Here is a 94,492-nt window from a genome sequence, read left to right as displayed (position 1 = left end):
ACCTTCTCCCCTCCATAGGGGAGAAGGGACTGACCCTGCTCGGTTTGTTAGCTATTCCCTTACTCCGGCGCGACGCGCCAGAGGACATCGCCGACATCGTCGGTGACCAGCAACGCGCCGTCCTGCGCCACGGCGACGCCCACCGGGCGGCCATGCGCTTCGTCGTCTTCGGTGAGGAATCCGGTGAGGAAATCTTCCGCCTCGCCCGCGGGTTCGCCGTTCGCGAACGGCACGAAGACCACCTTGTAGCCGGCGAAGTCAGAGCGGTTCCATGAGCCGTGCTGGCCGATAAACGCGCCGCCCTGATAGCGGACCGGGAACCCTGATCCTTCATAAAAGGTCAGGCCCAGAGAAGCGGTGTGCGCGCCCAGCGCATAGTCCGGCTTGATGGCGCCAGTGACCGTTTCCATCGGCACGGATTCGCGCTCGAAGCGCGGATCCATGTTCTGGCCGAAATAGGACCAGGGCCAGCCATAGAAACCGCCCTCCCGAACGCTGGTCATGTAATCGGGCACCAGATCGTCGCCCAGCATGTCGCGCTCGTTCACGGCGGTCCACAAGGCCCCGTTTTGGGGATTGATCGCCAGCCCGACCGGATTGCGCAGGCCGGTCGCGTACAGGCGCATGTTCGATCCGTCGGGGTCATAGGCGTGGATGGCTGCGCGGTTCTGCTCCACGCCCATGCCGCTATCGCCGACATTGGAGACCGATCCGACGGCGACAAACAGGGTCCGGCCGTCCGGCGAGGCGATAACATTGCGCGTCCAGTGGCCGTTATTGCCCGTATTGAAGGGCAGGTCGGCGACCCTTTCTGGGGTTTCCAGGATCTCCGTCTGGCCCGGCTGATAGGAAACGCGGATCAGGGCGTCGGTATTGGCGACATAGAGGAAGCCGTCCAGATATTCGATCCCGAAGGGCTGGTTCAGATCGTCCAGCAGGAGATGCCGCTCATCGGCCGCGCCGTCGCCGTTCGTGTCGCGCAGCAGGATGAGATTGTCGGGGCTTTCGTCTTCCAGCGCGCCGGCATTGCCCATGATGCGGCGCTCGAAAAAGCCGCGGATGCCGCCGCCCTCGCTGGGCTCGCTCGAGGATTCAGCGATCAGGACATCGCCGTTGTCCATCACGAAAACCTGGCGCGGATGATTGAGATCGCGGGCGAAGGCGTTGACGGTGAAACCTTCCGGCGCGGCCGGGGCCTCGCCCTCCGCCCAGCCGATCGGGTCAGCGGTCTTGATGGTGGGAAGGGTCTGGACCCTGGGCGCTTCCAGTTGCGGCTCCGGCCCTGTCGTCTTGCCGATCGGATCGGGATCGCCGCCGCCGCAGGCCGCCAGGATGAGCGCCGCTCCGGCGCCTGTCAGTACCATTCGCAGCAACATTACCGTCTCTCCTTTGCGCGCGGGGCGTGCCTTCATTAAGTCTAGCGCAAGGCGGCGCGGCCCGCCACGCGAGTTCAACGAGGAGACTTAAGTCATGGCCCTTCCCGCCGACCAGCTGGAATCGATGCTGCGCGAGGCGTTTCCCGGCGCCGAGATCGAGATTACCGACCTTGCCGGGGATGGCGACCACTACAAGGCGAAAGTGGTCTCCGCGGACTTCGCCGGCATGACGCGCGTCAAACAGCACCAGACCGTCTATGCCGCCCTGAAGGGCAAGATGGGCGGGGAGCTGCACGCCCTGGCGCTGGAAACCAGCGCGCCTTGATCCCGCGCCGCCCCCTGGGCGCGACCGGCGCTGAAATCCCGGTTCTGGGCCTTGGAATATCGGGCCCGCACGCCGCGGCATGGACGCGCGCCGGCCATACGGAAAAACTGATCCGGCGCGCGGCCGCGCTGGGCGTCACCGCGTTCGATACCGCCCCCTTTTACGGCGCGGGCGAGGCCGAGACACGGCTGGGCCGGGCGATAGAGGGACTGGACCGGGATACGCTGTTTCTCAGCACCAAGGCCGGCACGTATCGCGAAGGCGGCGCATGGAAGAAAGACTTCTCTGCGGACGGCGTGCGCGCCTCGCTGGAGGCTTCTCTGGCGCGGCTGGGCGTGGGCGCCGTGGATGCGTTCTTCCTGCACGGACCAGGCGCGGACCAGATGACGGACGGCCTGATGACGGCGCTGTCCGACATGAAGGCGGAGGGCAAGTATCGCTATCTGGGCATGTGCGGGCGCGGCGACGAGATCTATGCCGCGCTGGACACCAGGGCGTTCGACCTTCTGATGGCCCCGGTGCATGTGCGCCTGACCCCGCCCGAGGCGAAGCGGATCAGCGCGGCGCGGGATGCCGGGCTGGGGCTGTTCGGGATCGAGATATTTTCGCCCTCCATGGGCGGGCCGCGCATTCCCACCCGGCCGGCCGATTTGCGCGTTCTGGCCAAATGGGCGCGCGGCGACCGGCGCATGCGCAGCTATCTGAAGCCCGATGAGTGCCTGAAATACGCCGTGGCGAGCGGCGCATGCGATTGTGCGCTATTCTCCACCACCCGCCTGAAGCATCTGGAGGCTAACGCCGACGCTGCCAGGACGCTTGATTTGAACCAACCGCCTTCCTAGCTGTTTGACCAACGCCCAACGCGAAGCGAGTAACCGATTATGACCGACCAGGCCGTCCTCGACGAAATCAAGTCCATCGTGGAATCCAACGATGTCGTTGTGTTCATGAAGGGCACGCCGACCTTCCCGCAATGCGGGTTTTCCTCCGTCGTCGCGCAGGTGCTGGACTATCTGGGCGTGAAATATCAGGGCGTGAACGTGCTGGAGCGTCAGGAAATCCGCGAGGGCGTGAAAGCCTTCACCGACTGGCCGACCATCCCGCAGCTTTACGTGAAGGGCGAATTTGTCGGCGGCGCCGACATTGTCCGCGAGATGTTCGAACAGGGCGAGCTGAAAACCTATCTCGCCGACAAGGGCGTTCTGGAAGAGGCGGCCTGACAGCCATGAGCAAATCCGCCGGCGACCATCCGATCACGATTGAGACCGAACCCCGCCGGGTGACGGTCGAGGCCGGCGGCCGGACGATTATCGAGGCCAATGTCGTTCTGGTGCTGAAAGAAGCAGGTTATAAACCGGTCTTCTATTTCGCACGCGACGCCGCCGCGATGGCGCTTCTGGAAAAGTCGGATCACGTCACGCATTGCCCCTATAAGGGCGACGCCACGCATTATCACGTCCGCACGCCGGACGGTCTGATCGAGAATGCGATATGGTCCTACGAGGACCCCAGGGATGGCGTGTCAGAGATCAAGGATCATCTGGCGGTCTATCCGTCCAAGCTGGACATGACCGAGCACTAGCCCCGCTTCGGCGCGGCCTTCTTAAGCGCCGCCATGTCGGCGCCGCGGATTTCTTTCAGATGCGCGCTGATGGTCTCCAGCGGCCAGTCCCACCACGCGATATCCAGCAGATCATCAATGATGTGATCGTCGAAACGCATGCGGATCAGGCGCGCCGGATTACCGGCGACGACGCCGAATGGCGGCACGTCGGAGGCGACGACGCTCTTGGCGGCGATAATCGCGCCATGCCCGACCTCCACGCCCGGCATGAAGGAGGCGTCGCGGCCGATCCAGACATCATGGCCGATGACCGTATCGCCCCGGAAACCTTCCTTGGGGTCGGCGTCCCTGGCGAAGTCTTCCCAGCCATGATCGAAAATCTCGAACGGGAAGGTTGAGAAGCCGGCCATCGGATGGTTGGCCCCGTTCATGATGAAGCTGACGCCCGCCGCGATGGCGCAGAACTTACCGATCACCAGCTTATCGCCGATGAAGTCATAGTGGTAATGGACGCACTTGTCCTCGAACGTCTCGGGGGCGACCGGGTCGTCATAATAGGTGTAATCGCCGATCTCGATCAGCGGATTTTTGACAACCGGCTTCAGGAAACAGACGCGCGGATGGTCCGGCAGCGGTTGCGGATTATTCGGATCAGGGCCGGTCATGAGGCGCGTCATACCATAAGTTAACAGAGAAAAGGGGGCGCTTTGGAGAGCGCCCCCTGATCCGTTTTTCGAAATTCCCCGAGTTTTACGAGGAGTAGAATTCGATAACCAGGTTCGGCTCCATCTGGACCGGATACGGCACGTCCGCAAATTCCGGCTGACGGATATAGGTGGCGGTCATGCCCTTGGCTTCGACCTCGATATAATCGGGGATGTCGCGCTCCTGGCTTTCCAGGGCTTCCAGCACCAGGGCCATGTTGCGGGACTTCTCGCGAATCTGAATGACGTCGCCGGCGCGCAGGCGCATGGACGGCGTCTTGGCCTTCTTGCCGTTCACGGTCACGTGGCCGTGGTTCACGAACTGGCGCGCGGCGAAGACGGTCGGCACGAACTTGGCGCGATAGACCAGCGCGTCGAGACGGGATTCCAGCAGGCCGATCAGGTTTTCCGCGGCGTTGCCCTTCTGGCGGGACGCTTCCTTGTAGGTGTTGCGGAACTGCTTCTCGGTGATGTTGCCGTAATAGCCTTTCAGCTTCTGCTTGGCGCGCAGCTGCAGGCCGAAATCGGACAGTTTGGACTTGCGGCGCTGGCCGTGCTCGCCCGGGCCGTACTGGCGCTTGTTCACCGGGGACTTCGGACGGCCCCAGATGTTCTCGCCCATGCGGCGGTCAATCTTGTACTTCGCGGATTCGCGCTTCGACATGCATTCCTCTCAACGACGTGGTCCGGCAGCGCCCCCCATGGGCCCTGCGATTGAAACGGCGGCGCTCACGTCACCCGTTGCTTTTCAATGTATCCCGCGCGTTTGCGGGAAGCGCGGCATATGCCGCGTCAGCCCTGGCAAGTCAATGACAGGGCTGTAAGTGCGGCGGGCCGCTCAGGCCTCGCCCATTTTCGGCAGGTCGATCTCAAGGATCGCCATGTCGAAATTATAGGAGATGTCTTTCGGGTCTTCGTCGTCCTTGAAGATGATCCCGAGGAATTCGTCGCCCTTGTAGACTTCCAGCGAGTCGTCCGTCTGGGAGCGCTTGCGCACGTCCAGGTTCGGGTTGAGCTTGGTCTGGAGATAGGCTTCCAGGCGGCGGATTTCGTCGTCTCTGACAGTCGGCACGGCGGCTCCCTTCGCATTGAGTATGAATGGTTTGAATTGCCGCTCTAACTATAGAGCGCGCGCCGTTCCGTCCACCGGATCGCCGCTTTAAAGGCTGTGATCCATGCTCTCCGCCGGGCGGTCGCCACAGCGGCCCACGGCCTTGGCCGGAACGCCGGCGACGGTGCAGCGGGCGGGCACGTCCTTCAGCACGACGGAGTTGGCGGCGATGCGCGCCTCGTCCCCGATATTGATGGGGCCGAGCACCTTGGCGCCCGCGCCGACCAGCACGCCCTTGCCAAGTTTCGGGTGACGGTCGATGCCGCGCGCGCCGGTGCCGCCCAGCGTCACTTCGTGCAGCAGGGAGCAGCCATCGCCGACCTGCGCCGTTTCGCCGATCACGACCGAGGTCGCATGGTCGATCATCACGCCCTTGCCGATGGTCGCGGCGGGGTGGGCGTCCACGCCGAACGTCTCCGAGACGATGGACTGGATGTGCAGGGCCATCGTCTCCCGCCCCTCGCCCCACAGCCAGTGGGCGACGCGATAGGACTGAAGCGCGTGATAGCCCTTGTAGTAGAGAAAGGGCTGAAGATAGGTGCGGCAGGCCGGGTCGCGCTCATAAACCGCCAGCAGGTCTTCGGTCGCGGCTTCGGCGATGCCGGAATCGGCGGCCAGCGCCTCCTCGAACACGGTGCGGGCCTGCAGGGCGTTCAGATCCCCGTCGCCCAGCTTGCGCGCCAGCGTATAGGCCAGCGCCGCGCCCAGCGTCCTGTGGTTGAGAACCGAGGCGTTCATGAAGCCGGACAGCACCGGCTCCTCCGCCGCCGCGGCGGCGGCTTCCAGCCTCAGCGTCGGCCACGGGGATTCGTGGCTGGCGTCCGTCGATACCGCGTGAAGTTCTGTCATGGCTTCGTCCCTTGCTCGCCAAGCATAGCACGGGCCAGCGGCGCGCCAATTTCGCCCGTCACGGCCATATGGTGCGCCCGCAGCAGCATCGCCACCGTCAGCGAGTCAGTTATTTCGCCCGACAGCACGCGATTGAGGGCATCCATGAAAGGAACACGGTCGATTTCCATGTCCGCTTCGGCGTCCTCCGGGTCCGGCTCCGCCACGCGCTTCAAGCCTGTCGCGATATAGCAAATGGACAGTTCGTCAGAGGTGGAGTTGGAAAGATGAAAGCGGATCATCTCGTCCCAGTTTTCCGCCTCCAGCCCGGTTTCCTCCAGCAGCTCGCGCCTGGCCTCGTCCAGCGGGTCGGCGTCCAGACGCCCGCCGCCTTCCGGGCATTCCCAGCTGAAGCGGTCCAGCGCATAGCGCCACTGGCCGACCAGCCAGATCGTCCCGTCCTCCTCTATGGGCAGGACGCCGATGGCGGTGTGCCGCGCCGACAGCAGGCCATAGATGCTGGGCGTGCCGCCGGGCGTGATCACGTCGTCCTCGAACACCCGGATCCACGGGTTCTCATAGACGATGCGGCGTTTCAGGCGGGTCCAGGGATTGTCGCGGCTCACGCCCCCTACCCCCGGCCGCGATACGGCGCCACGCCCTGATCGGGGACCCAGACGCCTTTCGGCGCCTCGCCCGTCTGGAAGAAGATGTCGATGGGAATGCCGCCGCGCGGATACCAGTAGCCGCCAATGCGCAGCCAGACCGGATCCAGCCGGTCGATCAGGCGCCGGGCGATGGTCATGGTGCAGGCCTCGTGAAAGGCGCCGTGATTACGGAAACTGGTCAGGAACAGTTTCAGGCTCTTGGATTCGACGATCCAGTCCTTCGGCACGTAATCGATCACGATATGGGCAAAGTCCGGCTGCCCGGTCACCGGGCAGATGGAGGTAAATTCGGGGGCCGTGAAACGGATGACGTAAGGGGCGTCTGTGGCGGGGTTCTCCACCCGCTCCAGCACGGCCTCATCCGGGGAAGCCGGGGCGTCCGACGTGGAGCCCAGCTGTTCCAGGCCTGAATAGCGTTCGTCTGTCATAATAGGCGTGTCCTAAACCGGAGGCGCGCGGGAATACAATCGCGCTTGCGCGTTTTGTGCCTATATTGGGCGCAACGTCCCGCGCTTTTAAGGGAGCCGCCCATGCACGGCGCCGATTTTCTGTTGCCCGCACTGATCTTTCTGGCCGCCGGCGTGGGGGCGATCCTGATTGCCCGGCCGCTGCGCATTTCGCCCATTGTCGGATTCCTCGCCGCGGGGGTGCTGCTGGGCCCCGGCGCGCTGGGCGTGCTGGAGGATAACGAGACAACGGCCTTCCTGGCGGAGCTGGGCGTGGTGTTCCTGCTGTTCGATATCGGGCTGCATTTCTCCGCGCGGGATCTGGTGGAGCGCAAGGCGGACATGCTGGGCCTGGCCCCCGCGCAGATGGCGCTGTGCGGGGCGGCCTTTATCGCCCTTGCCCGGTTCGCCGGACTGGACTGGCCCATCGCCATCGCCGTGGGCGGGGCGCTGGCGCTGTCCTCCACCGCCGTCGTGGCGCGCGTGCTGGCCGAGCGGAATTTGCAAACCTGCCCGCTGGGGCGCAGCGGAACGGCGGTTCTGATTTTCCAGGACATCGTGGCGATCTTCCTGCTGGTCTTCGTCGCGTCGCTGGCCGGGGACGGGGAACACAGCGTGGCGGCGGACGCCGGCATGGCGGCGTTGAAGGGCGCGGCGGCGTTCGTGGTGGCGCTGACGCTGGGGCGGCTGGTCATCACCCCGGTGTTCAAGGCCCTCGCCCGCACCCGCAATGACGAGGTGTTCACCGCCTTCGCCCTGCTGCTGGTCGTGGCCGCAGCATGGTCCACCGGGGCGCTGCACCTGTCGCTGACGCTGGGGGCGTTTCTGGCCGGGATGATCGTGGCCGACACCCCCTATCGCCACGTCATCCAGACCGAGGCCAAGCCGTTCCGCAACCTTCTGCTGGGCCTGTTCTTCATCAATGCCGGTATGGCGGTGGAGCTGAACGTGCTGTTCGGCTACCTGCCCTGGATCATTGGCGGCGCGCTGTTCGTGCTGGCGCTCAAGACCGCGCTGATCATCGGGGCGGCGCTGGCCAATCGCTGGACCGCGCCGGGCGCGACGCAGCTGGGCTTTCTTCTCTCCCAGTCTTCCGAGTTTGCGCTGGTCATCATTGCCATGCCGGCGGTGGCCGGGGCGCTGGAAGGCGACATGGCGGGCGTGCTGATCGCCGTGGTGGCGCTGACGCTGGCGGTGACGCCGGTGTGGTCGCAAACCGGCATGAAGCTGGCCCGCAAGATCGTCGAGGCGCGCCGCAAGCCGGGGGAGGAGGCGCCCGCCTCCGCCTCGCCCGACGCGCGGCCCGTCGTGGTGTTCGGCATGAACCAGACCGGGCGGCTGGCCGTCGATGCGCTGACCTTCGCAAAGCGGGATCATCTGGCCATGGAAATCGACCCGGACGCGTTCATCTCCGCCATCGCTGACGGCTATCACGTCACGTTCGGGGACGCCGCCGATATGCGCCTGATGGAGACAATCGGCATGACGAACGCCTGCGCGCTGGTCATTTCCCGTCCGCGGTTCGAGCTGTCGGAAGAGCTGACGCCCTTCCTCAAGCAGCAATATCCCGATCTGGAGCGTTTCGTGGCCGTGGAGACCCGCCATGATCAGGAGCGTCACGCCGCGCTGGGCATTCACGCCGTGATCGTGAAGGGAAAACCCAAGGGGGTGGAGCTGGTGGTGGACATGCTGCGCGCCATCCAGGTGGACAATGAGACGATCGCCGCATGGCTGGCCGATGTGCGTGAAAAGCAGAGCGGCGGGGACGCGGACGCCCCCGCCGGCCGTGCTGAGGCGGAAGCCGCCTGACGCGTCTAGCGCGCTGTCGCCAGCTGGGTCCGGGCGCTGTTCACCGCGGCCCGCAATCTTTCGGCCCCGGCGTCCGCGCCGTCCTCGAACAGGATATCAAGATCCCGCTGCGCCAGCGCGTATTCGCCCTGCTGGTAACGCAGGGCCGCGCGGTTGCGGCGAGCGATATCGCTGGCCGGGTTTTCCTGCAGGGCGGCGTCGCAGGCCGCCTCGGCGCCCGCCATATCGCCCTGCCGGGCGGCGATGGCGCATAGATTGGCCCAGGCGATGGCTTTCGACTTGTAGCTGACGGGTTCTTCCAGCGCGCGGCGCGTGAAGCGTTCCGCCTTGTCGTAATCGCCATCCAGCGCGGCGCGCGCGCCGACCTGAACAAGGGACGGGCCGAACGTCTTCACTTCAAAATGATCGGCGCCGACCGATCCGGCGAAAGACAGGGCCAGAGCGGCCGCGGCGGTTTCGATAATTCCAGACATGATCGCATTCTCCTGATCGCTGTTGGCGCTCCAGAGATGGATCGTCTATTATTAAATGAGAATGTTGGTTTTTGGCTAGTTGATATACAATTATGAATAATTGGGATGATGTCCGGATCTTCCTGGCGGTTGCCGACGCGGGCAGCCTGTCCGCAGCGGGCCGCAAGCTGAAGATGAGCCAGCCCACCGTGGGCCGGCGGGTCGAGGCGCTGGAGGCGCGATTTGGCGCCACCCTGTTCTCACGCGGGCCGCGCGGCCTGAGCCTGACCGATAGCGGCGAGGCGGTTCTGGAGCACGCCCGCGTCATGGAGCGTGAATGGTTCAGCGCCGAAACCGCCGCGGAGGGCCAGAGCACCGGCCTGACCGGCGACATCACGCTGTCGGTTGGCGAGGGCATCGGCACGGAATGGCTGCCCCGGGTTCTGGGAGAATTCCATGAACGCTATCCCGACATCATCACGCATGTGACGGTGGAGGCGCGCACGGCCAATCTGGTGCGGCGGGAGGCCGATATCGCCTTGCGATTTGGCGGCCCCGGCGAACAGGCGACCACGCTGGCCCGCCGCGCGGCGCGGGTCGGCTTCGGGTTCTACGCCGCGACATCCTATGTGGAGCGGCGCGGCGCGCCCGGTACGCTGGACGACCTGGCCAGTCACGATACGGTCTGGGCCAATTTCGGGACCGGCGTGATCTGGCCCCCGGAAATCGGCGGCCAGCCCGTCGCGCCGGGCCGGATCACCTTCCACACCAACAGCCCCGCCGCCCACATGTCGGCTGTAGTGGCCGGGTTCGGCGTCGGCGTGCTGTCCCACCGCTGGGCGGCCAACCGGGAAGACCTGACGCGGCTTCTGCCCGACACCTCCGCCATGGCGCTGGATCTCTGGCTGGTCACGCACCGGGAATTGCGCACCAGCGCCCGTCTGCGCGCCCTGTTCGATTTCCTTGTCGAGGTTCTGGCGCGGGACGCCGCCTATCTGGAGCTTGGCGAGGCTTGAGCAGCGTTGGCGGGAACGGCGGCCGGGGGATTTCGTTCTATTTTCCGCCCGCCAAGCAACAAGGAAGACGGACATGAATACCGACGAACTTCAAGGAAAGTGGAAACAGCTCAAAGGCTCGGCGCAGGCCCAGTGGGGCAAGCTGACCGATGACGATCTGGACTGGGTTGAAGGCCGGCGCGAACAGCTGATCGGCAAGATCCAGGAACGCTACGGCAAGGATCGCGAGGCCGCGCGCGAGGAAGTCGACACCTGGCTTCGCAAGGCCTGATCCCTTCCCTGTATCACGCATAAAAAAAGGCGCCGCGTTTGCGGCGCCTTTTCATTGTCTGGCTGTATCAGCCGGTGCGTCAGCGTCGGCCCCTGACAAGTCCGGCCAGAATGCTCAGCACGAACAGGATCACGAAGATCCAGAACAGGATCACGGCGATCTGAGCCGCACCGCCCGCGATGCCGCCAAAACCGAACACGGCGGCGATGATCGCAATGATGAAGAAGATTAGCGCCCAACGGAGCATGATGAAGTCCTCCAGTTTAATTCCGGAAAAGTGAACGGTTGACCGTCCAAACCGGTTCCGAAGATTTTTTATTTTCCTTGGCGCGCGCCTGCGCCGGTCCAGCCGAAGCCCGCGCCAACCAGCGTGAGCGCGGCGGCGCCCGCCATGATCCAAGGATAGGCGCCGGTGAACCCGCCAAGGGCGGCGGCCAGCGCGCCCGCCAGCGCCACGCCGATCATCCCGGCAATGCGGCTGGCGGCGTTATTGACGCCGGAGGCCAGCCCCTCATGCCGTTCCGGCGCGGCGCGTATGACGCCATCGGTCAGCGGCGCGACAAACAGCGCGAACCCGAACCCCGTCACGCCCATCGGCGCAAGCACTCCGGCCCAGAGCGGCCAGTCACGGCCCGCAGCCAGCAACGCGAACCCAAGCGCCGCCAGTACGGGACCGGCGACCAGCAACAGCCGCGCGCCGACGCGATTCTGCAATGCGCCTGACACCGACGAGAGAAATCCCATCGGCAAGGTGAAGGGCAGAAAGACCGCGCCCACGGCGGCCGCGCTCAGGCCCCGCGCTTCTGTCAGTTCAAAAGGCAATAAAAGGAATGCAGATGACAGCGCCGCATAGAGGCAAAGCGTCAGGGCGTTAAGGGCGGAGAACCGCAAGGACGAGAAAATCCCCAGCGGCATCATCGGACTGGAGGCATTCTTCTCCCGCATCAGGAAGGCGGCGGCGAGGATCAGTGAAAGCGCCAGGGCGGCCCAAGCCCGGAGATCGCCGATATTCCGCTCCCCCAGCCGGGTCAGCGAGAAGGCCAGCGCGCCCAGCGCCAGAACGGCCAGCGCCGCGCCCGGCCAGTCCAGACGGCGCGCCGCCTCGTCCCGGCTTTCGCCGCTGAAAACCGCGCCCGCCGCCAGCGCGGCGAGCGCGATGGGAATATTGAGATAGAAAATATAGCGCCAGCTGAGCACATCGACGATCCAGCCGCCCAGCACCGGGCCGAGCGCGGTGGTCAGGGCGGAGGCGCCCGCCCATACCCCTATCGCCGCGCCGCGCTCTGCCTTCGGGAAGGTCGCCGCGATCAGCGCCAGACTGGCCGGGGCCAGCACAGCGCCGGCCAGTCCCTGCAGCGCGCGGGCCGCAATCAGCGCATTGGCGTTGGGGGCAAGGCCGCAGAATATCGAGGCGGCGGCAAACCCGGCCACGCCCGCCAGGAAGGCGCGCTTGCGCCCGAACCGGTCCGCCCCGGCCCCGCCCAGCAGGGTGAAAGCGGCCAGCATCAGCATGTAGATGTTCACGATCCACTGGGTCTGGACGACATCGGCCGGAAGCTGCGCCCGCATCACCGGCAGGGCCACGGCCACCACCGATCCGTCAATGAAGACCAGCGCCGAGCCCAGAACGCAGGCCGTCAGGGTCAGATAGCGTTTGCGCCGGGCCGCGCCCTCACAATCGCCGGACGTGCGCAGCACGCCTTCATCGCAGGGCTGGCGGAAGGGTCCGGACATTGGCGGCTCCCCGGCGTCGCTTCAGATATGTGGTGCGGACGGCGGGGATCGAACCCGCAAGGCCATTCGGCCGAGGGATTTTAAGTCCCTTGCGTCTACCAATTCCGCCACGTCCGCACGTGGGCTGCGATCATGCCGTGTTTGCCGCGCGGCTCAATCCCCGCAACGCCGCTGGAACCGGATTTTTTCTGATCCGTTTGATCAGCGCCGCCCAAGCCAGCCAAGGAATTTGTACGGACATGGATATCTATACGCGGATCAAGGAAGATCACGACAAGGCGCGCGAGCTGATGAACCAGATCGCGGACACCACTGCGCGCGCCAAGAAGACGCGCCACGACCTGTTCGAGGATTTCAAGATTGATCTGTGGTCGCATCACAAGGTGGAGGAAGCCACCTTTTACGACCTGCTGACCCAGAAGGGCGACTCCGCTGAATCCTACGAGGCCAAGAACGAGCACCACATGGTCAATTCCATGCTTGAAGAGCTCGACACCATGCCCAAGGACAATGAGCAATGGGGTCAGAAATTCGGAGCCATGAAGGAGCTGATCGAGCACCACATGGAAGAGGAGGAAGAAGAGTTCTTCACCCTCGCCCGCAAGGAGTTTAGCGAAGAGGAAGCCCAGGAGCTGGGCAGGCGCTTCGACTCCCGCAAGAAAGTCGTCGCGCCCGCCATTACCCCGATGAGCGAGGGCTGAGCCTTACCGGCCCAGCGCGTCCAGCGGCGCGACGAAGTCGAGATTCAGGCTCTCGGCGACGTGCATGTTGGTGACCTTGCCCTTGTGCGTATTGAGGCCGTCCTGCAGGTGCGGGTTGGCCTTGATCGCCTCCAGCCCCTGATCGGCCAGTTGCAGGCCGTAAGGCAGGGTGGCGTTGTTCAGGGCATGGGTCGAGGTTTTCGGCACCGCGCCCGGCATGTTCGCCACGCAGTAATGCACGACTTCCTCAACCACATAGGTCGGGTCCGCGTGAGTGGTGGCGTGGGAGGTTTCGAAACAGCCGCCCTGGTCGATGGCGACATCCACCACCACCGAGCCCGGCTTCATGTCTTTCAGCATCTCGCGCGTGACCAGCTTGGGCGCGCTGGCGCCCGGGATCAGGACCGCGCCGATCACCGCGTCCGCCTCGTCGATCGCCTCGTCCACGTCCTGCGCGGTGGAATAGCGCGTGCGGATGCGGCCGCCGAAGACGTCGTCGATATAGCGCATGCGGGCGTTTGAACGCTCCATGATGGTGACGTCCGCGCCAAGACCCATGGCCATGCGCGCCGCGTTCAGGCCGACAATGCCGCCGCCCAGAACCACCACTTTCGCCGGCAGCACGCCGGGCACGCCGCCCAGCAGCATGCCAAGCCCGCCATTATTCTTCTGCAGCGCCTGCGCCGCGGCCTGAATGGAAAGCCGCCCGGCGACCTCGCTCATCGGGGCCAGCAGGGGCAGGCCGCCCGCGGCGTCGGTCACCGTCTCGTAAGCCACGGCGCTGACGCCGGACTCCAGCAATCCCTGAGTCTGTTTCGGATCGGGGGCCAGGTGCAGATAGGTGTAGAGAATCTGGTCCTCGCGAAGCTGCACCCATTCCTCGGGCTGCGGCTCTTTCACCTTCACGATCATTTCCGCCCATTTGAAGACGGCGGCCGCGTCCGGCGCGATGGAGGCGCCGGCGGCTTCATAGGCCGCGTCGTCGCAGCCAATGCCCGCGCCCGCGCCCGCCTGAACGGTCACTTCGTGACCGCGGCCGACATATTCGCGGACGCTGGCCGGCGACAGGCCGACGCGGAACTCATTGTTCTTGATCTCAGTCGGGACACCGACACGCATGGGCTTACCCTCTTGGCTGCTGGTGAGTGCGGCGTGTCTCGTTCGGCGGACCGCCGTTAATGGTATTTATGCGCCCCGCCCGGCATGGGGCAAAGGCCAAGGCTGCGCTTCCTATGGCGCCAGACCGTGAGGCTGGCAAACGCGAATTTGCCTGAGGCTGCGGCATGGGCTGCGCGCCGGGAACAGGCGCTTTTGCAAACCAGCCATGCATTTTCAGGACGCTGACCTGCCCTGCGCGTCAACCAGACGGCGAAGCGCGGCCTCCGCCTTATGCAGGGCGTCCGCGTCGCGCGACCGCGCCACGATGTTCACCCCGCGCGTGCCGTCATCATTGAAATAGGGATAGGAGCCCAGCGAGACAGACTCGAAATCCTGCTGGATTTCGCCCAGCGCCGCCGCGATATCGCCCTCGCGCAGCCCTTCCGCCGGAACGGTGACCGATTGCGTTTCGGTCCCGCCTTCCAGCCGGCCCGCGACATCCTCCAGCATGCCGCGCATGATTTTCGGCACGCCCGCCATCACGAACACGTTCTCAAGCTGAAACCCCGGCGCGCCGGTCACCGGATTGGCGATCAGCGCCGCGCCGTGCGGTATGCGCGCCATGCGGCGGCGCGCATCGGTCAGGTCCGCGTCGCTTTTGGCGTACCATTCTTCGAGGATCGCCAGCGCGTCGTCGCGTATATCGATGGACACGCCAAAGGCGGCGGCGACGCAATCGGCGGTGATGTCGTCATGCGTCGGGCCAATGCCGCCGGTAGTGAAAACATAGTCATGGGCGGCGCGCAGCGTGTTCAGCGCGTCCACGATCTGGTCCCTGTCATCGCGCACCACGCGCGCCTCCGACACGTCGATGCCGACAGGGGCCAGGAACTGTCCGATCTGCTGCAGATTGATGTCCCGCGTGCGTCCGGACAGAAGCTCGTCCCCGATCAGCAGCACGGCGGCGGTCACGGTTCTGGTCATTTTTCCCTCAAAACATCGCGCGTTCTAAGGGTGATATGGGGCGCGCGATCCGATAGCTATGGGGCGCTCTGTCAGGAGGACCCGACATGAACCGACTTCTTACCGCCCTCGCCGTGCTGACCCTGGCCGCCTGCGCCAGCCCCGCGCCGCCCCCGCCCGCCGCGCCGGATGACGGCGAAACGTCAGCTCCGCCCGCGCGCAACATGACCGCGCCGGAGCCCACGCCCAATGACCGCCAGCGCCTGTCGAACCTGGACCAGCACCGCGAAAGCGCGGTGGCGCGGATGAATGCGGAAGCGGACGCGGCCGACGCGGCGGCGGTCAACGCCCTGCTGGACGCCCCGGCCCTGACGGCCGCGCCCGACGATCTCTATGGGACGTATGACTGCCGGGTCATCAAGCTGGGCGGCAAGGATTTCGGCCTGCCGGCCATCCTTTATGACTGGTTCGAGTGCCGCATCACGCAGGGCGACGGCGCGCTGCGCTTCCGCAAGACCACCGGCTCCCAGCGCACGGAGGGCTATCTCTATCCCGAAGGCGGGCAGAGCTGGCTGTATCTGGGCGGGCTGCGCTATGACGACGAAGCGCCGCCCGAATATGGACGCGGCGAGGAGCGCGACCAGATCGCCCGCCTCTACCGCATCGGGGAAAACCATCTGCGCATGGAATTCCCGGACCCGTATTATGAGAGCGAGTTCAACATCATAGAGCTTCGCCAGTGACGGACTGGGACCTGCCCGACCCCTTCATCTACCGCGTCGCCGCGCGGGCTGAAGACATCGACGCCTTCGGCCACGTCAATAACGGCGTCTATCCGCGCTGGCTGGACGAGACCGCCTGGGCGCACTGGGATTCCGAGGGGTTCGACGAGGAGACCTGCATCGCCGCCCGGCGCGGCATGGCCATCATGCGCGCCGAGTATGACTATCTGGCCGCGTCCTTTGCGGGCGACGATCTGGATATCGCGGTCTGGGTCACCGCATCCGACCGCCGCCTGCGCGCCGAGCGGCGCTTCCAGATCCGCCGCGCCGAAGACGGCAAGACCCTGTTCCGGGCGCTCTGGAAAATCGTCTGCTTCGACCTCGATTCCGGCAAGCCGGCGCGCATGAGCGCGGAGCTGAAAAGCCATTACGCGGTGAAGCCTGCGGTCGAAGCCGCGATGCAGCGTTTATGAATAGGCTCCGGCGGCCTATATAAGGGTTCAGACGCAACCAAGATTTTGACCATGACCGATTCACTGGCCGACGCCGCGCCGGCCCTACACCGCGGCGAACCGACGATTCACGGGCCTGAAGCCTTTGAAGGCATGCGCAAGGCGGGCCAGCTGGCCGCCGCCGCGCTGGACGAGCTGGTGCTGGCCGCAAAGCCCGGCGTGACCACGCAGGCGCTGGACGACCTGGCGCGCGAATTCGCGCTGGATCACGGCGCCACGCCCGCCACGCTTTATTACCGGGGCTTCCAGAACTTCGTCTGCACCTCGATCAATCACGTCGTCTGTCACGGGATTCCGGCTGAAAAGCCCCTGAAGGACGGCGACATCATGAATCTGGACATCACCCTGATCGTCGATGGCTGGCACGGCGACACCAGCCGCATGGTGGTGATGGGCGAACCGCGCCGGAAGGCCGAGCGCCTGATCGACATCACGTTCGAGTCCATGTGGAAGGGGATCGAGGCGGTAAAGCCCGGCGCCACGCTGGGCGATATCGGCCACGCCATCCAGGAGCACGCCGAGCGCGCCCGTTGCTCCGTGGTGCGGGATTTCTGCGGCCACGGCATTGGCGAGGTCTTCCACGCCCCGCCCAATGTCGTGCATTACGGACGCCCGGGCCACGGCATGAAGCTGAAGCCCGGCATGTTCTTCACCATCGAACCGATGATCAATCTGGGCAAACCCGGCGTGAAGATCCTTGAAGACGGCTGGACGGCGGTAACGCGCGACCGCTCCCTGTCGGCCCAGTTCGAACATTCCATCGGCGTGACGGAGGATGGTTTCGAGGTGTTCACGAAATCGCCCAAGGGCCTCGACAAACCACCCTACGCGGCCTGACGGACGGCGGGGCGCAAGGGGGCGTGGCGGATCAGCCGCACTATCACGGACACAGGGAACGGCTGCGCCAGCGCTTTGCAGACGCCGGCGCGGACGCACTGGCGGACTATGAAATGCTGGAGCTGCTGCTCGCCCGCGCACTTCCCCGGCAGGACGTCAAACCCATCGCCAAGGCGCTGATCGCCGAATTCGGATCCTTTGCCGATGTCATGGCCGCGCCCGCCCCGCGCCTGATGGAGGTCAAGGGCATCAAGGAAAAAACGGCGCTGGAGCTTAAAATCGTCGAGGCCGCGTCGGTGCGCATGTTGCGCAACCGGGTCATCAATCGTCCGGTCATCTCATCCTGGTCGGCCTTGCTGGATTATGCCCGCACCGCCATGTCGGACCCCCAGCGCGAAGAATTCCATGTGCTGTTCCTGGATAAGAAGAACCGCCTGATCGACGATGAAATCCTGGGCAAGGGCACCGTGGATCATGCCCCGGTCTATCCGCGCGAAATCATGAAACGCGCTCTGCAACTGGGCGCGACCGCCATCGTTCTGGTCCATAATCACCCCTCCGGCGATCCCACGCCCTCGCGCGCCGATATCGACATGACCCGGCAGGTTATCGAGGCCGGCAAACCGCTGGGGATCATGGTGCATGACCATCTGGTCGTAGGCGCAAACGAGGTCGCCAGCTTCAAGTCGCTGGGACTGCTCTGATCTGAAACCCGGATTTTCATGACCGGTTTGAACATGACTTGACATGCAACCATATAGTTGCATATGAGTCCGGGTCATGAGCGATGTCTTCCGCGCCCTTGCCGATGAAAGCCGCCGGTCCCTGCTGGACGCGCTGTTCGCGCGTAACGGCCAGAGCTTGAGCGAGATGGCCGAAAACATGCCCATGTCGCGGCAGGCCGTGGCCAAGCATCTGGCCATCCTGGAATCAGCCAATCTGGTCAGCACGGCATGGCGGGGGCGGGAGAAGCTCCACTATCTCAACCCGGTTCCGATCGGCGAGATCGTCCGCCGCTGGGTCGGCAAGTTCGAGGACGCCCGCGTGGATGCTCTCACCGACTTCAAGGAACAGATGGAAACGTCAAAGGAGAAACGACGTGCCTGAACGCGCCCCGGATTTTGTCTATACCGTCTTCATTGCCGCCGATCAGGAAACCGTCTGGAACGGCCTGCTCGACCGCGAACTCACCAAGGCCTATTGGGGCCACTACAACGAATCCGACTGGAAACAAGGCTCGCGGTGGGAACATGTGCGCTCCGACGGCAGCGACACGGTCGATATCACCGGCAAGGTGATCGAGATGGACCCGCCCAACAGGATGGTCTTCAGCTGGACATCGCCAAAGAACGCGCACGACCCCGACCAGGAGTCGCGCGTCACCATCGAACTGATCGCGCTTGGCCCGGACACCCGCCTCACCGTCACCCACTCCGACCTGATCGCCGGCTCCGATATGGAGAAAGGCGTCACGCAGGGTTGGCCGGCCGTCATCTCCAACCTCAAGACGTTGCTGGAGACCGGAAAGACGCTGCGGGAGGACGACTGGCCCAAGGCCTGAGGCGCTAGCTCTTCAGCTGTTCGCCGCTAATTCGAGGGTAAAACAGAAACCCCGGCAGCCAGAAATGACAGCCGCGGTTCGAGGCTGGAGATGCGCTTATTGCGCTGGCAACGTCATTTCCATCTCGAACCGTTTGAGGGTCTCGCCGCCGACCTCAACAGCTTCCTGGCGCAGGATCGTGAAGCCCATTGCCGAGAAGGCCGGCTCGGCGGTGAGGCTCGCATGAACCCAGAGACGGTTGACGCCGTGCTGTTGCGCGCGCTGGCGTATCGCCTCGAACAAACGGCGGAACAGTCCAGTACCCTGGCTTTCCGGACGGATGAAGGCGAAATCGATATAGCCCTCTTCCGCAAGGGTCATGAAGCCTTCGATTTCCTGTCCGCGTTCCGACAAAATGATTTCCTGCCGACCAAGCCGCGCATTCCATTCCTCGCCTGAACGCGCGGCCGGGACCCAGGCCTGGCGCTGGCGTTCGGTGTAGAGGCTCGGCCCCTCCCTTACAGCGGCAAACATGGTCTCTCCCAGCGCCGCGTAATCGTCCGCAGTTCCCGCTCTCAGCATCGGTCCGGGTCTCTCTAGCTCTTCAGCTTGTAGCCCGTCTTGAACATCCACCAGACCACGGCCAGGCACGCGAAGAAGAAGCCCAGCGTCGCAATCAGGCTGGCCATGATCCCCACGTCCGAGGTCTCGAAAAACGACCAGCGGAAGCCGCTGATCAGATAGACCACCGGATTGAACAGGGTCACGGTCCGCCAGAAGGGCGGCAGCATGTCGATGGAATAGAAGGCGCCGCCCAGGAAAGTCAGCGGGGTGATAATCAGCATCGGGATGAACTGGAGGTGTTCGAAGCTTTCCGCCCAGATACCGATGATGAACCCGAACAGCGAGAACGTCACCGCCGTCAGCACCAGAAAAGCCACCATCCAGACCGGATGCAGGATCTGCAACGGCACGAAGAAGGATGCGGTGACAAGGATGATCAGGCCCAGAACGATGGACTTGGTCGCCGCCGCGCCGACATAGGCCAGCAGGATTTCCAGATAGCTGACCGGCGCGGACAGAAGCTCATAGATCGTGCCGGTGAATTTCGGGAAATAGATTCCGAAACTGGCGTTGAAGATCGATTGCATGAACAGCGTCATCATGATCAGGCCCGGCACGATGAAGGCGCCGTAGGAGACGCTGTCCACCTCGCCCATGCGGCCGCCAATGGCCGCGCCGAACACCACGAAATACAGCACCGTCGTGATGACCGGGGTCGCCACGCTCTGCCACAGCGTGCGCAGGGCGCGCGCCATTTCAAACCGGTAGATCGCCCACACGCCCCAGGCGTTGAAGGCGGGAACCTGGCTTTGACCGCTCATGCGCCGTTCCTCACTAGGCTGACAAAGATTTCCTCCAGCGAACGCTGGCGTGTGTTGAGGTCCTTGAACCCTATGCCCAGATCGCTGATCCGGCGCAGCAGGGACGGGATGCCCGTGCGTTCCTCGTTCGCGTCGAACGTGTAGATCAGCGCATAGCCGTCATCGCCCAGCGTCAGATTCCACTCGCCCAGCTCGGCCGGAATTTCGCTCAGCGGGTCCTGCAATTGCAGCGTCAGCTCCTTGCCGCCCAGGCGCTGCATCAGCGTTTCTTTCTGCTCGGCCAGGACCAGCTTGCCTTGAGAGATCACGCCGATGCGGTCGGCCATCTCCTCGGCTTCCTCGATATAGTGCGTGGTCAGGATGATGGTGACGCCGCTTTCGCGCAGCGCCCGCACCTGCGCCCACATGTCCCGGCGCAGATCCACGTCCACCCCGGCGGAGGGCTCGTCCAGGAACAGGATTTCCGGTTCATGGCTCAGCGCCTTGGCGATCAGCACCCGGCGCTTCATGCCACCGGAAAGATTCATGATCTTCTCTTTGCGCTTGTCCCACAGGCTCAGCGATTTCAGCGTCGCTTCGATATGCGCTGGGTCGGGCGCCTTGCCGAACAGGCCGCGCGAAAAACTGACCGTGTCCCAGACCGTCTCGAACGCATCGGTTGTCAGCTCCTGCGGAACCAGCCCGATCTTGGAGCGCGCCACGCGGTAGTCGCGCTGAATGTCATGGCCATCGACCGTCACCTTGCCGGCGGTGGCGGTGACGATGCCGCAGACAATGCTGATCAGCGTCGTCTTGCCCGCGCCATTGGGGCCCAGCAGTGCGAAAATCTCACCCTTCTCGATCTCCAGATCGACATCGGTCAGCGCCTGAAAGCCGCCCTGATAGGTTTTCGAAAGACCGGAAATGGAGAGGACTGGCGGCATAAACGACTCTCAAATTAAACCGGGGAGTTAAATATTGAGCCGGACACATAAGTATCCACCGATGGGCGGTCAACCGGCCCGCGGCGAATTCAACAAAACTTTCTAGAGAAGCAGCCCCGCCGCGCTTCCGCCGCCGCCGCTGTTCAGGCGGTCCAGACCGGCCTGGAAGTTGGCCAGTTGCGCCTGAAGATAGGCCGGAACCGGGCCTTTGGGCTTCTTGAACTGGTCCGTGTCCGGCGCGGTCAGCTTGCGATAGGCTTCCTGCACGGTCTTCATCGCATCGCCCAGCATCGCCGCGGCCGCCTTGGCGGAGTCTTTCTCCTTCAGCGCGGAGGCAAAATCGATGTCGAGGCCATAAAGCGGCGGCGCGGCGGAGGCCTTGTCGTCCTCGTCGACCTCCGGCGCTTCATAGACCACGCCCGCCGATAGCCCCATCGCCTTCAGGGCGTCCTTGCCTTCCGGCCCGGCGCCGATCTGGATTTTCACGCCCTCGCGCGGCTCGATCCGCAAACGGTTGCCTTCGCTGGAGCGCGCCACGCTGGCCTTGCCGTCCAGAACCAGCGCCGCGTTTATCTTGAAGGTCAGGGTCAGATAGGTGTCGCGCGCCTCGATGGTGATGGTCTTGGCGCGGCCGCCATCCACCGCCACGGTGAAACTGTCGCCCGGACGCACCGCCGTGTGGTCGATAATCCGCTCCGACCCGCCATAATCCAGCGTGCCGCGCGGCAGGCCGATCTGGTCCAGCACGGAGTCGCCCTTCGGGTCGATCGCGATGGAGACCGCCTCCGACTGCCCGCCGCGCCCGGAGAGCTGCGTGGTGTAGGCCAGCGATCCGTCGGCCGCGTTCATCCGGCTGAGGAAGCTGTTCAACTCGCCCGTCAGCTCGCCGCCGCCGGACATCGCCCCGCGGGTGCTGCCGGTCAGATAGACCTCGCCGTCTTCGACCACGATGTCGCGGACCTCGTCGGTCGTCAGCGATCCGACAAAGGAAACATAGTCCTGCGCCGCGGAGCCGCCGTTATCGGCGAGCTTGAGCAGGAAACCGTCGCGGCCGCCGGAATGGCCCGGATTGGCCCCGGCGATATCGGAGGCCTGCCCGGCCGAGCCGCCGGCATAGAGCGCCCCGCCGTCGAAATCGAGCGCCGAGATGGAGCCGCCATTCAGATTGCCGAGATCGTGACTCCACAGCGCGGCGGAGGTCCCGTCCGCGGCGGAGAATTTCTGGATGGAGCCGTTGCCGTCGCCATCTTTCAGCGCCACGGCCAGATTGCCGTTATCGTCGAAGGCCACCGCCGTCGCCGTCTGGTCGCCCGCGCCGCCGAACTGGCGGGTATAGAGATGCGTCCCGTCCACGCCCAACGCGCGGATATAGGCGTCCTTGCCGCCGCCATCGCCCGCCCCGTCCAGATTGCCGGACGTGGTTCCCGCGACATAGATCGTCCCGTCATCGCCCACGCTCACGCCGGTTACCTGATCCGCCGCGCCGGTGCCAAAGCGCTGCAGCCATTGTTCGGAGCCGTCGGCGGAGTATTTCGCGGCGAAGGCGTCGCCCTCGCCCCGGTCCAGCGTGTCGCCCAGCGCCCCGTCCAGCGTGCCGGTCAGGATCACCCCGCCATCGGCGCTGACCGCCAGGTCCACGCCCCCGGCCTCGTCCGCCGCGCCCAGCGCCCGCGTCCAGACCGTCTTGCCGGTGGAATCGTATTTCACCAGCATCAGATCCTGCGCGCCCTTGGGCGCGGTTCCGCCCACCGGGCCCTCTGTCTCCACCAGCGCATAGATTTCGCCGTTCGGCGCGGCCGCCACCGCGCGCGGGGTCAGCGCCGGCGGGTCTTCTTCCTCGACCTCTTCGGTTTCCCCGGCCTTGCGGTTCTTGCTGGCCTCGGCGATCACCGCCTTGGCGTCGAATTCCGCGTCATCGGTCTCCGGAGCGTCGATGGCCAGCCGCCGGATGAAATCATATTCGGGAACCCCGGTCAGACCGTCGATCTTGGAAAGCTGCCCGGCTGTCCCGCCGGATATGCCCAGCATGTAGGCGGACGGCGTTCCCGCCGCGTCGAAGCGGATCTTCTCGGTTGAAACGCCGGAAATCTGGAAGCCGAAATCATTGCCGTGGATCACCCCGACATCGTTTTTCTCGCCAATCTTCACCCGCTCGAACCGGGTGATGACGCCCGCCGCCTCCAGCTTCGAATTGATGTGGGCGGCGACGTTATCCATCGTCCGCTCTGTCGCGCCCATATCGGCCAGATCAATATCGATCACCGTCTCCGCGCCATTCTTGGTGACGCCGATCTGGAATTGCACGCTGCCCTGAAACGCATCGACCGCGGCGTCGAAATCGCCCTTGTGGATGACGCCGGTCGTGTACTGGCTCTGTCCGCGCTTGATCGGGGAATCCGTTCTCACCCCGTCCAGCACCGCGCTGGACACCAGGCTCAGCTCCTCAAGGTCCAGATCGCCGACAAAGCTCTGCAACTGCTCCAGCCCTTCGCCGAAGCGCCGGTCCAGGAAGGCGCGGCGCGTGGCGCTGGTCGAATCCTCGGACGCCTCGCTGGCCAGCGCATAGAGCCGGCGCAATCCCTGGTGCAGGGAAAACAGATCCTTGTGATCGTCCGGGGCGCTGAATTCGGAAAATTCCCTGGCCTCGAAAAACTGCCCGGACCCCAGAACGTCGCGCGACAACTCGTCCAGCCCGGTGATCCCGCCCCGCACGTCCCAGGGCGGCAGCTCGCCCGGCTTGGCCTGTCCGTTGGCGTTTCCGGCCTGCGAAGACCCGCGCCCGGACGCCAGCGCATTATTGAGCGCATTCTGCTGAATGCGCGCATTATAATAGCTGGACAACAGGTCCTGGGAGAAGCCAATGATCGCCATGCGAAGCGGTGTAACAGAGCGGCTTTAAAATCTGTTAATCGCACGGACGATTTCGCGATGCGCAGCAGGGGCCTTCTCACCCGCCCCGGAGCGCGTTATAGGGCACGCCTTCAACGCGCGAGCGCCGCAGTAGCTCAGTGGTAGAGCGCACCCTTGGTAAGGGTGAGGTCGAGAGTTCAATTCTCTCCTGCGGCACCAGCTTCCAGTAAAATCCGAAAGCCCCGCGCCCCGCGCGCCGCCGTCAGTCGATGCGGATGCTGGCGTCCTTGCTGGCCACCAGCACGCCGTCGCGCTCCAGCGTATATTTCATGCTGTATTCGCCCGGGGTCCAGCCGCCCGCCGGGGCCTTTTTCCCTGCGAACGCGAACCAGGAAACATTGGATTCCTCCAGCGTCCGCTGGTTGTCGATCAGCACGCCTTCCGGCCCGCTCATGCGGAAATTCTGCTCGTCGCCCTTCTGCACGCCGAACGCATCCACCCAGAAGACCAGCGGCCGCTCGCGGCTGATCGCACGCCCGTCATAGACGCCCTTGCGCGCCAGCTCGGCTTTGGGCTGGGTTGCGGCAAAGCCGACGGCCAGAACGCCGGTCGGCCGGTATTCCAGCGCCTTCAGCGCCGCGTCGGTCCACAGCGGCTCCCGCGGATCGCCGCATTTATACTCGCCCGGACGCCCGACATAGGGGTCCAGACGCTCGCCATCCTTGCGCACGGTCAGGTGGACATGCGGAAACTCGGTGAACCCGGACAGGCCGATCTCGCCCAGCTTGTCGCCGCGCTTGACCTGATCGCCCACTTTCACGGCGACCGAGCCCTTCTTCATGTGGGAATATTGCGTGGTCCAGCCCCCGCCATGGCGGATATTCACCCCGTTCCCGGCCTCCCGGCCCTGCACCGCCTCGCGCCCGCGCTCGCGCACGGAAATATCCGGCTCGCCGTCGCGCGCGCCGACCACGACGCCGTCGGCGGAGGCGATCACGGGCACGCCCTGTTCCATCAGCGTCATCGACCCGGCGCGGATATCCGTGCCCTTGTGATCGTCATAGCTGAGGCGCCCGCACATATAGTCTGTGCGGTCGGCGGTGGGGTCGTGGTCGTAATAGTTCTGCACGAAGCAGTCCGCGCCGATTTCGCAATCGACCGGAACGCCAAGCTCGAACGGGGCCTGGGCGGCCGGAGCGGCCGCCTGAGCGAAAGCGAGAAGGAGCGCATTAATCATGGCGCAGACTCTTAGCGCGAATTGTGGCGAGTCTTAAGCGCATCCATCACTCTTTCTTGAAGCCGTGCGGCGGCCGGTCGCCGAACCACCAGAGCGTCGCCGCCGTCGCCGCGAACACCACCGAATTGGCGAGATAGGAAATCAGCGCCGCGCGTTCGGCCTCGGCGATCCAGCGCGCCTCGTTGCTGGCCGTGCGGTAGAAGACGATGAACACCGCCACCCAGAGCAATGGCGTGATGACGGGCCGCACCAGCGCCCGCACCGCGTTGACCCAGCCCGGCGCGTCGATCCCCGCCTCCGCGTTCAGCGAGGCGGTGAGCCCGGCATAGGACCCCGCCACGGCGGTAATCGCCAGCTCGTCCTCGGTCTCCTGCCGCCGCGCCTCCATCTGCAAGGCCTGCAAATCCTGCTCATGCCCCCAGCGGCGCACGTCGTGCTCCATCTCCAGCGCCCGGTCGGCCCGCGCCTCGCGCCGCTCGAACACGCCGATCACCCGGCCCGCCACCGTGCCCAGCAGGCCGAACAGCCCGCCCGAAAGCGCCGAAGCGCCCATCCCCGCTATTTCCACCACGCCATGTCCTCCTCGATAATGACCGGGCTCCAGAAGCGCCGCGCCGCCGCGCCGCCGAACCAGCGCCGCCCGGGGCGCAGATCCATGTGCAGGAAGCTCCGGTAGAAGCCGAAGCTGGAAAATCCGGCCCCGCGCGCCGCGCGCAGCAGCGCCCCCGGCGCGTGACCGGCCAGGCGGATATCCGCCGCGATCCGCTTGTGTTCGGACGCCGGCGCGCCGCCCACATGGGCGTTCCACAGCGCGCAGCGATGCCCGGAATTGACGATCACCGGCGCGCCCAGCGCGTCCCGCATCCGCTGCAGCGCGTCCAGAAAGACCGGGTCGTGAACATATTCCCCGCCGCAGAACCGCCCGCCGCACTTGCAGGCCAGCTCAGCGGCGCGGAAATCCGGCCAGCGCCGGGCGTCCCACTCCGCCGCCCGCCAGTCCGCCAACAGTCCCGTCTTCACGCCAGCGCCTCCGCCAGCACAGGCAGCAGGAAGACGATCAGCTCCGCATAGCGCAGGCCGTATCGCACCGCCGGTTCGCCCGTTTCGGGATCAATCACGGGCCGGGTTTCTCCGGCCTCGTCGGTCTCGAACTCGGCATCGGCGCAGAACAGGCCGTAGCGGGCCGGGTCCAGCCCCTCCGCCGCGAACGCCGCCGCCACGTCCTGCGCCAGCAGCCCGGCGTGCAGCCGCGCGCCGTCCTCGCCCTTCATCGCCACCGCATCGGTGAACTGGTAAAGACAGACCGCCGACAGAATGGTCCGCGCCGCCCGGCGCTCGGCCGCATCCAACGGACCGCGCACGGTCTTCAGGCGCGCATCCGAGGTATTGATCGCCCCGGTCGCGGAAAACACCTCGCTGAACCGGAAAGACGCCGACCCGGCGGAAATATCGTCATCGGCGGCGGGCCGCAGCGTCCCGGCCTCCAGCCGCAGACGCTCCGTCCCCGCCGGCGCGTAGAACCGCGTATCGGTCGCGAACAGTTGCAGACCCAGCCCGAACGCCCCGCCATTCTTCAGCGACCAGCGATAGGCGCTGGTTTCCGCTCCGGCGGCGTCGCCGGACACCACGCAATCCATCCGCCCCATGATCTGGCTGGCCCCGGAATCGTCCGGCGCGAAGAAATCCACCCGTCCCGCCGCGCCGGCGCCCGTCCCCGTGCGGACGATATCCAGCGTCGGGTTGGACGGGGTTTCTATGGTCACATCGGCCTGGGAAACCAGTCCGCTGAAACGTGGCGTATCGGCAGCGTTCAGCGCCTGGTCGAACGGGTTTGCCCCCGTCCAGCCCGTCCCGTCCCAGGCCAGCAACCGGCCTTCGTCGGCCACCCAGACGCGCCACCCGGCGCGCGGGATAATCTGCTCCCACGCCCCGTCGACGTGATAGGCGATGGCGTGATTGGTGAAGCCGTCCCATGCCGCGCCCGTCTTACCGGCAGGCAGCAGGTAGATTGCCCCGTCCGCCGGATCGGCGGGCTGTTCGCTGATGCTGCGGCTGACCGCGCTGGCCTGCACCAGTCCATCCAGCCTGCGCAGCGATTCATTGACGGTGACATGTTTCTGCGCCTGTGACGGCATCAGGTAAGGCATTTGCAGATTGGTGGAGCTGTCCATGATCTTCGGGGGCCTCGTTTCTGGTTGTCGCCCTGATCATGGCTCCGCCGCGAACCCGGTCTGATTATTTGCGATTCATCCCCGCTCTTTCCCCGGTCCGGCGCCCGCGCTACCAAGTCTCCAATGACTGATGACGCATCCCACATCGCAGCCGAGTTTCCGCCCGTCAGCGCGGATGACTGGCGCGCCCTCGCCGAGGCCTCGCTGAAGGGCGAACCTCTTGAAAGCCTTACAAGAAAGACCGCGGACGGAATCGTGCGCGGCCCGGTTTTCTTTCGTGGCGACGCGCCCGAAGGCGGCGCTAGCGGCGCGCCGGGCGAAGCGCCCTATACTCGCGGCGCCGCGCCCATCCGCGACCGCTTTCTTCCATGGGATATTCGCGCGCCCATCCCCGGCGGAACGCCCGCAGAGGCCGCGAAAACCGCGATCGCCGCGCTGGAAGGCGGCGCATCGTCCCTCACCTTGCGTCTTGGCAATGGCGGCGTATCCGCCCGCAACGCCGATGAACTGGCCGCCGCGCTGAACGGCGTGAAGCTGGATCTTGCCGGCGTCTGGCAGTTCGACGGCGGCCTCGCCTCCGCCGCCCTGCTCGCCGCGCACTGGGAAAATTCCGGCGCGAAACCCGCCGACATCAAGGGCGGGTTCGGCCTCTCCCCCATCGCCCTCGGCGCGCTCTCCGGCGCCATCCGTGAGGGCTGGGAAGCGCCGCTGGCCGAGGCCGTAAAATGGGCTTCCGAACAACAACTTGATCTCAAAACCATCGCCGTGCGCGCGGACCTGGCCTGCGAAGCAGGCGGGACGTCCGCGCAGGAGATCGCCTGGATGGCGGCCGAGGCCGCGGAATATTTCCGCGCCCTGATCGGTGCCGGGATCGCCCCGGACACGGCGGCGAAAACCATGGAAATCCGCTTTGCCGTGGACAGCGATGTGCATGAAAACATTGCGAAACTGCGCGCCGCCCGGCGGGTGTTTTCGCAAGTCGCGACAGCCTTCGGGGCGGACGCCGCGCCCCACATCCACGCCATCACCGCCCGCCGCATGATGAGCGCGAAGGACGCCTGGACCAACCTCCTGCGCGCCACAGCCGCCGCCTTTGCCGGCGCGGCCGGCGGCGCGGACGCCATCACCGTCCGCCCGCTGACCGAGGCCGCGGGCGACCCCACGGCCTTCGCCCTGCGGCTGGCCCGCAATATCCAGATCATGCTGGCCGAGGAATCCCATATGGGCCGCGTTCAGGACCCCGCCGGCGGCGCCTTCCTGCACGAGACGCTCAGCGACGAAATCGCCCAATCTGCATGGTCGCTTTTCCAGCAGATAGAAGGCGAAGGCGGTCTTTCCGCCGCCCTGAAATCGGGCTTCGTTCAGAGCAAGATCGGCGAGGCCCGCGACGCCCGCTTCAAGCGATATGAAAACGGCGACATCCTGCTTGGCCTGAACAAATATCCGTCCGATTTCGACGAACCGGCCACCGGGGACATCGCCCCGCCGCCCGAACCGCCCAAGGGCGACCCGATACCGGAAACCGGCTGGAAAGCGGCGCTGGAGGCCGCGAAATCCGGCGGCGTTCTGCCCCCGGCCGCGCCGGAAACCGGAGAATTCGAACCCGTAAAACCCATCCGCTGGGCGGAGGCGTTCAATGGCTGACGCAACGCGCTTTCCCGATTTCACGAAAATGGATCTCGGCGCGGCTGGAAAGTCGGCCGCTCTTCCCGATGAGCCGAAAGCCGAAACACCTGAAAAGATTGGCGTAAAGCCGGTCTACGGACCGAAAGACACGTCGGATATCGACTTCGTGGACAGCGTGCCGGGCGCCGCGCCGTTCGTGCGCGGCCCCTACCCGACCATGTATGTCCAGCGCCCCTGGACGATCCGGCAATATGCCGGCTTCTCCACGGCCGAGGAGTCCAACGCCTTCTACCGCCGCAATCTCGCGGCCGGCCAGAAGGGGCTTTCGGTCGCCTTCGACCTCGCCACGCATCGCGGCTATGACTCTGATCATAAACGGGTTTCCGGGGATGTCGGGATGGCGGGCGTGGCCATCGACTCCATCGCCGACATGCGCATCCTGTTCGACCAGATTCCGCTGGACGAGATGAGCGTTTCCATGACCATGAACGGCGCGGTTCTGCCCGTTCTGGCGCTCTATATCGTCGCGGCGGAGGAGCAAGGGGTCAGCCCCAAGCAGCTTTCAGGCACGATTCAGAACGATATCCTGAAAGAATTCATGGTGCGGAACACCTATATCTATCCGCCCGAACCCTCGATGCGCATCATTTCGGACATCTTCGCCTACACGGCGGAGAACATGCCGCGCTTCAATTCCATCTCCATCAGCGGCTATCACATGCTGGAAGCGGGCGCTCCGGCGGACCTGGAGCTGGCCTACACGCTGGCCGATGGCGTCGAATACGCCCGTTACGGGGTCGATGCGGGGCTGGATATCGACCGTTTTGCGCCGCGTTTGAGCTTCTTTTTCGGCATCGGGATGAACTTCTTCATGGAAGTCGCCAAGCTGCGCGCCGCGCGCCTGCTCTGGGCGCACCTGATGAAGACCAATTTCGACCCGAAAAACGACAAGTCCCTGATGTTGCGGACCCATTGCCAGACCTCCGGCTGGTCGCTGACCGCGCAGGACGTGTTCAACAATGTCGGCCGCACGGCGATCGAGGCGATGGCCGCGGTCGATGGCGGAACGCAGAGCCTGCACACCAATTCCCTGGACGAGGCGCTGGCCCTGCCCACCGATTTCTCGGCCAGAATCGCCCGGAACACGCAGATTTTCCTGCAATCCGAAGCCCATATGACCGACTGCGCGGACCCGTGGGGCGGCTCATATTACGTGGAATCGCTGACCCGCGACCTGGTCGACCGCGCCCTTCACCATATCCGGGAAGTCGAGGAGCTGGGCGGCATGACCAAGGCCATCGTGGATGGCCTGCCGAAGCTGAAAATCGAGGAAGCGGCGGCCCGCACACAGGCCCGGATCGACGCCGGGAACCAGACCATCGTGGGGGTCAACAAGTTCCGGCCCGAGCATCAGGACGACATCCCGATGCTGAAGGTGGATAACGCGGAAGTTCGCGCCCGCCAGATGGCCCGATTGCAGGAACTGAAAGGCAATCGCGACGCCGGAGCCGTGGAAAATGCGCTGGATGCGCTGACCAAAGCCGGCGATTCCGGGAAAGGCAATCTGCTGGCGCTGGCGGTGGATGCGGCGCGGGCGAAAGCGACGGTGGGAGAGATCTCTTATGCTCTGGAAAAAGCGTGGGGCCGCCATGTCGCTGAGACCAGGGCGGTGACCGGCGTTTACGCCGCCGAGGCGGGCGATAACGCGCTGGTCAAACAGGCCCGCGAGGCCGCGAACGCCTTTGCGGAGAAGGAAGGCCGGCGCCCGCGCATCCTGATCGCCAAGATGGGCCAGGACGGCCATGACCGGGGCCAGAAAGTGGTTGCCAGCGCCTTTGCCGACCTCGGCTGGGACGTGGATATCGGCCCGCTTTTCCAGACTCCGGAGGAGGCCGCGCGGCAGGCGGTGGAAAATGACGTGCATGTCGTCGCCGCGTCCTCGCTTGCCGCCGGACATTTGTCTCTGGTGCCCGAATTGAAGGCTGCTTTGGGCGAAGAAGGGCGCGAGGATATCCGCATTGTGGTGGGCGGCGTGGTCCCGCCGGGCGATTATGATGCGCTTTACGAAGCCGGCGCGACGGCGATTTACGGCCCCGGGACGGTGATTGCGGAGGCCAGTATGGAGCTTATCAAAGCCCTGACGCGCTGATTCTGCGCAGGTTTTGACGCCGGAACGGGGAGGTTTGGCGCTTGAATCGACATGTTTTGCTGCTTCTGGCGCCGGTTTTAGGCGTCCTTTACTGGCTTTTCGGGAGCAATATGCCCCCCGAAGCCGCCGCCATTCTGAAAGCCAGCGGGATTGTCGTGCTGGCGATCTATGCGTTCCGCCTGCCTGTTCCCGATAGCGCGCTGTTCGCGGCGGGGCTGGGGATGTCCGCGGTGGGCGATGTTCTGATGGATCTGGCGCCGATGGCGGCGGGGCTTTCGGCGTTTCTTGTCGCGCACCTGATCTATCTGGCGACTTTTGTACGGGCGATCCGGCGCGAAGGGGCGCGAAAGAGCGGCTGGACCTGGGCCGGGCTGGCGCTGTTGGGGGCGCTGGTCGTCGCCATGCCGGTCTATCTATGGGCCGATCTGGGCGACATGCGCATCCCTGTCATCGCCTATACGGGCGCGATTGCGGCAATGGCCGTGACCGCGCTGTGGGCGCCGTCGCGCGGACTGGCGCTGCCCGCGGGGGCGGCGCTGTTCATCATTTCGGACAGCCTGATCGCCATTCGCGCCTTCAAGCCGGAGAACGGCCTGCCGGAGGCATTTTTCGACCCCGGAATCTGGGCGAGCTATGTGGCCGCGCAGATCCTGCTGACGCTCGGTTTCGCGGCAATGCAGGGCGGGCAGGCCCGCTGATTGCTCTACATTAAGAGCAAGCTTGTCCAATCGCACTTGCTATTCATCCCGGTTTCGCGATTTGCTTGGAACGCGCCGCCAGCGTGATTAGACTTTTGGGGGAGGTCTGAGCCGCGAAGGCTCCGGCATGGCTCCCGCCGCCCAGGATTTGAGAAGCCGCGCATGCCGACCAGAAATATAGATTTCAGACGTGTTTTCGACACGCTGCCCACGCCTTTCATGATCCTTGATCGTGATTTGAATATCGTGGGCGCCAATCAGGCCTATCTCGACGTCACCCGCACGCACTGGGAAGACTTGCAGGGCCGATATGTTTTCGAGGCCTTTCCCGAAAGCCCGGAACGCGAGGAAAAATTCCGCGATTCGATCAAACGCGCCCTGGGCGGCGAGGAAAACCGGCTGGACAAGGAGTTGTTCGCAATTCCCGCCGAGAAGGGAAAGCGGGGAGAGACTGTCGACATCTACTGGAACGTCACCAACACGCCCATTTATGACCAGGAAGGACGCCCGGCTTTCTGTCTGCATCATGCGCTGGACGTTTCACGGGAGGTCGAGGCCGAGCGTCATGCCGCGGTGATTTCGGCGGAGCTGGATCACCGGGTGAAGAATCTGCTGGCGGTGATCACCGCGATCGGCCGGCGCACGGCGATGAGCAGCCATTCCATGGAAGATTTCACGGAACGGTTCAGCGCGCGCATTGATTCCATTTCGCGCACGCACGGCCTGCTGTCGGAAGGGGAATGGGACGGCACCACGATGGAGGCGTTGCTGTCCAACGAGATGGCGCCCTATCGCGATGACCGCCGGACGCGCATCGCCATTGAAGGCCCGGACGTGACGCTGAACCCCCGTGAAGCGCAATCGCTTTCCATGACGTTTCATGAACTGGCGACCAATGCGGCGAAATACGGGGCGCTGTCACGGGAAGAAGGCGCGCTGGAAATCAACTGGACCGAGCGCGACAGCGATGGCGGCTTCCGGGTGACCTGGCGCGAGGCGGGGATGAAGGGCCTGAAAGCGCCGGATAAAAGCGGATTCGGAAGCCTGGTGATCGAACAATTCACCAAGTCGCAACTGGGCGCGACTATCGAACGGAAATTCGAACCGACGGGCCTTGTCTGTGAAATCGCCATCCCGGCGCCGCGCGAGGAATGACCGGGGCAAGCCGCACCGCGTCCTGCGCCTGCGGCGCGCTGGTTGCGCGCACGCGCGGCGAACCGGACGGCGTTGCGGCCTGCAATTGTACGCAATGCCAGCGCCGCACAGGCAGCGTGTTTGGCGTGAACGCCTATTTTTCATCCGGCCAGGTGCATATCGAAGGCGAGTCAAAAGCGTTCGAGCGCCGATCGCAGCGCGGACGCCGGGTGACGTTTCACTTCTGCCCGTCCTGCGGGACCAGCGTCTATTTCACCGGTGAATTTGCCGCCGATATTGTCGGCGTGCCGGTGGGGTGTTTCGCGGACCCGGATTTTCCCCCGCCCGAACGGGCGGTCTGGACCGGCACCCGGCACGGCTGGGTGAAGTTTCCCGCGACCTGCGAACTGTTTGAAGAGCAGTTGAGCTAGACGGGATTGTCGTTGCGCTTCCAGAAAAAGAGGAAACCGAATGTGCCGGTGAGAAGCAGCAGATTCGCGGCATTGAATGCGACCACATAGGCCGTCATCCAAGGCGAGCCGACAGCGCGCAAGAGCTGGCCCGATCCCCGCGATATTTGTTCGCCGGTCCCCTGCAAGTCCTGATAAAGGCCGAAGAGGTGCTGGCTGGTCACGCTGACCGAGGTGACGAGGATGTACCAGCCCAGCGCGTAGAGTATGAACACTCCAATCTTGAGCGCCAGTCCGGCGCGATGGAGGAAGTAGAAAATTCCGACCACCATGGCCAGGTGCAGCGCGATCAGCTGGCCCAGCGCCATGTCCATGTGGGCCCGCGCGGCCGCAATCTGAGTGAGAATTTCAGCTTCTGTCATGGCGATCCCCCCCGCGGCGAATGGAACCACGAGGGGGACACGCGCACAATCAACTTTGCGGCAATGGCGCCGGCTAGAGTTCCTGCCTGGTTGGCCGGATGATCAGTTCGTTCACGCTGACATCGTCAGGCTCGCCGATGGCGTAGGCCACGCCGCGGGCGATGGCGTCCGCGTCGATGGCGATATCGGTGATATAATCGATCATCTTTTTCGCTTCCTCATCGGTGATGGTGGAGGGAAGCTCCGTCGCCACGGCGCCGGGCGAGACATTGGTCACGCGCAGCGTGCCGGGGTTTTCCTGCCGCAGCCCTTCAGACAGCGCGCGCACGGCAAACTTGGTGGCGCTGTAGACTGCGGACCCCGGGAAGACCAGATGACCCGCGACGGACGAAACATTGATGATGTGGCCTTTGCCGCGGTCCTTCATGCCTGGCATGACGGCCGCGATGCCGTTCAGGACGCCCTTGATGTTGACGTCCACCATCGTGTTCCACTCATCGGTCTTCAGGGCGCTGACAGGCGATAGCGGCATCAGGCCGGCATTGTTCACCAGCACGTCCACGGGGCCGAATTTCTCTTCCGCCTCGGCCACGACCGCCTTCAGCGCGTCCGGATTGGTGACGTCACCGGCCTTGTAGGCCGCCTGGCCGCCTTTCTTGACGATTTCATCGGTGATTGTTTTCAGGCGATCTTCGCGCCGGGCGGTCAACATGACTTTCGCGCCGGAATCGGCAAGGCGGCGGGCGATGGCTTCGCCGATGCCGCTGCTGCCGCCGGTGACGAGAACAACCTTGTTTTCAATATTCATGGGGAACAACCTCATACTAAGATATTTCGGGCAAGGCTGTTCAGATAGTGTGAGTGAGCACTCACTCAAGGGGCGGGACGGGAATCACGGGGCTTTTTTCACCCCTGCGCGCAGCGGCGGGGCGGCCTAGTATGCAGACATGTCACGCAGACGCCCCCAGCGCCGTTTCGGCCCCATCAGCTACAGCCAGCACACTTCCTATGAGCCGCGCTGCCAGAAATTCCGTTCCAAATCGCAACTGGACTATAGCGCCGGCTATTCGAAAGACGTGCTGCATGGCGGCATGATCGAAGGGATTACGCCGCTTCAGGTGCTGATCTCCGTCGCGCTTACCGCCGCGGTTGTGGGCATGATTATTTTCGTGCTGGGAATATTTCACTGGCTGGAAGTGGCCGAAAATCTAGGACTTTGAGGAAACCATGATCATTACAACCACGCCCAAGATCGAAGGCATTCCGGGAAAAACCATTACGGACTACAAAGGCATCGTCACCGGAGAGGCCATTCTGGGCGCGAACGTGTTCCGGGACTTCTTCGCCGGTATCCGCGACATCGTCGGCGGGCGCAGCGGATCCTACGAAAAATCCCTGCGCGAGGCGCGGGAGATCGCGCTGGACGAGATGGCGCGCGAGGCGCAGAGCCGCGGCGCAGACGCCGTGGTGGGCGTGGACATCGACTATGAATCCATCGCCCGCGAGGGCGGATCCGGCATGCTGATGGTCAGCGTCTCCGGCACGGCGGTGACGCTGGGCTAGGAGGGGACTGCGCGCGCCGCTAGGCTCGCGCCCATGACCGCCGATCCCGATTCACTGGCCGCCGATGTGCGCGCGGGAAACCGCGCGGCGCTGGCGCGTGCGATCACATGGGCGGAATCCACCCGCCCAGAACACCGGGCGGCGGCGCAATCCGTACTGACCGCCCTGGCCGATTGCGCCGGGGCGGCGAAACGCATCGGGATTACCGGGCCGCCGGGCGTGGGCAAATCCACCTTCATCGAGGCGCTGGGCACGTTCCTGACCGGTCAGGGGATGAAAGTGGCCGTGCTGGCGATTGATCCCTCCTCCTCCCGCACGCAGGGATCGATCCTGGGCGACAAGACGCGGATGCCCGATCTTGCGGCCGACCCGGACGCCTTCATCCGTCCCTCCCCGTCATCGGGCGCACTGGGCGGGGCCGGACGCAAGACGCGGGAGGCGATCCTGATTTGCGAGGGCGCCGGGTTTGACGTGGTGATCGTGGAGACGGTGGGCGTCGGGCAGTCCGAAACGCTGGCCGCCGACATGACGGACACGTTTCTGGCGCTGATGCTGCCCGGCGCGGGCGACGAGCTGCAGGGCGTGAAAAAGGGGATTATCGAGATCGCCGACATTCTGGTGGTCAACAAGGCCGACAGCGACAACGCCGAACGGGCGCGGCGCGCGGCGAAGGACCTGAAAGCGGCGATCCACATATTGCAGCCGGGCGAGACGGTCTGGCAGACGCCGGTTCTGACCTGTTCAGCCCTGAAGAAAGAGCGGATCGGCGAGGTCTGGGAGACCGTGGAGGCCCACCGCGCGGCCATGAAAGAGGCCGGAAAATTCGAGGCGCGGCGGCGGGATCAGCGCGTATCCTGGCTGAAAGCCATGCTGGAAGAGCGCGTCATGGAGGCGTTCGAAGCCGATGGCGGGGCAAAAGACGCCCTGAAAAGGCTCGAGGATGACGTGGCGTCCGGGACGGTTCCCGCCGGGGCGGCGGCCGACGAGATCATTGCGGCGTGGCGAAACGCCTGACGCCGCCCTATCTTTGACAAAGCCGCCGGCTAGCCTTGAGGACATGATGTTCAAACAACTGACAGCCCTGGCCGCCCTTTCCCTGCTTGCCGCCTGCGCAACCGCGCCGAGCGCATACGGGCCGTCGGCGGGTCCGGGCGATCCCGGCTTCAGCCAGACACAGATCGAAAACACCCGTTTCCGCGTGACCTATACGGGCACGTCCGGCGACAGCATGCAGCGCGTGCAGGATTTCGCGCTGGTGCGCGCGGCGGAACTGACCCTGGAGCGCGGGCATGACTGGTTCATCGTGACCAACCGCCATGCGACAAAATCCCGGGCCGGCGGCACGGGCCTTTCCATCGGGGCCGGGTTCGGCGGCGGCGGATCCGGTTTTGGCCTGGGCGCGAACCGGTCCTTCAGCGGACGGGCGGAAACCGAAGCCTCCCTGGAAATCGTGCTGGGCAGCGGGTCCATCCCCAATAACGGCAACGCCCATGATGCGCGCACCGTGCTGCTCAATCTGCGGCCCGCCTCGATATAGTGAAAGCGCCGCCCGCCTCTTCGCCTTGTATCAATGTTTGTTTCGTAGATCCGAAGCTGCGCCATTGCGTGGGGTGCTGGCGATCCCTGGAAGAAATCGGACGGTGGTCGAAAATGACCGAGGACGAACGGCAGGCGGTAATGGACGGGCTTGAGAGCCGCGCGAAGCGGCTGGAGGCGGAATTCTACGCCATGCGGGAAGACTCATGAGCCGGGTAATCGGATATGGCGCGCTGATCGTGGCGATCATCCTGATCGCCGTGCTGGCCGCGCGCGTTCTGGCCCCCGGCGCGATGGAGGGTGGGCTAAGCGAGCCGCTGGCCTATCGCGTGGGCTGGCTGGCGCTGTTGCTGGTGGCGCTGTTCGTGGGGTGGCGGCAGACGCCGGGCAATGCGCTGAAATCGCTGCTGGTCTGGGCGGTGATCATCCTGGTCCTCGTGGTCGCCTATTCCATGCGCGACACCTTCCGGCCCATCACCGACCGGGTGATGGCGGAGCTTTCCCCCGGAACGGTGACCGCGCCGCCGGGCGAGCCCAATTCCGGCAGCGCGGCCTCTGTCCGGCGGGCGCTGGACGGGCATTTCTGGGCGGAAGGCACGGTGAACGGCACGCGCGTGCGCTTTCTGGTGGATACCGGGGCGAGCGCGGTGGTGCTGACCCGCGGCGATGCGCGGCGGCTGGGCATCGATTTCGACGAGCTGCGCTACACCCAGCGCATGATGACGGCCAATGGCGAGACGCGCGGCGCGCTGATCCGGCTGGACGAGGTTAAGATCGGCAATGTGCGGGTGACCAATGTCGCCGCCGTGGTGCCGCAGAACGACGTGCTGACGCAGTCCCTGCTGGGGATGAGCTTCCTTGGCCAGCTCTCGCGTTACGAGGCGACGCAGGAATCGCTGATCCTGCGGCAGTAAACGGAGATGCGCTATGCGCCAACAGGTGAACCTGATCACGCTGGGGGTGAAGGATCTGGACGACTCCGTCGCCTTTTTCGACCGGCTGGGCTGGGAAAAAGGGACGGGCGGCGAGGATTACGCCGTCTATCAGGCGGCGGGAATTCTGGTGTTCCTCCACCCCGAAGCGGCGCTGGCCAAAGAGGTCGGCGGCGAGGTTGACGGGTTCGGCCCGTCCTTTCTTGCGCTGAACGTGGAGAGCGAGGCAGCGGTGGACGCCGAATACGCCGCCGCGCTGGAGGCGGGCGCGCGGGCGGCTCGGCCGCCTGAAAAACAATTCTGGGGCGGCTATTCCGGCGTCTTCGCCGACCCGAGCGGGCATTACTGGGAAATCGCCTATAACCCGCAATGGACGCCGGACGCGGACGGCATCATCCGCGCCTATCCCGCCAAGGCTTCATAAAGCAGTGAAAAGGCCGTCACGGTCAGGCCGATGGCGAACAGGCGGCGCAGCAGATTGCCGTCCAGCCGGTGCGCCAGCGCCGCGCCGACCGGGGCCATCAGGACGGTCAGCGTGGCGATGAAGAAAAAGCCCGGCGCGGAGACATAGCCGAGCGAGCCGGGCGGCACGTTTGCCACGCCCCAGCCGGCGATGACAAAGCCCAGCGCCGCAGGCGCGCCGATGGCGACGCCAAAGCCCGCCGCCGTGCCCACCGCCTTGTGAATCGAGCGGCCGCAGAGCGTCATCAGCAGGACGCCGAACGTGCCCCCGCCAATCCCCATCATTGCCGAGGCCAGCCCCATCCCGGTGCCCATGCCGGCGCGCGGCAGGCCGCCCGGCAGTTCGTCCGCCAATCGCCAGCCGGGGCGGCCGAAGAACATCTGCGCGGCGATCAGCATGGCGACAGCGCCGAAGAAGGCGGTCAGCGCCCGGCCCGGCGTCATATCGGCCACGAACGCGCCCGCCAGCGCGCCCAGCACGATCCAGGGCGACCAGGCCCTGAGAACATGCCAGTCCACCGCGCCCTTTTTGTTATGCGCCATGACCGAGCGGATGGAGGTGGCGATGATGGTGGCGAGCGAGGTGGCCACCGCCACGTGCATCCGGGTTTCCTCCGGATAGCCGAGCGCGGCCTGCGCGTAATAGACCGCCGGCACGATCACCACGCCGCCGCCGACGCCAAACAGCCCGGCCACCAGACCGGCGAACAGACCCGCGCCGATCAGCGCGGCGATGAGGAAGATGATGTCGGGCGTCATGAAGCGTCAGGCCGCCGCGGCGCGGGAATCCACGGCCGCCAGGGCGCGCGTGACGACTTCGGGCCCGGCGCCGGGCCGCCCCGGCTCGACCGTCAGGATACGGCGGAACTCCCGCGCGCCCGGCTCGCCATGATAGAGGCCCAGCATGTGGCGGGTCATGGCGCGCAGGGGCACGCCCTCCCCCATCCGCCAATCGATGTAATCGGCGTAGAGGGCGGCGATCTCCGTGCGCTCCGGCGCGTGATCGCCGCCGAAGACGCGGGCGTCGACATCGCGCAGCATCCACGGGGTCTGGTAGGCGGCGCGGCCAACCATGACGCCATCCAGCCCCGCGCCCTCATCCATGCACTGATCCAGCGTGGCAAGGCCGCCATTGAGGCTGATGGAGAGGTCCGGGCGTTCCCGCTTCAGATCGCGCACCAAGCCATAATCCAGCGGCGGGACGGTGCGGTTTTCCTTGGGCGACAAGCCCTTCAACCACGCCTTGCGGGCATGGACGATGAACACGTCCGCGCCCGCCGCCGCGACAGTCTCCACAAAGCCGAACAGGGCCTCGCGCGGATCCTGCTCATCGACGCCGATGCGGCATTTTACGGTGACCGGAACGGAGACCGCGTCCTGCATCGCCTTGATGCAATCGGCGACCAGATCCGGTTCGCGCATCAGGCAGGCGCCGAAGCGGCCGGACTGGACCCGGTCCGAGGGGCAGCCGACATTCAGATTGATCTCGCGATAGCCGAAATTCTCGCCGATGCGGGCGGCGCGGGCGAGATCGGCCGGCGTGGAGCCGCCAAGTTGCAACGCCACGGGCTGTTCGTCCGGATCGAAGGAAATCAGATGCGTGGCGTCGCCATGGATCAGCGCCTGATCGACCGCCATTTCAGTATAAAGCAGCGCCCGCTTCGTGATGAGCCGGTGCAGATACCGGCAATGCCGGTCCGTCCAGTCCATCATCGGAGCAATGGAAAAACGGCGGTCGAGAGCCGCGGGGTTATCTTGGTCGGTTAAGGGCATCACTTTCGTAACTGGCGAACGCCTCGCAGGCGCGTCAGCCTATACCCCGACCATCCTTTTATAATCCACCCCTGGAACGCCGGAGGCGGGAGGACCACCCGTCACGCTATCCTGCGCGGGACCCGCGGAGCGCCGAGTTCGCATTCCAGAGATTGTCTATCCCAGTCTGACAGATCGGCGGCGGCCGCGTAGGTCGATTGCAGGAAGGCCAGCAGGTCGGCTTCCGGCGTGGCGCTGGCGCGGACAGCTTCATAAGGCAGCAGGAACTCTCCGAGCGCGGACTCATAGCGGGCGGCGTCCGGTTCGACCGGGCGTTCGGAGAAGCCATCGGGCGTCGGGTAGGCGTAGGAATAGAACATCGGTTCATCCACCCCGCCCCCGCCGGGCCAGAATCCCGCGGACGAGACTTCGTGACTGTACGCTTCCTGCGTGACGTCATCGGGCAAGGCCGGAACGCCGCCGGGATGAAGCGGCGCCTTGCGGCCGGAGAAACGGGTGACGGCCAGATCAAACGATCCCCAGAACAGGTGCACCGGCGAGACCTTTCCAAGAAATCCCGTACGGAATTTTTCGAAGACTCCGCTGATGCTGAGCAAAGCGCGGTGAAACCGCTCGACCGCTTCAGCGTCGTAGGGACGCGGTTGCTGATCCTGCCTGAAGGGAATGGCCTCAGGGATTTCGTTCGGCGCGCCGTGGATGTCCATTCGCCCGCCCGCCGATTCAACCAGTCCGGCCGTGCGGTGAAGGAACTCGGCGACGCTCATCGACTCAAGCGGGAAGTCGCGGGTCGAATCCGGTGTTTCGGCCACCAGCCGGTGTTCCCGCAGGTCGAAGGTGAGGACAATCGACCGCCCGTCGTCCAGCACCGGGCCGGTCGTCAGACCACGCGGGGAGACATAGAGCGTGGCATGCCAGGAATGATTGACCCACGGCGTATGAGAGAACCGGTATTTGCCGACGATTTGCGTCCACAGATGAAGCGCCGCCGCGGTCTCTGACCAATCGGAATATGGCAGGGGCGGCCAGGCCGCGTTCGTGTTCTTTGAAGCGGTCATCCAGAAAACTCCTTGCAGGGCCAGGCGCGTTTCGCCTCCGGACCATTCTACCGCAAGAAGCATTGCACGGCAGCGTGAAGCCTTGATGCAAGCGTCCGGGGCTGTGTGAGGCGCGGATGCTTGCCCCGTTTCGCTGACGCCCCTATCCCTTGCAAAGGGAGACGCGCCGCCAGAGCGTGTGGAATTGAGGGGGACTTCACGTGATCAGCGCAATCGGACTCATTGCAGGGCTGGGCCTGCTGATCCTGCTCACCATGCGGGGCGTGCACATCATCATCGCCGCGACGGTGAGCGCCGCGCTGGTCGCCATCACGAGCGGCGTGGCGATGATGCCGCCCTTCGCGGACGCCGACGCCCCCGATTACGTGACCGCTTACATGCGGGGCTTCACCGGCTTTTTCGCCGACTGGTTCTTCATGTTCCTGCTGGGCGCGATCTTCGGCGAGGTGATGTCCGCGTCCGGCGCGGCGGACAGCGCGGCGAAATTCATCATCGAGCGGCTGGGCGTGCGCTACGCCGTTCTGGCCGTGGTGGCGGCCTGCGCGGCGCTGACCTATGGCGGGGTGAGCGTCTTTATCGTGGCGTTTTCGGTCTATCCCATGGCGGTCAGCCTGTTCCGCGACGCCAATCTGCCGCACCGTTTCATTCCCGCCGCGCTGTGCTTCGGTTCAGTCACCTTCACAATGACCTCCGCCGGGTCGCCGGAAATCCAGAACCTGATCCCGATCGAATTTCTGGGCACGACCGCCATGGCGGGCTGGCGGGTTTCCGCCGTGGTGGCCGTGCTGCTGGCAATCACCGGATATATCTGGCTGCAGCGCATGGTCAGGCGCGCGGTCGCCAATGGTGAGACGTTCGAGGGGGCGCTGGGCGATCATGTTGAGCGGGATGAAGGCCCGCTGCCGCACCCGGTCCTGAGCCTTGTGCCGCTGATCATCGTGCTGGCCGCGTTCAACCTGACCGACGACATGCTGGGCAAATACGCGCTGGTTCTGGCGCTGGGCCTTGGCACGCTGGCGGCGCTGGCCATTGGCTGGCGGCACCGGATGCAGATGCCCAAGGCGTTCGGCGTCGGCGCGACCGGCGCGGTAATCGCCATTACCAATACCTGCGCCGTGGTCGGGTTCGGCACGGTGGCGCAACTGACGCCGGCCTTCCAGCAGGCGCTGGGCGTTGTGACCGCCATTCCGGGCGACCCGCTGATCGGGGCCGCCATCGCGGTGACGGTGATCTGCGGCCTGACGGGTTCGGCCTCCGGCGGGCAGACCATCGCCCTGCCCCTGATCGCGCCGGGCTATATCGATGCGGGCGTGGAGCCGGGCGAATTGCACCGGGTGGCGGCGCTGGCCTCTGGCGCGCTGGATAGCCTGCCGCACAACGGATACGTGGTGACGACCATTCGCGCCATTTGCGGCGAAACGCACGCCCGCGCCTATGGACCAGTGGGCGCGCTGACGGTGATCCTGCCTCTGGCCGGGCTGGTTCTGGCGGTCGGGCTGTTCATCATTTTCTAGGGGCCGATAACGGGCGATCACAATACCGGCACGCGGCGTGTGAGGCGCTGGCGCGGCCCGCGCCCGCGCTCTAGTTAAGGGGCATGACCCAGGAACAGCCCGCCAAGCGAAAGACTTTCCTCTATCTGACCATCGCCGTTCTGGCGGTCGCCGGACTGGCGGCCGCGTGGTCCTTCTTCCCCCTGAATCAGTGGGTGGAATCGTTCCGCCTGTGGGTGCGGGATCTGGGGCCGACCGGGTGGATCATTTTCATTCTGGTCTATGCAATATCGGTCTTCGCGCTGGTTCCTGGCGCGTTGCTGACGCTGGCCGCCGGCGTGGCCTATGGCCTGTGGGGCGCGCCACTGGTGGTGATCGGGGCGACGCTGGGCGCGTCCCTGTCCTTTCTGAGCGGGCGCTATCTGTTCCGCGAACGCATCCGCAATTTGATCGCCAATCGCCCGAAACTGAAAGCGGTGGATCACGCAATCGGCGATGAAGGCTGGCGCATCGCCATATTGCTGCGTCTGTCGCCGGTCGTGCCGTTCAGTCTTCAGAACTGGGCGCTGGGCGGCACCTCACTGGGCTTTCCGGCCTTCGTGTTCGCCACTTTTTTCGGGATCATCCCGGGCACGCTTCTTTATGTCTGGATCGGGTCGCTGGGCGGCGCCGCCGGCGCGGGGGTGGGCTTTGTGCGGGCGGTTATCCTGACGCTGGGGCTGCTGGCCACGGGCGTCACGGTCTGGCTGGTGTCGCGAAAAGCGCGCCGGATTCTGGCGGAGAAGGATATCGAGACCAGTGAAGGACAGGAATCCGAACAATCGGCTTAACCGGGCGTCAAGCGAACCCGCGTAAGCTTCCCGCCTCCATAAACGGGCGAGGCGGGCCATGGCGAAGGCGAATTTCCATAAGAACCAGCGGGTTTACGTGAAACCTGTGGGAACATGGGCGGTGATCGAACAGGTCAAACCGCAATGGGTGCGCGACGTGCCCGAGCCTGTACGCGTTTATTATGATTGCGGCCTGGGCCGGGATTTTTCCGAAGCCGAGCTTTCCCAGCCTGAAACGCGCGGCGGCGACACCGAGAACGCCAGCAAGGAAAACTGGCGGCTGATGCGCGCCAAGAACAAGTGGCATGACGCCGAATCCAGCGCCGGTCACCCCTATCCGGGCACGTTTCCCGTTGTGGTTACCGATGAAAAGGACTGGGGCGGCTGGCGCGTGCCGGGGCAGGAATATGACCGCGACCCGCACCGTATAGAATTTCAGGCCCGGGTGATGACCTCCGGTCTGCGGCTGGCGCGCGTGGCCCGCGAACTGGTGCAGATCGTGCGGTCCAGCCCCGGCGATGTTCCGGCCGAAGTCGAGGCGCTGGCCACCGAGGCGAAAGGCATCCTGGAATATATTGATGAAACCCCGGCGCCGGCCGCAGCGCGCACGGCGGCGGAATAGCGGCTGCGCGGCCCCGGTTTTAACCGGCGGGAAGCAATTTTCATCCTAGAATTGCGCAATCTGACCGGACCTGAGAACGCGGAAACAGCAAGATGACCGCAAAACTGGATGTTCTGCGCGTCCTGATCGTGGACGATAACGCTCACATGCTGCAGATCGTGAAAACGATCCTGCGCGGGTTCGGCATCAAGCAGTTTTACGAAGCGCGCAGCGTCAATGAGGCGTTCGAGACGATCCGCAACGAGCCGGTTGATTTCGTGGTCGTCGACTATCTTCTGGATAACGAGACCGGACTGGATCTGGTGACCCGCGTCCGCACAAGCGACGAGGCCCCCAACCCCTACCTGCCGATCGTCATGCTGTCCGCCTATGCGGAGCGCACGCGCGTGGAGGAGGCCCGCGATCACGGCGTGACGGAATTCTGCGTCAAGCCGGTTACCGCGAACGAGTTGTTCCGCAAGGTCGCCAATGTCATCGATCACCCGCGTCCCTTTGTGCGCACCAAAGAGTTTTTCGGCCCCGACCGGCGGCGCAAGAAGACCGCCCCCTATAACGGTCCCGCGCGGCGTGAGGATGACGAAGGGGATGGCGAAAATTTAACGGGCGGCGAGGCCGCATAGCGCATTCCCCCGTCGACACTATTCCCCGCCCCGCCCTATAGTTAGGGTAATGATTCGAGAAATCATCGATCAGGGATTCGGGGGAAAATGGCGGCTAAAAGGGCTAAGCCGCCTTCAGGGTCTAAGCCCCAGAAGCGCGAAGCGAAATTAAAATCACCCGAGAGCCGGCGCGACGAAGAAGCGGCGCTGGGCGATCAGGCGCGCATGATCCTGATTTTTGTCCTGCTTTTCACGGTGGCGTTCATCGCCGTGGTCGGCCTGAGGCTGCACAAGGAACATGGCGAACTGGTCGCCGAGGCGGAGTTGAACTTTGCCCGCGCCGCCGCCTATGCCGCCGAACGCATTAACAGCAATCTGATGGAAGCGCGGGGCGGACTGGACGCCGCCGCGCGGGAACTGGCCGAGACAGACGGGGCCGGCCGGATGAACGCGGTGATTACCCGCGCCGTCGAGCCTGACGCGGTAGAAACGCTGATCCTTTATGGCGAGGGCGGCCGCGTGGCCGCCGCGACGCGGGGCAATCTGACGCCCGACTACGAAACGGCGGCCGAGCAGGCCCTGCTGACCGAATCCGGCGTGGCGGCGGTGACGATTGACGGCGAACGCGCGCTGGTGATGGCGATTGCCGTGCGCAATGAGACGCTGGGCCAGGGCGCGCTTCTGGCCGTGCTTGATCCCGCGCCGCTGCTGCCCGCGCCCAATAACGGGCGGGTAATGGCGTTTTCCGCGCCCGACGGCGCCCTGCTGGCGGTGAAACCCGCCGGACGCACCAGCGGGGCGACGGCCCCGGCCGCGTTCGGGGTTGGCGCGAACGATGTGCGCTCTGTCCCCAGGGGCGGCGCGGCGGTGTTTGATGACGGGAATGTGGGCGGCGAGAAAGCCGCGGTCGGCGTGGCGTCCCTGCCCGGCCTCAATGCGCTGGCCTATGTCGCCGGTCAGCCCGTTATCAATCAGGCGGCCTGGCGGTCCCTGATGATCTGGTACGGCCTGATGGCTCTGGCGCCGGTGATCATTGCCGGCGGGCTCTCCGGCGTTCTGCTGAACCAGATGAGCAATATACGCTCCACCCGTCAGGCGCTGCAGGACTCGGAGGTCCGCTTCCGGCTGGCCATCGAGGGCGCGCGTTGCGGCGTGTGGGACTGGGACGTGGCGTCCGACACGGTTTACCTCACGGATTCGCTGGGCCGGATGCTGGGCAAGGCCGGCGGGTCGCGCCTGTCGGGGGCGGAGTTTCTGTCACTGGTCCGCAGCGAGGACCGCGACCGTCTGCGCATGGCGCTTCGCGGCGCGGCGGGGGCGCAGTCCGTGGACGTGGAGTTCCGCGCCGCCAACCTGCCGGTCTGGCTGCATGCGCGCGGGCGGCCATGGACGGGCAGCGACGATGAGCGCGGCCGCATCGTGGGCGTGGCCATCGACATCACCGAGCAGAAGGGCGCGCAGGCGCGCATCGCGGCGGCGGAAGGCCGGCTTCGCGCGGCGCTGGAATCCATGTCCGAGAGCTTCGTGCTGTGGGACGCCAAGCAGCGGCTGGTGCTGTGGAACCGCAAGTTCCGCGACTTCTTCCAGCTGGGCGATCACGTCCTGAAACCGGGCGTGCATTACGACATGGTCGAGGCCGCGGCGCAGGAAGCCATCAAGGAAGTGCGCCCCAATGACGAGGGCGACGAAGTTCAGGAGATGGAGCTGACGGACGGCCGCTGGATCCACTATTCCGAACGGCGGACGCGCGACGGGGGCCTCGTCTCGGTCGGCGCGGACATCACCTCCATCAAGCGTCAGGAGGTCAAGCTCAAGGATTCCGAAGGCCAGCTGCGGCGCAATTACGAAGACCTGCAGCGCAGCCAGCAACGCATCAAGGAGCTGGCGCGGAAATATGAGGCGGAGAAGATCCGGGCCGAGGAAGGCAACCGCTCCAAGAGCGAGTTCCTGGCCAATATGAGTCACGAGCTGCGCACGCCGCTGAACGCCATCAACGGCTTCTCGGAAATCATGCTGAAGCAGATGTTCGGGCCGCTGGGCGATGACCGCTATCAGGAATATGTGCGGGACATTCTTTCCAGCGGGCAGCACTTGCTGGCGCTGATCAACGACATTCTGGACATGTCCAAGATCGAGGCCGGGAAGCTGCAGCTTCAGACCGAGCTGATCTATCCCGACGAGATCGTGGAGCAGTGCGCCCGCCTGATGCGCGGCCGGGCCCAGGAGGCGGGTCTGGAGCTGAAAATGGAGCTGGGCGACCTGCCGCGGATCGAGGCCGACCCGCGCGCCATAAAACAGGTCATCCTGAACCTGCTGTCCAATGCCGTGAAATTCACGCCCGAGGGCGGCCGCGTGGAGATCAGCGCCCATCCGCACGAGGAAGGCGTGAAAGTGCGGGTCAGCGATAGCGGCATCGGCATCGCCGACGAGGATATTCCGCGACTGGCGCGGCCGTTCGAGCAAATCGAGAGCCAGCACTCCAAATCCCATCAGGGTTCGGGGCTGGGCCTGGCGCTGTCAAAATCGCTGGTGGAGATGCATGGAGGAACGCTGGACATCGATTCCAGCATCGGCGAGGGCACGACCATCGTGTTCACCCTGCCGCCCGAACCCGTGGAGCCGGTCAGCGAGACCGAGGCGCGCGCATGGGAGCGCGAGCTGATCCACGAGACCGACGATGAAATCGCCGCCGCAGACATAAAGGCCGGGAGCGATCCCGAGGCGGATACGCCCGGTGATTATGTCCTGGAGGAAGAACCCGCGGACGCTGATGAAGACGAATTCGTCAGCGGCACCCCGCAGAACTGGGGCGCGCGCACCGGTTAGCGACGGTCCGGCGGGGGACCGTCAGGACGGGGACCTTCCGGCGGCGGGCCTTCGGTAGGTCCGCCATCATGGCCGCGTTCGTGGCGGCGCGGCCCGCCGCGGTGCATGCGCTTGCGGAAATCACCGCCAAAGCCGGCTTCCAGCGCCTTCTTGCGCGTCTCCGCATCCAGATCCTCCACGAGGTCGAGCATGATTTCGTGCCCCTTCACGTCGACCAGCAGGCCCGCCTCACGCGCCGCTTCCAGCGCCGCTTCTGCGCGCGGCCGGTCAAACGGATCCGCCACCAGCGCCGCATAGACATCCTTCTGCGCCTCCCAGACGCGCCGCCGCGTCGCCATGGCTTCCCGGAAATGCGCGCGGATTTCATCCTCCATCGCCTCGCGCTTGTCTTCCGGCGCGGCGCGAAGGAACGCGCCAATGACGAAGGAGGTGCGGTCCATGTGTTCGGGCGGCCCGCGCCGCGGCCCGTCCAGACGGTCGGCAATCGCCATGCCCAGAAACACGCCATTGATCAGCAGCGAGGCCAGCAGCAGCCCGGTCAGGGGCGTCAATCGAAATCCGCTCATTCTCAGACCTCAGCATCCAGTTCAATTTCAAAGACCGCGTCCGGATTGGCGAACGCATTGGCGATAACATCAGCCGCAGGGTCGGACGCCTGCGGAGAAACCAGCGCCCCGCCGAAACCGGCCAGAGATCCGACCATCAGCGCCGCTGCGGCCGCAAATGCGGGAATCTGGCGCCGGCTTGCGAACGGATTCGAAACCGCCGCCGGAGCTGGCGCGGCGGCGAGAATGCGCGCTTCCAGCGCCGGGACATCGCGGCCGGGACGATCCGTCGCCAGAACCGCATCCAGGGCCGCCATTTCACGCGCCGCCGCCTGTAGATCGGCGTCGCCCTTGAGCGCGCGGCGCATGGCGCGGCGTTCGGCCGCCGGCCAGCGGGCGGGCTCGGCGCCATAGGCCTCCAGGATGGCTCTGGCCCGTTCCGGCGTGAGGGTCTTGCGGATCATCATGGCTCCATTCTCTCCATCCAGGCGCCCGCCTCTGCGGCGAGCGAGGCTTTAAGGGCGCGGCGGGCCCGGGAAAGCAGCGATTCCACGGCCTCGACGCTGATTTCCAGAATCTCGGCGGCCTCGATATTACTCATTTCCTCAAAGTGGCAGAGGGCGATGGCCGCGCGCTGCCGGGGCGGCAAGTTCTGAATGGCGCTGTGAACGCGCGCCGAAAGCTGGTTCTGATGCAGCGCCTGCGCGGGACCATCCGCGTCATCGGCAATGTCGGGCGCTTCCTCATCAACCGGTCTGGCCTTGCGCAAGCGGTCATAACAAAGATTGAGCGCGACACGGTGCATCCATGTGGACAGCCGCGCCTTGCCGGAACGCCAGTTCGGCGCCATGCGCCACAGACGGATGAAACTCTCCTGCACCACGTCTTCCGCCTCGGCTTCGTCACGCAGCATGCGCCGGGCGAGCGCCATCAGGCGCGGCGTATGGGCGGACACCAGGTCCGCCGCCGCGCGACGGTCGCCCGCCGCGGCGCGGGAGAGAAGAGACGCGTCGTGATCGCGAATAGGACTGTCTCTCCTCTCGAAGCGCGTCAGCGATTGCGGCCCTAGCGGTCACCGCGCTTGAAGAAACGCTTGCGGCGGTCGGGCATGTTTTCCTTGGCTTCTTCCATGGTCACCTGCCCGTCGTCATTGGCGTCCATTTCGGCAAACCGCGCCTGATGATGCGCTGAATACTCGGCCCAGGTCACCTGGCCATCGTCATTTGCGTCAATCTCGCGATCACGCTGACGGCGTGGCTCGTCGCCGTCTTCGCTGTCCTCGCGCATTGCCTTGAGGCGCTGCATGACCGGCGACTGGTCCGCGTCGTCCAGAACCTGATCGCCGTTACGGTCCATCCAGGCGAACATTTCCTGCTGCAGGGAGGCGGCTTCTTCCTGCGTTACCGCATCGTCGCCATTGGCGTCGGCCGCTTTCAGCATGATGCCGCCGCCCGCGTGTCCATGATGACCGCGCGGTCCGGCCGCCTGCGCCGCGCCCGCGGCCAGAAGAATGGCGCTCGCCGCGCCCAACAAGATTGCCTTTTCCATGAGGCTTGCTCCTTACGAGAATTATATCCCTCATGGCCTTTAACGGGCGGAGCGCTCAATTCCGTCGCTAGCCGGCTGCGGATAGGACAATGCGTTCATACGCCTGCCGCGTCATGAGGCGGTAACGGTCCAGCATGGCTTCCAGATCGGCGAAAGAGTCGGCCCCGCTGGCTTTTACCACGCGCATTTTCAGTTTTTCCGGCGCTGTCTCAGGGTCGAACTGGGTTTCCACCGCCAATGCGAAGAGCTGACCCAGATCCAGATTCAGCCGCGCGGCGTGCGCCATCGCACCGGCTTCCTCCTGCGTCAGGATGTGCGCATCAGCCAGGGCGTTCAGGGATTCGAAGAGCGACGGGCTGAGGACGTCAGGGATTTCATGCGCGTGAATTAGCTGGAGATACTGGACCGTAAACTCCAGATCGATCTGTCCGCCCTTCGCGCGTTTCAGATCCCAATAGCCGCGGGACGGTTTTTCACGCGAGAGGCGGCGGCGCATGTCCGCGACATCTTTCGCGGTTTCGCGGGTATCGCGCTTGCTCCGCAGCAGGTTCCGCAAAAGATCGGCCACCTCGTCCGACAGGGCGGGATCGCCGCCAACCATTCTGGCGCGCGTCAGCGCCATCATTTCCCAGGTCCAGGCTTCCCGCTGGTAGTAGCGATGGAACGCGCCCAGCCGCACCGCCACCGGCCCGGCATTGCCGGAAGGCCGCAATTGCAGATCGACATTGAACAGCGGGCCTTCGGAGGTTTCCACCGACAGCGCGCTGACCAGACGTTGCATGAGGCGCGCGCACCAGGTCTCCGGCGTCAGACTGCGGGGACCGTCTACGGATTCAGACTGTTCACCCGCCTCATACACCATCATCAGGTCAATATCGGACGCGTAGGTCATTTCCCCCGCGCCGAAACTGCCCATGCCGATCAGGGCGACGCGGGCGTCCAGATAGCCGTAAAGCCGCTCTATCTCCCGCCGGACGGAAGGGAGCAGAGCCGCGACCAGCGCCTCCGCCACGCGAACGCGGGCGCGGCCCGCCTCCCCGGCCGCCGCCTGATCGCGCAGGGCTTCAATCCCCACGCGCAACAGAGTTTCGCGGGCGAAACGGCGGGTATTGTCCAGAGCTTCTTCGAAATCGCGCGCCGACTCGACGACCTTCTGCGCTTCCTCGCGCAGGTTCTCGAATTCCAGCGCGTCTACGCCCGGCGCCACGAAGGCTTCCAGCGCTTCCGGACGGGAAGCGAGCGATTTCGCCAGACGCGGCGCCAGACCCAGAGCGTCCACGATGTCGGTGAGCAATTTCGGCTCCCGCTCAAACATCGACAGGATGTTCACGGCGGCGGGCAAGCCGTTGAGAAACTCCGAGAACCGCAGGAACGCCGTATTGGGGTGGCCGGTCTCCGCGACCGCCAGAACGATGCGCGGGGCCAGCCCCCGCATGATCCGGCGGGCGCGTTCGGACCGTGTGGCGCGCGGCTTTCCGATCAGCCAGCCGCGTACAGTCTCCCAGACCTGTTCGGGGTTGTTGAACCCCAGTTCTTTCAGGCGTTTGACCGTGGCGTCCGCCGGGTCCGGCCCGTCAAAAATCAGGTCCGCCTCCCGCGGGTCGCGCTCCACCGGTTCAAACAGGCCTTCGCAAATCTCGCGCGCGGCCGCCGTATCCCCGGCCAGCCAGGCATCGAACGACGCCAGCGATTCACGGCCGCACAACCGCGCCAGACGGCGGCGGCGGTCGTCATCTTCCGGCGCGTCATGGGTTTGCTGGTCTTCAATGATCTGCAGCCGGTTTTCCGTGATGCGCAGCGCCTCATAGATTTCACGAAGACGCGCTTCGGTCCGGGCGTCCACATCACCCCGCGCCCGCAGCGCGGCAAGCGCCGGCAAGGTCGCGCGCGTGCGCAGCGAAGCGTCCCGCCCGCCATGCAGCAATTGCTGGGTCTGGGCGAAAAACTCTATCTGACGGATGCCGCCCGGGCCGCGCTTCAGGTCAAATCCGGCCGGTTCGTCATGCCGCCCGGCCGCCGCCTCGATCTGGCGCATCAGATTTTCGATTTCCTCGACCGCGCCGTAATCCATCGAGCGCCGCCAGACGAAGGGAAACATGCGGCGCATGAATTCCTGCCCCGTCACGGTGTCCCCGGCGCAGGCGCGCGCCTTGATCCAGGCCGCGCGCTCCCAGGTCTGGGCAAAGGATTCATAGTAATTGGCCGCCGCTTCAACGGACAGCGCCAGCGGGGTCGAGGCCGGGTCCGGCCGCAGGCGCAGATCGACGCGCGCCACATAGCCGTCCGCCGTCTGTTCATCCAGCGCGCCCACCGCGCGACGGGTCAGGCGGGTGCAGAGCCGGCCCGGCTCCTCGACACCCAGATCCAGCAGGCGCTGACGGTCGAAGAATACGGCCAGGTCCACATCGCTGGAAATATTGAGTTCGCGGGAGCCGAGCTTGCCCAGCGCCACGATGAACAATCCCGCCAGCCCCTCATCCGTCACGGCGTCTTCCGCAATGCGTCCGCGTTCCGCCATGAATCGCGCATGCGCCAGGAACGCAGCCTGAATGGCTGCATCCGCGCCATCGCTCATCGCGCGGCTGACCGCGTCCAGATCCCAGATCCCGCCAATATCGGAGAGGGCGACGAGCAGGTGGAGCCGGCGCTTAGCGGCGCGCAGATCCCTGTTCAGCGCGTCCTCATCTTCGGCGATCCGCCCGGCGCGCGCGAAAGCCGTAAGGGCCGCGTCCAGGGATTCCTGCGGCGCGCGCTCCAGAACGTCGGTAAGGAGCTGCGGGTCCGTCCGGCAAATGCGCGCAAGATAAGGGGAACAGCCAAAGACGCCGCGCAGCAGGTCTTCCGCGCCGCCCGGAATTTCAATGGAGAGTTCGCCAAGCAGGTCGTCGGCGAACCCTGCATCATGCGGCTCGGGCGCGGCGGCGATCAGGCTGTGGAGAGGCGCATGCGTCATACGCCCAAGGGTGGCGGACGGCGCGCAGGACGCAAGGGGGATTGTCTATCGCGCGCGGGGAAAGGTCAGCACGGCGCGCAGTCCCGGCGCTTCCAGCGTCGAGGACCCCGGCCCGTCTTCCAGGGTGAATTCCGCCCCGTGAATGTCGGCCACCGCCTGCACCAGGCTTAGGCCGAGCCCCGAGCCTTGCGCGCTTCGCGATTCATCCAGCCGCACGAAACGCTTCTTCACGCGCTCCCGCGCATCGGCGGGTATGCCCGGCCCGGTATCGGTCACCGAAATCTCCGCGCGGCCGTCGCTGGCCTTGCGCAGGCGAAGCGCGATGGCCTCGCCTTCCGGCGCATACTTGATGGCGTTGTCGAGGAGGTTGGCCAGCGCCTGCGAGAGCAGGCCGCGATCGGCGCGGATTGTCAGCCCCTCCTCCATGTCGGAGGTGAAGGACAGACCGGAATCCTCGGCCACCGGCTCATAAAGCTCGGCCAGGTCCTCGATGATTTGCTGCGGATCGATGATGGAGAGCTGCTCCCGCCGTTCCCCCGCTTCCAGCCGCGCAATTTTCAGGACTGAAGCAAACGTGTTCAGCAGGCCGTCCGCGTCATCCAGCGCCTGTTGCAGGGCTTCCTGGCAATCGGCCCCCCGCTCCGCCTCCCGCAGACTGTCCTCCATGCGGTTGCGCAACCGGGTCAGGGGCGAGCGAAGGTCATGCGCGATGGAGTCGCCGGCATGACGCAGGCCGGTGGTCAGCCGTTCGATCCGGTCGAGCATTTCATTGAGATTGGCGGACAGCTCATCCAGTTCGTCGCCGGAGTGATTACGGGGCGCGCGGGCGGTGAGGTTTCCGGCCGTGACCTCGCGCGCGACCGTGTTCAGGTCATCCAGTCGCTGGGCGAAACGGCGGCTGACAAAGCCGCCCAGAAGGACACCGAACGCCAGAACCAGCGCCGACCCGGTCCAGATGGCGTCGGTGACGCGGCGCACATAGCGGGCGTTTTCCTCGACATCGCGGCCGACAAGAATCTGATAGCCGCCCAGAAGGCGCACCATGCGCCCCTTGGCCCGGCGCTCGACGGTTTCATCGTCTTCAGTGGGATATTGGTAGGTAAAGCCGAACTGGCTGTCGTCGTCCGGCCGGTCCTCCGGCAGGGCGCTGAGATTGCCGGAAATGCGCTGTCCGTTGGGCCGGGTCAGCAAATAGAGGTCTTCGGACGCGCCAACGCTGCGCTCCACCACGATGCGGTTCAGACCATTCAGGCCGGAACGCCGGTAAGCGCGCACCATGTCTTCGGCCTGCGTCTCGATGGCGCGCGAATCCTGGCGCGCCATGGCGCCCGCCGTCGCCGAATAGACATAGGCGAGGATGATGGAGACGAAGACCGCAAAAAGACCCGCGGCCAGCAGGGTGATGCGGAAGGTCGTCGTGCGTAGAAACGCGCGACGCTGCGTCATGCCTGCAGCCGGTATCCCGCGCCCCGGACCGTGTGGAGCATGGAGCGGTCATAGGGCTTGTCGATCTTGCCGCGCAGGCGTGAGACGTGGACGTCGATCACATTGGTCTGGGGGTCGAAATGATAATCCCAGACCTTCTCCAGAAGCATGGTGCGGGTGACCACCTGTCCGGCGTGTTTCATGAGAAATTCCAGAAGGCGGAATTCGCGCGGCTGAAGCAGGATTTCCTCGCCGCCGCGCGTTACGGTGCGGGCCAGAAGGTCCATTTCCAGATCGCCAACTTGCAGCCGAGTCTGCACCGCGCCGGGATCGCGGCGGCGCACCAGCGCCTCCACCCGGGCCAGAAGCTCGGCAAAGGCGTAGGGCTTGGTCAGGTAATCGTCGCCGCCGGCGCGCAGACCCTCCACGCGCTGGTCAATCTCGCTGAGCGCGGACAGCACCAGAACCGGTGTCTGGTCGCCTTCCATGCGCAACGTCTCGATAACCTTCAGCCCGTCCATGGCGGGCAGCATCCGGTCCACGACCAGAACGTCGTAACGTCCGTCGCGCGCCATGTTCAGCCCGGTCTCGCCATCCGGGGCGTGATCCGCAATATGGCCGCTCTCGCCCAGTCCTTTCAGGACATAGCTCGCGGCGACATGATCGTCCTCGATCACCAGAATGCGCATAAATCCTCCCCGGAAAAATGAGGGACGGCGATTTGTCCGCCGTCCCCCGAGCTGCGGTTATTCGTCCTCATCCGCCACGGACAGGGCGATGTAGCGCCGTCCCTGCGGATTGAGCACGCGCACCAGAACCGCCGAACGGTTATTGGCGCGGGCCTCTTCAATCGCCTGCGTGAAGTCGCTGGCGCCGTTCACGGCGTTGCCATTGACCTCCAGGATCACTTCGCCGCGGCGCAGGCCCTTTTCGGCTGCCTCGCTGCCGCCGCCGACATTGGCCACGGCGACGCCGCGGATATTGCTGTCCAGACCCAGCGCTTCGCGCGTTTCCGCGTCCAGCTCGGTCAGGGTAACGCCCAGGATTTCCGCTTCGCCGTCCTCTGACGGGGAGCTGTCCTCCTGCTGCGGGCCCTGGCTCAGCTCGGCCAGCGTATCCGCATCGGGACGTTCGCCGATTTCCACGCGGATCGTGCGTTCGCGGCCATCGCGCAGAACGCGGAAAGTGGCGCGCTCGTCCACGGCCAGATTGCCGACGCGGCGCGTCAGGTCGACGCTGCTCTCGACCTTCTCGCCGTTCATTTCCAGAACGACATCGCCAGACTGGATGCCGGCCTTCTCCGCCGGGCTGCCATTGACGACGTCGGTCACGATAGCGCCTTCGTCATCGTCCAGGCCCAGCGCCTGGGGCACGTCCTCGGCCAGATTCTGGATAGTCACGCCCAGCCAGCCGCGAACCACGCGGCCTTCCTGCACCAGCTGGTCGACAATATTGCTGGCGGCGCTGGAAGGGATCGCGAAACCGATGCCGATATTGCCCCCGGTGGGGGAGAATATCTGTGAGTTCACGCCCACGACGCGGCCGTCGATATTGAACAGCGGCCCGCCGGAATTGCCCCGGTTGATCGGCGCATCGATCTGGATGAAGCCGTTATAGGCCCCGCCTATCTCGCGGCCCGAAGCGGAAACGATGCCCGCCGTCGCGGTGCCGCCCAGGCCGAACGGATTACCCATGGCGACAACCCAGTCGCCAACGCGCAGGTTCGGATCCTGGTCGAAGGCGACATGCGGGAAATCGCTGCCCTCGACGCGCAGGACGGCAAGGTCCGTCGGCTGGTCCAGCCCGACCACTTCGGCCGGGAATTCACGGCCGTCCTTCAGGCTGACCGTGATGTCGTCCGCCTCTGAAACCACATGATAATTGGTCACCAGCAGGCCATCGGCCGAGATGAAGAAACCGGACCCCGCGCCCCGGGCGCGGCGGGTCTCTTCATCGCTGTCCGGCGTGCGGCGACGGAATTCTTCAAAGAACTCGCGGAAACCGGGCGGCAGGGCTTCAAGGTCGAAATCGGGATTGGCGAACGGGTTTTCGACTTCCGCCTCGACCTCGATCGAGACGACGGCCGGGCTGACCTGTTCGATCAGGTCAGCGAAGCTGAACGGCGCGCCGTTCTGCATCGTGCCGCTCAGCGCCGGGGCCGAATCCGTATTCTGCGCGCTGGCGATCGCGGCACCGCCAAAAGCGGCCAGAGCGATGGCGGCGGCGGAGACGCCGGCGGTCTGCATGCGGCGGAAATTCTTGCTTCTAAACATTCTGGATATTCGATCCCTTCGTCGGAATTACTAGACGTGCACACGCCCCCCGAGTTGCCGGTGACGTTGGAACACAACGGATTTCAGTCATCTTTCCGGTAGCTTACAAATCAGTAAGGCAAGACGATGTTTCAAGTCGCCAGCCTTGTGCGGATTATCACCGGTGAGTTCAACGTCCGGTGAACCGGACATTTGTCAGCGATTTCAAGAAGTTTCTCACGCTGCTCAGCGCTCAGATCACCTTCGAGATGCAATTCCCGGGTGATGATATCCAGCTTTCGCGGTTCGCCCTGAACACAACCGTCACAGTCATCGGCGTAGTCTTTCTGGTGATGCAGGGACACGGAAACCGATTTCAACGGCCATTCCTTTCGCTCCGCATACATCCGAACAGTCATGGACGTGCAGGCGCCCAGCGCGGACACCAGAAGTTCATAGGGGTCGGGGCCTGAATCCAGCCCGCCGATCCGTTCCGGCTCGTCGGCCAGGAATTCATGTTTACCGGCCGTGATGCGGGTCTGGAATTTCCCTTTTCCCGTTTCCTCGGCGAGCACCCGCTCCGGCCCCTCTTCCGCCTCGGCGATCTCGGCCTCCAGATCGGCGTTCAGATCGAAGCGCGCGGCCCATGCCGCGATAACGCCCGCCGCGTACTCCGCGTCCGCCTCCCCGGTCAGCAGGTGATCGGCGTTGTCCAGGCTCAGGAAACTTTTCGGGTGGCGCGCGGCGGCAAACAGCCGCGACGCGTTATCGATGCTGACCTGTTCATCCAGCGGCGAATGACAGAACAACAGCGCGACCCGCAGTTTCGAGACCGCCGTCTCCACGTTCTGGCCGCCAATATCCTCCAGGAACTGCTTCTTGATCTGGAAGGGCCGCCCCGCCAGAGAAACTTTCGCAATCCCGTCCTGCTCGATCATGTCCACCTGATCGGCAAAGCTGTGAACCACGTGCGCGGCATCGGCGGGCGAGCCGATCGTTGCGACGGCCCGGACGCTCTCGATGCGGCTGGCGGCGACCAGGCAGGCCGTGCCGCCAAGGCTGTGACCGACCAGCAGGGACGGCGCGCCCTCATTTTCCGTCAGCCACGCCGCGGCCTTCTCCAGATCTTCGACATTGGAGGAAAAATTCGTGTTGGCGAAGTCGCCCTCTGACTGGCCCAGCCCCGTGAAATCGAACCGCAGGACCGCCACCCCGCGATCGGCCAGCGCCTGCGAGACAAAATGCGCCGCGCGGACATTTTTCGAGCAGGAAAAGCAATGGGCGAAAATGGCGTAGCCGCGGATAAGACCGTCTTCCGGGAAGTCCAGTCGCGCGGCCAGCGTTTCGCCCAGCGCGCCGGTAAATTCAACTTTCCTGGAATTCGCCATGACCTGTCCTCAGTTCCTTCAGGACGCCTTGTAACAGGAAATTCTCACGCGTCGGGATCAGGCCTGTTCACATTGCGGTCAACGCGCATGAGGCGCAGCACAAAGAACAGGGCCGCGGCCGCCAGCAGCAGCGGCGTGACCCACAGGAACCAGCCCGCGCCGCGCGCCCGGGGACGTAACAAGGCGCTTTCCCCGTAGCGGTCCGCGATCCAGTCGCGCACCTCGGCGTCGCTGCGCCCCTCGCCGACCAGTTCGGTCACTTTTACGCGCATGTCCTGAGCAAGACCGGCATTGGATTCGGATATCGGCTGGCCCTCGCACACCACACAGCGGATTTCGTCCATCAGGGCGTTGGCGCGCTCCTGTTCCGTCTCAGTGAGCGCCGGGGCCGAAGCCAGCAGGATGGCGGCCAGAACGGCAATCATGAGGCCCGCCTCCTACGCCGGACATGCGATCCGGTGGAGACCAGCCCGCCCGCGGCGGTCAGAAAGGCTCCGGCAAAGACCATCCAGACCAACGGATGATTGGAGGCGCGTATGACCCAGGCGATCTCGCCATTCTCGCGTTCACGCGCCTGACCAAGCGCGACGTAATAATCTCCCAGAAGGCTGCGCCGCAGCGCCACTTCGGTCGTTGTCTGGTCGGCGGTCGGGAAATATCGCCGCTCGGGCGTCATCTGGAACTGTCGACCAGCGCCTGTGACCGTCAGCACGCCCTCATCGGCCAGATAGTTCGCGCCATCCGCGCGCCGCACGGTCTCCAGCGTCACGGTGCGGCCCGCAGCCTCGAAACTCTCCCCGCGCGTCAGCGCCGTGGAACGCTCTATCGAAAACCCGGTATCGCCCGCCGCTCCTAGCAGGAACAGGCCGACGCCGAAATGCGCCAATCCCCGGCCCAGCGTCCCGGGTTGCCGCCTTTGCGTGGCAAAATCACTCAGCGCGCCGGCCATCACCCATACCGCCAGCGCCGCCGTCACCGCCGCGCCAAGGGGCGCATCGCGGGCAATCAGGATAATTCCCGCCAGCGCCGCCAGTGCGCCAATCCCGCCATAAAGCAACCGGCGGCGCACCTCGCCCCACCCGCCCTGACGCCAGCGCAGGAACGGCGCAACGGGTAGGATCAGCAGGGCCAGCGCCATGACCGGCCCCACCGTCAATTCGAAATATGGGCCGCCGACCGCCACGTCGTCCCCGGACGCAGTGCGCAAAATCAGCGGATACAGCGTACCCAGCAGAACGATCGCCGCAGCCATGGTCAGCAGGGCATTATTCAGGATAAGCGCGCCTTCCCGGCTGACCGGGTCAAACTTCACCTTGTCCTTGAAGATTTGCGGCGCGCGCAGCGCGAACAGGGCCAGCGCACCGCCGCCCGCAACCGCAAGAATACTCAGCAACAGAACACCGCGGCGGGGATCCAGCGCAAATGCGTGAACCGATGTGAGTACGCCCGACCGGGTCAGGAACAGGCCCAGCATGGCCAGCGAAAATGCGCTGATGCTCAGGAACAGGCTCCATCCGGTGAGCGCATTGCGGCCTGCCGACACCACCAAGGAATGCAACAGCGCGGCGGTCAGCAGCCATGGCATCAGGGAGGCGTTCTCGACCGGATCCCAGAACCACCAGCCGCCCCAGCCCAGCTCGTAATACGCCCAGTAGGAGCCCAGCGTGATTCCGACCGTCAGCGCGGTGAACGCCGCCAGCGTCCAGGGCCGCGCCGCCTGCGCCCATTCCTTGCCCGACCGGCCTCGCCAGAGCGCCGCCACCGACAGCGCAAAGGGCGCCAGCAAGCCAGTGAGGCCCAGATAGAGAAGCGGCGGATGCGCCGCCAGCGCCGGGTCCTGCAATAGCGGATTGAGTCCGCGCCCCTCCAGCGGAACCGGCGACATCCGGTCAAACGGATTGGACGCAAAAATCGTGAAGACCAGAAACAGGACCAGCACGCCGCCCGCCGCAATCAAGGCCCGCGTGGCCAGCGGTCCCCGATAGAAATGCGCCAGCGCCGCCGAATAACCGGCCAGCCCGGCGCACCACATCACCATGGAGCCTTCATGACTGCCCCAGGCGCCGGCGATCTTGTAGCCCAGCGGCTTGGCCGAATGGCTGTTCATGAAGACGTTCTCGACCGAGAAGTCGGACTGCACGAAAACTGTGATGAGGCAGGCGAAAGACGCAGCCAGAGATACGAAAACCAACGCGGCCGCGCGGCGTGAAAGCGCCTCCCAGACTGCGCTGTCACGGCGTGTGCCGATCAGCGCGCACAGCATCTGCGCCAGCACCAGCGCCAGGGCGAGAGAAAGCGCGAACCGGCCGATCTCCGCAATCATCGGGCGTTCTCCGCCGGCGCGCGCTCAATCTGCGTGCGGACAGCCTCTATTGTCTGCGCCGCTCCGGACCGGTCGCCGAACCGCATCCGGGCCTCATTTAACGCCCCAAGCGCCGCATCCCGGTTCCCGGTGACGCTCTGCACGCGCGCCAGCGACAGCCACAGTCCGATATCGTCGGGGTTGGCCTCTGCGCGCGTTTTCAGCCGGCCTACCATTGCCTCGACAGAAGGCGGCGGCGCGCCGTCCCCGGTTTGCGGCCCCATGCGCGGTTGCGTCAGCCGGGCTGCCGCGGCGGCGGCCAGTTGCGCGCCTCGCGGATCGTCCGCGGCCGCGCGGGCCGGTGTTTCGGCCAGCGCCAGAGCGGTCTCGGCATTGGGCGTCTCGTCATAATCGGCGGCGGCGAGATAAAAGGCGGCGGAGAGGCTTTGGGGGTCCAGCGTCAGCGCTCTGCGAAACGCCGCGCGCGCCTCGGGGGTCAACTGCCCTTCGTTGAGAACGATGATCGCTTCGCCCATCTCGGTGAAATTGGCGGCGGTCGGCTCTATCCCCGCCAGCTCGCGATAGGTTTCAACCGCTTCAAGCGCCCGCTCCCGCCGCAACAGCTCGCGCGCATAGAAACGCAGCGCCGCCGGATCTTCAGGCGTTTCGGCAACCATGTCCTCGAGACGCTTGAAACGCTCCTCATCGGTCATTTCTTCGGGGTTCTGGCTGGCGCGCTCGGCCTGCGCGGCGGCGAACGGCGCGCCCTCCATGCCGGGCCGGCCGCCCGGCAGGTAAATCAGAACCGCCAGCGCCACGACCCCGGCAATGGCGGCGGCAACAGGCATCACGCCCCGCCGGCGTCCCAGCGGAGCGATGAAGGCCAACCCGGCAAGGGCCGCGCCCAGCAATGAAATGACCCAGAACAGCGCCATCAGTCCGGCTTGAAGACCAGCGTGAGATTGTTTGCCGGCATCGCGATCCGCTCATCCAGCCGCCATCCCTTTCCGGCGAACACGGCTTTGACGTCGTCCAGCTCCCGAACGCCCCATTGCGGATCACGGCGTTGCAGATCGTCGCGGAAGGTCAGGTTTGAAGGCGCGGAACGCCCGCCCTCCAGGAAAGGCCCATAGAGAATGACGCAGCCATCCCCGGGCAGGCGCGAGGCCGCGAAACCGGCCAGCGCGCGGGTCACTTCGAACGGGGAAATATGAATGACATTGATACAGACCAGCGCATCGCACTCCGGCGCCGCCACCATCCAGCCCTGGTCCAGAAGATCCAGGGCCAGCGGCGGGGCCAGATTATCGATTTCCCGAGCGCGCGCCGCGATGGACGCGCGGGACCGCGCATCCGGATCGCTGGGCGTCCAGCGGAGATCGGGACGCTTCAGACAAACCGCCTCGGCGTGTTCGCCGGTCCCCGATCCGATTTCCAGAATCCGGGAAGACCTGGCCAGACGCTCGCCCAGCGTCTCCGCGATCACGTCCTTGTTGCGTCCGGCGCTGGGAGAGAACAGTTTCTCGCCCGTCTCGCCCCGGTCTTCCAAAGCTATCGGCTTGTTGTTTTCAGCCATGCGGGTGGATGTATCCCGCTTTCGGCGGCGGGAAAATGCTCAGGCTGCGTCTTGCGACGATTTGCCCGCAGCGGCCGAGGCCCGGCGCTGGAACACCGCGTGAGAATCCTCGCCCGACAGCGCCAGGATCGCACGGCCCGTCAGCGCAATCCACGGTTTGAGGTTCTGCATCTCCTCGGCGCCCGCCTCATGGATCACGTCGATCAGGCTGGCGCTGTAATCGTCCAAGCGCCTTTCCGCCTCTTCGAACATCCTCACACGCGCGGAAGCAAAGGCCGCCGCATTGGCGTGACTGCGGCACCGGCGCAGCACATCGCACAGCGCCACCGCGCGTTCGGCGATTTCCGGTTTGGGTTTACGGGAAGTATCGGGCCGGTTGGCTGGAATATTGCCGTCCAGCTTCACCCGGCGCAGGGGCAGAGCCTTATCGATCGCATCGGGCGTTTCACGGCACATGTCTTCCATATTGGAAGCTGCGTCGTGGCGGATTTTATGCAGCCGTTTGCCCCATTCGCCGTCCTTGCGGATGCCCAGCTCACGCGTCATGCCTTGGGTAATGGCGGCAAATCCGTCCAGCGCGCCTATGACCTTGTCAGGCTCCACGGCCGTCCGGGAATCCAGTTGCAACCGCCGAACGGCTTCCGCCGCCTCATCAAGCAGCATTTCCCCGATCACGGAAAACTCCGTGCGGCTGAACAGCAAATCGTCCTGCTTGTTTGAAATGGCCTTGGCCACGCGCAGGATCATCCAGTGCTGGTCCAGCCGCTCCATGAGCAGGAACATCAGCAGAAGCTCCGCACGCGGCTCCTTCGCAACCACGGCCTCGTGACAGGCGCGCAGCGCCGCCAGCATGTCGTCATCGATGTCCTTGATGTAGTCCGGTAGGTCGTAGAGGTTTTCGGAAAGTTCAGGCTCGGCGCAGAGCAAGGTGATCATCTTGCGCGCATCGGCCGCGCCGCGTTCGCCGCCAAACATTTTGATGAAAGCGTTTCGGCCGTCCGGGTCCTCCATTTTCGCATCGAAAACCTCGACGAGGGCCGCGCCCAGAACGCCGCGCCCGGCGATCCGCGACCGCGCGCCGGACTCAAGATCGGAAACGATGGCCCCGGCGGCCGAACGGGCAAACGCCTCGAACGGCTCCAGAGAGGATTTCAGGATGGCGCCCGCCGCCGGCGCGCCGGCGTCTTCGGTCACCAGCGGCGCGGCAGGCCCGAACAGGATATGCTCGGACAAATCCGGCTCGGCCGGTCTCAGCGCATCGCAGATCAGGTCGAAAGGCAGGGAATCGTCGCCGTTTTGCCGCGCGGCGTCGCACGCCTCGTACAGCTTGCCCGCCATGTCGGCAGGCAAGGTTCCAAGAAACGCCATAAGCTGTTTTTCGCGGGGCGACGGCGAACCCATAAACAGACCGCTTCAACTCGAATATCTATCAAAGGCCTGTTTTTCTATACGGTTTTCGTTAATAGGCTTTTACGCCGCCGCGCGGCAGAAGAAGCCGCGCCTGCAACCCGCCCAGCGCCGATTCCTCAAGCTCCAGAGACCCGGAATAGGCGCGCGCCAGATCGGTCACGATGGCCAGGCCCAGCCCCGTACCCGGCGCCGTTTCATCCAGCCGCCCGCCGCGCTTCAGGGCTTCCTCGCGTTGCTCGGGCGCCAGGCCCGGTCCGTCATCGTCCACCTGCAGCAGGAAAATCTGGTCATCGATGGCGGATGTTTTGACCCGCACCTGCCCCTTGGCCCATTTCGCGGCATTCTCCACCAGATTGCCGATCATCTCTTCCAGATCCTGCCGCTCCCCCCGGAAGCGCAGCCCGTCCTCCGTCAGGGCGGAGATGTTTACCCCCCGCCCGGCATAGATCCGGCTGATCGTGCGGGTCAGGTCGTCAATCACCGGCTCCATCGGAACGGCGCCCGCCGCCCGGCCGCGCGCCGCCGCGCGGGCGCGCCGCAGATGATGATCGACCTGACGGGACATGGCGTCCGCCTGCCGGTGAACGATTTCGGAGCGCACGGACTCTCCGCTGCGCGATTCATTCAACAGAACCGCGATGGGCGTTTTCAGCGCATGCGCCAGATTGCCCACATGGGTCCGCGCCCGCTCGACGACTTCCTGATTGTGCGCAATCAGAGAATTGAGTTCCTCGGCCAGCGGCGCAATTTCATTGGGATAATCTGCCGCCAGCCGATCCTGCTCGCCCTCGCGGATTTTCGCCACTGACTGCCGCATGCGGAACAGCGGCGCCAGCCCGACCCGGACCTGTATGATCAAGGCGATGATCAGCGCCGCCCCGAACGAGGCGAGGATCCAGGCCGAAGCGATGGAGAAATTGCGCACCGCCCGGTCGGCGGCCGTCTTGTCCGCCGCCGCTATGAAGACCAGCGCGTTTTCTCGGGCCGGAAGGGTCACGGCCTCCGCCATCACCCGCAGCGGTTCCTGCGAGGGACCCTCGATCTGAATGATCTGGTGCTGGCCGGGCGTGGCCAGAACGCGCTCGATCTCCGCGGCAGGCAGGTCCAGATACTCGTCCCAGAGCGAGCGCGAGCGCGCTTCTGGCGTCAGGCCTTCGCCCGAAGCCGACGCAATCTGCCAGTAGCGTCCGGAAAACACCTGATCGAAGCGCGGATCGGCAAATCGCCGCGAAACGCTCAAATCCCCCGCCTCATCGGTCTCGGAATAGGCGATCAGCGCATCCATGACCGCGGTCAGGTCATCATCCAGCCCGCGATAGACGGAGGCCCGGTAAAACGCCGTCAGGCCAATCGCGCCGGCAATCAGCAAGACCACCGCCCACAGCGCGCCGGCTGCAATCAGCCGCGCGACAAGCGAGCGGCCGCGCTTCACGCCGTCGCCGCGCCCTCCGAGGCGACCAGGCGATAGCCAAGGCCGCGCACGGTCTCGATCCGGTCAGAGCCGATCTTCTTGCGCAGGCGTCCGACGAACACCTCGATCGTATTGGAATCGCGGTCGAAATCCTGATCGTAGATATGCTCGACCAGTTCGCCGCGCGAAACCACTTCGCCCGGATGGTGCGCCAGATATTGTAACAGTTTGAATTCGTGAGAGGTCAGCCGGATCGGCTCGCCCGCCACATAGGCCCGCGCCGCGCGCGTATCCACCGACAGGTCGCCCACTTCCAGCAACGGCGTCGCATGGCCCGCCGCGCGGCGGATCAGCGCTCGCAGCCGGGCCAGCAATTCTTCCGTATGAAACGGCTTGGTCAGGTAATCGTCCGCGCCGGCGTCGAACCCGGCCACCTTCTCGCTCCAGCGGTCGCGCGCGGTCAGGATCAGCACCGGCGTCGCCTTGCCTTCGCGGCGCCAGCGTTCCAGCACCGTCACGCCGTCGATCTTGGGCAGGCCCAGATCCAGAACGATGGCGTCATAGGGTTCGGTTTCACCCAAGAAATGCCCGTCCTCGCCATCGGCGGCGAGGTCCACGGCGTAACCCGAATCCTCCAGCGCCCGGCCTAGCTGGCGGGACAGGTCCGGATCGTCTTCAACAACAAGCACACGCATCGTTCAGGCCCCGCGTTCTGAGAGAATACGCCCAGTGCGCGCATCCAGAGTAACATCAACCCGCCGCCCGTCGCGTGTCTTCAGGATGACCGTATAGACCGGCGTGCGTCCGCCGCTCAGCGAAACATCCAGAACCTGGCTGCCGCGATGGCGCGCCTGGGCGATACGGATGATCTGGCTGGCCGGAAGGACACGGCCTTCCTCCTGCGCGTTCCGCGCCTGATCGGCGCTCCAGGTGCTGCGCATCTGGGCGTACATATCCTGCGATCCGGCCGCCGCCGTCCCGCATAGGGACGCCGCCGTCAGAAAGGCTGCAGATATGAGGGTTACAAGCTTCATGCGGTTGTTATCGGCCTTTGCCGCTGAATGAACGCTGAACGGAGGGTTCAGGCCTCAGCCGGCCATGCCTTTCCTCGGGTTGTAATCGCCTTTTGGCGTCCAGCCTTCCACGAATCGGGCCAGTTCCGGATCATTATCGGGCAACACGACTTTCAGGCGTACAAACTGATCGCCCCTTTTGCCCTGCCGCTCAACGCCCTTGCCGCGCAACCGCAGCACCGAGCCTGTGTTGGAGTTTTTCGGCACGGTGATGTTCACCGCCCCGTCAATCGTCGGGGTGGCGACCTTCGCGCCCTCGACCGCCTCTTTCAAGGTAATCGGCAATTCGACGCGGATATCATCGCCCTCGCGCGTGAACGTGGGATGATCCTTCACGCGTACCTCGACCAGCGCATCGCCGGACGGACCGCCGCCCGCCCCCGGATGACCCTGTCCCTTCAGGCGCAGCGTCTTTCCGGTCTCGATGCCGGCGGGGATTTTCAAATTGAGGGATTTCCCGTCCGCCATGGTCACGCTCTTGGTCGCGCCCTTGGCCGCGTCGAGGAAATCCACGTCCAGCTTGTAGCGCACATCGTCTCCCCGCGTGCGGAACCCGCCGCGGCCCCGGCCCGGCCCGCCGCCACCGCCGCCACGGCCAAACAAGTCGGCGAAAATATCGCCGATATCCTCGAATCCGCCGCCGCCCGGCCCGGCGCCGTGGGAACTATAGCTATACCCCTGCTGCCGGCCGCCCGGACGCGGGCCGCCGCCTGCAAACGGGCCGCGCTCATTGCCCTCGGCGTCGATTTCGCCGCGGTCAAAGCGCGCCCGCTTGTCGGGATCGCTCAGAATATTGAAAGCCGTGGTCGCGGCCTTGAACTTGTCCTCGGCCGCCTTGTCGCCCGGCCGCACGTCAGGGTGCAGCTCCTTGGCGAGCTTGCGGTACGCTTTCCGTATCTCGTCTTTACTGGCGTTTTTGGAAACGCCCAGAAGTTTGTACGGATCGTCCGCCACAGATGTCCTCTCGCCTGATCTCTCAGAAATAACGCCCGGAATAGCGCGCGCCGCAAGCGCCAAGAGATAAGCGCAAGGACGCTAGAGATAAAGAACCCGCGCCGCCGGCGCGCCGGCGCCCCACTGGCCGGAAAGCTGGGAAACGCGGATTTCCAGCGCGCTCGCCGCGGCGCCAAACAGCGCGATTTCCTGCGCATTCGCCAATAACGCCCGTGGCGCGGATGCGTTCAGCGTCAATGCTGCCTCCCCGTCCTTGATGATCTCGACCGCATAAGCCTCCATTGTCTCACCCAGCGGAACGTCCGGCGCAGCCCAGTCATCGCCGCCGATGCGGGTCCGCCGGGTCCAGGAAATCTCAATTCCCTCCGCCGTCCGCACGCCCCTCAAATGCGCGGGCGACAAGGGACGCAGCGCATATCCGGTCCAGTTCGCGCCTGTCAGCGTCGCGCCCTCGTCATACGGGCTCAGCGCGGGCGCCCCGGCCGCCAGGCTGAGCGGGACCTGACGCGAAAGGCCGGAAACGTCCAGCCGCTCCAGCGCCGGGTCCAGAACCACGACCCGCGCCCCGGCCGTCACCGGCGCGCCCATCGCCGTTTCCGTGCCCGCCAGCCCACGCAACAGACCGGAGATTTCAAAGACTCCCGGCGTGACCAGCAGCGCGTTCCGCGCCTGCAGGATTTCCCACTCGCCATCGGGCGATTCTATCGCGATGCGGTTCGCGCCATTCAACACGCGCAACGCCTCTTCATTGGAAAGCATGCCGGAATAGAGCCGGATACGCGTCCGGTTACCTTCGTCCCAACGGCCGACCGGCCCATGCCACAAATCCCAGACAAGTTCGCCCATCATGGCGGGCCGGTCGGCAATTGCCCGCCCCGTCAGGCTGTCATCATCCGGCCCGGCCCAGATCAGCGCCGCACCGGGCCAGGGTTTCGCGCTCACCGCAATTCGCGGCGCCGCATCGTCTTCAACATCCGACAAGGGCGCGTCGATCAACCAGACCAATGGCGGGCTGTAGGGCGTGACCGGATCTTCAATCACACCCGGCTCTGGTCCGGACATCCGGTTCAAGGCCCCGCCCGTGTCGCCCTTCAGGACGGCCGCGCCAGCCACCCCGCCCTCCAGACCGGCCAGTCTCCAGACACGATCCGCGAATATCGCACGGTCACCCGGCTCCAGAGCTGCCCGTGACGGCGGCGCTCGCAATGTCAGCGTTTCGGCCTCGCCCAGCGCCACGGTCAACGCCCGCTGCGCCACGTCTTCGGCCTGCCGCTCGTCCAGCACCAGCGGCAGGTTCAATCGAATCGCCCGCCTGTTCTCCGCATCCCGGTTCAGGGCGGAGACGCCGCCCGGCTGATGCCCGCGCCCCTCGTCAATAAAGCTGACACGGGCCTCTCGCGGCAGATCGCTCATCTGGGCGCGTTCGATCTCGAACACGCTGCCGCGATCGGGCAACACCAGATCGTTCATGGAAAGCGCTATCGCGCCGCCGCCGGACGCCGGCAGGAACGCCGTCGCCTCCGCCCGGTCATTCATGTCGAAACCATAGGCGTTCATAAGCGGCGACAAGGCATCGCGTCCCGTTGCCGGACCGCTCAGCATGTATCCGGCGACCAGTCCGTCCAGGCTATCCACGTCGATCTCAACCAACCCGGCGCGGCCGCAAATATCCCGCACCACATCGGCCAGCAGCGCCCGTCCCGCGCGCCCGGTCAGCCAGTGGCCCAGCCGCCAGTTATCGCCGTCCGTCCAGATCTCCTCCCGCGCCGGAAAGTCCGGATAGGGCCGCGCGTCCCAGGTCCAGACATGCGCGCCTGCCAGCGCCACCATCGGTCCGTCATAGACGGCAGAGACCGGATTCCGCCCATGCTCCGGCGCCCAGTAATCCAGCATCGCCTCGATATAGCGCCGCTGGATCAGGTCATCCCGCGACCCGTCCGAATAATAGGGCAGCGCCGATTCAGAACTTTTCGGGTCGTAAAAAACGTTTGGCTGGTTTGACCCCTTGTCCGCCGCCGGGCATCCGATCTCCGTAAACCGGATCGGCTTGGATTCCGGAACCCACCCCGTCGCCTGCGCCGCCCGCACGCCGCCGGGACGGTCATGATGCGGCCGCGACCACCAGTTCCGGATATCCTTGTAGCGGAAGACGTGCGGCTCCCCGTAAGCCCCGTCCGTGATCGCGGTCCGCGCCTGCGCGTCACGATCCCCCGCGCCGGCGTAGAACCAGTCATAGCCCTCCCCGCCTTCCACCTGCCCCTGCAAATAATCCAGCCGGTAGATCGTGTCGGAGAGGGCGGCGTCCGCATGTCCCCCGCCGTCGCGCCAGTCGGACAGCGGCCCGTACCAGTCGATCCCCACGAAATCGATATTCGCGTCCGACCACAGCGGGTCGAGGTGGTAGAAGACGTCGCCCGACCCGTCCTGCGGCTGGTGACCGAAATATTCCGTCCAGTCCGCTGCGTAGGAAATCTCCGCCCCCGGCAGGATCGCCCGCACGTCCGCCGCCAGCGCCTTCAGCGCATCCACCGCCGGGTATTGATCCGCTGAGTCCCGGATCGTGGTCAGCCCGACCATCTCGGACCCGATCATGAACCCGTCCACCCCACCCGCCTGCGCGCAGAGATGGGCGTAATGCAGGATCATCCGCCGGAACGACCATTCCTCGGGCCCGGCATAGACCGGCTGCTCCCCCGACAGGTCGAAATCCCCGCCCGCCGCGTCGCCAAAGAAGGCCGCAACCTGCGCCCCGGCGGCCGCCGTCTGGTCCGGCGATCCCGCCTCCCCCGCCGCCGGATGCTGCGTGATCCGCCCGCGCCAGGGGTAAGGCGGCTGCTCGTTTCGCCCGTAGGGATCGGGCAGGCCAGACCCCGCCGGCACGTCCATAAGGATGAAGGGATAGAACACCACCTCCAGCCCACGCGCCTTCATCTCACGGATTGCCTGAACCACGCTCCAGTCCGCCGGCGTCCCGCCATAGGCCGGCCGCCCCCCGATCCGCGAGACCACGTGCGCCTCGTCCCGCGCCACCCCGCCGCCGACCCAGCTCCGCGGCCTGGTGATCTTCGCGTCAAACTCCACCCCGGGCCGGATCTCGCATTCGCCAACCCTTAAGTCCGTCCCGAACCAGGAGACAACCAGCGTCACCGACCGGCAGTTCGGCAGTTGCGCCTGCAAATCGTCCAGCGATGCGACAATATCCGGCAGTCCCCGGCTGTTATTGACGTTCTCCGCCACGCTCTCGCCCGGACCGGCTTCCCGCAGCACCTTGCTGGTCGCATAGGCGAACTCCCCCGAGCTTGGGATCATCGCCACGCCCTGCACCAGCTGCTCCATGCGCGGCGGCCCGTCCGCCGCGACCGGCGGCTGGCGCGTCACCTCGAAGCTCAGATTCGGGATGCGATTGCCAAACGCCGAGAGGTCCAGATCCTCGAACACCACATAGGCCGTCCCGCGATAGGCTGACGCCGCCTCCCCCTCGACCGCGCTGATCAGCGCGTCCGGCGCCTGGTCCTCCGTCCCGCGATAAAGCCGCCAGGCAACGCGCGACAAATCCATCAGAGCCCCGTCCGCCCAGATTCGCCCCACCCCGCCGATCTCGCCTTCGCCCAGCGCCACCGCGAAGCTCAGCGAATAGGAATATTCCCGCACCTCCGGTCCGCCCTTGCCGCCGGACTCCTCGCTGACATGCTCCTTGAAGTTCGCCGCCCAGATCACCTGCCCGGCCCCCCGCATCGTCCCGTAGACGACCGGCATTCCCGCGCCCTCGGTCGAGCTCTGGATCTGCAGCGCCTCCAGACGCGGCCCCTCCACGTCGCGCCGGGTGAACGCCGCATCGACGGCCGATCCAGCCAGCGCCCCGGCAAACCCGCCCAGCGTCGAGCCAGAAACGCTCGCCCCGAACAGCGAGACCGAGCCGGGCAGCAAAGCCCCGCCCAGCGCGGACCACGCCGCGCCCAGTACCAGTGAAGCCATCAGGCCGCCCCCATGTCAGGAAAACGAAATGCGCAGGCCGCGCGCCGCCGCCACCACGGCGTCAGCCAGGTCTCGGTCACCGCCCGTCCCCAATAGGCATGGATGATCCGCCCGGCCTCCGCCGTCCCGTCGCTCAAAATCGCGCAATGCTTGGCCGGCGCGCCCGCCGCGATGCGGAACAGGATCACGTCCCCCGGCCGCGCCGCCTCCAGCGCGATCTCGCGCAAATGCCGCCGCGCCCCGTCGCGCAGCGTCTCCGCCCCGCCGCGCTCCGCCCAGTCCGGCGTATAGGGCGGCAGCGTTTCCGGCTCTGCGCCATACACCCCGCGCCACACGCCCCGCACCAGCCCCAGACAATCCGCGCCCGCGCCCTTTACGCTTGCCTGATGCCGATAGGGCGTGCCCAGCCAGTCCCGCGCCTCGGCCAGTATCGCCGCCCGGCTCATGCGCCGATCCCGCGCGACCCGCCATCATGGGTCCCGCCCGCACGCGGGCCGGCCATCAGCGCGTCATTGCCCGGCATGTGTGGGAACCCGCGAAAGTTCAGCCCGTTGCCAAACTTCTCCCGGCACGTCGCAAACCGCTTGTCGCACCCCGCCGTGACCGTGAACGCATCGCCCTCGGCCAAGGTCTGAGGCGGCGCCCGCCGCAGGGTCAAGCTGGCCCCAGCCTGCGCCTCCACCTCGAAGGACAGCCCGGCATTCCCGCCCGTCGCGAAGGTCAGCCGCCCCCGCGAGAACCAGTCCGGCGCAAAGGCCGCCAGCCCCGCCGCCTCGAACGCCCGCGCCCCTGTCGCCGTCTCAACAGTCCCGCTGGCCTTGAAAGCCGGATCGTCCAGATCCGCGGCGCAGCGTGCATCCCCCACATCCGCGTCGCACCGCCGCGAATAAACCCGCCCCGTCGTCTGGGTCAGGCGGTGCGAGGGCGCGCGCAGCTCCGCCTCGAAGGCCAGCGCCCCGCGCCGCGTCTCCCCGATCTCGCCGCGCCAGGCCGCATAGCGATGCTCCGGCGCCGTCCAGTCCAAACGGAAAACCGTCACCGCCGCCTCGTCCCACAGCCCGGCGGCGATATCGGCCTCGGTGATCGCGTCATCGTTCAGCGCGCCCAGCACGCTCCCCGCATCCACGCTCAGGCCCAGCTCCCGCCGGATATCGCCCGGCTCGAACCCGCCCCGCGCCCGGTAATCGGCGCCGTCAAAGCTGAGGTCCCGGTCATGGCTGGTAAACCCGAACACCGCCCCGTCGCGGCGCTCCACCCGCCAGCACCAGCACAGAGTCGTCACCCCGCCCCCCAGCTTCACCTGAAGGGCGTCCGGTATCTGTCTCATCTAATTTTCCTCTTGATGCTTCCGGCGGCGGCCCCGCCACGCTATGCGGGTCGCGCAATGCTTCCCGCGCTCGCTCAGGCCCTTCCGGTTTTCGCCATCATCGCGCTCGGCTTTTTCGCCGGGCGCGCGAACCTGATCGCCGGCGACCAGGCGCAGGCGCTCAACCGGTTCGTTTTCCTGTTCGCCATGCCCGCCGCGCTGTTCATCTTCGCGGCCACGAACCCGCCGCCCGGCCTCGCCGATCTGCCCTTCACGGGCGTCTATCTCGGCATCGCGGTGGGTATTTTCTTCGTCAGCCTGATCATGGCGCGCACCCTGTTCGGCCTTTCGCTGAGAGAGGCCGGCGCGCACGCCTTCGGCTCCACGCTCGGCAATGCGGTGTTCCTCGGCCTGCCCATCGTCCTGACGATCGAGGGATGGGGCGCGCCCTATCTTCTGCTGATGCTGTGCGAGGGGATCGTGATCATCGCCCTCGGCGCGGCCTTCATCACCGCCCCGGAAGACGGCCAGACCGGCGTTTCCCTGAAAGCGGGCGCGGACGCCCTGCGCCGGGTCGCCCGCAATCCCATCGTGCTGGCGATGATCCTCGGCTTTCTGGTCGCCATGCTGCGCCTGCCGGTCCCGGAGCCGGCGGAAAATTTCTTCCGCCTGCTGGGCCGCGCCGCCGGTCCCGCCGCGCTGTTCGCGCTGGGCGTCAGCCTCGCCGTCGCCCCGCGCGGCCCGGTGGCCGAGCGTGCAGGGCGGCTTACCGCCATCACATTAATGAAGCTGATCGCCATGCCCGGTCTCACCTGGCTCGGCATGATCCTGATCGGCGCGACTCCGGAACAGACCGGCGCGGCTGTGCTGTTCACCTCAATGCCGACCGCCGTCGCCGTCTTCGTCCAGACCGCGCATGAGCGCGTCTATCAGAACACCATTGCCGCCGCGATCACGGTGACAACGCTGCTCTCACTGCTCAGCGTCACCCTCGTCCTCGCCCTCTTCAACGCCTGACTCCTCAAACGCCGAACACGGCTCATCCGGGCGTTCATGACACCCCGCCTCGACATAGGTCTTCAGGCGGTCGCCGATGAAGTGGTCCCACACCCCGGCGGCGGCCTGCGCGCCCTGCTCGTTGATCTGGCCGCTGATATTCACCAGCACGTCGAACTGCGTCCCCGCCTCGGTCGGCGACAGCTTGTAGCTGACCACGAAATTCATCGCGTTGCCGTTGAAGCCCAGCGGCCCGTCAAAGCGCAGCGCCTCGCCCGGCTTCACATAGATCACGGTCGCGTGCAGCACTTCCGCGCCATCCCCGAAGCGTTCAATGAAATGCCCGCCCGCTTTCGGCTCCAGGTAAAACTCGTCCGGATCCATCCCGAATCCGCGGGAGAAGCTGTGATCCCACCAGCCGGAGACATCGCCCGTCGCCGCGTCGAACACGGTCTGCGGATCGGCCGCAATCTCGTAACTCTGGCTGATCGAATAGCCCTGCGTGGTGAATTGTTCGGTCTTGGCCTGTGCCGCCATCGGCGCAGCGAGTCCCGCCGCCAGCAAAGCCCCGGTCAGAATGCGCATCGCGTCTCTCCCCCATTGATTTGAGGCGCGATCATCGCCGCTTCCCGGCGCTCCGTAAAATGACAATCACGAAAGAATTTCGATCACCGGCAGGCTGACCGGCGCCCCGGCGCGGAACGCCTCGATCGTCACCTCGAACCGGTCGGTGTCGAACCGCACCGGCGTATCGAACTCGAACCCCGCCGTTACCGCCGCGCCATTCTCCGGCGCCTGCAACAACGTCACGACCCCGGCCGCCGCATCCACGCTGAACGCCGCCGCATTCAGCTCCACGCCGTCCACCGCCACGCGAACGCTCCCCTCAACCGGCTTGGCTATCTCGCGCGTCCAGCTCGCTCCGCCGCTCTCATAAACCTTGCTCAACCGGAACTGCAGCGTCTCTCCATCGCCCGTCCCGATCCGCTGATCCTCTGCCCCCGCCGCCGCCGACGGCGCACAGCTCTTGTGGTCCAGCGGGTCGCGGAAACGGAATCCGTGTAGCGCCCCGCGCCGCGCCTCGAAGAACGCCAGCGCCTCGTGCAGCGCGTCCAGCGTCTTCACGCCCGGCCCCGCATCCCAGCGCCGCCGCGAGCGGGCCCACGGCGTATTCCGCTCCTCCCTGCCCGACCCCAGCGTGACGATCTCCGTGCGCCGCTCTGGCCCGCCGCTCGCGCCGAACCCGATGGAGAAGGGAAACCGCACTTCGTGAAACGCTGTCATCAGAGCCTCCGCATCCCGCGCGCGGCCAGCCGCGCCACCTGCGCCGCCAGCGCCCGCTCGTCCACGCGCCCGCCGCCGCCCGGCGGCGCATTTACGTTCACCGTCACGCTTGGCGCTGCGCCGCCAATCTCCCCGGCGCTCGCGGGCCGAAACACTTCCGGTCCGCGCTCGCCCACCAGATACGCCCCGCCCGGAACCACCGGCCCGCCCTCGGCCCGCGCGCCGGCAAACGGCAGCGCGCCCATCAGCCCGTCCGCCAGCGAATTCAGCGGCGCGCGCACAAACCGCTCAATCGCCAGCGAAGACAACTCCGCCTGTATCGAGGCCGCCATCACCTTGAACGAAAACTCCCCCGTCCGCGCCGCGCCGGCCAGCGCGTCCTCGATCTCCCGCCCCGCCTCGCGAAACGCCGCCGAGATCAGTTCCGCCGACTCCCGCGCCGGCCCTTCCGCCATGACCAGCAGCGCATCGCCCGCCGCTTCGGCCTCCTCGGCCCCGTATCCGTCACTCACCGCCTTGATCCTCCTTGTCGGGAAACCGCGCCGCCAGCGCCTCAAACGCCGCGCGCTTCAGCCCGCCGCCTTCGCCGTTCAACGCCCGCCACTCTGCCACCGAAAGCCGCCAGAACGCCTCCGGCGTCAGCCCCATCCCGGCGGCGGCACGCAACGCCCCGCGCCAGACCGCGTTCACGCGAAAGCCCGGCGGAACGCCTCCGCCACGCCCCGCGCCGCCTCTTTCGGATTGATGTTCAGCGCCTCCGCCTGACCGGCCAGCGCCGCCTCGCCGCCGCCGCGCAGCAGCGCCCGCAGCACCACGTCCAGATCCGCCGCGCCCAGGCGGGACAGCCGCGCGCCCAGCGCCTCCAGCCCGTCCGCCTCCAGCACCGTCTCGATCTCCGCCAGCGCGCCCAGCGTCAGGCACAGCCTGCGCGAGACGCCGCCAATCTCGACCTGCACTTCTCCCCGCGCGCCGTTCGTCACAGCGCCGAGAACCCGATCTCGCCGGCCGAGGCCAACGTCAGCGCATACTGCGCCTCGCCGTCGAACCGCCCGGAATATTCCAGCGCCGCGATCACGAACGGCCCCTCCAGCACCCCGAAATCGGGGATGACCAGCTGGAACCGCCGCGCCTCGCCCGCGAAGAACACCGTCCGCGCCGTCTCGTCCGCAGCCCTGTCGCGGAAGATCCCCGTCCCGGACACGCTCGCCGATTTCACCCCGGCCCCGGGCAGCAATTCCCGCCACCCGCCGGCGCTGTCCGCATCCGTCGCGTCCACCGTCCTCGCATTCAGGCTGATCGTCCTGGCCCGCAGCCCCGCCAGCGTCGCGAAACTCTCCTCCGCCGCCCCGTCGCCGATCTTGATCAGCATGTCCTTCCCCGCCTGCGCGGTCATAAGCCCACTCCCCAAACTTCCGCTGTCATCCTCCGGCTTGACCGGAGGACCCAGCCTTCAAGAAAATCTCGCCGAAAGGCGCTCATTCCGCTTCCGTGACGGCACGCAGCCGCAGCACGCCCTGAAAGGTCCGTCCGTCGCTCTTCAGCACGTCGGAATAGACCGCCCGCAAACTGACCAACGTCCCGTCTTCCAGCGTCAGCGCCGCATGGTGCAGCGCGCTGCGCATCGCCGCGATCACGGACGCCGCTTCCTCCCGCCCCGTCTCGCGGGACCAGGCGAACAGCGTCATCCGGTGCGCCTGCAGCCCGTCGGGCAATTCCTCGCTGCGCGTCCCGCCATAGCTGGCAAAGGGGAAAAACGCCTCGCGCGGGGGCCGGTCCCACAGTCTTGGCGGATCGCCCAGAAGGGCGGTCACGCCGGCGTCCGCGGACAGCGCCTCATGCAACGCCCGCTGAACGGCGAATGCCGAACTCATGTCTCGTCCTCACAGATCAGGATCAGGAATTGCCGCGACCCGTCCGGGTCATAGGCCGCCGTCACGCGCCGCACCCGCCCGGCCCAGCCCGCGCGCCAGCCGGGCTTCACGTCGCCGCGGTGCCGGATACGCACGGAAAACCGCGTCGCGGTCTGCAGCGTCTCGAACCGCCCGCGCTCGCGCGCGCTCTCCGCCGCAATCGCGGCCCAGACGACGCCAACCTCGTCGAAGCTCAGCGCCGCCCCGCCGCCTGGCGCCGCCGCGCGCACCGGCGCCAGCAGGCTTACCCGCCGGTTCAGGTCCGCCCTCACAGCCGCGCCAGCGCATAGGGGGCGATCAGCGCCTGGACGGAGAGCGGCATCGCCTCCGCCCCGCGCCCCTCATAAGCCTCGGCCGTCAGCGCCCGCACCGCTTGGCGTAGCGGCGCCGGAACCTCCTCCGCCGCCGCGCCATAGCCCGCGGTGAACTCGATCTCGATTCCCCCGGCCTCGCGCCTGACGCGCGGCCATATCCCTTTCAGCGAGACCAGCCGCGCCGGATCGCTCTTCAGGTCCGCGTACCAGTCCGCCGGGGCAACCGTCTCCGCCGTTCCGTCCGCCGTCAGCAGCCGGATCTCGTGAACCTCGCTCACCGGTGCGGCGGGCAGCGCGTGCTGGCTGCTCATCGCCCAGCCATCGCGGACCTCCACCAGCCGCGTCGAAATCAGGACCCGCCCGGTCAGCGCCTCCACGCGTTGCCGCGCGGCGGTCACGAATGCGCCGATCAGCGCGTCTTCCGCGTCATGATCGACCCGCAAATAGGTCTTCGCCTCGGCTAGGGAGACAGGCTCCGCGGCCGGCGGCGTGATGATTTTCAATGTCATGAAATAAAAAGCCCCGGACGGTTTCCCGTCCGGGGTCCTTGTTCGTGGATCGCGCTGGCTCGGTCTCAGGAGACGCCGAACTTCAGCAGCTTGATCGCGTCGAAGTCCTGCACGCCGCCACCCACGCGCTTGGTCGTGTAGAACAGGACGTACGGCTTGGCGCTGTAGGGATCGCGCAGCACCTGCACGCCCTGGCGATCCACCACCAGATAGCCGCGCCGGAAATCGCCGAATGCGATGGCCATGGCGTCGGAGCCGACATCCGGCATGTCCTCCGCCTCGCTCACCGCATAGCCCAGCAGGGTCGAGGCCTGCCCCGCCTCCGCCGCTGGCCGCCAGACATAATTCCCGTCCGCGTCCTTGAAGCGCCGCACCCTGGAGACCGTGCGCCGGTTCATCACGAACCGCCCATTGGCGCGGTAGCCGGGCTTGGGCGCATAGATCAACTCGATCAGGTCATCCAGCGGGTCGGAGGCGGCAAAATCGCCGTCCACGCCCGTCGCCAGATAGCCCAGCTCGCCCCAGTCCTGCGCGCCTTCGGCGGCGACGTCATAGCTCAGGAATCCCTTGGGCTTGTTCACCCCGTCACCGCTGACGAACGCCGCGCCTTCCTGCGCCGCGAACACGTCGCGCACCTCGCCGGCCAGCCAGTCGTCCAGATCCACCAGCGCATCGTCCAGCAGGCTCTGGGTCGCCGCCGGCATGGCGTAGAGTTCGGCCGCCGGGAATTCCAGCAAGTCCATGGTCGGGGAGTCCGTCTCCGGCCGCGCCGCCGTCTCGCCCGCCCAGCCGGACGCCGCCCCGCCCAAGCTCACCGGCTTGCGGTAGGTCCCCGCGGAGATGCGCCGCACGCTGGCGATGGCGCGGATGGGCGAGGCCTCGGCCAGCCGCGCCTCGATGGTCCGCTCGGTCTCCTCGGGGACCACATAGCCGCCATCGGCGTCCGACCCGGCGGACAGAGATTTCACCTGCATCAGGCGCGCCGCGTCGCCCTGCCGGGCATAGGCGTCGAAGGCGGCCTTGGCCTCGCTCGGCCCGGCCGATTTCGCCTCGCCCAGATCGGGCCGCGCGGCGTCCAGCGCCATGCGGTCCAGCGCCGCCTTCTGACGGGTCAGCGCATCGTCGATCCGCCCGACCTTGTCCTCCAGCAGCGTGTCGGCGGCGGCCTTCTTCTCCAGTTCGGCCAGCCGCTCGTCATTGGCCGCCTTGAACGCCTCGAAGGCGCTCAGGAAATCATGGTGCGCCGCCTTGGTCTCCGGCGAGGCGGCAATCGTCTTGGCGTCCTGTTTCAATGGTCTCTCCTTGTTTCCAGGCACAAAAAAAGCGGCTCTCAGGCCGCCATCACGTCTTCGGTTTCGATCAGTCGGAGCCTCGCTCCGGGCAACATCGGGAAGGTCACGATGGAGACCTCCCACAGATCCAGCTCCAGCAGCTCCCGCCCCCGCGGCCCGCGCCGCATCCGGGTCGGCCGGTAGCCGATGGACAGGCCATCCAGAGCCCCCGCCCGAACCAGCGCGCCCGCCGTCTCTCCCCGCGGTCCGGCGGCCAGCAGCTCGCCCTCCACGTACAGGCCGCGGGAATCTTCCCGGATCGCGCGCCACACGCCCACCGGCTCGCTGGCCTCGTGCTGGAACAGCATCCGCACCCCGCCCGTCCCGCGCCGCATCAGCGCGGCGGCAAACGCGCCCGGGCGCACCACGTCGCCCGCAAGGTCCGCCGCCCCGAACAGGGAGGCGTAACCGGCAATCTTCGTCATCGGCGATTTTCCTTCGCGCAAAAGAAAACCGGCCGCGCATTCCGCGCCGCCGGTTTCCGATAAGCTATTCAGTTGTCAGGCAAAGCCTATTGCGCGTCGAGCGCGGCCTGAACCGCGGCGATCTCCACGCTGCCCTTGGCGTTCGCCACCATCTCCGCGTCCTCGGAGGCGCAAAGCTGGGTCAGCTGGGCGCTGGTCTGGGTGACGCCCTGTTTCAGATTTTCCGGCATCGGGCCTTCATAATTGGCCTGACGGGCCGTCACCAGCGCATCGAAACTGGCGTCGCTATCGACATCCAGCAGCTTGGCGCGGCAGGAATCCTCCACCGCGGCGATGCCCAGAACCAGCACGTCGACCGGAACGGAGAGCTGCCCGCCCACCGCTTCGTACATCTGCTGATACTCGCCCTGGCCGCATTCAGCCGCCTCGGCGCCGGAAACCGCCTGTTGCACATCGGCGCTCAGATCGATCTCGGCTTCGGCCAGACGCGCCTCGACCTCATCCATCTGGCTGTTCAGGATGGCCTGTTCGCCCGCCGGAAACGCGCCGCATTTCTGCGAATAGGCGTCCACGGCTTTCATCACCATGTAGCCCTGCACGATTTGCGCAGCCTGCTGTTGCTCGGGGGACATTTGCTGTTGCGCAGCGCCCTGCTCGGCCGGGGCCGGCGTCAGCTGGGACTGGGCCGCGCCATCGTCCTGCGCCAGAGCCGGCGCGGCGGACACGGCCAGCGCCGCGGCGCTGGCGAAAATTACGTTCTTCATTCGAGTCAAACCTTCAATTTGTTTCTCTCGCGCGGCGGAACCTATTGGTCCGCACGCGTCTCGGCCAGTCCCGTATCATTACTGTTTGGCGACAATCGGGCTTCAATCCGCGCCAGCGCCGCGCCGGACAGCTCCACCTTCGCCTCGATCCGGGCCAGCCGCTCGCCCAGCGGCTGCGCCAGGTCGGCCCGCCGCTCCAGCTGGCTCAGGCGTTCGCCCGCCGACCCGGCCCAGACCAGCGCCGCGCCCGCCTGAACCGTCATCGCCATGATCACGCCCAGCGTCACCTGTCGCTCCAGCCGCCAGCGTTCGCGCGCCGGCAACACCTTGCTCATTGCCCGTCTCCTTCCAGCCCCAGCGCCGCGCGCTTCTCCGCATCGCTCAGGAAATCCGCCTCCGCCACGCGTTTCCATTCCGCCGCCCGGTCGGCCTCTACGCCCGGCGTCTTCGTCTCGTCCGCGGTAATCTCCACGCCTTCGCCAAACCACGGCCGCGCCCACAGCGTCAGCGCCCGCGCCGTCTTGCGGGCCAGCGGAACCACCGCCTGCCGCCAGAACGCCAGGTTCGCCTCGCGGTAATTGGCGTAGGTATTGTCACCGGGAATGCCCAGCAGCATGGGCGGCACGCCGAAGGCCAGCGCGATCTCCCGCGCCGCCTCCCGCCGCGCCTCCAGGAACTCCATCTCGGCGGGCGAGAGCGACAGCGGCTTCCAGTCCAGCCCGCCATCCAGCACCAGCGGCCGCCCCGCATTCGCCGCCCCCTGGTGCGCGTCGGAAAGCTCCGCGCGCAGCCGTTCATACTGGTCCCCCGTCAGACGCCCGTCGCCGCCCGAATAGACCAGCGCGCCGCTGGGCCGCGCCGCATTGTCCAGCAGCGCCTTGGTCCAGCCCGCCCCGGCATTGTGTATGTCCACCGCCTTTGCGGCCGCCTCCAGCGGCGACAGCCCGTAGTGATCGTCCGCCGGGTGAAACAGTTTCAGGTGCAGGATGGGCGAGCGCCCGCTGGCCGCATCCCGCGTGAACCGCACGGTCCGCCCGCCGGCGCTGTAATCCCAGCCCTCGGGCCAGCCGCGCGTCCCGGCGCGGACCCGCATCCGGTCGGGCCGCAGCGCGTAAAGCTCCCGCGGCGCGCCATCCAGCGCCGCCGCCTCCAGATAGGCGTTCCCCGCGGTCAGCAAGTGCCCGTAAAGCGTCTCGAACAATTCCGGCGCGCTCTCGCCCGGGTTCGGCGCGGCCAGCAGCGCCGCCGCCGGATCGTCCGCCGCCGCGCGCGTCCCGTCCCGGCGAACCAGGAAGGGCAGGCCCGCCGCCCCTTCGGCGATCATCCGCACGCAGCGATGGACCACCGGGTTCGCCGCCACGCCCTCGCGCGCCATCCTGCCGTAATCGCGCGGCGTCCACACCGGCGCGCCCGGCGCCGATAGCGCCACCAGACCGCCCGCGCCCTGTTTCGCCGCCGGCGCGCGCTGAAACGCGCGCTGCATCAGACCCAGCATCGCTTACTCCTGTTATTTATTTGTTTTTACTGACCTATTCGGCGCCCCGATGACAGCGGCGTTCGGACCCTCTTAACCATTGCCGGGCGAGGCTGTGGACAAGTCAAAGAGAAGCGCGCCCGGCAAACGAGGATCGCCATGCATGAGATCGTCATAGATCAGAGCAAGGGTCTTGCCCGCGCCAGCCTTAGCGGCGTCATGACGATGGATGACAGAATGGCCGTGATGGAGGCCCTCTCGAAGCCCGAAACCCGCGCCGCCTGCCCCTATACGATTATCGACCTGTCCGGCGTCGACACCGACTCCGACACCTGGGAGGAGATCGAGTTCGCACGCTCCATCTCCCGCTTCACCGCAGCCTTCGAAGGCCGCCACACGGCGGTCATTGTCAATCCGGCTTTCCTGGTGTCCTCGATGGTGTGCTGGAACCTGCAAAATCTCGGCATCCGCATCACCGATTTCTACACCGAAGCCGAAGCCCGCGCCTGGCTGAACGAGGCGGAAGCCGCCTGACCCCCAATCCCGCGAGCCTGCCGAATATAGCGCCGCGCCCGTCCCGGTCTGATTTTTCCCGGCGATAAACTTGCAGGCAGCTGAAAACGCTGCGGTTATGCACGCAAAGAGTAGGGAAAAATCGTTTCTTTTCCCCGTAACCAGGTCCATTTGAACCCGGTCCGGCGATTGCGCGTTTACGCAACCATGAGGATTCTGCTTCTTGTGCTCGGCTTGGGGCTCGCCGCCTGCGGCGCGCCGAGGGATCCGCACTCCACCCTGAAAGCGGTTGAGGGTGGCCAGCTCCGCGCCGGCCTGGTGGCAGGCGTAGCCGGCCTTGCCGACGACCGCGCAAAGCTTCAGGCGCTCGCCAGCGAAATGGACGCCGAGCTCGTTACACAGACCGGTGACGCTCACGCTCTGATGAGGAAGCTGGAGAGAGGTGAGCTGGATATCGTCGCTTCACTCCCGAAGAACACGCCCTTCATGAAAGCAGGATTCAGCCATCCCGCCGGGCCGAGGGCTGCGCCGGACGCCAAACCGCCCGTCTGGGCCGTCCGCGCGGGTGAGAACGCATGGTTGCTGCGCGTCAATATCTTTCTGATGCAGACCGAAGCAGACGCGTCATGAGCGAATGCAAGCCCGACCATCCACGAAGCGTCGGCGACGCGCTGAAGCGCGGCGAAAGGCTGGAATGGTGGTCGCTGTTCTGGTTGGCCTTGATCGTGGCCGTGATGGGTCTTGTCGCAGGCGGCTCGCAAGCCTTCCGCACCGCCTGGATAGAAGACATGCTGTCTCTCCTGCCCCCGGCCTTTTTCTTGTTCACACGCTGGCAGGAAAAACAGCCCTCGACAGAGAAATTCCCCTTTGGGTTTCAGCGGGCGGGGACGCTCGCCTTCTTCTTCTCCGCTGCCGCGCTCACTGTAATGGGCGGCTTCCTGTTCTATGAAGGTGGCAAGACCCTCATCATGCGCGAACACCCCACGCTTGGCTCATGGACTCTGCTCGGTCATCAGGTCTGGCTAGGGTGGCTGATGATCGCCGCGCTAATCTTCTCCGTCATCCCGCCGGTCATCTTGGGGCGCATGAAGCGCAAGGTCGCCGCCCAAATTCACGACAAGGTGCTTTATACCGACGCGCAGATGAATGCCGCGGACTGGCAGACGGGTCTGGCAGGCGTAATCGGCATTGTTGGCATCGCGCTCGGCCTATGGTGGGCGGATGCGGCCATGGCCCTTGCGATCTCCTTTTCTATCTTGCGCGACGGGATTAATGGCGTCCGTCTGTCCATCGCCGCGCTGCTGGACGGCGCCCCGCGCAAACTGGAATCGGGCGAAATCGATCCAGACGCCCGGCGCATCCGTCAGTCACTGGAGAACCGCTACGGCAATGTCCACGTCCAGATGCGGGAGACCGGCCGCTATATCCGCGTCAGCATCGAACCGGCCGATGCGCATCACCTCCCCACCGCCATAGCTGAACAGCTTATGGAAAGCGACAACTGGCGCCTTCTGGATATCGGCGTGGTGATCCGCACGGACCTCCCGGCCGAAGGCGCAAAGGCGAAGCCGGAGACATAACGCCTAGCCGTCCTGATCCAGCGAACTGTATTTCCAAGGACAGGGGAAATCCGTCCCGTCCTGTCCTGTCGTTCCGGCAGCCTCGGACAGGACGTTCACCCCGGCCGCGCCAATCGCTCACCGGGAAACCGGTCTTCACATTCCCGCGCCATCGCCCGGAACCCGTAAGCGGCCCGCGCCTCTAACAGCGGTCCAGCTTGATCAGCATCTCTGCGCACGGCGTTAGCGACCGCGAAACCAGTCGCCATTCGCCATCCGTCTGCTGATACACGGACATATGCTTCAGCGGTCCCCACCGCCCGACCGGCTTCATGACTCCGTCAATGTCCAGCCGCCCGGTCACAATCGCCAGATCGCCCTGACGAACCACCTCCTCGCCGGAAACTGTAATGCCCGAGGCGTCCCACGCCGCCACCCCGGCGGCCGCCTGCGCCTTCCCCTCGACCATGCCGCCGGGCGCCAGCACGCGGAAATCCTCGGCCGCGGTCTCGTTGAACAGCGCCGCGTCCCGCTCCACGATCATGGATTCAAACAGCGCCGTATTCAGCGCCAGAAGTTCGGCGTTTCCGGTTTCCGGTTCGCCGTCCCTGTCCTGCCCAAGGGCGCCCGGCGCAACCGCCAGAGCCATCGCAGCCGTAACGCCGCCCAGACTGATCGTCATACGCGCCATGAAATAGTCTCCCCATCGTTACAGGCGAAGACTACATCCAAACCGCGCGTAAATCAGCTTCCAAATGCCCGCCTGCGCGCCCCTCACAACCACCGCGCCCGCGGCTCCGGCGGGGCGTTCAGCATCAGCTCGCTCAGCGCCCAGACCAGCGCGTCGGCGCGGTCGTCGGCGCAGGCCGCCTCCGTGCCCAGCGCCCGCAACTCGGTCTCCAGCGCCCCGAACACGCCGCAATGGGTCACGCGCCCCTGCTCATAAAGCGCCGCCACGGGTTCGGCCCGCGCCGCCTTGCCACGGCTGGCGCGGACGGTGGTCACGGGCAGGTTGGGCGCGGCGCTGCGCAAGACTTGCGTCACCAGGTCGCCGCCCTGGTTTACCTCGGCCACCACGCGGTCCGCCTCCCACGCCTCGAACGCCGCCGCCACAGCTTGCGCCCATCCGTCGGGGGACCGCCCCTGCACGCTGGCGTCGGCCAGCACGAAGGCCCGCCGCGCCAGTCCCTCGCCCGCCGCGCCCGCCACCACGATGCCGCAACCATCGGCGCGGGGGCCGCCCGTCACCGGCGGGTCCACCGCCACCACGATGCGGTCCAGCCGCGCCGGCGCTTCCCCCCGCGCAGCTTCCAGCATGGCGTGGGTCCACAGCGCCCCGGCGCGGTCCTCCACCACCTCGCCGTCCAGCTCCTGCGCGCCCAGCGCCGTGCCGCCATAGGCTTCGCGCATCGCCGCGCGGAAGGCTTCGGGCAGGAAGTTCGCCTCGTCCGTCCGCCCGCGCGTCACCACCGTCTCGCCGGACGCCAGCAGGGCTTTCAGCGCCGGGATCGGCCGCGGCGTGGTGGTCAGAAGACAGCGCGGATCCTCGCCCACGCGCAGCCCCATGCGCACCATGTCCAGCACCGCCTGCGCCCGGGGCCAGGCGCAAAACTCGTCGCCCCAGGCCAGATCGTGCTGCGGCCCTCTTATGGAGTCCGGATCCTCGGCGGAGAACACGCTGGCCACCGCCCCGTTCGGCCATTCCAGCGCATGGCGGGAGGCCACATAGCGCGGCCGCGCCTTTGCCGGGGCGATGGCGCGGAACCCGCTCGGCCCGTCTATCATCACCTCCCGCGCCAGTTCGAAAGTCGGCGCGATCAGGGCGATGCGGCCCGCCCGCTCGGCCTCCACGGCCGCGCGCACCCACTCGGCCCCGGCCCGCGTCTTGCCCGCGCCGCGCCCGCCCAGGATCAGCCAGATGCGCCAGCCGCCCCGCGGCGGAACCTGATGCCCGGCCCGCCAGACTTCCCAGTCGCGGCGGACCGCGCCGCGTTCAGCCTCGCTGAGATCCAGCCTGCTGCCGTTCCCGGATTCGCTGTTCGACAAGACGGTCCACCTCGGCGTTGAATTCTTCCTTCAGCTTGCGCTCCCGCGCCGGGTCCGGCGCGTCCGGCGTCTCCGCCGGCTCGGGCAACAGGCCCCCCGCCGACTTCATCGCCCCGGTCAGCACGGTCAGGGTCTTGGCCCATTTCTCCGCCTCGGCGGCCGTGTCCGCCTCCAGCGCGGCTTCCACCGCATCCATGATTTTTGACGCGACGCGCTTGCGCCGCTGCCGGCTTGTCGAGATCGTCATGATCCTTGAACTCCCTCCTCACGCGGGTCTCGCCCGCACCGCGACAATCTTGCGCCCGCCGCGCAGCCGGTCTGGTTGCGGGCGGCTCTTTTCCGGCAAGCCATTGTTAACGCTAGGTTTTGGAGATCTCGCCGCGTGGAAAACGGCGGCAACGTCCCCGCTTTTTCAGGGGCCAGACTGTGATTGGACAGATTTGCGCGAAACTCGCAGGGCGTCTCGGCGTTGACATACACAGGCGCTGACCGGGTTCTGCGCGCGGCGTTTCTGGGCGGCTCGCCGCTTTTGCGCGACCGGTCGGCGCCGCTTCATTTTCAGTGAGATTTCCGCGCTGGTATTTCGCTCTTCGGGGCGAAAAACACTCACTTTTGCCCTTTCCGGCGACGCTTTCTTTACGACCCCTGGCTTACACCCCCGTACAGACGCCAATGCCCGGGGCCGCCAATCATGCCGTCAACGCTGCAATCCCTCACCGCGCTCGCCGCGGAAAAGTCCAGCGACAAGCGCCGCGTGCTGCTGCGTGAAGTCACCGACCTGTTCTTCGAAACCAGCGATCAGGACCGCAGCGCGCAGGAATCGGAGGATTTCGACGTCATCCTGTCCTCCGTTTCGCAGGAAATGGCCGAGGAAGTGCGGATCGAGCTGGCCGAGCGTTTTGCCGATACGCCCGATGCGCCCTACCGCCTCGTCCGCCAACTGGCCTCGGACGAACAGATCTCCGTCGCCGGGAAAGTCCTGCAGAAATCCTTCGCCCTCAAGGACGACGACCTGGTCACCATCGCCCATTCCCGCGGTCAGGAACACCTGCTCGCCATAGCCGGGCGCGACCATGTCCCCGAAGCGGTTTCGGACGCGGTGGTCCAGCGCGGCGATGACGAAACCCTCGCCCGCCTCGCCTCCAACGAAGGCGCCGCGATTTCCCGCAAGTCCATGGAAACACTGGTCGACCGGGCGCAGGACGCCACCATCCTGCACGGCCCCCTGGTGCAGCGCGCCAGCCTGCCGCCCGACCTCCTGAACGAGATGTACGCCTTCGTCGAGGACCGGCTGAAACAGAAAATTCTTGAGCGTAATGAGGCGCTTAGCGAGTCGGAGCTGGAAGGCGCGCTGAAAAACCGCCGCGCCCGCCCGGACGACTCCCTGCCCGCCGATTACGAGGACGCGCGCAAATTCGTGCGCAACGCCAAGCTCCGCAAACAGGTCGACGCCAGCTTCCTGGCCCGCCAGCTCCGCGACGGCGAGGAAACGCGCTTCCTGATCGCTTTCGCCGACACCGCGCAGATTGATTTCAACGCCGCGCGTTCGGTGTTCCGCAACCCGTCGCAGGAACCGCTGGCGCTGGTCTGCAAGGCCGCCGGGCTGGACCGGTCGTTGTTCGTGACGCTGGCGCTGCTGCGCGCCGGCGAAGGCGGGCCGGATCTTGGCCACGCCCAGTCGCTGGGCAAAGTCTATGACGAGACCCCGCGCGAGGCGGCGGAGCGCGTGATGCGGTTCTGGAAAGTGCGCAAAGCGGCGGAAACCGAAGCCGCCTAGAAGCCCAGCGCCCGCGCCAGCGCCGCCGCCTGCGGCGTTTCTTCCGCCGTTTCCCAGTCGATTTCCAGCGCCCGGGCGTCCGGCCCCTCCCCGCGCAGCCATTGGCCGCGATAGACCTGCTGGTCGATCACCAGACGCTCCGCCGCGGGCATGGGCGCGGGCGCCGAAACGGCCTCCGCCCCGTCTGAAAGCTGGCCGTCAAACCCTTCATGGGCCAGCCTTGAATCGATGGGGGCGTAATAGAATCCGAAGATATTGCCGCTGACATAGGCGCAGCTCCAGCGCGCCGCGGCCCCGGCCTGAATGCCGGTCAGGCGTTCTTCGCGCGTGAAACCGTCCGGCGGAGCCGGGCAATCGCCCGGCGCGGCGGCGGTTTCTGTTTCCGGGACAAGGCCGTTCTCAAGCGAAAACGCCTCGCCAAACGCGATCAGCGGCGCGCGGGCGAAGCCGGGGATGGCGTAGCGGCTGCGAATCAGGATTTCACGGCCCCCGAACGCGGCCAGCCAGACCTCCTCTCGCAGGTCCCCGGCGTCGGTTTCGCCCAGATGCAGGACGCGCCCGTCAAAGGGTTGCGGGGTGCGGCGGTCCAGAAGCGTCGCCACCCGGTCCGCCGCCTCATCCGCCGGGGCGGCGGCATCCTGCAGCCAGATGCGCGCATCGGCGCCGGAGGGGTGGGAATAGGCGCAGAAATCGCCCGTTTCAGACGCCGCATCGCGCGAAAACGCGCCCAGAGTCTCCGGGCAGACCAGAGATTCCGGGGCGGCGCGGGCACCGATGCGGTCGCCCGTCGCGTCCTGTTGCAGAAGAAGAAGGGCCAGTAGAGCGGCGGTCACGTCGCTCCCGATAGCCTGTCGCGCTTGTCGAAGGCAAGCTGCGCACGGCGCGCTTCCTCCGCCGCCGTCTCGAACGCGGCGTCATGGCGGGGCGATTCACATTCACACTCCACCCGCAAGGCGCCGCCCGAAGCATTGTCGAATTCGCGCGACAGCGCCGCGGCCTCGCCATAGGCCTCCGCCTTGCCGTCATGAGACAGGCGAAGCGTCTGGAATTCCGTCCCGTAATAGGTGCACCAGGCGGCGGCGTCATCGCCGCTTCTGGCCCTTGAGAAGGTGAACTCGCCCAGCTTCGGCGCGCAGACCAGCCCTGACTGGTGATAATGCCAGCTGGCCCAGACGAACCATCCATCGGCCCCGAAGGCCAGTCGCGCCGGCAAGAGCGGCGCGTTGTCCGGCGCCGCCGGGCCATCGCTTGCCGCGCGGGCGGCTCCGTCCTGATCGCTATTGTTCGTATTGGGCACGTCCTCGCCCGCGATCAGCACGCGGATACGCTCCGCATAGATCCGGCCGCGTTCGGCCAGTTCGCCGAATTTATCGCCAACCTGTCCGCACCCGGAAAGAAGAAGCGCGCCCATGCACGCCGCAAACAAATGTTTCATGATCGCCCCCGATCGCAATCGACGGGGAATATAACGCGCAACCACGACAAAACGGTCTCCGCGCGGCAAATATTTTTAATCAGTTGCGTTCGCGCACCTTCAGGAAGCGCAAGTCCGGGAATTTCTCCTGAACATAGCCCGCTTCCCATTCGCTCTTGGCCAGGAAGACCGGCGCGGCGTCGATATCCTCGGCCATCTGCATCTTGCGCTGCTCGCCCAGCCGGTCGATTTCCTTCTCGTCCCCGGCCACCCAGCGGGCGGTCTCATAGGGCGAGGGCTCGAAAACCACATCCAGATTATATTCGCTGGAAAGGCGCTCCGCCATGACTTCCAGTTGCAGCTGACCGACCGCGCCGACGATGAAATCCGCGCCGATTATGGGGCGGAAAAGCTGCGTCACGCCCTCTTCGGAGAGGCCTTCCAGCGCCTTTTTCAGATGCTTCTGCTTCAACGGATCGGTCACCCGCACCCGGCGCAGCATCTCCGGCGCGAAATTCGGCAGACCGGAGAATTCGTATTTCCCGGACTGGGAGAGCGAGTCCCCGACCCGCAACAGGCCGTGGTTCGGCACGCCGATGACATCGCCGGCATAAGCGATGTCGGTGGTTTCCCGCGTATGGGCGAAGAAAGAGACCGGGGAATGCACCGGAACCGGCTTGCCGGTCGCGGTTTTCAGGCGCTGGCCGCGCTCGAACTTGCCCGAAGTCAGCCGCAGGAAGGCGACGCGGTCGCGGTGGTTCGGATCCATGTTCGCCTGGATCTTGAACACAAAGCCGGAGACTTCGGAATCGCCCGGCTGGATCGTCGTCTCGCCCTCTTTCGTCTGGGCTTTCACCGGGGCGGGCTGCGGCGCGATATCGGCCAGCGCGTCCAGCAATTCCCGCACCCCGAACCCGCGCAGGGCCGACCCGAAATAGACCGGCGTCAGATGCCCTTCGCGGTAAGCCTGAAGATCGAATTGCGAATAGCCGTCCTGCGCAAGCAGCGCGCCTTCCTCCATTTCCTCGTAAACCGCATCGTCCAGCGTCTCACGGATGGAATTGCCGCTGGCCGGAATACGGTCGGCGGGCGCCCCGGCGTCGCGGTCCTCATCCCGCGAATAGACCATGAATTCGTCGGTCGAGAGGTCTTTCAGGCCCGCAAACCGCCCGCCGGACCCGGCCGGCCATTGCATCGGCGCGGCGTCCAGCGCCAGCGTCTCCTGGATTTCCTCGATCAGCTCGAACGGATCGCGCGCTTCCCGGTCCATCTTGTTGATGAAGGTGGTGATCGGGATGTCGCGCAGGCGGCAGACCTCGAACAGCTTGAGCGTCTGCGGCTCCACGCCCTTGGCCGCGTCCAGCACCATCACCGCGCTGTCGGCGGCGGTCAGGGTCCGGTAGGTGTCTTCGGAGAAGTCCTCATGGCCCGGCGTGTCCAGCAGGTTGAAGACCAGCGCCCGGTGATCGAACGTCATGACGGAGGCGGACACGGAAATGCCGCGTTCGCGCTCGATCTTCATCCAGTCGGATGTCGCCCGGCGCTGTTCGCCCCGCGCCCGCACCGCCCCGGCCAGGCGGATGGCGCCGGCGGACAGCAGCAGGTTTTCCGTCAGCGTGGTCTTGCCGGCGTCCGGGTGGGAGATGATGGCGAAGGCGCGGCGGCGCGCGGCCTCTGCAGCGATTTCAGGCGCGTCAGTCATAGGGTGTAAGTAGAACCGTGATTGGAACCGCGACCGCATTACAGACCGGGCGGGCCTGCCGCAATGGCGAAGGGCGGTTCAATTTTTCTGTTTCAACACGCTTTGCGTGCTTTCGAATACAGCAATCAAACCTTAACTCACTTTCTAAAATACGCCGAAAGAACCTCCGCGGCGTCCTCACTGCAATTTTATTTGGTTTTTAGCTGTAAGTGCGACATTGAAATACTTGTCAGGGCCGGACCCCAAGACTACGTTCCCCCCGTCTTTCTAAAACGAACAGGTTCACAATAATGGACGATAATAACGCACTAATCGAGATGACGGCTGACGTGGTTTCCGCCTATGTCGGAAATAATGTCGTGCCCTCGACCGAGCTGCCGGAGCTGATCCGCGGCGTTCACGAAGCCCTCAGCCAGATCGAGGCCGGACATGTTGAGCCGGAACCGCTGGAGCCGGCCGTCCCGCTGAAGAAATCCGTCAGTCCGGACTATATCGTCTGCCTGGAAGACGGGAAAAAGTTCAAGTCGCTGAAGCGCCACCTGCGCACCAAGTACGACATGTCGCCCGAGGAATACCGCGAGAAGTGGGGCCTGGCGGCCGACTATCCGATGGTCGCGCCCAATTACGCCAAGCAACGCTCCGAACTGGCCAAGAAAATGGGCCTGGGCCGCAAGGCGAAAAAATAACAGCGGCGAAATCCGTTGATATTATTGCGAAAGGGCGGTCCGGCGGGCCGCCCTTTTTTTATTTCGATTCATTCATTGAATCAGAATGCGAATCGGACTCTTGCCAAGAGTCCCCAAATCACTGAATAGTGATTCGCAACTTAGCCGAAGCACTAATCGGGGGGTCGGCGAGGACTCATGTCCGCGCGTGGAAGTCTATTTCGTGCTCAGCTGGTATTGGACGAGCATCGCGCCTTGCATGACTGGTGGCGCGACAGCTTTGAAGATGATCAGCCGCCCAACAGGAAAGCACTCGACCCTGGCGAGATGCCGCGGTTGCTGCCGGGCCTGAGCGTATTCGAAATCAAGCAGGGCCAGTGGCGCATTCGACTTGCGGGAACGCGGTTCTATGAGGCGCTGGGCGAAGAAATCAGCGGCGCCGTCATAGACGATCTGCCGCTGGGCGAGACAGGCCGCAGTTGGCGCCGCGCGCTGGATCTTGCCCGCGAGACCCTGCGCCCGGTCTGCGGGGCGCAGCGCGTCTGCTGGCGCGGCGAGGAACGCGCCATCGCCCGCTTCTGGGTGCGCCTTCCCCTGACTTCCGATGACGGCCGCGACCATATGGTGCTGGGCCACGACGTTTTCCGCCCGTTTGAAGAATCCCTTCACACGCCCGCAATCGCGTGGGCCGGCTAGGCTTTTTCCACCGTAAAATCTGATCCGAACCTCAAGCATTTCAGGCCTTTGGGATTATCCCTGCGTGGATAATAGGATTATTTTGCGGATTATATACTTCGCGAACCCCTACATCTTGTGATATCTGGTATTTCATCAATCTAGGGGTGCAAACGGTGATTCGCCTCACGCCATTTTAGAGGCGCTTCGCGGACTGCATTCCTAACCGGAGAATGCCAATGCGGAACGGCGTGCACGAACAAACCATTTGCGAAGCCATCAAACAGAATCGGCTCATTGAGTTCACCTACGAACCGACGCTCGAAAAGCGGAAATTTGCGCCTGATATTGTCCACTACGCCAAAGCCGACAGACAGACCACGTTGGCAGGCGGACGCAAGAAGGCAGCAACGGGCTGGGAGCAGAGGTCTTATGACCCGAACAAAATGCTAGGCGTCGTGATCCTTGACGAGAAGTTCGAGCCTGACCCCCGGTTTGATCCCACAAGCTCCCGATACAAGCACGGGATCATCTGCAAACGAGAGCGCGTCTAGGTAGCGTTCAATCGCCTCCAGATCATGCCGAACCTCCTCTATCGCCGTATCCCTATCCAGCTCTTCCAAGCAGCCAAGCGCGTGCTCCGTCCAGTAGCGTATTTGCTCTGGCGAAACAGCGAGAGAGGCAATCATTCGTCTTGGCCAGACTCCTTGGGCTTCGGCGGCGCTGGCGTGATCCGCCTTAACGCCCGCTCAAAGCGTTCCTCGCTCTCGTCGCATTCATGCTCGCGAGCGGCCTCTTTGAATTTGTCAGATTGAGAGGGTTCTTTTTTGGTCATGCAATTGCCTCCCGGCGGAATCGACATCTTTTATATTGATGAATCACACGATCAGAAAACATACGTCACGACCGCAATCCGAGTCCCATTTCTCCGCAACATTGATGGCAATTGGACCATCGTTTGGCAGGCGACTTGGGAGGGGGCGCGAGACTGGCGGCGTGGCCTGAAAAGGTCGCTTGATATCCCAACAACCCAAGAACTCCACGGTCATAAACTAGCCTCTGGGCGCGGCAATTACAGGAAAGGCAAACACAATTTTGACCGGGCAAAGGCCCGCGGAGCATACAATGAGGCGCTTCAAACTATCGATTTTCTTCCCAGCCAATCGATCATGTCGGCGTCAGTCCATCGAGGCCCCCAACACCTCTACGGTAATCAGCGCCTCGAAGCCGTCATGGTCGCCCTTTTCCAGCGCATGCGAACCTACTGCGACAAGAATCAGCGCGTGGCTTTGACGTTCTTTGACCGGGGGCATCCCGAATATCGCACCTTATACCGCAAAGCTCAGGTTTTCCTCCCCACCGGAAGCTTGTTCGGCACCAGGACCCGGAACCTGCCTCTAAGCATGTTTTTTGAAGACGGGAACGACAAAGATTCAAAACACTGCTGGTTCACCCAAACCGCTGACATAGTCGCCTACGTTGCGTTCCTTAAGGTGAAATCCGAGCGCCGGGACTTGACCCCATGGCAAGTCAAATACAATTGGAGCGCCGCTTATGACGAGATTCCCGCCACGCTTATCAACACCAACGTGTCTCGCGGCGTAATTAGAGACGGCATTGTCAGGCTCTAGAAATAGAGACGGCCCCTTTCGGGGCCGCTCAGTCGGTTACGCCACCGGCTCATGGCCGGCTTTGTGAACACGCAGATGTGAATCTAGAGACTCATTCTTAAAAATTCAACCAATTCGGTAGAATTCTCTATCTGCGGCGCATTAGGAGAATACGCCAGCTAGGCCGCTCGGAAATCAACTCCCCCTCGGTATTTGAGCCGCTTGCCAACGATGCCCGCTAGCGCGTTCTCAGCGCGCTCCACATCGCTCACCGTGCGCGCGTTATAGCGGAAATCGAACTCCGCCAGATAACGGTGCAGGTGCTTCTCAGCGCAGTGCTGATAGACGCCTTTCATGCCGCGCTTGAAGACCGAGAAATAGTTCTCGACCGTGTTCGTGTAGGCATCGCCGCGAACATACTCGCCGTCCGAGTGCTTCACCGTTTCATGGCGGGCGAAACGCTGGCCGACCTCGACATAGAGATTGCTCTCGTCCGTCTGGAGCGTCGTCTCGTTCAGAATGTTGCGGCGAACCAGTTCACCGACATTGCGCTTGTTGGCCGCGTCCATCGCGAAGCTGCGAACCTTGCCGCCGCGCTCTACCAGAGCCAGAACCGGCACCTTGTAAGCGCCGCCCTGACGCTTGCCGCCCATGCCGCGGCGCGAGTCCTTCTTGCCGATATACGTCTCGTCAGCCTCAACGTTCTTGCCCTTGCCGCCCAGAGGCGGAAGCAAGCGGCCCTCTCGCATCGCTTCGCGCAGGCGGTGCGCCATGAACCAAGCCGTCTTGTAGGTGACCTCCAGAATGCGGTGAAGCTGATGGGCGCTGATGCCCTTCTTGCTCGACACCATCAGGTAGGTCGCCTGCATCCACTTGTGCAACGGAACCTTGCTCGCCTCGAACACCGTGCCAACGCGCACCGTGAACTGCTTCCGGCACTCGCCGCACTTCTTCAAACCCATGCGCGCCGTATTTAGGACGTAAATCCTATCACTGTTTCCACAATGCGGGCAAACGGGACCGCGCGGCCAGACGATGGATTCCAGCTTCTCGAAAGCGGCCTTCTCGTCGTGGAAATATGGCTTTGAAAGCAGTGACATAACTCTTCTCCGTCTATGACCCTAACATAGACGAATCAGTTGGGTTTGTAAAGTATATAATTGTGATTATTTTCCTCGCTTTTGGAATTCCGGCCTATTATGTGGGTCTGAATGGAGGAAAAGACTGGAATGACAAATCCGGCGGAAACGGTGAATGAAGATATGGCGCGGGCGAAGCTGGCGCTGGCGGCGGCGGCCTATGCGTTCGGGGCGCCGCTGGACGCGGTGGCCGAGGAGCGGCGCGGCGGACGGCGCGACCTGACGCGCGTGCGGCAGGTGGCGATGTATCTGGCGCATGTCGGGTTCGGCATGAACCTGGCGCGCGTGGCGATGGCGTTCGGGCGCGACCGGTCCACGGCGGCCTATGCCTGCCACAGGATTGAGGACGCGCGGGACGATCCGGCGCTGGACGCGCAGCTGGACGCGCTGGAGGACTGCCTGCGCGCGGCCCCCGCGCCATGAGCGGCCGCAGAGCGGACCGCGCCTTGCGGCGGCTTGCCGTGGGCGGGGCGGCGCTGATGCCGATGCCGGGCGGGGGAGACTGGGCCGTTTATCCGGCGGGCGACCGGCGGCGGCGGCCGGTCTGCCGCCTGAGCGACGCGGAGGCCGGCGGCTTGCTGGCCGATGGCGCAATCAGCGGCGACGCGGAGCGCCGCGTCATTACCGCCGAGGGCCGGGCGCGCCTGCTGCGTCTGAGCGCCGGCCGTGACGCGCATCAGGCCCAGCACCGCAATATGGCGGAGGAGACCCGCAAGGACCGCTGCGGCGTCCGCCGTCCGGTGCGGGTCAACCGGGACGAATCTCCGCTGGGCCGATTGTTCGATCCAGCGGGAAATCCGGCTGAACAATTCCTCACCCGGGCCGAATTCGAGGCCGGAGAGCGCTTCCGCGACGATCTGGCGCAGTCCACGCTGAACCCGCGCCTGACGATGG

The 94,492-nt window shown here is 65.4% G+C and carries 110 protein-coding genes and 2 tRNA genes; 43 read left to right on the top strand and 69 right to left on the bottom strand.

Features of this window, described 5'->3' with window-relative positions; translation table 11 throughout:
* Positions 1 to 59: 59 nt before the first annotated feature.
* Positions 60 to 1,376, bottom strand: a complete 1,317-nt coding sequence (locus L338_RS12650; protein ID WP_027068524.1) for a PQQ-dependent sugar dehydrogenase — start codon at positions 1,374 to 1,376, stop codon at positions 60 to 62.
* A 94-nt stretch (positions 1,377 to 1,470) separates the two neighbouring features.
* Between L338_RS12650 and L338_RS12645 the strand changes: the two genes are divergently transcribed.
* Genes L338_RS12645 through L338_RS12630 form a run of 4 tightly spaced genes read left to right on the top strand, consistent with a single transcriptional unit; the run spans position 1,471 to position 3,283 of the window.
* Positions 1,471 to 1,701, top strand: a complete 231-nt coding sequence (locus tag L338_RS12645; RefSeq protein ID WP_022698760.1) for a BolA family protein — start codon at positions 1,471 to 1,473, stop codon at positions 1,699 to 1,701.
* Positions 1,698 to 2,543 (top strand): aldo/keto reductase, encoded by an 846-nt coding sequence (locus L338_RS12640; RefSeq protein WP_022698759.1) that lies wholly within the window; start codon positions 1,698 to 1,700, stop codon positions 2,541 to 2,543. Before L338_RS12645 ends, L338_RS12640 begins: the two co-directional genes overlap by 4 nt.
* Before the next feature lie 39 nt (positions 2,544 to 2,582).
* A complete protein-coding gene (gene grxD, locus L338_RS12635) occupies positions 2,583 to 2,921 on the top strand; it encodes a Grx4 family monothiol glutaredoxin (protein WP_022698758.1) in 339 nt (112 codons plus the stop codon).
* A 5-nt stretch (positions 2,922 to 2,926) separates the two neighbouring features.
* Entirely contained in the window at positions 2,927 to 3,283 is a 357-nt protein-coding gene (locus L338_RS12630) for a DUF427 domain-containing protein (protein WP_022698757.1), read from the top strand.
* Here L338_RS12630 and L338_RS12625 read toward each other — a convergent pair.
* The 6 genes from L338_RS12625 to queF all read right to left on the bottom strand — a co-directional run bounded on the left by L338_RS12625 (position 3,280) and on the right by queF (position 7,004).
* Positions 3,280 to 3,930 (bottom strand): CatB-related O-acetyltransferase, encoded by a 651-nt coding sequence (locus tag L338_RS12625; RefSeq protein ID WP_027068523.1) that lies wholly within the window; start codon positions 3,928 to 3,930, stop codon positions 3,280 to 3,282. The genes L338_RS12630 and L338_RS12625 overlap by 4 nt on opposite strands.
* 85 nt (positions 3,931 to 4,015) lie before the next feature.
* Positions 4,016 to 4,633 (bottom strand): 30S ribosomal protein S4, encoded by a 618-nt coding sequence (rpsD, locus tag L338_RS12620; RefSeq protein WP_022698755.1) that lies wholly within the window; start codon positions 4,631 to 4,633, stop codon positions 4,016 to 4,018.
* A gap of 174 nt (positions 4,634 to 4,807) precedes the next feature.
* On the bottom strand, positions 4,808 to 5,041 hold the full coding sequence (locus tag L338_RS12615) for a DUF3126 family protein (RefSeq protein ID WP_022698754.1): 234 nt from the start codon (positions 5,039 to 5,041) through the stop codon (positions 4,808 to 4,810).
* 87 nt (positions 5,042 to 5,128) lie between these two features.
* A complete protein-coding gene (gene cysE / locus L338_RS12610; RefSeq protein WP_022698753.1) occupies positions 5,129 to 5,929 on the bottom strand; it encodes a serine O-acetyltransferase in 801 nt (266 codons plus the stop codon).
* Positions 5,926 to 6,534, bottom strand: a complete 609-nt coding sequence (locus L338_RS12605; RefSeq protein ID WP_022698752.1) for an NUDIX domain-containing protein — start codon at positions 6,532 to 6,534, stop codon at positions 5,926 to 5,928. The genes cysE and L338_RS12605 overlap by 4 nt, the downstream gene beginning before the upstream one ends.
* 5 nt (positions 6,535 to 6,539) lie before the next feature.
* Entirely contained in the window at positions 6,540 to 7,004 is a 465-nt protein-coding gene (gene queF / locus L338_RS12600; protein ID WP_022698751.1) for a preQ(1) synthase, read from the bottom strand.
* A 102-nt stretch (positions 7,005 to 7,106) separates the two neighbouring features.
* Here queF and L338_RS12595 point away from each other — a divergent pair, with 102 nt between their 5' ends.
* Positions 7,107 to 8,831: a cation:proton antiporter domain-containing protein gene (locus L338_RS12595; RefSeq protein ID WP_022698750.1), complete on the top strand. Its 1,725-nt coding sequence runs from the start codon at positions 7,107 to 7,109 to the stop codon at positions 8,829 to 8,831.
* Between the two features lie 5 nt (positions 8,832 to 8,836).
* Here the strand turns inward: L338_RS12595 and L338_RS12590 are convergent, their stop codons facing one another.
* Complete coding sequence (locus L338_RS12590) at positions 8,837 to 9,304, bottom strand: tetratricopeptide repeat protein (protein ID WP_022698749.1); 468 nt, start codon at positions 9,302 to 9,304, stop codon at positions 8,837 to 8,839.
* Positions 9,305 to 9,396: 92 nt separating this feature from the next.
* On the opposite strand from L338_RS12590, the gene L338_RS12585 reads away from it, so the two are divergent.
* On the top strand, positions 9,397 to 10,299 hold the full coding sequence (locus tag L338_RS12585) for a LysR family transcriptional regulator (protein WP_022698748.1): 903 nt from the start codon (positions 9,397 to 9,399) through the stop codon (positions 10,297 to 10,299).
* A gap of 73 nt (positions 10,300 to 10,372) precedes the next feature.
* Positions 10,373 to 10,570 carry a CsbD family protein gene (locus L338_RS12580; RefSeq protein ID WP_022698747.1) on the top strand — a complete coding sequence of 66 codons (198 nt, stop codon included), beginning with the start codon at positions 10,373 to 10,375 and terminating at the stop codon, positions 10,568 to 10,570.
* 79 nt (positions 10,571 to 10,649) lie between these two features.
* Here L338_RS12580 and L338_RS17115 read toward each other — a convergent pair whose 3' ends face one another.
* The 3 genes from L338_RS17115 to L338_RS12565 all read right to left on the bottom strand — a co-directional run bounded on the left by L338_RS17115 (position 10,650) and on the right by L338_RS12565 (position 12,421).
* Positions 10,650 to 10,817 carry a DUF1328 family protein gene (locus L338_RS17115; protein ID WP_022698746.1) on the bottom strand — a complete coding sequence of 56 codons (168 nt, stop codon included), beginning with the start codon at positions 10,815 to 10,817 and terminating at the stop codon, positions 10,650 to 10,652.
* Positions 10,818 to 10,885: 68 nt separating this feature from the next.
* Positions 10,886 to 12,304, bottom strand: coding sequence for an MFS transporter (locus tag L338_RS12570; RefSeq protein WP_022698745.1), 1,419 nt, complete (start codon positions 12,302 to 12,304; stop codon positions 10,886 to 10,888).
* A 30-nt stretch (positions 12,305 to 12,334) separates the two neighbouring features.
* Positions 12,335 to 12,421: transfer RNA gene (locus tag L338_RS12565), tRNA-Leu, on the bottom strand.
* Between the two features lie 122 nt (positions 12,422 to 12,543).
* Here L338_RS12565 and L338_RS12560 point away from each other — a divergent pair.
* Positions 12,544 to 13,005 carry a hemerythrin domain-containing protein gene (locus L338_RS12560; RefSeq protein WP_081639617.1) on the top strand — a complete coding sequence of 154 codons (462 nt, stop codon included), beginning with the start codon at positions 12,544 to 12,546 and terminating at the stop codon, positions 13,003 to 13,005.
* Between the two features lie 3 nt (positions 13,006 to 13,008).
* Here L338_RS12560 and ald read toward each other — a convergent pair whose 3' ends face one another.
* Positions 13,009 to 14,124 carry an alanine dehydrogenase gene (gene ald, locus L338_RS12555; RefSeq protein WP_022698744.1) on the bottom strand — a complete coding sequence of 372 codons (1,116 nt, stop codon included), beginning with the start codon at positions 14,122 to 14,124 and terminating at the stop codon, positions 13,009 to 13,011.
* A 213-nt stretch (positions 14,125 to 14,337) separates the two neighbouring features.
* Positions 14,338 to 15,087: a competence/damage-inducible protein A gene (locus L338_RS12550; RefSeq protein WP_022698743.1), complete on the bottom strand. Its 750-nt coding sequence runs from the start codon at positions 15,085 to 15,087 to the stop codon at positions 14,338 to 14,340.
* An 86-nt stretch (positions 15,088 to 15,173) separates the two neighbouring features.
* On the opposite strand from L338_RS12550, the gene L338_RS16685 reads away from it, so the two are divergent.
* The 6 genes from L338_RS16685 (at position 15,174) to L338_RS12520 (ending at position 18,698) form a co-directional block, all read left to right on the top strand.
* A complete protein-coding gene (locus L338_RS16685) occupies positions 15,174 to 15,809 on the top strand; it encodes a DUF4893 domain-containing protein (protein ID WP_022698742.1) in 636 nt (211 codons plus the stop codon).
* On the top strand, positions 15,806 to 16,261 hold the full coding sequence (locus L338_RS12540; RefSeq protein WP_022698741.1) for an acyl-CoA thioesterase: 456 nt from the start codon (positions 15,806 to 15,808) through the stop codon (positions 16,259 to 16,261). Before L338_RS16685 ends, L338_RS12540 begins: the two co-directional genes overlap by 4 nt.
* Positions 16,262 to 16,312: 51 nt before the next feature.
* On the top strand, positions 16,313 to 17,137 hold the full coding sequence (map, locus tag L338_RS12535; RefSeq protein WP_022698740.1) for a type I methionyl aminopeptidase: 825 nt from the start codon (positions 16,313 to 16,315) through the stop codon (positions 17,135 to 17,137).
* Positions 17,098 to 17,841 carry a RadC family protein gene (gene radC / locus L338_RS12530; RefSeq protein WP_081639616.1) on the top strand — a complete coding sequence of 248 codons (744 nt, stop codon included), beginning with the start codon at positions 17,098 to 17,100 and terminating at the stop codon, positions 17,839 to 17,841. Before map ends, radC begins: the two co-directional genes overlap by 40 nt.
* A 76-nt stretch (positions 17,842 to 17,917) precedes the next feature.
* The gene (locus L338_RS12525) at positions 17,918 to 18,244 is read left to right on the top strand and encodes an ArsR/SmtB family transcription factor (RefSeq protein WP_027068520.1); all 327 of its coding nucleotides are present in this window, start codon (positions 17,918 to 17,920) and stop codon (positions 18,242 to 18,244) included.
* The gene (locus L338_RS12520; protein ID WP_027068519.1) at positions 18,237 to 18,698 is read left to right on the top strand and encodes an SRPBCC family protein; all 462 of its coding nucleotides are present in this window, start codon (positions 18,237 to 18,239) and stop codon (positions 18,696 to 18,698) included. The genes L338_RS12525 and L338_RS12520 overlap by 8 nt, the downstream gene beginning before the upstream one ends.
* A gap of 96 nt (positions 18,699 to 18,794) precedes the next feature.
* Here L338_RS12520 and L338_RS12515 read toward each other — a convergent pair whose 3' ends face one another.
* The 4 genes from L338_RS12515 to L338_RS17635 form a co-directional block, all read right to left on the bottom strand.
* Entirely contained in the window at positions 18,795 to 19,259 is a 465-nt protein-coding gene (locus tag L338_RS12515) for a GNAT family N-acetyltransferase (protein ID WP_022698738.1), read from the bottom strand.
* Between the two features lie 14 nt (positions 19,260 to 19,273).
* Positions 19,274 to 20,062 carry an ABC transporter permease gene (locus L338_RS12510; protein WP_022698737.1) on the bottom strand — a complete coding sequence of 263 codons (789 nt, stop codon included), beginning with the start codon at positions 20,060 to 20,062 and terminating at the stop codon, positions 19,274 to 19,276.
* Positions 20,059 to 20,985, bottom strand: coding sequence for an ABC transporter ATP-binding protein (locus tag L338_RS12505; protein WP_022698736.1), 927 nt, complete (start codon positions 20,983 to 20,985; stop codon positions 20,059 to 20,061). The genes L338_RS12510 and L338_RS12505 overlap by 4 nt, the downstream gene beginning before the upstream one ends.
* Positions 20,986 to 21,087: 102 nt before the next feature.
* Complete coding sequence (locus L338_RS17635; RefSeq protein ID WP_022698735.1) at positions 21,088 to 23,856, bottom strand: NHL repeat-containing protein; 2,769 nt, start codon at positions 23,854 to 23,856, stop codon at positions 21,088 to 21,090.
* A 123-nt stretch (positions 23,857 to 23,979) separates the two neighbouring features.
* Here L338_RS17635 and L338_RS12495 point away from each other — a divergent pair.
* Positions 23,980 to 24,054 (top strand) — tRNA-Thr (locus L338_RS12495).
* A 43-nt stretch (positions 24,055 to 24,097) separates the two neighbouring features.
* On the opposite strand, the gene L338_RS12490 is transcribed toward L338_RS12495, so the two are convergent.
* Genes L338_RS12490 through L338_RS16680 form a run of 4 tightly spaced genes read right to left on the bottom strand, consistent with a single transcriptional unit; the run spans position 24,098 to position 27,243 of the window.
* Positions 24,098 to 25,072: a M23 family metallopeptidase gene (locus L338_RS12490; RefSeq protein WP_022698734.1), complete on the bottom strand. Its 975-nt coding sequence runs from the start codon at positions 25,070 to 25,072 to the stop codon at positions 24,098 to 24,100.
* A 46-nt stretch (positions 25,073 to 25,118) separates the two neighbouring features.
* The gene (locus L338_RS12485; protein ID WP_027068518.1) at positions 25,119 to 25,643 is read right to left on the bottom strand and encodes a hypothetical protein; all 525 of its coding nucleotides are present in this window, start codon (positions 25,641 to 25,643) and stop codon (positions 25,119 to 25,121) included.
* Positions 25,631 to 26,092 carry a D-Ala-D-Ala carboxypeptidase family metallohydrolase gene (locus L338_RS12480; protein ID WP_022698732.1) on the bottom strand — a complete coding sequence of 154 codons (462 nt, stop codon included), beginning with the start codon at positions 26,090 to 26,092 and terminating at the stop codon, positions 25,631 to 25,633. The genes L338_RS12485 and L338_RS12480 overlap by 13 nt, the downstream gene beginning before the upstream one ends.
* A complete protein-coding gene (locus tag L338_RS16680) occupies positions 26,089 to 27,243 on the bottom strand; it encodes a DUF2793 domain-containing protein (RefSeq protein WP_022698731.1) in 1,155 nt (384 codons plus the stop codon). Before L338_RS16680 ends, L338_RS12480 begins: the two co-directional genes overlap by 4 nt.
* A gap of 123 nt (positions 27,244 to 27,366) precedes the next feature.
* Between L338_RS16680 and L338_RS12470 the strand changes: the two genes are divergently transcribed.
* From L338_RS12470 to L338_RS12450, 5 genes are all read left to right on the top strand, one after another.
* A complete protein-coding gene (locus L338_RS12470) occupies positions 27,367 to 28,887 on the top strand; it encodes a methylmalonyl-CoA mutase family protein (RefSeq protein WP_022698730.1) in 1,521 nt (506 codons plus the stop codon).
* A complete protein-coding gene (scpA, locus tag L338_RS12465) occupies positions 28,880 to 31,018 on the top strand; it encodes a methylmalonyl-CoA mutase (protein WP_022698729.1) in 2,139 nt (712 codons plus the stop codon). The genes L338_RS12470 and scpA overlap by 8 nt, the downstream gene beginning before the upstream one ends.
* A gap of 41 nt (positions 31,019 to 31,059) precedes the next feature.
* Positions 31,060 to 31,716 (top strand): lysoplasmalogenase, encoded by a 657-nt coding sequence (locus L338_RS16675; RefSeq protein ID WP_161624630.1) that lies wholly within the window; start codon positions 31,060 to 31,062, stop codon positions 31,714 to 31,716.
* A gap of 162 nt (positions 31,717 to 31,878) precedes the next feature.
* Positions 31,879 to 32,871 (top strand): HWE histidine kinase domain-containing protein, encoded by a 993-nt coding sequence (locus L338_RS16670; RefSeq protein WP_022698727.1) that lies wholly within the window; start codon positions 31,879 to 31,881, stop codon positions 32,869 to 32,871.
* Positions 32,868 to 33,281, top strand: a complete 414-nt coding sequence (locus L338_RS12450; protein ID WP_022698726.1) for a GFA family protein — start codon at positions 32,868 to 32,870, stop codon at positions 33,279 to 33,281. The genes L338_RS16670 and L338_RS12450 overlap by 4 nt, the downstream gene beginning before the upstream one ends.
* Here the strand turns inward: L338_RS12450 and L338_RS12445 are convergent.
* Positions 33,278 to 33,682, bottom strand: a complete 405-nt coding sequence (locus tag L338_RS12445; protein ID WP_022698725.1) for a hypothetical protein — start codon at positions 33,680 to 33,682, stop codon at positions 33,278 to 33,280. The two genes, L338_RS12450 and L338_RS12445, sit on opposite strands and share 4 nt — an antisense overlap.
* 73 nt (positions 33,683 to 33,755) lie before the next feature.
* On the bottom strand, positions 33,756 to 34,490 hold the full coding sequence (locus L338_RS12440) for an SDR family oxidoreductase (RefSeq protein WP_022698724.1): 735 nt from the start codon (positions 34,488 to 34,490) through the stop codon (positions 33,756 to 33,758).
* A gap of 139 nt (positions 34,491 to 34,629) precedes the next feature.
* Here L338_RS12440 and L338_RS12435 point away from each other — a divergent pair, with 139 nt between their 5' ends.
* Genes L338_RS12435 through L338_RS12410 form a run of 7 tightly spaced genes read left to right on the top strand, consistent with a single transcriptional unit; the run spans position 34,630 to position 38,137 of the window.
* Positions 34,630 to 34,902 carry a hypothetical protein gene (locus L338_RS12435; RefSeq protein WP_022698723.1) on the top strand — a complete coding sequence of 91 codons (273 nt, stop codon included), beginning with the start codon at positions 34,630 to 34,632 and terminating at the stop codon, positions 34,900 to 34,902.
* 7 nt (positions 34,903 to 34,909) lie between these two features.
* Complete coding sequence (locus L338_RS12430; protein ID WP_022698722.1) at positions 34,910 to 35,245, top strand: heavy metal-binding domain-containing protein; 336 nt, start codon at positions 34,910 to 34,912, stop codon at positions 35,243 to 35,245.
* Between the two features lie 33 nt (positions 35,246 to 35,278).
* Positions 35,279 to 36,259, top strand: coding sequence for a methylmalonyl Co-A mutase-associated GTPase MeaB (gene meaB, locus L338_RS12425; RefSeq protein WP_022698721.1), 981 nt, complete (start codon positions 35,279 to 35,281; stop codon positions 36,257 to 36,259).
* A 43-nt stretch (positions 36,260 to 36,302) separates the two neighbouring features.
* On the top strand, positions 36,303 to 36,782 hold the full coding sequence (locus L338_RS12420) for a CC0125/CC1285 family lipoprotein (RefSeq protein ID WP_022698720.1): 480 nt from the start codon (positions 36,303 to 36,305) through the stop codon (positions 36,780 to 36,782).
* The gene (locus L338_RS18125) at positions 36,782 to 36,991 is read left to right on the top strand and encodes a DUF1289 domain-containing protein (RefSeq protein ID WP_206740836.1); all 210 of its coding nucleotides are present in this window, start codon (positions 36,782 to 36,784) and stop codon (positions 36,989 to 36,991) included. Before L338_RS12420 ends, L338_RS18125 begins: the two co-directional genes overlap by 1 nt.
* Entirely contained in the window at positions 36,988 to 37,695 is a 708-nt protein-coding gene (locus tag L338_RS12415) for a retropepsin-like aspartic protease family protein (protein WP_022698718.1), read from the top strand. The genes L338_RS18125 and L338_RS12415 overlap by 4 nt, the downstream gene beginning before the upstream one ends.
* Positions 37,696 to 37,708: 13 nt before the next feature.
* Complete coding sequence (locus L338_RS12410) at positions 37,709 to 38,137, top strand: VOC family protein (RefSeq protein ID WP_022698717.1); 429 nt, start codon at positions 37,709 to 37,711, stop codon at positions 38,135 to 38,137.
* Here L338_RS12410 and L338_RS12405 read toward each other — a convergent pair.
* From L338_RS12405 to L338_RS12395, 3 genes are all read right to left on the bottom strand, one after another.
* Positions 38,116 to 38,934 carry a sulfite exporter TauE/SafE family protein gene (locus L338_RS12405; protein ID WP_022698716.1) on the bottom strand — a complete coding sequence of 273 codons (819 nt, stop codon included), beginning with the start codon at positions 38,932 to 38,934 and terminating at the stop codon, positions 38,116 to 38,118. The genes L338_RS12410 and L338_RS12405 overlap by 22 nt on opposite strands.
* A 6-nt stretch (positions 38,935 to 38,940) precedes the next feature.
* A complete protein-coding gene (gene dusA, locus L338_RS12400; protein ID WP_022698715.1) occupies positions 38,941 to 39,948 on the bottom strand; it encodes a tRNA dihydrouridine(20/20a) synthase DusA in 1,008 nt (335 codons plus the stop codon).
* 101 nt (positions 39,949 to 40,049) lie between these two features.
* Positions 40,050 to 41,003: a DUF5996 family protein gene (locus tag L338_RS12395; protein WP_027068515.1), complete on the bottom strand. Its 954-nt coding sequence runs from the start codon at positions 41,001 to 41,003 to the stop codon at positions 40,050 to 40,052.
* A 200-nt stretch (positions 41,004 to 41,203) separates the two neighbouring features.
* Between L338_RS12395 and L338_RS12390 the strand changes: the two genes are divergently transcribed.
* The 5 genes from L338_RS12390 to L338_RS12370 all read left to right on the top strand — a co-directional run bounded on the left by L338_RS12390 (position 41,204) and on the right by L338_RS12370 (position 47,373).
* Positions 41,204 to 42,517 (top strand): GntP family permease, encoded by a 1,314-nt coding sequence (locus L338_RS12390; protein WP_022698713.1) that lies wholly within the window; start codon positions 41,204 to 41,206, stop codon positions 42,515 to 42,517.
* Between the two features lie 83 nt (positions 42,518 to 42,600).
* The gene (locus L338_RS12385) at positions 42,601 to 43,326 is read left to right on the top strand and encodes a TVP38/TMEM64 family protein (RefSeq protein WP_022698712.1); all 726 of its coding nucleotides are present in this window, start codon (positions 42,601 to 42,603) and stop codon (positions 43,324 to 43,326) included.
* A 58-nt stretch (positions 43,327 to 43,384) separates the two neighbouring features.
* Positions 43,385 to 43,948 carry a hypothetical protein gene (locus tag L338_RS12380; RefSeq protein ID WP_022698711.1) on the top strand — a complete coding sequence of 188 codons (564 nt, stop codon included), beginning with the start codon at positions 43,385 to 43,387 and terminating at the stop codon, positions 43,946 to 43,948.
* 92 nt (positions 43,949 to 44,040) lie between these two features.
* On the top strand, positions 44,041 to 44,568 hold the full coding sequence (locus L338_RS12375; RefSeq protein WP_022698710.1) for a response regulator: 528 nt from the start codon (positions 44,041 to 44,043) through the stop codon (positions 44,566 to 44,568).
* Between the two features lie 204 nt (positions 44,569 to 44,772).
* Positions 44,773 to 47,373 carry a PAS domain-containing sensor histidine kinase gene (locus L338_RS12370; RefSeq protein ID WP_022698709.1) on the top strand — a complete coding sequence of 867 codons (2,601 nt, stop codon included), beginning with the start codon at positions 44,773 to 44,775 and terminating at the stop codon, positions 47,371 to 47,373.
* Here L338_RS12370 and L338_RS12365 read toward each other — a convergent pair.
* From L338_RS12365 to L338_RS12265, 21 genes are all read right to left on the bottom strand, one after another.
* The gene (locus L338_RS12365; RefSeq protein WP_081639612.1) at positions 47,370 to 47,939 is read right to left on the bottom strand and encodes a periplasmic heavy metal sensor; all 570 of its coding nucleotides are present in this window, start codon (positions 47,937 to 47,939) and stop codon (positions 47,370 to 47,372) included. The two genes, L338_RS12370 and L338_RS12365, sit on opposite strands and share 4 nt — an antisense overlap.
* A gap of 2 nt (positions 47,940 to 47,941) precedes the next feature.
* Positions 47,942 to 48,385: a hypothetical protein gene (locus tag L338_RS12360; protein WP_022698707.1), complete on the bottom strand. Its 444-nt coding sequence runs from the start codon at positions 48,383 to 48,385 to the stop codon at positions 47,942 to 47,944.
* Entirely contained in the window at positions 48,382 to 48,972 is a 591-nt protein-coding gene (locus L338_RS12355; RefSeq protein WP_206740837.1) for an RNA polymerase sigma factor, read from the bottom strand. Before L338_RS12355 ends, L338_RS12360 begins: the two co-directional genes overlap by 4 nt.
* Before the next feature lie 11 nt (positions 48,973 to 48,983).
* The gene (locus tag L338_RS12350) at positions 48,984 to 49,466 is read right to left on the bottom strand and encodes an EF-hand domain-containing protein (protein WP_022698705.1); all 483 of its coding nucleotides are present in this window, start codon (positions 49,464 to 49,466) and stop codon (positions 48,984 to 48,986) included.
* Positions 49,467 to 49,533: 67 nt separating this feature from the next.
* Positions 49,534 to 52,419: a bifunctional [glutamine synthetase] adenylyltransferase/[glutamine synthetase]-adenylyl-L-tyrosine phosphorylase gene (locus L338_RS12345; protein WP_022698704.1), complete on the bottom strand. Its 2,886-nt coding sequence runs from the start codon at positions 52,417 to 52,419 to the stop codon at positions 49,534 to 49,536.
* 45 nt (positions 52,420 to 52,464) lie between these two features.
* Positions 52,465 to 53,865, bottom strand: coding sequence for a sensor histidine kinase (locus L338_RS12340; protein WP_022698703.1), 1,401 nt, complete (start codon positions 53,863 to 53,865; stop codon positions 52,465 to 52,467).
* Positions 53,862 to 54,533: a response regulator transcription factor gene (locus L338_RS12335; protein WP_022698702.1), complete on the bottom strand. Its 672-nt coding sequence runs from the start codon at positions 54,531 to 54,533 to the stop codon at positions 53,862 to 53,864. The genes L338_RS12340 and L338_RS12335 overlap by 4 nt, the downstream gene beginning before the upstream one ends.
* A gap of 57 nt (positions 54,534 to 54,590) precedes the next feature.
* Complete coding sequence (locus L338_RS12330; RefSeq protein ID WP_022698701.1) at positions 54,591 to 56,117, bottom strand: Do family serine endopeptidase; 1,527 nt, start codon at positions 56,115 to 56,117, stop codon at positions 54,591 to 54,593.
* A 131-nt stretch (positions 56,118 to 56,248) separates the two neighbouring features.
* Positions 56,249 to 57,484 (bottom strand): bifunctional alpha/beta hydrolase/OsmC family protein, encoded by a 1,236-nt coding sequence (locus tag L338_RS12325; protein ID WP_022698700.1) that lies wholly within the window; start codon positions 57,482 to 57,484, stop codon positions 56,249 to 56,251.
* Positions 57,485 to 57,528: 44 nt separating this feature from the next.
* Entirely contained in the window at positions 57,529 to 57,909 is a 381-nt protein-coding gene (locus L338_RS12320; RefSeq protein WP_022698699.1) for a cytochrome c-type biogenesis protein, read from the bottom strand.
* Positions 57,906 to 59,807 carry a heme lyase CcmF/NrfE family subunit gene (locus L338_RS12315; RefSeq protein ID WP_022698698.1) on the bottom strand — a complete coding sequence of 634 codons (1,902 nt, stop codon included), beginning with the start codon at positions 59,805 to 59,807 and terminating at the stop codon, positions 57,906 to 57,908. The genes L338_RS12320 and L338_RS12315 overlap by 4 nt, the downstream gene beginning before the upstream one ends.
* Positions 59,804 to 60,721 (bottom strand): tetratricopeptide repeat protein, encoded by a 918-nt coding sequence (locus L338_RS16665; RefSeq protein WP_022698697.1) that lies wholly within the window; start codon positions 60,719 to 60,721, stop codon positions 59,804 to 59,806. The genes L338_RS12315 and L338_RS16665 overlap by 4 nt, the downstream gene beginning before the upstream one ends.
* Positions 60,721 to 61,362 (bottom strand): DUF938 domain-containing protein, encoded by a 642-nt coding sequence (locus L338_RS12305; protein ID WP_022698696.1) that lies wholly within the window; start codon positions 61,360 to 61,362, stop codon positions 60,721 to 60,723. Before L338_RS12305 ends, L338_RS16665 begins: the two co-directional genes overlap by 1 nt.
* 39 nt (positions 61,363 to 61,401) lie before the next feature.
* The gene (locus tag L338_RS12300; protein ID WP_152485896.1) at positions 61,402 to 62,730 is read right to left on the bottom strand and encodes a hypothetical protein; all 1,329 of its coding nucleotides are present in this window, start codon (positions 62,728 to 62,730) and stop codon (positions 61,402 to 61,404) included.
* Between the two features lie 91 nt (positions 62,731 to 62,821).
* On the bottom strand, positions 62,822 to 64,204 hold the full coding sequence (locus L338_RS12295) for a sensor histidine kinase (RefSeq protein WP_022698694.1): 1,383 nt from the start codon (positions 64,202 to 64,204) through the stop codon (positions 62,822 to 62,824).
* Positions 64,201 to 64,878, bottom strand: coding sequence for a response regulator transcription factor (locus L338_RS12290; RefSeq protein ID WP_022698693.1), 678 nt, complete (start codon positions 64,876 to 64,878; stop codon positions 64,201 to 64,203). Before L338_RS12290 ends, L338_RS12295 begins: the two co-directional genes overlap by 4 nt.
* Before the next feature lie 3 nt (positions 64,879 to 64,881).
* Positions 64,882 to 65,217, bottom strand: a complete 336-nt coding sequence (locus L338_RS12285; protein WP_022698692.1) for a PepSY domain-containing protein — start codon at positions 65,215 to 65,217, stop codon at positions 64,882 to 64,884.
* A 54-nt stretch (positions 65,218 to 65,271) separates the two neighbouring features.
* The gene (locus L338_RS12280) at positions 65,272 to 66,210 is read right to left on the bottom strand and encodes a DnaJ C-terminal domain-containing protein (RefSeq protein ID WP_022698691.1); all 939 of its coding nucleotides are present in this window, start codon (positions 66,208 to 66,210) and stop codon (positions 65,272 to 65,274) included.
* A gap of 81 nt (positions 66,211 to 66,291) precedes the next feature.
* Positions 66,292 to 70,185 carry a baseplate multidomain protein megatron gene (locus tag L338_RS12275; protein ID WP_022698690.1) on the bottom strand — a complete coding sequence of 1,298 codons (3,894 nt, stop codon included), beginning with the start codon at positions 70,183 to 70,185 and terminating at the stop codon, positions 66,292 to 66,294.
* A complete protein-coding gene (locus L338_RS12270) occupies positions 70,185 to 70,631 on the bottom strand; it encodes an NlpC/P60 family protein (RefSeq protein ID WP_022698689.1) in 447 nt (148 codons plus the stop codon). Before L338_RS12270 ends, L338_RS12275 begins: the two co-directional genes overlap by 1 nt.
* Positions 70,628 to 71,512 carry a DUF2163 domain-containing protein gene (locus tag L338_RS12265; protein WP_022698688.1) on the bottom strand — a complete coding sequence of 295 codons (885 nt, stop codon included), beginning with the start codon at positions 71,510 to 71,512 and terminating at the stop codon, positions 70,628 to 70,630. Before L338_RS12265 ends, L338_RS12270 begins: the two co-directional genes overlap by 4 nt.
* 57 nt (positions 71,513 to 71,569) lie before the next feature.
* On the opposite strand from L338_RS12265, the gene L338_RS12260 reads away from it, so the two are divergent.
* The gene (locus tag L338_RS12260) at positions 71,570 to 72,508 is read left to right on the top strand and encodes an AEC family transporter (protein WP_022698687.1); all 939 of its coding nucleotides are present in this window, start codon (positions 71,570 to 71,572) and stop codon (positions 72,506 to 72,508) included.
* Here the strand turns inward: L338_RS12260 and L338_RS12255 are convergent.
* The 14 genes from L338_RS12255 to L338_RS12190 form a co-directional block, all read right to left on the bottom strand.
* The gene (locus tag L338_RS12255) at positions 72,464 to 73,072 is read right to left on the bottom strand and encodes an SRPBCC domain-containing protein (protein WP_022698686.1); all 609 of its coding nucleotides are present in this window, start codon (positions 73,070 to 73,072) and stop codon (positions 72,464 to 72,466) included. The two genes, L338_RS12260 and L338_RS12255, sit on opposite strands and share 45 nt — an antisense overlap.
* 66 nt (positions 73,073 to 73,138) lie before the next feature.
* The gene (locus L338_RS12250) at positions 73,139 to 73,771 is read right to left on the bottom strand and encodes a DUF2460 domain-containing protein (RefSeq protein ID WP_022698685.1); all 633 of its coding nucleotides are present in this window, start codon (positions 73,769 to 73,771) and stop codon (positions 73,139 to 73,141) included.
* Positions 73,771 to 74,283 (bottom strand): phage tail tape measure C-terminal domain-containing protein, encoded by a 513-nt coding sequence (locus L338_RS12245; RefSeq protein ID WP_022698684.1) that lies wholly within the window; start codon positions 74,281 to 74,283, stop codon positions 73,771 to 73,773. The genes L338_RS12250 and L338_RS12245 overlap by 1 nt, the downstream gene beginning before the upstream one ends.
* The gene (locus L338_RS12240; RefSeq protein ID WP_022698683.1) at positions 74,276 to 74,461 is read right to left on the bottom strand and encodes a phage tail assembly chaperone; all 186 of its coding nucleotides are present in this window, start codon (positions 74,459 to 74,461) and stop codon (positions 74,276 to 74,278) included. Before L338_RS12240 ends, L338_RS12245 begins: the two co-directional genes overlap by 8 nt.
* On the bottom strand, positions 74,458 to 74,751 hold the full coding sequence (locus tag L338_RS12235; RefSeq protein WP_022698682.1) for a GTA-gp10 family protein: 294 nt from the start codon (positions 74,749 to 74,751) through the stop codon (positions 74,458 to 74,460). Before L338_RS12235 ends, L338_RS12240 begins: the two co-directional genes overlap by 4 nt.
* Positions 74,748 to 75,164 carry a phage major tail protein, TP901-1 family gene (locus L338_RS12230; RefSeq protein ID WP_022698681.1) on the bottom strand — a complete coding sequence of 139 codons (417 nt, stop codon included), beginning with the start codon at positions 75,162 to 75,164 and terminating at the stop codon, positions 74,748 to 74,750. Before L338_RS12230 ends, L338_RS12235 begins: the two co-directional genes overlap by 4 nt.
* An 82-nt stretch (positions 75,165 to 75,246) precedes the next feature.
* Positions 75,247 to 75,642, bottom strand: coding sequence for a DUF3168 domain-containing protein (locus L338_RS12225; RefSeq protein ID WP_027068510.1), 396 nt, complete (start codon positions 75,640 to 75,642; stop codon positions 75,247 to 75,249).
* Positions 75,639 to 75,953, bottom strand: a complete 315-nt coding sequence (locus tag L338_RS12220) for a phage head closure protein (protein ID WP_033311304.1) — start codon at positions 75,951 to 75,953, stop codon at positions 75,639 to 75,641. Before L338_RS12220 ends, L338_RS12225 begins: the two co-directional genes overlap by 4 nt.
* Positions 75,950 to 76,504: a head-tail connector protein gene (locus L338_RS12215; protein WP_022698679.1), complete on the bottom strand. Its 555-nt coding sequence runs from the start codon at positions 76,502 to 76,504 to the stop codon at positions 75,950 to 75,952. The genes L338_RS12220 and L338_RS12215 overlap by 4 nt, the downstream gene beginning before the upstream one ends.
* Positions 76,505 to 76,569: 65 nt before the next feature.
* The gene (locus L338_RS12210; protein WP_022698678.1) at positions 76,570 to 77,796 is read right to left on the bottom strand and encodes a phage major capsid protein; all 1,227 of its coding nucleotides are present in this window, start codon (positions 77,794 to 77,796) and stop codon (positions 76,570 to 76,572) included.
* Between the two features lie 38 nt (positions 77,797 to 77,834).
* Positions 77,835 to 78,260, bottom strand: a complete 426-nt coding sequence (locus L338_RS12205; RefSeq protein ID WP_022698677.1) for an HK97 family phage prohead protease — start codon at positions 78,258 to 78,260, stop codon at positions 77,835 to 77,837.
* A gap of 86 nt (positions 78,261 to 78,346) precedes the next feature.
* Positions 78,347 to 79,024 carry a hypothetical protein gene (locus L338_RS12200; RefSeq protein ID WP_022698676.1) on the bottom strand — a complete coding sequence of 226 codons (678 nt, stop codon included), beginning with the start codon at positions 79,022 to 79,024 and terminating at the stop codon, positions 78,347 to 78,349.
* Between the two features lie 41 nt (positions 79,025 to 79,065).
* Positions 79,066 to 79,359, bottom strand: coding sequence for a hypothetical protein (locus L338_RS12195; RefSeq protein WP_022698675.1), 294 nt, complete (start codon positions 79,357 to 79,359; stop codon positions 79,066 to 79,068).
* On the bottom strand, positions 79,356 to 80,519 hold the full coding sequence (locus L338_RS12190) for a phage portal protein (RefSeq protein ID WP_022698674.1): 1,164 nt from the start codon (positions 80,517 to 80,519) through the stop codon (positions 79,356 to 79,358). The genes L338_RS12195 and L338_RS12190 overlap by 4 nt, the downstream gene beginning before the upstream one ends.
* 138 nt (positions 80,520 to 80,657) lie before the next feature.
* Here L338_RS12190 and L338_RS12185 point away from each other — a divergent pair, with 138 nt between their 5' ends.
* The 3 genes from L338_RS12185 (at position 80,658) to L338_RS12175 (ending at position 82,591) form a co-directional block, all read left to right on the top strand.
* Entirely contained in the window at positions 80,658 to 81,032 is a 375-nt protein-coding gene (locus tag L338_RS12185) for a hypothetical protein (RefSeq protein WP_022698673.1), read from the top strand.
* 186 nt (positions 81,033 to 81,218) lie between these two features.
* Positions 81,219 to 81,641, top strand: coding sequence for a hypothetical protein (locus L338_RS12180; RefSeq protein WP_022698672.1), 423 nt, complete (start codon positions 81,219 to 81,221; stop codon positions 81,639 to 81,641).
* Positions 81,638 to 82,591 carry a cation diffusion facilitator family transporter gene (locus L338_RS12175; RefSeq protein ID WP_022698671.1) on the top strand — a complete coding sequence of 318 codons (954 nt, stop codon included), beginning with the start codon at positions 81,638 to 81,640 and terminating at the stop codon, positions 82,589 to 82,591. Before L338_RS12180 ends, L338_RS12175 begins: the two co-directional genes overlap by 4 nt.
* A gap of 181 nt (positions 82,592 to 82,772) precedes the next feature.
* On the opposite strand, the gene L338_RS12170 is transcribed toward L338_RS12175, so the two are convergent.
* The 3 genes from L338_RS12170 to L338_RS12160 all read right to left on the bottom strand — a co-directional run bounded on the left by L338_RS12170 (position 82,773) and on the right by L338_RS12160 (position 84,863).
* Complete coding sequence (locus L338_RS12170; RefSeq protein ID WP_022698670.1) at positions 82,773 to 83,261, bottom strand: nuclear transport factor 2 family protein; 489 nt, start codon at positions 83,259 to 83,261, stop codon at positions 82,773 to 82,775.
* 83 nt (positions 83,262 to 83,344) lie between these two features.
* Entirely contained in the window at positions 83,345 to 84,616 is a 1,272-nt protein-coding gene (locus L338_RS12165) for a DNA-packaging protein (protein ID WP_022698669.1), read from the bottom strand.
* Positions 84,564 to 84,863: a hypothetical protein gene (locus L338_RS12160; protein ID WP_022698668.1), complete on the bottom strand. Its 300-nt coding sequence runs from the start codon at positions 84,861 to 84,863 to the stop codon at positions 84,564 to 84,566. The genes L338_RS12165 and L338_RS12160 overlap by 53 nt, the downstream gene beginning before the upstream one ends.
* Positions 84,864 to 85,307: 444 nt before the next feature.
* Between L338_RS12160 and L338_RS12155 the strand changes: the two genes are divergently transcribed.
* Complete coding sequence (locus L338_RS12155) at positions 85,308 to 86,393, top strand: DUF2336 domain-containing protein (protein ID WP_022698666.1); 1,086 nt, start codon at positions 85,308 to 85,310, stop codon at positions 86,391 to 86,393.
* Here the strand turns inward: L338_RS12155 and L338_RS17630 are convergent.
* The 3 genes from L338_RS17630 to L338_RS12140 all read right to left on the bottom strand — a co-directional run bounded on the left by L338_RS17630 (position 86,390) and on the right by L338_RS12140 (position 89,509).
* Positions 86,390 to 87,226, bottom strand: a complete 837-nt coding sequence (locus tag L338_RS17630; RefSeq protein ID WP_022698665.1) for a hypothetical protein — start codon at positions 87,224 to 87,226, stop codon at positions 86,390 to 86,392. The two genes, L338_RS12155 and L338_RS17630, sit on opposite strands and share 4 nt — an antisense overlap.
* Positions 87,223 to 87,828 (bottom strand): hypothetical protein, encoded by a 606-nt coding sequence (locus L338_RS12145; RefSeq protein WP_152485894.1) that lies wholly within the window; start codon positions 87,826 to 87,828, stop codon positions 87,223 to 87,225. Before L338_RS12145 ends, L338_RS17630 begins: the two co-directional genes overlap by 4 nt.
* Positions 87,829 to 87,907: 79 nt before the next feature.
* Entirely contained in the window at positions 87,908 to 89,509 is a 1,602-nt protein-coding gene (locus tag L338_RS12140; RefSeq protein ID WP_022698663.1) for a peptide chain release factor 3, read from the bottom strand.
* 290 nt (positions 89,510 to 89,799) lie between these two features.
* Here L338_RS12140 and L338_RS12135 point away from each other — a divergent pair, with 290 nt between their 5' ends.
* The 3 genes from L338_RS12135 to L338_RS12125 all read left to right on the top strand — a co-directional run bounded on the left by L338_RS12135 (position 89,800) and on the right by L338_RS12125 (position 91,403).
* A complete protein-coding gene (locus L338_RS12135) occupies positions 89,800 to 90,195 on the top strand; it encodes a Ros/MucR family transcriptional regulator (protein ID WP_022698662.1) in 396 nt (131 codons plus the stop codon).
* Between the two features lie 234 nt (positions 90,196 to 90,429).
* Complete coding sequence (locus L338_RS12130; protein WP_161624629.1) at positions 90,430 to 90,870, top strand: PAS domain-containing protein; 441 nt, start codon at positions 90,430 to 90,432, stop codon at positions 90,868 to 90,870.
* Between the two features lie 218 nt (positions 90,871 to 91,088).
* On the top strand, positions 91,089 to 91,403 hold the full coding sequence (locus tag L338_RS12125) for a hypothetical protein (protein ID WP_022698660.1): 315 nt from the start codon (positions 91,089 to 91,091) through the stop codon (positions 91,401 to 91,403).
* A 131-nt stretch (positions 91,404 to 91,534) separates the two neighbouring features.
* Here the strand turns inward: L338_RS12125 and L338_RS17625 are convergent, their stop codons facing one another.
* Positions 91,535 to 91,684: a hypothetical protein gene (locus tag L338_RS17625; protein WP_161624628.1), complete on the bottom strand. Its 150-nt coding sequence runs from the start codon at positions 91,682 to 91,684 to the stop codon at positions 91,535 to 91,537.
* Between L338_RS17625 and L338_RS12120 the strand changes: the two genes are divergently transcribed.
* A complete protein-coding gene (locus L338_RS12120; protein ID WP_152485893.1) occupies positions 91,683 to 92,480 on the top strand; it encodes a DUF3800 domain-containing protein in 798 nt (265 codons plus the stop codon). The genes L338_RS17625 and L338_RS12120 overlap by 2 nt on opposite strands.
* 158 nt (positions 92,481 to 92,638) lie before the next feature.
* Here L338_RS12120 and L338_RS12115 read toward each other — a convergent pair whose 3' ends face one another.
* Positions 92,639 to 93,559 (bottom strand): IS1595 family transposase, encoded by a 921-nt coding sequence (locus L338_RS12115; protein WP_022698658.1) that lies wholly within the window; start codon positions 93,557 to 93,559, stop codon positions 92,639 to 92,641.
* Between the two features lie 129 nt (positions 93,560 to 93,688).
* Here L338_RS12115 and L338_RS12110 point away from each other — a divergent pair, with 129 nt between their 5' ends.
* Positions 93,689 to 94,021, top strand: coding sequence for a helix-turn-helix domain-containing protein (locus L338_RS12110; protein ID WP_022698657.1), 333 nt, complete (start codon positions 93,689 to 93,691; stop codon positions 94,019 to 94,021).
* Positions 94,018 to 94,492: DUF6456 domain-containing protein (locus L338_RS16660; protein ID WP_022698656.1), on the top strand; the 475-nt coding region annotated here is incomplete at its 3' end. The genes L338_RS12110 and L338_RS16660, both read left to right, overlap by 4 nt.

This window comes from Euryhalocaulis caribicus (assembly GCF_000412185.1).
GTDB classification, from domain to species: Bacteria; Pseudomonadota; Alphaproteobacteria; order Caulobacterales; family Maricaulaceae; genus Euryhalocaulis; species Euryhalocaulis caribicus.
Note: the sequence above shows the minus strand (reverse complement) of the source record. Positions and strands in the feature narration are given on the sequence as shown.

Coding starts and splice junctions, on each gene's coding strand:
- L338_RS12255 (WP_022698686.1), bottom strand. CDS start 73,072: ATGCGCATTCTGACCGGGGCTTTGCTGGCGGCGGGACTCGCTGCGCCG.
- L338_RS17625 (WP_161624628.1), bottom strand. CDS start 91,684: ATGACCAAAAAAGAACCCTCTCAATCTGACAAATTCAAAGAGGCCGCT.
- L338_RS16685 (WP_022698742.1), top strand. CDS start 15,174: ATGAACCGACTTCTTACCGCCCTCGCCGTGCTGACCCTGGCCGCCTGC.
- L338_RS12435 (WP_022698723.1), top strand. CDS start 34,630: ATGTCACGCAGACGCCCCCAGCGCCGTTTCGGCCCCATCAGCTACAGC.
- L338_RS12345 (WP_022698704.1), bottom strand. CDS start 52,419: ATGACGCATGCGCCTCTCCACAGCCTGATCGCCGCCGCGCCCGAGCCG.
- L338_RS12445 (WP_022698725.1), bottom strand. CDS start 33,682: ATGACAGAAGCTGAAATTCTCACTCAGATTGCGGCCGCGCGGGCCCAC.
- L338_RS12405 (WP_022698716.1), bottom strand. CDS start 38,934: ATGACGCCCGACATCATCTTCCTCATCGCCGCGCTGATCGGCGCGGGT.
- L338_RS12370 (WP_022698709.1), top strand. CDS start 44,773: ATGATCCTGATTTTTGTCCTGCTTTTCACGGTGGCGTTCATCGCCGTG.
- L338_RS12365 (WP_081639612.1), bottom strand. CDS start 47,939: ATGAGCGGATTTCGATTGACGCCCCTGACCGGGCTGCTGCTGGCCTCG.
- L338_RS12470 (WP_022698730.1), top strand. CDS start 27,367: ATGACTGATGACGCATCCCACATCGCAGCCGAGTTTCCGCCCGTCAGC.
- L338_RS17115 (WP_022698746.1), bottom strand. CDS start 10,817: ATGCTCCGTTGGGCGCTAATCTTCTTCATCATTGCGATCATCGCCGCC.
- L338_RS12430 (WP_022698722.1), top strand. CDS start 34,910: ATGATCATTACAACCACGCCCAAGATCGAAGGCATTCCGGGAAAAACC.
- L338_RS16670 (WP_022698727.1), top strand. CDS start 31,879: ATGCCGACCAGAAATATAGATTTCAGACGTGTTTTCGACACGCTGCCC.
- L338_RS12120 (WP_152485893.1), top strand. CDS start 91,683: ATGCAATTGCCTCCCGGCGGAATCGACATCTTTTATATTGATGAATCA.
- L338_RS16665 (WP_022698697.1), bottom strand. CDS start 60,721: ATGGCGCTGTTCTGGGTCATTTCATTGCTGGGCGCGGCCCTTGCCGGG.
- L338_RS12135 (WP_022698662.1), top strand. CDS start 89,800: ATGGACGATAATAACGCACTAATCGAGATGACGGCTGACGTGGTTTCC.
- cysE (WP_022698753.1), bottom strand. CDS start 5,929: ATGACAGAACTTCACGCGGTATCGACGGACGCCAGCCACGAATCCCCG.
- L338_RS12260 (WP_022698687.1), top strand. CDS start 71,570: ATGCTTCCCGCGCTCGCTCAGGCCCTTCCGGTTTTCGCCATCATCGCG.
- L338_RS12450 (WP_022698726.1), top strand. CDS start 32,868: ATGACCGGGGCAAGCCGCACCGCGTCCTGCGCCTGCGGCGCGCTGGTT.
- L338_RS12560 (WP_081639617.1), top strand. CDS start 12,544: ATGGATATCTATACGCGGATCAAGGAAGATCACGACAAGGCGCGCGAG.
- L338_RS12650 (WP_027068524.1), bottom strand. CDS start 1,376: ATGTTGCTGCGAATGGTACTGACAGGCGCCGGAGCGGCGCTCATCCTG.
- L338_RS12515 (WP_022698738.1), bottom strand. CDS start 19,259: ATGCTGAGAGCGGGAACTGCGGACGATTACGCGGCGCTGGGAGAGACC.
- L338_RS12215 (WP_022698679.1), bottom strand. CDS start 76,504: ATGACATTGAAAATCATCACGCCGCCGGCCGCGGAGCCTGTCTCCCTA.
- L338_RS12420 (WP_022698720.1), top strand. CDS start 36,303: ATGATGTTCAAACAACTGACAGCCCTGGCCGCCCTTTCCCTGCTTGCC.
- L338_RS12415 (WP_022698718.1), top strand. CDS start 36,988: ATGAGCCGGGTAATCGGATATGGCGCGCTGATCGTGGCGATCATCCTG.
- L338_RS12630 (WP_022698757.1), top strand. CDS start 2,927: ATGAGCAAATCCGCCGGCGACCATCCGATCACGATTGAGACCGAACCC.
- ald (WP_022698744.1), bottom strand. CDS start 14,124: ATGCGTGTCGGTGTCCCGACTGAGATCAAGAACAATGAGTTCCGCGTC.
- L338_RS12385 (WP_022698712.1), top strand. CDS start 42,601: ATGACCCAGGAACAGCCCGCCAAGCGAAAGACTTTCCTCTATCTGACC.
- L338_RS12590 (WP_022698749.1), bottom strand. CDS start 9,304: ATGTCTGGAATTATCGAAACCGCCGCGGCCGCTCTGGCCCTGTCTTTC.
- L338_RS12230 (WP_022698681.1), bottom strand. CDS start 75,164: ATGACCGCGCAGGCGGGGAAGGACATGCTGATCAAGATCGGCGACGGG.
- L338_RS12265 (WP_022698688.1), bottom strand. CDS start 71,512: ATGAGACAGATACCGGACGCCCTTCAGGTGAAGCTGGGGGGCGGGGTG.
- L338_RS12115 (WP_022698658.1), bottom strand. CDS start 93,559: ATGTCACTGCTTTCAAAGCCATATTTCCACGACGAGAAGGCCGCTTTC.
- L338_RS12155 (WP_022698666.1), top strand. CDS start 85,308: ATGCCGTCAACGCTGCAATCCCTCACCGCGCTCGCCGCGGAAAAGTCC.
- L338_RS12270 (WP_022698689.1), bottom strand. CDS start 70,631: ATGAGCCGGGCGGCGATACTGGCCGAGGCGCGGGACTGGCTGGGCACG.
- map (WP_022698740.1), top strand. CDS start 16,313: ATGACCGATTCACTGGCCGACGCCGCGCCGGCCCTACACCGCGGCGAA.
- L338_RS12145 (WP_152485894.1), bottom strand. CDS start 87,828: ATGAAACATTTGTTTGCGGCGTGCATGGGCGCGCTTCTTCTTTCCGGG.
- L338_RS12200 (WP_022698676.1), bottom strand. CDS start 79,024: ATGAAGAACGTAATTTTCGCCAGCGCCGCGGCGCTGGCCGTGTCCGCC.
- L338_RS12505 (WP_022698736.1), bottom strand. CDS start 20,985: ATGCCGCCAGTCCTCTCCATTTCCGGTCTTTCGAAAACCTATCAGGGC.
- L338_RS12185 (WP_022698673.1), top strand. CDS start 80,658: ATGCATGAGATCGTCATAGATCAGAGCAAGGGTCTTGCCCGCGCCAGC.
- L338_RS12275 (WP_022698690.1), bottom strand. CDS start 70,185: ATGGCTTCACTGGTACTGGGCGCGGCGTGGTCCGCGCTGGGCGGGGCT.
- L338_RS12170 (WP_022698670.1), bottom strand. CDS start 83,261: ATGGCGCGTATGACGATCAGTCTGGGCGGCGTTACGGCTGCGATGGCT.
- L338_RS12225 (WP_027068510.1), bottom strand. CDS start 75,642: ATGAGTTCGGCATTCGCCGTTCAGCGGGCGTTGCATGAGGCGCTGTCC.
- L338_RS12625 (WP_027068523.1), bottom strand. CDS start 3,930: ATGACCGGCCCTGATCCGAATAATCCGCAACCGCTGCCGGACCATCCG.
- L338_RS12350 (WP_022698705.1), bottom strand. CDS start 49,466: ATGGAAAAGGCAATCTTGTTGGGCGCGGCGAGCGCCATTCTTCTGGCC.
- L338_RS12140 (WP_022698663.1), bottom strand. CDS start 89,509: ATGACTGACGCGCCTGAAATCGCTGCAGAGGCCGCGCGCCGCCGCGCC.
- L338_RS16680 (WP_022698731.1), bottom strand. CDS start 27,243: ATGGACAGCTCCACCAATCTGCAAATGCCTTACCTGATGCCGTCACAG.
- rpsD (WP_022698755.1), bottom strand. CDS start 4,633: ATGTCGAAGCGCGAATCCGCGAAGTACAAGATTGACCGCCGCATGGGC.
- L338_RS12525 (WP_027068520.1), top strand. CDS start 17,918: ATGAGCGATGTCTTCCGCGCCCTTGCCGATGAAAGCCGCCGGTCCCTG.
- L338_RS12305 (WP_022698696.1), bottom strand. CDS start 61,362: ATGGCTGAAAACAACAAGCCGATAGCTTTGGAAGACCGGGGCGAGACG.
- L338_RS12490 (WP_022698734.1), bottom strand. CDS start 25,072: ATGATTAATGCGCTCCTTCTCGCTTTCGCTCAGGCGGCCGCTCCGGCC.
- L338_RS12550 (WP_022698743.1), bottom strand. CDS start 15,087: ATGACCAGAACCGTGACCGCCGCCGTGCTGCTGATCGGGGACGAGCTT.
- queF (WP_022698751.1), bottom strand. CDS start 7,004: ATGACAGACGAACGCTATTCAGGCCTGGAACAGCTGGGCTCCACGTCG.
- L338_RS12315 (WP_022698698.1), bottom strand. CDS start 59,807: ATGATTGCGGAGATCGGCCGGTTCGCGCTTTCTCTCGCCCTGGCGCTG.
- L338_RS12645 (WP_022698760.1), top strand. CDS start 1,471: ATGGCCCTTCCCGCCGACCAGCTGGAATCGATGCTGCGCGAGGCGTTT.
- L338_RS12360 (WP_022698707.1), bottom strand. CDS start 48,385: ATGATGATCCGCAAGACCCTCACGCCGGAACGGGCCAGAGCCATCCTG.
- L338_RS12285 (WP_022698692.1), bottom strand. CDS start 65,217: ATGAAGCTTGTAACCCTCATATCTGCAGCCTTTCTGACGGCGGCGTCC.
- dusA (WP_022698715.1), bottom strand. CDS start 39,948: ATGCCCTTAACCGACCAAGATAACCCCGCGGCTCTCGACCGCCGTTTT.
- grxD (WP_022698758.1), top strand. CDS start 2,583: ATGACCGACCAGGCCGTCCTCGACGAAATCAAGTCCATCGTGGAATCC.
- L338_RS12580 (WP_022698747.1), top strand. CDS start 10,373: ATGAATACCGACGAACTTCAAGGAAAGTGGAAACAGCTCAAAGGCTCG.
- L338_RS12335 (WP_022698702.1), bottom strand. CDS start 54,533: ATGCGCATTCTGGTGATCGAGGACGATCATGTCGCCGCGAGCTATGTC.
- L338_RS12570 (WP_022698745.1), bottom strand. CDS start 12,304: ATGTCCGGACCCTTCCGCCAGCCCTGCGATGAAGGCGTGCTGCGCACG.
- L338_RS12190 (WP_022698674.1), bottom strand. CDS start 80,519: ATGCTGGGTCTGATGCAGCGCGCGTTTCAGCGCGCGCCGGCGGCGAAA.
- L338_RS12325 (WP_022698700.1), bottom strand. CDS start 57,484: ATGGCGAATTCCAGGAAAGTTGAATTTACCGGCGCGCTGGGCGAAACG.
- L338_RS12175 (WP_022698671.1), top strand. CDS start 81,638: ATGAGCGAATGCAAGCCCGACCATCCACGAAGCGTCGGCGACGCGCTG.
- L338_RS12250 (WP_022698685.1), bottom strand. CDS start 73,771: ATGACAGCGTTTCACGAAGTGCGGTTTCCCTTCTCCATCGGGTTCGGC.
- L338_RS12585 (WP_022698748.1), top strand. CDS start 9,397: ATGAATAATTGGGATGATGTCCGGATCTTCCTGGCGGTTGCCGACGCG.
- L338_RS12595 (WP_022698750.1), top strand. CDS start 7,107: ATGCACGGCGCCGATTTTCTGTTGCCCGCACTGATCTTTCTGGCCGCC.
- L338_RS12180 (WP_022698672.1), top strand. CDS start 81,219: ATGAGGATTCTGCTTCTTGTGCTCGGCTTGGGGCTCGCCGCCTGCGGC.
- L338_RS12440 (WP_022698724.1), bottom strand. CDS start 34,490: ATGAATATTGAAAACAAGGTTGTTCTCGTCACCGGCGGCAGCAGCGGC.
- L338_RS12195 (WP_022698675.1), bottom strand. CDS start 79,359: ATGAGCAAGGTGTTGCCGGCGCGCGAACGCTGGCGGCTGGAGCGACAG.
- L338_RS12340 (WP_022698703.1), bottom strand. CDS start 53,865: ATGACGCAGCGTCGCGCGTTTCTACGCACGACGACCTTCCGCATCACC.
- L338_RS12320 (WP_022698699.1), bottom strand. CDS start 57,909: ATGATTGCCGTTCTGGCCGCCATCCTGCTGGCTTCGGCCCCGGCGCTC.
- L338_RS12510 (WP_022698737.1), bottom strand. CDS start 20,062: ATGAGCGGTCAAAGCCAGGTTCCCGCCTTCAACGCCTGGGGCGTGTGG.
- L338_RS12205 (WP_022698677.1), bottom strand. CDS start 78,260: ATGACGAAGATTGCCGGTTACGCCTCCCTGTTCGGGGCGGCGGACCTT.
- L338_RS12125 (WP_022698660.1), top strand. CDS start 91,089: ATGCGGAACGGCGTGCACGAACAAACCATTTGCGAAGCCATCAAACAG.
- L338_RS12160 (WP_022698668.1), bottom strand. CDS start 84,863: ATGACGATCTCGACAAGCCGGCAGCGGCGCAAGCGCGTCGCGTCAAAA.
- L338_RS17635 (WP_022698735.1), bottom strand. CDS start 23,856: ATGGCGATCATTGGCTTCTCCCAGGACCTGTTGTCCAGCTATTATAAT.
- L338_RS12410 (WP_022698717.1), top strand. CDS start 37,709: ATGCGCCAACAGGTGAACCTGATCACGCTGGGGGTGAAGGATCTGGAC.
- L338_RS12290 (WP_022698693.1), bottom strand. CDS start 64,878: ATGCGTGTGCTTGTTGTTGAAGACGATCCGGACCTGTCCCGCCAGCTA.
- L338_RS12110 (WP_022698657.1), top strand. CDS start 93,689: ATGACAAATCCGGCGGAAACGGTGAATGAAGATATGGCGCGGGCGAAG.
- L338_RS12300 (WP_152485896.1), bottom strand. CDS start 62,730: ATGGCGTTTCTTGGAACCTTGCCTGCCGACATGGCGGGCAAGCTGTAC.
- meaB (WP_022698721.1), top strand. CDS start 35,279: ATGACCGCCGATCCCGATTCACTGGCCGCCGATGTGCGCGCGGGAAAC.
- L338_RS12380 (WP_022698711.1), top strand. CDS start 43,385: ATGGCGAAGGCGAATTTCCATAAGAACCAGCGGGTTTACGTGAAACCT.
- L338_RS12395 (WP_027068515.1), bottom strand. CDS start 41,003: ATGACCGCTTCAAAGAACACGAACGCGGCCTGGCCGCCCCTGCCATAT.
- scpA (WP_022698729.1), top strand. CDS start 28,880: ATGGCTGACGCAACGCGCTTTCCCGATTTCACGAAAATGGATCTCGGC.
- L338_RS12330 (WP_022698701.1), bottom strand. CDS start 56,117: ATGTTTAGAAGCAAGAATTTCCGCCGCATGCAGACCGCCGGCGTCTCC.
- L338_RS12375 (WP_022698710.1), top strand. CDS start 44,041: ATGACCGCAAAACTGGATGTTCTGCGCGTCCTGATCGTGGACGATAAC.